General features: G+C 63.7%; 111 protein-coding genes and 3 pseudogenes (1 of these 114 only partly in view). 51 read left to right on the top strand and 63 right to left on the bottom strand.

From position 1 onward, the window contains the following. The 5 genes from G3I74_RS16190 to recG form a co-directional block, all read left to right on the top strand. Nucleotides 1-719, top strand: the 3' end of a protein-coding gene (locus G3I74_RS16190) for a sulfatase-like hydrolase/transferase (RefSeq protein WP_203594617.1). Its footprint begins 898 nt before the window's first position; only the last 719 of its 1,617 coding nucleotides appear in the window; its start codon lies beyond the left edge, outside the window; it ends in the stop codon at nt 717-719. A 90-nt stretch (nt 720-809) separates the two neighbouring features. Further along, entirely contained in the window at nt 810-2,648 is a 1,839-nt protein-coding gene (locus G3I74_RS07685; protein WP_164211003.1) for a diguanylate cyclase domain-containing protein, read from the top strand. Between the two features lie 147 nt (nt 2,649-2,795). Beyond that, a complete protein-coding gene (locus tag G3I74_RS07680; protein WP_164211201.1) occupies nt 2,796-3,224 on the top strand; it encodes a DUF3617 domain-containing protein in 429 nt (142 codons plus the stop codon). Between the two features lie 7 nt (nt 3,225-3,231). Further along, a complete protein-coding gene (locus G3I74_RS07675) occupies nt 3,232-3,624 on the top strand; it encodes a RidA family protein (protein ID WP_164211002.1) in 393 nt (130 codons plus the stop codon). Nucleotides 3,625-3,638: 14 nt separating this feature from the next. Further along, nucleotides 3,639-5,696: an ATP-dependent DNA helicase RecG gene (gene recG / locus G3I74_RS07670; RefSeq protein ID WP_164211001.1), complete on the top strand. Its 2,058-nt coding sequence runs from the start codon at nt 3,639-3,641 to the stop codon at nt 5,694-5,696. A gap of 24 nt (nt 5,697-5,720) precedes the next feature. Here the strand turns inward: recG and G3I74_RS07665 are convergent, their stop codons facing one another. Together G3I74_RS07665 and G3I74_RS07660 are read right to left on the bottom strand one after the other, a co-directional pair. Then, complete coding sequence (locus G3I74_RS07665; RefSeq protein WP_164211000.1) at nt 5,721-8,174, bottom strand: WD40 repeat domain-containing protein; 2,454 nt, start codon at nt 8,172-8,174, stop codon at nt 5,721-5,723. Nucleotides 8,175-8,337: 163 nt separating this feature from the next. Continuing rightward, nucleotides 8,338-9,822 (bottom strand): NADP-dependent isocitrate dehydrogenase, encoded by a 1,485-nt coding sequence (locus G3I74_RS07660; protein WP_164210999.1) that lies wholly within the window; start codon nt 9,820-9,822, stop codon nt 8,338-8,340. A 116-nt stretch (nt 9,823-9,938) separates the two neighbouring features. Here G3I74_RS07660 and G3I74_RS07655 point away from each other — a divergent pair, with 116 nt between their 5' ends. The 4 genes from G3I74_RS07655 (at nt 9,939) to G3I74_RS07640 (ending at nt 13,280) form a co-directional block, all read left to right on the top strand. Next, nucleotides 9,939-10,889, top strand: a complete 951-nt coding sequence (locus tag G3I74_RS07655; protein WP_164210998.1) for a LysR substrate-binding domain-containing protein — start codon at nt 9,939-9,941, stop codon at nt 10,887-10,889. Nucleotides 10,890-10,929: 40 nt separating this feature from the next. After that, nucleotides 10,930-11,091, top strand: a complete 162-nt coding sequence (locus G3I74_RS07650) for a hypothetical protein (protein ID WP_164210997.1) — start codon at nt 10,930-10,932, stop codon at nt 11,089-11,091. A gap of 5 nt (nt 11,092-11,096) precedes the next feature. After that, nucleotides 11,097-11,867: a DUF2189 domain-containing protein gene (locus G3I74_RS07645; protein ID WP_164210996.1), complete on the top strand. Its 771-nt coding sequence runs from the start codon at nt 11,097-11,099 to the stop codon at nt 11,865-11,867. A 120-nt stretch (nt 11,868-11,987) separates the two neighbouring features. After that, nucleotides 11,988-13,280, top strand: a complete 1,293-nt coding sequence (locus G3I74_RS07640) for a citrate synthase (protein ID WP_164210995.1) — start codon at nt 11,988-11,990, stop codon at nt 13,278-13,280. Between the two features lie 8 nt (nt 13,281-13,288). Here the strand turns inward: G3I74_RS07640 and G3I74_RS07635 are convergent, their stop codons facing one another. Continuing rightward, entirely contained in the window at nt 13,289-14,077 is a 789-nt protein-coding gene (locus G3I74_RS07635; protein ID WP_164210994.1) for a pteridine reductase, read from the bottom strand. A gap of 89 nt (nt 14,078-14,166) precedes the next feature. Between G3I74_RS07635 and G3I74_RS07630 the strand changes: the two genes are divergently transcribed. From G3I74_RS07630 to rlmKL, 3 genes are all read left to right on the top strand, one after another. Then, entirely contained in the window at nt 14,167-15,342 is a 1,176-nt protein-coding gene (locus G3I74_RS07630) for a class I SAM-dependent methyltransferase (protein WP_239056728.1), read from the top strand. Nucleotides 15,343-15,442: 100 nt separating this feature from the next. Next, on the top strand, nt 15,443-17,062 hold the full coding sequence (locus G3I74_RS07625) for a GMC family oxidoreductase (protein WP_164210993.1): 1,620 nt from the start codon (nt 15,443-15,445) through the stop codon (nt 17,060-17,062). A 44-nt stretch (nt 17,063-17,106) separates the two neighbouring features. Continuing rightward, complete coding sequence (gene rlmKL / locus G3I74_RS07620; protein ID WP_164210992.1) at nt 17,107-19,218, top strand: bifunctional 23S rRNA (guanine(2069)-N(7))-methyltransferase RlmK/23S rRNA (guanine(2445)-N(2))-methyltransferase RlmL; 2,112 nt, start codon at nt 17,107-17,109, stop codon at nt 19,216-19,218. A 71-nt stretch (nt 19,219-19,289) separates the two neighbouring features. Here rlmKL and G3I74_RS15700 read toward each other — a convergent pair whose 3' ends face one another. Next, entirely contained in the window at nt 19,290-19,580 is a 291-nt protein-coding gene (locus G3I74_RS15700) for a LytTR family DNA-binding domain-containing protein (RefSeq protein WP_275401499.1), read from the bottom strand. An 81-nt stretch (nt 19,581-19,661) separates the two neighbouring features. On the opposite strand from G3I74_RS15700, the gene G3I74_RS15695 reads away from it, so the two are divergent. From G3I74_RS15695 to G3I74_RS07605, 3 genes are all read left to right on the top strand, one after another. Further along, complete coding sequence (locus tag G3I74_RS15695; protein WP_203594615.1) at nt 19,662-19,913, top strand: hypothetical protein; 252 nt, start codon at nt 19,662-19,664, stop codon at nt 19,911-19,913. 88 nt (nt 19,914-20,001) lie between these two features. Beyond that, nucleotides 20,002-20,268 carry a YlcI/YnfO family protein gene (locus tag G3I74_RS07610; RefSeq protein WP_164210990.1) on the top strand — a complete coding sequence of 89 codons (267 nt, stop codon included), beginning with the start codon at nt 20,002-20,004 and terminating at the stop codon, nt 20,266-20,268. Further along, complete coding sequence (locus G3I74_RS07605) at nt 20,265-20,564, top strand: type II toxin-antitoxin system RelE/ParE family toxin (RefSeq protein WP_164210989.1); 300 nt, start codon at nt 20,265-20,267, stop codon at nt 20,562-20,564. The genes G3I74_RS07610 and G3I74_RS07605 overlap by 4 nt, the downstream gene beginning before the upstream one ends. Nucleotides 20,565-20,619: 55 nt before the next feature. Here the strand turns inward: G3I74_RS07605 and G3I74_RS07600 are convergent, their stop codons facing one another. Together G3I74_RS07600 and G3I74_RS07595 are read right to left on the bottom strand one after the other, a co-directional pair. Beyond that, nucleotides 20,620-20,916 carry a type II toxin-antitoxin system RelE/ParE family toxin gene (locus tag G3I74_RS07600; RefSeq protein WP_164210988.1) on the bottom strand — a complete coding sequence of 99 codons (297 nt, stop codon included), beginning with the start codon at nt 20,914-20,916 and terminating at the stop codon, nt 20,620-20,622. A gap of 247 nt (nt 20,917-21,163) precedes the next feature. After that, the gene (locus G3I74_RS07595) at nt 21,164-22,882 is read right to left on the bottom strand and encodes a gamma-glutamyltransferase family protein (protein WP_203594614.1); all 1,719 of its coding nucleotides are present in this window, start codon (nt 22,880-22,882) and stop codon (nt 21,164-21,166) included. Nucleotides 22,883-23,143: 261 nt separating this feature from the next. On the opposite strand from G3I74_RS07595, the gene G3I74_RS07590 reads away from it, so the two are divergent. Beyond that, nucleotides 23,144-23,395 carry a hypothetical protein gene (locus G3I74_RS07590; protein ID WP_164210986.1) on the top strand — a complete coding sequence of 84 codons (252 nt, stop codon included), beginning with the start codon at nt 23,144-23,146 and terminating at the stop codon, nt 23,393-23,395. A gap of 75 nt (nt 23,396-23,470) precedes the next feature. Further along, a complete protein-coding gene (locus tag G3I74_RS07585) occupies nt 23,471-23,680 on the top strand; it encodes a dodecin (protein WP_164210985.1) in 210 nt (69 codons plus the stop codon). On the opposite strand, the gene G3I74_RS07580 is transcribed toward G3I74_RS07585, so the two are convergent. The 9 genes from G3I74_RS07580 to G3I74_RS07540 form a co-directional block, all read right to left on the bottom strand. Further along, the gene (locus G3I74_RS07580; RefSeq protein WP_164210984.1) at nt 23,664-25,604 is read right to left on the bottom strand and encodes a M48 family metalloprotease; all 1,941 of its coding nucleotides are present in this window, start codon (nt 25,602-25,604) and stop codon (nt 23,664-23,666) included. The two genes, G3I74_RS07585 and G3I74_RS07580, sit on opposite strands and share 17 nt — an antisense overlap. A 27-nt stretch (nt 25,605-25,631) precedes the next feature. Next, complete coding sequence (locus G3I74_RS07575) at nt 25,632-26,216, bottom strand: LemA family protein (RefSeq protein WP_164210983.1); 585 nt, start codon at nt 26,214-26,216, stop codon at nt 25,632-25,634. A 33-nt stretch (nt 26,217-26,249) separates the two neighbouring features. After that, a complete protein-coding gene (locus G3I74_RS07570; protein WP_164210982.1) occupies nt 26,250-30,191 on the bottom strand; it encodes a sensor histidine kinase in 3,942 nt (1,313 codons plus the stop codon). A 130-nt stretch (nt 30,192-30,321) separates the two neighbouring features. Further along, complete coding sequence (locus G3I74_RS07565) at nt 30,322-31,734, bottom strand: tetratricopeptide repeat protein (protein ID WP_164210981.1); 1,413 nt, start codon at nt 31,732-31,734, stop codon at nt 30,322-30,324. Between the two features lie 2 nt (nt 31,735-31,736). Next, on the bottom strand, nt 31,737-32,339 hold the full coding sequence (locus G3I74_RS07560; protein ID WP_164210980.1) for an energy transducer TonB: 603 nt from the start codon (nt 32,337-32,339) through the stop codon (nt 31,737-31,739). Beyond that, nucleotides 32,336-32,740, bottom strand: coding sequence for an ExbD/TolR family protein (locus G3I74_RS07555; RefSeq protein ID WP_164210979.1), 405 nt, complete (start codon nt 32,738-32,740; stop codon nt 32,336-32,338). Before G3I74_RS07555 ends, G3I74_RS07560 begins: the two co-directional genes overlap by 4 nt. A gap of 15 nt (nt 32,741-32,755) precedes the next feature. Then, nucleotides 32,756-33,718, bottom strand: coding sequence for a biopolymer transporter ExbD (locus tag G3I74_RS07550; RefSeq protein ID WP_164210978.1), 963 nt, complete (start codon nt 33,716-33,718; stop codon nt 32,756-32,758). A gap of 4 nt (nt 33,719-33,722) precedes the next feature. Then, entirely contained in the window at nt 33,723-35,084 is a 1,362-nt protein-coding gene (locus tag G3I74_RS07545; protein WP_164210977.1) for a MotA/TolQ/ExbB proton channel family protein, read from the bottom strand. 58 nt (nt 35,085-35,142) lie between these two features. Continuing rightward, nucleotides 35,143-35,937 (bottom strand): DUF3450 domain-containing protein, encoded by a 795-nt coding sequence (locus G3I74_RS07540; protein WP_164210976.1) that lies wholly within the window; start codon nt 35,935-35,937, stop codon nt 35,143-35,145. Nucleotides 35,938-36,279: 342 nt separating this feature from the next. Between G3I74_RS07540 and G3I74_RS07535 the strand changes: the two genes are divergently transcribed. Next, a complete protein-coding gene (locus tag G3I74_RS07535) occupies nt 36,280-36,963 on the top strand; it encodes a putative 2OG-Fe(II) oxygenase (protein WP_164210975.1) in 684 nt (227 codons plus the stop codon). 24 nt (nt 36,964-36,987) lie between these two features. Here G3I74_RS07535 and G3I74_RS07530 read toward each other — a convergent pair whose 3' ends face one another. From G3I74_RS07530 to G3I74_RS07520, 3 genes are all read right to left on the bottom strand, one after another. Beyond that, nucleotides 36,988-37,944 carry a class I SAM-dependent methyltransferase gene (locus G3I74_RS07530; protein WP_164210974.1) on the bottom strand — a complete coding sequence of 319 codons (957 nt, stop codon included), beginning with the start codon at nt 37,942-37,944 and terminating at the stop codon, nt 36,988-36,990. Nucleotides 37,945-38,096: 152 nt separating this feature from the next. Beyond that, complete coding sequence (locus tag G3I74_RS07525) at nt 38,097-40,745, bottom strand: TonB-dependent receptor (protein WP_164210973.1); 2,649 nt, start codon at nt 40,743-40,745, stop codon at nt 38,097-38,099. A 252-nt stretch (nt 40,746-40,997) separates the two neighbouring features. Beyond that, the gene (locus G3I74_RS07520) at nt 40,998-42,743 is read right to left on the bottom strand and encodes a phosphoenolpyruvate carboxykinase (GTP) (RefSeq protein ID WP_164210972.1); all 1,746 of its coding nucleotides are present in this window, start codon (nt 42,741-42,743) and stop codon (nt 40,998-41,000) included. 207 nt (nt 42,744-42,950) lie between these two features. Here G3I74_RS07520 and G3I74_RS07515 point away from each other — a divergent pair, with 207 nt between their 5' ends. Then, nucleotides 42,951-44,981: an alpha/beta hydrolase family protein gene (locus G3I74_RS07515; RefSeq protein ID WP_164210971.1), complete on the top strand. Its 2,031-nt coding sequence runs from the start codon at nt 42,951-42,953 to the stop codon at nt 44,979-44,981. Between the two features lie 303 nt (nt 44,982-45,284). On the opposite strand, the gene G3I74_RS07510 is transcribed toward G3I74_RS07515, so the two are convergent. Then, a complete protein-coding gene (locus G3I74_RS07510; protein WP_164210970.1) occupies nt 45,285-48,191 on the bottom strand; it encodes a TonB-dependent receptor domain-containing protein in 2,907 nt (968 codons plus the stop codon). A 99-nt stretch (nt 48,192-48,290) separates the two neighbouring features. Next, on the bottom strand, nt 48,291-49,577 hold the full coding sequence (locus tag G3I74_RS07505) for a 6-phosphofructokinase (protein ID WP_164210969.1): 1,287 nt from the start codon (nt 49,575-49,577) through the stop codon (nt 48,291-48,293). Between the two features lie 142 nt (nt 49,578-49,719). On the opposite strand from G3I74_RS07505, the gene G3I74_RS07500 reads away from it, so the two are divergent. Next, entirely contained in the window at nt 49,720-50,280 is a 561-nt protein-coding gene (locus G3I74_RS07500) for an adenylate kinase (protein ID WP_164210968.1), read from the top strand. On the opposite strand, the gene G3I74_RS07495 is transcribed toward G3I74_RS07500, so the two are convergent. Continuing rightward, the gene (locus tag G3I74_RS07495) at nt 50,249-50,536 is read right to left on the bottom strand and encodes a sulfurtransferase TusA family protein (protein ID WP_164211199.1); all 288 of its coding nucleotides are present in this window, start codon (nt 50,534-50,536) and stop codon (nt 50,249-50,251) included. The two genes, G3I74_RS07500 and G3I74_RS07495, sit on opposite strands and share 32 nt — an antisense overlap. Nucleotides 50,537-50,570: 34 nt before the next feature. Here G3I74_RS07495 and G3I74_RS07490 point away from each other — a divergent pair, with 34 nt between their 5' ends. The 3 genes from G3I74_RS07490 to G3I74_RS07480 are packed head-to-tail and all read left to right on the top strand — an operon-like array spanning nt 50,571 to nt 53,007. Further along, entirely contained in the window at nt 50,571-51,068 is a 498-nt protein-coding gene (locus G3I74_RS07490) for a hypothetical protein (protein ID WP_164210967.1), read from the top strand. After that, nucleotides 51,065-52,417 carry a UDP-N-acetylmuramate:L-alanyl-gamma-D-glutamyl-meso-diaminopimelate ligase gene (gene mpl, locus G3I74_RS07485; RefSeq protein ID WP_164210966.1) on the top strand — a complete coding sequence of 451 codons (1,353 nt, stop codon included), beginning with the start codon at nt 51,065-51,067 and terminating at the stop codon, nt 52,415-52,417. The genes G3I74_RS07490 and mpl overlap by 4 nt, the downstream gene beginning before the upstream one ends. After that, nucleotides 52,414-53,007, top strand: a complete 594-nt coding sequence (locus G3I74_RS07480; protein ID WP_164210965.1) for an LON peptidase substrate-binding domain-containing protein — start codon at nt 52,414-52,416, stop codon at nt 53,005-53,007. Before mpl ends, G3I74_RS07480 begins: the two co-directional genes overlap by 4 nt. On the opposite strand, the gene G3I74_RS07475 is transcribed toward G3I74_RS07480, so the two are convergent. Then, nucleotides 52,928-54,976: a VTT domain-containing protein gene (locus G3I74_RS07475; RefSeq protein WP_164210964.1), complete on the bottom strand. Its 2,049-nt coding sequence runs from the start codon at nt 54,974-54,976 to the stop codon at nt 52,928-52,930. The two genes, G3I74_RS07480 and G3I74_RS07475, sit on opposite strands and share 80 nt — an antisense overlap. A gap of 94 nt (nt 54,977-55,070) precedes the next feature. On the opposite strand from G3I74_RS07475, the gene G3I74_RS07470 reads away from it, so the two are divergent. After that, nucleotides 55,071-55,892 (top strand): SDR family oxidoreductase, encoded by an 822-nt coding sequence (locus tag G3I74_RS07470; RefSeq protein WP_164210963.1) that lies wholly within the window; start codon nt 55,071-55,073, stop codon nt 55,890-55,892. A gap of 22 nt (nt 55,893-55,914) precedes the next feature. Here G3I74_RS07470 and G3I74_RS07465 read toward each other — a convergent pair whose 3' ends face one another. From G3I74_RS07465 to tsaD, 4 genes are read right to left on the bottom strand one after another with little or no spacing between them, the layout of a single operon-like run. Beyond that, the gene (locus G3I74_RS07465; RefSeq protein WP_164210962.1) at nt 55,915-56,469 is read right to left on the bottom strand and encodes a hydrolase; all 555 of its coding nucleotides are present in this window, start codon (nt 56,467-56,469) and stop codon (nt 55,915-55,917) included. A 35-nt stretch (nt 56,470-56,504) separates the two neighbouring features. After that, a complete protein-coding gene (gene folK, locus G3I74_RS07460) occupies nt 56,505-57,026 on the bottom strand; it encodes a 2-amino-4-hydroxy-6-hydroxymethyldihydropteridine diphosphokinase (RefSeq protein WP_338063081.1) in 522 nt (173 codons plus the stop codon). A 5-nt stretch (nt 57,027-57,031) separates the two neighbouring features. After that, entirely contained in the window at nt 57,032-57,394 is a 363-nt protein-coding gene (gene folB / locus G3I74_RS07455) for a dihydroneopterin aldolase (protein ID WP_164210960.1), read from the bottom strand. Nucleotides 57,395-57,417: 23 nt separating this feature from the next. Further along, the gene (tsaD, locus tag G3I74_RS07450; protein ID WP_164210959.1) at nt 57,418-58,431 is read right to left on the bottom strand and encodes a tRNA (adenosine(37)-N6)-threonylcarbamoyltransferase complex transferase subunit TsaD; all 1,014 of its coding nucleotides are present in this window, start codon (nt 58,429-58,431) and stop codon (nt 57,418-57,420) included. A gap of 61 nt (nt 58,432-58,492) precedes the next feature. On the opposite strand from tsaD, the gene rpsU reads away from it, so the two are divergent. From rpsU to rpoD, 4 genes are read left to right on the top strand one after another with little or no spacing between them, the layout of a single operon-like run. After that, entirely contained in the window at nt 58,493-58,708 is a 216-nt protein-coding gene (rpsU, locus tag G3I74_RS07445; protein ID WP_164210958.1) for a 30S ribosomal protein S21, read from the top strand. Between the two features lie 60 nt (nt 58,709-58,768). Beyond that, nucleotides 58,769-59,215, top strand: a complete 447-nt coding sequence (locus tag G3I74_RS07440; protein ID WP_164210957.1) for a GatB/YqeY domain-containing protein — start codon at nt 58,769-58,771, stop codon at nt 59,213-59,215. Nucleotides 59,216-59,241: 26 nt separating this feature from the next. Beyond that, nucleotides 59,242-60,972, top strand: a complete 1,731-nt coding sequence (dnaG, locus tag G3I74_RS07435; protein ID WP_164210956.1) for a DNA primase — start codon at nt 59,242-59,244, stop codon at nt 60,970-60,972. Nucleotides 60,973-60,986: 14 nt separating this feature from the next. Next, entirely contained in the window at nt 60,987-62,855 is a 1,869-nt protein-coding gene (gene rpoD, locus G3I74_RS07430) for an RNA polymerase sigma factor RpoD (RefSeq protein WP_164210955.1), read from the top strand. Between the two features lie 18 nt (nt 62,856-62,873). Here the strand turns inward: rpoD and hemE are convergent, their stop codons facing one another. Genes hemE through G3I74_RS07415 form a run of 3 tightly spaced genes read right to left on the bottom strand, consistent with a single transcriptional unit; the run spans nt 62,874 to nt 65,523 of the window. Continuing rightward, on the bottom strand, nt 62,874-63,932 hold the full coding sequence (gene hemE / locus G3I74_RS07425; protein ID WP_164210954.1) for a uroporphyrinogen decarboxylase: 1,059 nt from the start codon (nt 63,930-63,932) through the stop codon (nt 62,874-62,876). Continuing rightward, nucleotides 63,929-64,996, bottom strand: a complete 1,068-nt coding sequence (gene aroB, locus G3I74_RS07420; RefSeq protein ID WP_164210953.1) for a 3-dehydroquinate synthase — start codon at nt 64,994-64,996, stop codon at nt 63,929-63,931. The genes hemE and aroB overlap by 4 nt, the downstream gene beginning before the upstream one ends. Beyond that, nucleotides 64,993-65,523, bottom strand: coding sequence for a shikimate kinase (locus G3I74_RS07415; protein ID WP_338063080.1), 531 nt, complete (start codon nt 65,521-65,523; stop codon nt 64,993-64,995). Before G3I74_RS07415 ends, aroB begins: the two co-directional genes overlap by 4 nt. Nucleotides 65,524-65,691: 168 nt before the next feature. Here G3I74_RS07415 and xrtH point away from each other — a divergent pair, with 168 nt between their 5' ends. Genes xrtH through pdxH form a run of 3 tightly spaced genes read left to right on the top strand, consistent with a single transcriptional unit; the run spans nt 65,692 to nt 67,657 of the window. Then, entirely contained in the window at nt 65,692-66,255 is a 564-nt protein-coding gene (gene xrtH / locus G3I74_RS07410) for an exosortase H (RefSeq protein ID WP_476726642.1), read from the top strand. After that, nucleotides 66,252-67,058, top strand: coding sequence for an SDR family oxidoreductase (locus tag G3I74_RS07405; RefSeq protein WP_164210950.1), 807 nt, complete (start codon nt 66,252-66,254; stop codon nt 67,056-67,058). The genes xrtH and G3I74_RS07405 overlap by 4 nt, the downstream gene beginning before the upstream one ends. Next, the gene (gene pdxH, locus G3I74_RS07400) at nt 67,055-67,657 is read left to right on the top strand and encodes a pyridoxamine 5'-phosphate oxidase (RefSeq protein WP_239056725.1); all 603 of its coding nucleotides are present in this window, start codon (nt 67,055-67,057) and stop codon (nt 67,655-67,657) included. Before G3I74_RS07405 ends, pdxH begins: the two co-directional genes overlap by 4 nt. Here the strand turns inward: pdxH and trmH are convergent. Next, on the bottom strand, nt 67,648-68,280 hold the full coding sequence (trmH, locus tag G3I74_RS07395) for a tRNA (guanosine(18)-2'-O)-methyltransferase TrmH (RefSeq protein WP_164210949.1): 633 nt from the start codon (nt 68,278-68,280) through the stop codon (nt 67,648-67,650). The two genes, pdxH and trmH, sit on opposite strands and share 10 nt — an antisense overlap. A 41-nt stretch (nt 68,281-68,321) precedes the next feature. On the opposite strand from trmH, the gene G3I74_RS07390 reads away from it, so the two are divergent. Further along, the gene (locus tag G3I74_RS07390; RefSeq protein ID WP_164210948.1) at nt 68,322-68,768 is read left to right on the top strand and encodes a TerB family tellurite resistance protein; all 447 of its coding nucleotides are present in this window, start codon (nt 68,322-68,324) and stop codon (nt 68,766-68,768) included. Then, nucleotides 68,765-69,289 (top strand): hypothetical protein, encoded by a 525-nt coding sequence (locus G3I74_RS07385; protein ID WP_164210947.1) that lies wholly within the window; start codon nt 68,765-68,767, stop codon nt 69,287-69,289. Before G3I74_RS07390 ends, G3I74_RS07385 begins: the two co-directional genes overlap by 4 nt. On the opposite strand, the gene G3I74_RS07380 is transcribed toward G3I74_RS07385, so the two are convergent. From G3I74_RS07380 to G3I74_RS07365, 4 genes are all read right to left on the bottom strand, one after another. Continuing rightward, nucleotides 69,283-69,744, bottom strand: a complete 462-nt coding sequence (locus G3I74_RS07380; RefSeq protein WP_164210946.1) for a DUF4426 domain-containing protein — start codon at nt 69,742-69,744, stop codon at nt 69,283-69,285. The two genes, G3I74_RS07385 and G3I74_RS07380, sit on opposite strands and share 7 nt — an antisense overlap. A gap of 73 nt (nt 69,745-69,817) precedes the next feature. Then, entirely contained in the window at nt 69,818-70,357 is a 540-nt protein-coding gene (locus G3I74_RS07375) for a YggT family protein (protein ID WP_164210945.1), read from the bottom strand. A 2-nt stretch (nt 70,358-70,359) separates the two neighbouring features. After that, entirely contained in the window at nt 70,360-71,172 is an 813-nt protein-coding gene (gene proC, locus G3I74_RS07370; protein ID WP_164210944.1) for a pyrroline-5-carboxylate reductase, read from the bottom strand. Nucleotides 71,173-71,200: 28 nt separating this feature from the next. Next, nucleotides 71,201-71,875, bottom strand: a complete 675-nt coding sequence (locus G3I74_RS07365) for a YggS family pyridoxal phosphate-dependent enzyme (RefSeq protein ID WP_164210943.1) — start codon at nt 71,873-71,875, stop codon at nt 71,201-71,203. Between the two features lie 141 nt (nt 71,876-72,016). Here G3I74_RS07365 and G3I74_RS07360 point away from each other — a divergent pair, with 141 nt between their 5' ends. The 5 genes from G3I74_RS07360 (at nt 72,017) to G3I74_RS07340 (ending at nt 76,772) form a co-directional block, all read left to right on the top strand. Further along, nucleotides 72,017-73,054, top strand: coding sequence for a type IV pilus twitching motility protein PilT (locus G3I74_RS07360; RefSeq protein ID WP_164211197.1), 1,038 nt, complete (start codon nt 72,017-72,019; stop codon nt 73,052-73,054). A 40-nt stretch (nt 73,055-73,094) separates the two neighbouring features. Beyond that, entirely contained in the window at nt 73,095-74,231 is a 1,137-nt protein-coding gene (locus tag G3I74_RS07355) for a PilT/PilU family type 4a pilus ATPase (RefSeq protein ID WP_164210942.1), read from the top strand. A gap of 169 nt (nt 74,232-74,400) precedes the next feature. Further along, on the top strand, nt 74,401-75,093 hold the full coding sequence (locus tag G3I74_RS07350; RefSeq protein WP_164210941.1) for a response regulator transcription factor: 693 nt from the start codon (nt 74,401-74,403) through the stop codon (nt 75,091-75,093). After that, nucleotides 75,071-76,372, top strand: a complete 1,302-nt coding sequence (locus tag G3I74_RS07345) for a sensor histidine kinase (protein WP_164210940.1) — start codon at nt 75,071-75,073, stop codon at nt 76,370-76,372. Before G3I74_RS07350 ends, G3I74_RS07345 begins: the two co-directional genes overlap by 23 nt. A 46-nt stretch (nt 76,373-76,418) precedes the next feature. Then, nucleotides 76,419-76,772, top strand: coding sequence for a zinc ribbon domain-containing protein (locus G3I74_RS07340; protein ID WP_164210939.1), 354 nt, complete (start codon nt 76,419-76,421; stop codon nt 76,770-76,772). 23 nt (nt 76,773-76,795) lie between these two features. Here G3I74_RS07340 and G3I74_RS07335 read toward each other — a convergent pair whose 3' ends face one another. From G3I74_RS07335 to G3I74_RS07310, 6 genes are all read right to left on the bottom strand, one after another. Then, on the bottom strand, nt 76,796-77,332 hold the full coding sequence (locus G3I74_RS07335) for a hypothetical protein (RefSeq protein ID WP_164210938.1): 537 nt from the start codon (nt 77,330-77,332) through the stop codon (nt 76,796-76,798). Between the two features lie 12 nt (nt 77,333-77,344). Continuing rightward, nucleotides 77,345-78,349: a hypothetical protein gene (locus tag G3I74_RS07330; protein ID WP_164210937.1), complete on the bottom strand. Its 1,005-nt coding sequence runs from the start codon at nt 78,347-78,349 to the stop codon at nt 77,345-77,347. Between the two features lie 175 nt (nt 78,350-78,524). Then, nucleotides 78,525-78,692 carry a 50S ribosomal protein L33 gene (gene rpmG / locus G3I74_RS07325; protein ID WP_164210936.1) on the bottom strand — a complete coding sequence of 56 codons (168 nt, stop codon included), beginning with the start codon at nt 78,690-78,692 and terminating at the stop codon, nt 78,525-78,527. A gap of 12 nt (nt 78,693-78,704) precedes the next feature. Then, on the bottom strand, nt 78,705-78,941 hold the full coding sequence (rpmB, locus tag G3I74_RS07320) for a 50S ribosomal protein L28 (protein WP_164210935.1): 237 nt from the start codon (nt 78,939-78,941) through the stop codon (nt 78,705-78,707). Nucleotides 78,942-79,035: 94 nt separating this feature from the next. Then, entirely contained in the window at nt 79,036-79,491 is a 456-nt protein-coding gene (locus G3I74_RS07315; protein WP_164210934.1) for a DUF192 domain-containing protein, read from the bottom strand. A 20-nt stretch (nt 79,492-79,511) separates the two neighbouring features. Then, a complete protein-coding gene (locus G3I74_RS07310; protein ID WP_164210933.1) occupies nt 79,512-81,503 on the bottom strand; it encodes an ATP-dependent helicase in 1,992 nt (663 codons plus the stop codon). Between the two features lie 83 nt (nt 81,504-81,586). On the opposite strand from G3I74_RS07310, the gene G3I74_RS07305 reads away from it, so the two are divergent. Beyond that, a complete protein-coding gene (locus tag G3I74_RS07305) occupies nt 81,587-82,096 on the top strand; it encodes a hypothetical protein (RefSeq protein WP_164210932.1) in 510 nt (169 codons plus the stop codon). A gap of 15 nt (nt 82,097-82,111) precedes the next feature. Further along, nucleotides 82,112-82,753, top strand: coding sequence for a thymidine kinase (locus G3I74_RS07300; protein ID WP_164210931.1), 642 nt, complete (start codon nt 82,112-82,114; stop codon nt 82,751-82,753). Nucleotides 82,754-82,770: 17 nt separating this feature from the next. Here the strand turns inward: G3I74_RS07300 and G3I74_RS07295 are convergent, their stop codons facing one another. Further along, nucleotides 82,771-84,084, bottom strand: coding sequence for an META domain-containing protein (locus tag G3I74_RS07295; RefSeq protein ID WP_164210930.1), 1,314 nt, complete (start codon nt 84,082-84,084; stop codon nt 82,771-82,773). 140 nt (nt 84,085-84,224) lie between these two features. On the opposite strand from G3I74_RS07295, the gene G3I74_RS07290 reads away from it, so the two are divergent. From G3I74_RS07290 to G3I74_RS07270, 5 genes are all read left to right on the top strand, one after another. Beyond that, nucleotides 84,225-85,907: a vWA domain-containing protein gene (locus tag G3I74_RS07290; protein ID WP_203594612.1), complete on the top strand. Its 1,683-nt coding sequence runs from the start codon at nt 84,225-84,227 to the stop codon at nt 85,905-85,907. Between the two features lie 52 nt (nt 85,908-85,959). Continuing rightward, nucleotides 85,960-86,526, top strand: coding sequence for a sigma-70 family RNA polymerase sigma factor (locus tag G3I74_RS07285; RefSeq protein ID WP_164210929.1), 567 nt, complete (start codon nt 85,960-85,962; stop codon nt 86,524-86,526). Then, nucleotides 86,523-87,107, top strand: coding sequence for a hypothetical protein (locus tag G3I74_RS07280; RefSeq protein WP_164210928.1), 585 nt, complete (start codon nt 86,523-86,525; stop codon nt 87,105-87,107). Before G3I74_RS07285 ends, G3I74_RS07280 begins: the two co-directional genes overlap by 4 nt. A 222-nt stretch (nt 87,108-87,329) precedes the next feature. Then, the gene (locus G3I74_RS07275; protein ID WP_164210927.1) at nt 87,330-88,562 is read left to right on the top strand and encodes an esterase/lipase family protein; all 1,233 of its coding nucleotides are present in this window, start codon (nt 87,330-87,332) and stop codon (nt 88,560-88,562) included. 141 nt (nt 88,563-88,703) lie between these two features. Then, nucleotides 88,704-89,600, top strand: coding sequence for a DUF4097 family beta strand repeat-containing protein (locus G3I74_RS07270; RefSeq protein WP_164210926.1), 897 nt, complete (start codon nt 88,704-88,706; stop codon nt 89,598-89,600). A gap of 24 nt (nt 89,601-89,624) precedes the next feature. Here the strand turns inward: G3I74_RS07270 and vapC are convergent, their stop codons facing one another. The 5 genes from vapC to G3I74_RS07245 all read right to left on the bottom strand — a co-directional run bounded on the left by vapC (nt 89,625) and on the right by G3I74_RS07245 (nt 91,145). After that, a complete protein-coding gene (vapC, locus tag G3I74_RS07265) occupies nt 89,625-90,020 on the bottom strand; it encodes a type II toxin-antitoxin system VapC family toxin (protein WP_164210925.1) in 396 nt (131 codons plus the stop codon). Continuing rightward, the gene (locus G3I74_RS07260; protein WP_164210924.1) at nt 90,017-90,211 is read right to left on the bottom strand and encodes a type II toxin-antitoxin system VapB family antitoxin; all 195 of its coding nucleotides are present in this window, start codon (nt 90,209-90,211) and stop codon (nt 90,017-90,019) included. Before G3I74_RS07260 ends, vapC begins: the two co-directional genes overlap by 4 nt. Before the next feature lie 91 nt (nt 90,212-90,302). Continuing rightward, nucleotides 90,303-90,650, bottom strand: coding sequence for a YbjQ family protein (locus G3I74_RS07255; protein WP_164210923.1), 348 nt, complete (start codon nt 90,648-90,650; stop codon nt 90,303-90,305). Further along, nucleotides 90,647-90,889: a hypothetical protein gene (locus G3I74_RS07250; protein WP_164210922.1), complete on the bottom strand. Its 243-nt coding sequence runs from the start codon at nt 90,887-90,889 to the stop codon at nt 90,647-90,649. The genes G3I74_RS07255 and G3I74_RS07250 overlap by 4 nt, the downstream gene beginning before the upstream one ends. After that, nucleotides 90,882-91,145: a hypothetical protein gene (locus tag G3I74_RS07245; protein ID WP_164210921.1), complete on the bottom strand. Its 264-nt coding sequence runs from the start codon at nt 91,143-91,145 to the stop codon at nt 90,882-90,884. Before G3I74_RS07245 ends, G3I74_RS07250 begins: the two co-directional genes overlap by 8 nt. Before the next feature lie 170 nt (nt 91,146-91,315). Here G3I74_RS07245 and G3I74_RS07240 point away from each other — a divergent pair, with 170 nt between their 5' ends. Next, nucleotides 91,316-91,654 (top strand): enoyl-CoA hydratase-related protein, encoded by a 339-nt coding sequence (locus tag G3I74_RS07240; protein ID WP_164210920.1) that lies wholly within the window; start codon nt 91,316-91,318, stop codon nt 91,652-91,654. 589 nt (nt 91,655-92,243) lie between these two features. On the opposite strand, the gene hsdR is transcribed toward G3I74_RS07240, so the two are convergent. The 8 genes from hsdR to G3I74_RS07200 form a co-directional block, all read right to left on the bottom strand. Further along, on the bottom strand, nt 92,244-94,637 hold the full coding sequence (hsdR, locus tag G3I74_RS07235) for an EcoAI/FtnUII family type I restriction enzme subunit R (protein WP_164210919.1): 2,394 nt from the start codon (nt 94,635-94,637) through the stop codon (nt 92,244-92,246). 3 nt (nt 94,638-94,640) lie between these two features. After that, complete coding sequence (locus tag G3I74_RS07230) at nt 94,641-95,048, bottom strand: DUF5615 family PIN-like protein (protein ID WP_164210918.1); 408 nt, start codon at nt 95,046-95,048, stop codon at nt 94,641-94,643. Further along, on the bottom strand, nt 95,032-95,745 hold the full coding sequence (locus G3I74_RS07225) for a MerR family transcriptional regulator (protein WP_164210917.1): 714 nt from the start codon (nt 95,743-95,745) through the stop codon (nt 95,032-95,034). The genes G3I74_RS07230 and G3I74_RS07225 overlap by 17 nt, the downstream gene beginning before the upstream one ends. Nucleotides 95,746-96,139: 394 nt before the next feature. Beyond that, nucleotides 96,140-96,298 carry a hypothetical protein gene (locus G3I74_RS07220; RefSeq protein WP_164210916.1) on the bottom strand — a complete coding sequence of 53 codons (159 nt, stop codon included), beginning with the start codon at nt 96,296-96,298 and terminating at the stop codon, nt 96,140-96,142. Continuing rightward, on the bottom strand, nt 96,295-97,431 hold the full coding sequence (locus G3I74_RS07215; RefSeq protein WP_239056724.1) for a restriction endonuclease subunit S: 1,137 nt from the start codon (nt 97,429-97,431) through the stop codon (nt 96,295-96,297). Before G3I74_RS07215 ends, G3I74_RS07220 begins: the two co-directional genes overlap by 4 nt. 41 nt (nt 97,432-97,472) lie before the next feature. Beyond that, nucleotides 97,473-98,948: a class I SAM-dependent DNA methyltransferase gene (locus G3I74_RS07210; RefSeq protein WP_164210915.1), complete on the bottom strand. Its 1,476-nt coding sequence runs from the start codon at nt 98,946-98,948 to the stop codon at nt 97,473-97,475. A gap of 711 nt (nt 98,949-99,659) precedes the next feature. Further along, nucleotides 99,660-100,352 (bottom strand): hypothetical protein, encoded by a 693-nt coding sequence (locus G3I74_RS07205; RefSeq protein WP_164210914.1) that lies wholly within the window; start codon nt 100,350-100,352, stop codon nt 99,660-99,662. Between the two features lie 40 nt (nt 100,353-100,392). Next, the gene (locus G3I74_RS07200) at nt 100,393-101,097 is read right to left on the bottom strand and encodes an alanyl-tRNA editing protein (RefSeq protein ID WP_164210913.1); all 705 of its coding nucleotides are present in this window, start codon (nt 101,095-101,097) and stop codon (nt 100,393-100,395) included. A 177-nt stretch (nt 101,098-101,274) separates the two neighbouring features. Here G3I74_RS07200 and katG point away from each other — a divergent pair, with 177 nt between their 5' ends. Beyond that, nucleotides 101,275-103,473 (top strand): catalase/peroxidase HPI, encoded by a 2,199-nt coding sequence (katG, locus tag G3I74_RS07195; protein ID WP_164210912.1) that lies wholly within the window; start codon nt 101,275-101,277, stop codon nt 103,471-103,473. Between the two features lie 69 nt (nt 103,474-103,542). Beyond that, nucleotides 103,543-103,911, top strand: a complete 369-nt coding sequence (locus tag G3I74_RS07190) for a TolB family protein (protein WP_164210911.1) — start codon at nt 103,543-103,545, stop codon at nt 103,909-103,911. Nucleotides 103,912-104,123: 212 nt separating this feature from the next. On the opposite strand, the pseudogene G3I74_RS07185 reads toward G3I74_RS07190, so the two are convergent. Then, nucleotides 104,124-104,702, bottom strand: a pseudogene (locus G3I74_RS07185) (transposase); the annotation flags it as partial. A 97-nt stretch (nt 104,703-104,799) separates the two neighbouring features. Here G3I74_RS07185 and G3I74_RS07180 point away from each other — a divergent pair. Both G3I74_RS07180 and G3I74_RS07175 read left to right on the top strand, forming a co-directional pair. Then, nucleotides 104,800-105,858: a porin family protein gene (locus G3I74_RS07180; RefSeq protein ID WP_164210909.1), complete on the top strand. Its 1,059-nt coding sequence runs from the start codon at nt 104,800-104,802 to the stop codon at nt 105,856-105,858. A 102-nt stretch (nt 105,859-105,960) separates the two neighbouring features. After that, nucleotides 105,961-107,028: a calcium:cation antiporter gene (locus G3I74_RS07175; protein WP_164211194.1), complete on the top strand. Its 1,068-nt coding sequence runs from the start codon at nt 105,961-105,963 to the stop codon at nt 107,026-107,028. Nucleotides 107,029-107,034: 6 nt separating this feature from the next. Here the strand turns inward: G3I74_RS07175 and G3I74_RS07170 are convergent, their stop codons facing one another. The 3 genes and pseudogenes from G3I74_RS07170 to G3I74_RS07160 all read right to left on the bottom strand — a co-directional run. Beyond that, nucleotides 107,035-108,228, bottom strand: coding sequence for a linear amide C-N hydrolase (locus tag G3I74_RS07170; RefSeq protein ID WP_203594611.1), 1,194 nt, complete (start codon nt 108,226-108,228; stop codon nt 107,035-107,037). Between the two features lie 8 nt (nt 108,229-108,236). Beyond that, nucleotides 108,237-108,563 carry a hypothetical protein gene (locus G3I74_RS07165; protein ID WP_164210908.1) on the bottom strand — a complete coding sequence of 109 codons (327 nt, stop codon included), beginning with the start codon at nt 108,561-108,563 and terminating at the stop codon, nt 108,237-108,239. A gap of 285 nt (nt 108,564-108,848) precedes the next feature. Beyond that, nucleotides 108,849-109,455 (bottom strand): annotated as a pseudogene (locus tag G3I74_RS07160) (transposase); the annotation flags it as partial. 97 nt (nt 109,456-109,552) lie between these two features. Here G3I74_RS07160 and G3I74_RS07155 point away from each other — a divergent pair. Next, nucleotides 109,553-109,852 carry a hypothetical protein gene (locus tag G3I74_RS07155; protein WP_164210906.1) on the top strand — a complete coding sequence of 100 codons (300 nt, stop codon included), beginning with the start codon at nt 109,553-109,555 and terminating at the stop codon, nt 109,850-109,852. 133 nt (nt 109,853-109,985) lie between these two features. Here the strand turns inward: G3I74_RS07155 and G3I74_RS07150 are convergent, their stop codons facing one another. The 5 genes and pseudogenes from G3I74_RS07150 to G3I74_RS07130 form a co-directional block, all read right to left on the bottom strand. Continuing rightward, nucleotides 109,986-110,261, bottom strand: a complete 276-nt coding sequence (locus G3I74_RS07150) for a hypothetical protein (RefSeq protein ID WP_164210905.1) — start codon at nt 110,259-110,261, stop codon at nt 109,986-109,988. After that, nucleotides 110,262-110,495, bottom strand: coding sequence for a hypothetical protein (locus tag G3I74_RS07145; protein ID WP_164210904.1), 234 nt, complete (start codon nt 110,493-110,495; stop codon nt 110,262-110,264). It abuts the gene before it with no gap. 263 nt (nt 110,496-110,758) lie between these two features. Then, nucleotides 110,759-111,133, bottom strand: a complete 375-nt coding sequence (locus G3I74_RS07140) for a PIN domain-containing protein (protein ID WP_164210903.1) — start codon at nt 111,131-111,133, stop codon at nt 110,759-110,761. After that, nucleotides 111,130-111,354, bottom strand: a complete 225-nt coding sequence (locus G3I74_RS07135) for a ribbon-helix-helix protein, CopG family (RefSeq protein WP_164210902.1) — start codon at nt 111,352-111,354, stop codon at nt 111,130-111,132. Before G3I74_RS07135 ends, G3I74_RS07140 begins: the two co-directional genes overlap by 4 nt. Before the next feature lie 425 nt (nt 111,355-111,779). Next, a pseudogene (locus tag G3I74_RS07130) lies at nt 111,780-112,452 on the bottom strand (transposase); the annotation flags it as partial.

Below are 112,452 nucleotides of genomic sequence, written 5' to 3'. Positions count from 1 at the left end.
ACCGGCTGCTGCTGGAGTCCCACCACAACAGCCTGATCGACGATTTCCGCGCCACCGGGCACCAGACCATGGCGGTCATGCCGGCCATCATCATGCCGTGGCCGGAGGGCCGACAGCTGGGCTTCGACCGGATTTTTGCCGCCCGCGACCTTGACTACGCCGGTCCCGCGCTGAACTGGGTGACCATGCCCGATCAGTACACCCTCCACCGCTTCCAGGACACGCTGCGGCCGCAGGCGGCGCAACCGCTTTTTGCCCAGATCGCCCTGATCAGCAGCCACGCGCCCTGGACGCCGATCCTAGATGTGCTGCCCGACTGGGACGGGATCGCCGACGGCGCGGTCTTCGAGCGCTGGCGTGATGCCGGGCAAACGCCCCAGGAGCTGTGGCAGGACATCGAGCGGGTCCGCGATCATTTTGCCCGCAGCGTCGACTATTCCATCCACGTCAGCCTCGACTTCGCCGCCCGCTTTGTTGACGACAACACCTTGATGATTCTCCTCGGCGATCACCAGCCAGCCACCCTGATCACCGGCCATGAGGCCAGCGATGCCGTCCCCGTGCACGTGATCTCCAAAAACCCCCGCCTATTGAAGCCTTTCCGCCAGCGAGGATTCGTCGACGGACTGGTTCCCGACCACTCGCGGCCCGCTGCCGGCATGGACCGGCTGCGCGACTGGCTGCACGAGGACTTCGGCAACCACCAGGCAACGCCGTAGATCCGGCGAGGTTTTCAGGCTGGACTGCCTCTCGCAGCCCTTCCCAGGGTGTATATTGCTCTTGGGGAATCAAGGTCGGGGGTTGTATTCGTGGTGTATGCTGATGCCACTCAATCCATTGAACTTAAAGGGCTGTGGCTATTACTGACCGTTATCGTCGGCCTGCTGTTGGCGGCGGCAACCGCGTCTTTATATGACCGCGTCACGGAGCGGGCAGAAAGGCAGGCCGAGAATAGCGCCCTGGCTTACCAGCGCCTGATCCTCCAGGAGTTCGATGATCTGGACCGTTTCATCTCCCGGGCCGCCCGCCAGCTGCTGATAGATCGGTCATTGTCCGCGTCAGCGGCCACAACGCTCTTTGGTTACCGCCAGAACAGTCATCCGCTGATCAAGAATCTGGCCGTAATTGATAGCGACGGTCGCCCCCTCGTAACGTCGTCGACCGAAGAAGTACCCGAAATATCTGGCCGCGATTATTTCCTGCATCATCTTGAAAGCCGGGACAGTGAGTTGTTCATCTCGCCGCCCCAGGCATCCCTGGTGAACCCGGACAACTGGTTTATCAGCCTGTCAAGAGCACTGCGCAACACGGACGGAAACCTGCTCGGAGTGGCGGTGGGCATGCTGTCGGTCAACAGCCTTCGAAATGCCTTCAGCGAGCTTGTCAGTCGGGACGGCGTTTCGATCACCTTGCTGACACAGGAGGGACGACTGGTCTTTCGATTACCTGAGCTGGCCGAATACGGTGTCGGCGTTGAAATACTGGATATCGCCGAGTTGGAACCACCGCTGACCGAACCGATCACGCAGTCTCTGGCAGCCGGCCTGGACAAGCAGGCACGGATTGTCCATCTGCGCCCGATAAGCAACTACGGCCTGGTGATTGCCGCCTCGATCCGCCGCGCCGATGCACTGAGCGTCTGGCGCGCGGCCATCATTGCCGGCACCATCGCCTGGCTGGTGTTCAGCGCCATCAGCTTTATCCTGATTCGAATGCTGCAAACCAGCGTCCGCGAAGCCCAGGCAAGCCAGGCCCGCTTCCGTCATGTGGTCGAGGGCGCCAGTGACCTGATTGTGCTCTCCAGCATCGATGGGCAGCTCAGCTACGCCTCTCCAAACGTCGAAAGCTACCTCGGTCTGAAACCTCGCGAAGTGATCGGCCGCCCTGTCGAGCATTTCGTCCACCCGGATGACTTGCCGCGACTGCAGACCATGCTGAGGAACGTGATCAAATCCGGCAAACCCCGCAAAAGCGATGAATACCGGGTTCAACACGCCGATGGCAACTGGCGCTGGCACGCGGTCAGCCTCTCTCCGATGTACGATGCCGGTGGCGACCTGGATTCACTGATCGGCATCGTTCGCGATGTCACCCAGAGGCATCGCGACCGGCAACAGTTGATCCGGATGGCGAACGAGGATGCCCTGACCGGTTTGCCCAACCGGGCGCGCCTGACCGGACTGCTGGCCGAGGCAATGCGCGAGGCAAACCGCAAGGGGACGTTGGTCGGGTTGCTGTTCATCGACCTGGATCATTTCAAGCCGGTCAACGATGCCCACGGTCATGCGGTAGGCGATCTGCTGCTGGTGCAGGTCGCCCGACGCATCAACAATGCCCTGCGCGAGCCCGATATCGCCGCCCGCTTTGGCGGCGACGAATTTCTGGCCCTGCTGCACAACCTGTCTGCACCCGAAGAAGCGCAGGCGATTGCCGAGCGCATCATTGAACAGATCCGAAGGCCGTTTCAGGTCGACAAACACGAGCTTTCCATCGCCTGCAGCATCGGCATCGCGCTGTATCCCGAGGATGGGCGCGACGAGCCGGAACTCTTCATGCGGGCCGACGCAGCCATGTACCGGGCCAAGCATGCCGGTCGCGGGATTGCGCTCAGGTTCACACCCAACGGGGAAGACCCGCCTCCCGGCTGAGGCGTGAGCGGACCAGCGCGGTACAATCAGTGCTGGTCTACGGACAATCAGCTGGCACGAACACCGCTCGATTTCCGTAGTGTATTGAACGGCCCGGCAAAATCGGCCCCTCCCATCCACCTTTGACGGAGCAGCAACTTGAACGCAATGATTCGAATCCTGACCGCGACCCTGACCCTGGGCCTGATCTCTCTAGCACAGGCCGAAACGCCCAATATCGAGCCCGGACAGTGGGAATACGAGACCCGCATGACCGTGGAAGCCGACTTCCCCTTTCCCGAGCAGACCGACACCACAACGGATTGCGTGACCGAGGAAGACGTTGCCGAGGCCGATACGTTCATGGGCGACATGGACATGGAAGAGTGCGAGGTCACGCGCGAGGACATGCGCAGCGACGGCGCCAGCTATGAAATGGTCTGCCAGGCCGACGGCATGACCATGGACATGACCATGGAACTGACCTTCATGGGCGACCGCAGCGAAGGCCTGATCACCAGTCAGGCCGAAACGCCGATGGGCCCGATGAAGAGCACCATCGAAATGTCCGGCCGCCGTATCGGCGAGTGCGAATGATCCGGCCATGAATCGAGCCACCATCCAGACCGATCGCGCGCCCGCCGCGATCGGTCCTTACTCGCAGGCGGTGCGGGCGGGCAATACGGTGTATCTGTCGGGCCAGATTCCGCTGGTACCCGGCACCGGGGAGGTCCTGGCCGGTGATTTCGAGGCCCTGACCCGACAGGTGTTCGACAACCTCGCAGCCGTCGCCGCAGCGGCTGGCGGCCACCTGAACGATCTGGTCAAGCTCAACATCTTCCTGACCGACCTGGGGCACTTCCAGACCGTCAACGCCATCATGGCGGAGTATTTCTCCGAACCTTATCCGGCCCGCGCAGCGGTCCAGGTCGCCGCGCTGCCCAAGGGTGTACCGGTGGAAATGGACGCCGTCCTGGTGCTGCCCGCGGCAGACTGAGCTCGCCGGTCACCATGAGCGCTGACCGCGCGCTGAGCGAACTGCCCGGCGTCGGCCCGCAGCTGGCCGGGCGCCTCGCCGGACTGGGCCTGGTGCGCGAAAGCGATTTGCTGTTCCACCTGCCGCTGCGTTTTGAAGATCGCACCCGGCTGACCCCGCTCAACCAGGTTCGGCCGGGTACCGGCGTGCAGGTCGAAGGCCGTATCGTCCACCGCGACATCCGCTACGGCCGCACCCGCATGCTGGTGGCCACGCTGGCCGACGACACCGGCCAGATCAGTCTGCGGCTTTTTCGTTTCTATCCTTCGCAGCTCAAACTGTTCAGCGAAGGCCAGCGCCTGCGCTGCTTCGGCGAGGTCCGGCTCAGCCCCGGTGGCCTGGAAATGGCCCATCCACAGTGCCAGTCGCTCAAAGATGGAGAATCACCGCCCCTGCCGGACTCACTGACCCCGGTCTATCCCACCACCCAGGGGCTCGGCCAGGCCCGGCTGGCCGGCATGATCGCTGCGACGTTGAGTCGACTGAAAAGCGGTCAACTGGACCTGGTGGAACTGCTGCCCGAGGATCACCCCGCCATCGGTCTGCGCGACGCGCTGACGGTCATTCACTCACCGCCACCCGGCGAGGATCTGGAAGCGCTGACCGAAGGCCACCATCCGGCGGTACAGCGCCTGGCGCTGGAAGAACTTCTGGCCCATCACCTGGCGCTGGCGCGGGTCAACCGGGCGCGCGCGCAGCAGCGGGCGCCGGCGCTGAGCGATCCACATGGGAAGGTCGCGCAACTGCTCGCGGCGCTGCCCTTTCGGCCCACCGGCGCACAGCTTCGGGTCATCGAAGAGATCCGCGCCGACCTCAGCCGGGAAATGCCCATGCGGCGCCTGCTGCAGGGCGACGTCGGGTCGGGCAAGACCGTGGTCGCCGCCGCCGCGCTGGTCACGGCCACCGCTGCCGGCCACCAGGCCGCGATCGTGGCGCCGACCGAGATCCTGGCCGAGCAGCACTTCCGGACCCTGAGCGAGTACCTGGCGCCACTGGGCATCGAGCCGGTCTGGCTGGCCGGCAAGGTTCAGGGCCGGGCCCGGACCGAGGCGCTGGAACGCCTGGCCGGCGACGCGGCCGTGGCAATCGGCACCCATGCGCTGTTCCAGAAAGCCGTCGCGTTTCGCGAGCTGGCCCTGGTCATCGTCGACGAACAGCATCGATTCGGCGTCCACCAGCGCCTGGCCCTGGCCGACAAGGGCCGCAAGGGAACGCATCAGCCGCACCAGCTGGTCATGACCGCAACCCCCATCCCGCGCACTCTGGCCATGACCGCCTACGCCGGTCTGGACGTCTCGGTGATCGATGAACTGCCGCCCGGGCGCAAGCCGGTCACCACGGTGGCCGCCAGCCAGCAGCGCCGCGGCGAGGTCATCGAACGGCTGGTCCGCGCCCTGCGCGAAAAGCGCCAGGCCTACTGGGTCTGTCCCCTGATCGAGGAGTCGGAGGTACTCGAGGCCGAGGCCGCCGAAACCCGCTCCCAGGAGCTGGCCCGGCAGCTGACCGAGTTTCGCGTCGGGCTGATCCACGGGCGCATGAAGCCGGCCGACAAGCAGGCGGTGATGGCCGCCTTCAGCGCCGGCGAGATTCACCTGCTGGTTGCCACCACCGTCATCGAGGTCGGCGTCGATGTCCCCAACGCCAGCCTGATGATCATCGAAAACGCCGAGCGCCTGGGCTTGAGCCAGCTTCATCAGCTCAGAGGACGGGTCGGCCGCGGCAGCGATCAGGCCGCCTGTGTGCTGCTGTACAAGCCACCCCTGGGCGAGACCGCCCGCGCGCGACTTGAGGTGATGCGCGAGACCACCGACGGCTTTGTCATCGCCGAAAAGGACCTCCAGCTGCGCGGGCCCGGCGAGGTACTCGGTACACGCCAGACCGGCGCGCTGCGCTTCCGCATCGCCGATCTTACTCGCGATGAAGCTTTGCTGGATCGGGTCGAGCAACTGGCGGACCGGGTCGATGGGCAGCAGGCCCGGCAACTCATCGAGCGCTGGATCGGCCCGGCCGAGCAGTTTGTCGATGTGGGATAGCAACAAAACAACGGCTGCCCTGCATCACTCTAAATAAGGTCTGTCTTCAAAGCGGCTGTCAAAAATCAGATCGGGGTCGGCAAAATAAATGAGGTTCGGCGATGTCACCCCACTGGAGCCACCAAACCTGCCGCCCACAAAGACGCCCTGCGAGGTTGGAAGGATGGCACCAATACCCCCATCGAATCGCGCTAAACCATTCTCCGCACCCTCGCCCAAGGACTGCCAGTCGCTGCCGTCCCACCGCGCCAGAAAACGGGCCGGCCGGCCGCCCGCCTCTGAAAAGAACCCGCCGACGTAAAGAAGATCGTTTGTCGCAGACAACACTCTCGGAGAGAACCTGATGCCCTCTCCGACAGTTCCTTCCAACGGCAGCCATTCGGTCCCGTTCCACTGCGCGATATCGGTCACCTGCTGCGCGCCGGACGTGCTGAAGCGGCCTGCCGCGAAGACCGTTGGGCCCTGGCTTTCCAGCGCACTGACAAATCCGCTGTTTTCGCCTATGGTCAGGCCATCACCGGGAACAACCCAGGCCTCTCCGTTCCACAGCGCCAAGCCATCTGCCTCGGTCGTGCCGGCCCGGTCGAAGAATCCTTCGATCATAATCTGACCGTCGTATGCGGCGATTGAGTCGATGTCTGCGAACGAGGATGTGGATCGGGACACGCCGTTCTCCGCGCCCTCGCCAACGGAGCTCCAGGCGGCACCATCCCAGCGCGCGATGCGGTTGACCGCGGTCGGGGCATCTCCGACCGTTTCGGTAAAGGCGCCATAAAAGTAGGCATTACCCGTGACAGGATCGACCTCGACGCCCACGGGGTTTCCGTTGAGACCTTGCGCAAGCGGCTGCCAGCTTGTTCCGTCAAATTGTGCAGTACTGCTGAAAACGACATCCCCCGAAGACGAAAAGCACGAGGTCAAGCCTAATAACTCTCCGCTAGCGCCCACCTCAAAGTCTTTGAAAACGCCGCATAGAAATTGAGAGCCTTCTACCGGCGCACGCAGCCACCGCTGTCCGTCCCAGCGCGCGACGCCAAGCGGCATCGGTCGCGTGCCCGCAAAATCGAAATTGCCGGCAACCCAGAGTTCACCCTGATACTGCAGCAGATCGCGCACAGTCCCGTTCAGATTATTGCCAGTTCCATTGCCTAGGGCGCGCCACTCGGTATCATCAACATCAAAGCGTGCAACGCGGTTAGCCAGAGTTCCAACGTCCGGGTAGTCCTGCCAAAAAAAGGTGCCGATTACGGAAAAATTTCCGCCAATGAAAACATCGCCGCCGTCCGAGAAGATGGCTTCTCCGAAGCCCGAAAAGCGGCTGTTTGAAGGGGTAGACCAGTTACTCCCGTCCCACACGGCGACTCGGGGCAAAGATGACCCGTCAACCTGACTGAACCCGCCCGTCACAAACAGGCGCCCGTCGGCGTAGTGCAGATCGCCGATGCAGCACGGGCCGTTGATGCCGCTCCAGGCAGCGCCATCCCAGACAGCAATTGATCCCGTCGGCTGACCTCCTGCGTTGTCAAAACTGCCGCCGACAAAGAGTTCGGTTCCATTGGTAGCCAGCGAATCTACCCTGAATCCATCAACACCGCCCCCAACACCCGTCCACTGGGTGCCGTCCCAGCTGGCGATTCTGTCGAACGTCTGTGAGCCGTCGCCGGACCCGGTGAATCGGCCGCCAGCAAACAGCATTCCATCCACCAGTTCGAGCGCCTCAACAGTCCAGTTAAAGCCATCGCCCAGCACGTTCCACGCCGACCCGTCCCACCTGGCAATGTGATTGACTTGTAGTGGATCTTGTCCCGAAGGGAAAATTTGAGTGAAACCGCCGCCTACGATGATATCGCCCGTACCCGGGTCAACAACCACGGAGTTGATGGTGCTATTAAAAAAGCCTTCGCCAACACCCGACCAAGCGGCGCCATCCCATCGGGCAACAGCGTCAACAAACTCACTGCCAGCGCGAAAAATGAATGAACCCACGACAATCAGGCTGCCGTCTGGCGCGACGGCAAGATCAGTTACGGGTCCATCGACACCTGCCGGCTCGCCCAAGGCTTCGAAGGTGTTGGTGGCAGGATCCCAGGCTGTAATGTTGTTGACCACTACGTCATTGCAGGCCGAAAAGTCTCCGCCCAGATAAATTTTGCCGCCCGGGCCGCGCTCAATGGCATCAACAGGACCGTTACAACCGAATGGCACTCCGCCGAAGCCGCGCCAGACCCCCGGCACCCCGCTCTCGGCGCGCGCTGCTCGACCGTCTTTGGCGGCGGTCAGTTCTCGACGCACTTCTTCGCGTTTCTGCGCAAGCTCCGCCTCGGTCAGCTGCTCTGGCTCCTCCAGCACCGGTTTCGCGCGCATGGAGTGATCTGAATAAATCCAATGCTGATCGGTCTCGGCCACAACCGTCGGTACTTCGGCCGATACCCAAGAAACAAATGCACTCCAAAAGAAAACTGCCAATATCAATCTCATGCTGAACCCCCAAAACAAAAGTAAAAGACGGATCACGTTTCAACACACGACCTGAGTTTGCCAGCACAGCGACCAGAGTTCAAGAAAATGAGGCTTAAGTGGGTGAGGGGTCAGACGCCCAGGCTCTGCCGCAGTCGCGCGGGAGGCTTCGCCGACCCCAACACTACTCGCCCTGACCCAGAGAAAATCCGGGCTGCCCGTCAAAGGTATAGAGATGCTCGGTCTTGATGAAATCCAGGCCGGCGGCCTCGAACATCTCCAGCAGCTCGATGATCTGGCGGTGCTCGATTGGCGCATTGTTCGGCGAGCGGAAGCGGCAGCGCCAGTGATCGGTACAGCAGGTCTCCGGCAGGCCGTTCGGGTAGACCTTTACCCCCCGGTTGGTGATCAGCGAAAGCGTCAGCCCGCTGTTCAGGGTCAGTGCCTCGACGGTCCGGCCCAGGCGTTCGGGATCGCGCCCGTCGTGGTCAAGGAAGACATCAACCCCGACCAGGCGCTTGGCGGGTCGCTCGGTGGCTTTGGGCCAGGCGCAGTGGACCCGCGGCCAGTCTGCGCCGGGCTCCGCGCCCGACCGGTCGAGTCGCTCGATGATCGCGTCGGCAAACGCCTGGGTACCGAGCCGCTTCCGACTGTGGCCAGCCCGATGGATGTCAGCCGTGTGCAGCCCTTCGGCCAGGGTCTTGCGCCAGGCTGCGTGAATGCGTGACGCGGTCGAGGTGTCGCCGATGTAGCGGAGCATGTCAACCGCCGCCAGCAGCATGCCGGAGGGATTGGCGATGTCCTGTCCGGCGATGTCCGGCGCCGAACCGTGGACCGCTTCGAACATGGCGAACTCTGGCCCGATGTTGGCCGAGCCGCCCAGTCCAACCGACCCGGTGATCTGGGCGGCGACATCGGAAATGATGTCGCCGTAGAGATTTGGTGCGACGATCAGGTCGAACATTTCCGGCCGGTCGGCCAGCAGCGCGGTGCCGATGTCGATGATCAGATGGGACGATTCGATATCCGGGTATTCCGCAGCGATCCGGTCGAAGGTCTGGTGGAACAGCCCGTCGGTGATCTTCATGATGTTGTCTTTGGTAAAACAGTGCACCTTGCGCCGTCCCTGGGCCCGGGCCAGTTCGAAGGCGTAGCGGATCACCCGCTCCGAACCCGGCTGAGTGATCAATTTCAGGCACTGGGTGACCTCGGCCGTCTGGCGGTGCTCGATGCCGGCGTAGGTGTCTTCCTCGTTTTCGCGCACGATCAGCACATCCATATCGGGATGGCGGGTCGCCACCCAGGGATGCCAGGACCGACAAGGCCGGATGTTGGCGAACAGCCCCAGCGACTTTCGCAGGGTCACGTTGACGCTTTTGTAGCCGCCGCCCTGGGGCGTGGAGATCGGACCCTTGAGCAGCACCCGGTGCTCGCGCAGCGTGGCCCAGGCCTCGGGCGAAACACCCGAACTCACGCCGTCGAGGTAGCTGCGCTCGCCGACGGTGATGGGCACGAAGGACGCGCGGGATCCGGCCGCATCGAGAATGCGGCAGACCGCCTGGCTGATCTCCGGACCGATCCCGTCGCCGGCGGCCAGGGCCACGGGTACCGGCTGGAGCGAAGATTGCGAAGACGTGAAGTTCTGGACGACCTGTGCGGTGACACTCATGACGATCTCCGAGCTTGAGTAATGGTTGACCCGGACAATGTAGCTTCCTTGATAAGTAGATTAAAGTTAAAATTTAAGAGACTATAATTAGATATAAATCTATTCCTTAAAAAGACGTGAAACCCACCCTGCACCAGTTGAGAGTCCTGCGCACGGTCGCCGAGGAAGGTTCGATCAGCGCGGCCGCCCAGCGTCTTCACCTGACCCCGCCCACCCTGTCAATTCAGCTCTCGCAGCTGGCCGAGACGCTGGGATTCCCGCTCTACGAGATCAGCAGCCGCAAGCTGCGGCTGACCGGCGCCGGGCGCGATGCCGTCGCTGCCGCGCGCCAGATCGACGACGAACTGCAGCTGCTGCGCCAGCGGCTGGCCGCGCGCAAGGGCATCGAGCGCGGGCGCCTGAGCATTGCCGCGGCCTCGACCGCTGAGTACATTCTTCCCCCGCTGATCGGGCAGTTCCAGAAAGACCACCCCGGCATCCAGGCGAGCCTGACCATCGTGCCGCGCGCTCAGCTGCTGAAGCGCCTCGAGGACGGGCTCGACGACGCCTACCTGATGACCCGGCCGCCGCAAAGCGCCGGCGTGGTCAGCGAATCGGTCGGCCTCAATCCGCTGGTGATGGTCGCCGCCCCAGATCATCCATGGGTGCAGCGGCGGGACCTGACGGCCGACCAGATCTCCGGGGAGCGCATTCTGGTTCGAGAACCCGGCTCGGGCACGCGGATGTGGACCGAGGACTGGCTCAGGCCGTTTGGCGTGAAGCTGGATCCAGCGCTGGAACTGGGAAGCAACGAAGCGATCAAGCAGGCCGTGATGAGTGGCCACGGCGTGGCGATCATGTCGCTGCACGCGGTCTTGCTCGAGCTTCAGGTCGGACGTCTCGCACTGGTCGGGATCCGAGAGCTGCCGGTCCCGGTCAACTGGCACCTGATCCAGCGCCAGGGCCGCCAGATCACGCCGGCGGCCGCGGCCTTCAAAAAACACCTCAACGCCTGCCTGCCGGACATCGATGCTGATCTGTGCGCCGTGCTGCAGGAGCATAACCAGACGCTTCCCGACGGCGCATGAAGCCTCGTCATTGGCCGTCTCGTCGCGCCGATGGTCGCGCTTGACCCGTCCGAAGCGGACCTATACCATCTTTGCTATGTGGCAGATTGTTGAGCACCGCAAGGTCGACAGCAAGCTGTCCGGCAAGACGCTCGCCCGCGCGCTTGGCTGCCATCCGGCGGTGCTGGTGTTCCCGGGCTGGGAACTCGGGATCGCGGCTTGACAGCCATGTCCAAAACCCCGACACCAGACGCTGAACTGCCCATGCTCGCACCGTGCCGGTCGCTGAAGGCCTGCGCTCCGCTGCGATGGCTGAAAAAGGGCTGGGCCGACCTGAAAGCCGCCCCGCGCCAGAGCCTGGCCTTCGGACTGATAATGGTCGCGCTGAGCTATGCAATCAGCCTTGCGGCCTGGCTGTGGGGCAACCTCGGTCTCTACCTGGGACTGATGTCTGGCTTTGTTTTTGTCGGTCCATGGCTGGCCATGACGCTTTACGCGATCAGCCAGCGCCTGGAGCGCGGTGAACGTCCCTCCCTGGCGCGCAGCCTTGCCGATTGCGCGCAGTCCGTCAGCGCCACCCTAGTGTTTGCGGTCATCCTGGTCGTGGTGTTGTTGATCTGGGCACGGGCGGCCAACACGCTCTACATCTTCTTCCCCCAGACCAGCAACCCGGACTGGAACGACCTGGCCTGGTTTCTGGGCATCGGCAGCGCGGTCGGCGCCCTGTTCTGCCTGGTCATCTTCACCGCCAGCGCGTTCTCCCTGCCCATGCTGATGGAGCGAAAGGTTGATGCCGTGACGGCCGTCATCACCAGCACCAACGCTGTGCTTCGCAACAAGCCGGCCATGGCGCTCTGGGCGCTGATCATCATGGCTGGCGTGTTGCTCGGTATCGTGACGGCGTGGCTCGCCTTTGCCGTCGTTTTGCCGGTCATCGGCCATGCGACCTGGCACGCCTACCGGGAATCCATCGATGCCGAGCAGTGGCCGCGGGTTTGAACTCCGGCAGCCTGATGCAGTGTGCAACAGGCCTGTGAGATACTAGGTCTTCTGGACCAGCGGCACGGGAACTCCCCCGCTGCCAGCCCTGAAGAATCCCAACGGCTGAAGGAGAACCCGGTGACCGACCGCAAACTGACCCTGACTGACCCCGACTCCGGAAAAACCCTTGACCTGCCGATCCTGGCCGGGACCGAAGGCGATCCCACCATGGACATCACCCGGCTCAATCCTGAACTGGGTTATTTCACCTACGACCCGGGCTATGGCACCACGGCCAGCTGCAAAAGCGACATCACCTTCATCGACGGCACCGAGGGCATCCTGCGCTACCGCGGCTACCCGATCGAGCAACTGGCCGAGCGCTCCAGTTTCCTGGAGGTCTCCTACCTGCTGCTCTACGGAGACCTGCCTTCCAGCACCGAACTTGCCGCGTTCGAGCGCGACATCACCTACCACACGATGGTCCACGAGCAGGTCAATACCTTTATCGGCGGCTTCCACTACGACGCCCACCCGATGGCTATCCTGTCGGGCGTGATCGCCTCCATGGCCGGTTTCTACCAGGCCAACCTGGACGTCAACGATCCGGCCCATCGCGAACTGGCGGCCAAGCGCATGATCGCGAAGATGCCGACCGTCTCCGCGGCCGCCTATCGGCATTACATGGGCTGGCCCAGCGCCTATCCGCGCAACTCGCTCAATTACGCCGAGCGCTTCTTGCACATGATGTTCTCGGTCCCGGCCGAGGCCTACGAGGTCAATCCGGTGGCCGCGCGTGCGCTCGACCTGCTGTTCATCCTGCACGCCGACCACGAGCAGAACGCCTCGACCTCGACCGTGCGCCTGGTCGGCTCGACCGGCGCCAACCCTTACGCCTGTGTCGCGGCCGGCATCGCGGCCCTGTGGGGCCCGGCCCACGGTGGCGCCAACGAGGCCGTGCTCAACATGCTCAACGAAATCGGCGACGTCAGCCGGGTCGGTGAATACGTCAAGAAAGCCAAGGACAAGAACGATCCCTTCCGGCTGATGGGCTTCGGCCATCGGGTTTACAAGAACTTCGACCCGCGCGCTCGCATCATCCGCAAGGCCTGTCATGACGTGCTGGCCGACCTGGGCCAGACCGATCCCTTGCTGGACCTGGCCATGGAGCTTGAGAAAATCGCCCTGGAAGACGATTACTTCGTCGAGCGCAAGCTCTATCCCAACGTCGATTTCTACTCCGGCATCATCTACAAGGCGCTCGGTATCCCGACCAGCATGTTCACGCCGATGTTTGCCATCGGCCGGACCGTGGGCTGGGTGGCGCAGTGGCTGGAACAGGCGGCCACCCCGCATCGCATCGGCCGCCCCCGGCAGATCTATACCGGGCACAGCGCGCGCGACTACGTGGGCATTGACGAGCGCGGCTGAGCCGCTGGCTACATGTTGAGCAGCCGGCCGCCGTCGACGGCCAGAATCTGGCCGGTCACGTAAGGCGCATCCAGGGCCAGGAACGCGACCGCCCCGGCGATATCGGCCGGGGTTCCCTGACGCTGGAGCGGCACTTTCTGCAGGATTTCGCGCTGCGCTTCCTCACCGCTATCGGACTCGCCTTCGGGCCACAGAATCGAGCCCGGGGCCACGCCATTGACCCGAATCATCGGCGCCAGGTCCTTGGCCAGGGCCCGGGTCTGCATCACCAGCGCGGCCTTGGCCATGGAATAGACGCTGTTGTCTTTGAGCGGCACCAGGCCATGGATATCGACCAGGTTGACGATCGCTCCCGGACGGCGCGCCAGTTCCGGGGCGCAGGTCCGGCTCAAGAAAAATGGCCCGCGCGCGTTGCTGGCGAACAGATCGTCCCAGTGCGCCTGGGTGGCCTGCTTGACCGGCGTGGGGTAAAAGGCCGAAGCGTTGTTGATCAGCACATCGATGCGACCGAAAGCCTCGAGTGCGGCATCATGGATGGTCTGGCCGGCACCTGGATCAGCCAGGTCGGCCTGCACCAGCGCGGCCGAGCCGGCGCGCTCGCCGTTGAGCGCATCGGCCAGCTCCTGGGCCGGCTGCTCCGAGCCGCGGTAGTGCAGGCAAACGCTCAGGCCGCGCCGATGAAGGGTGCGGGCGATCTCGGCGCCGATGCGGCGGACACCGCCGGTGATGATGGCGCAAGCTGCGTTGGTCGAAAATTCAGGCACGACGGTCGGCTCCGGGCAAAAAGACAAGCCCATCAGTTTACTCTTTGCGTGTGGACAAAGCCGTCTCAGCACGGTGAATCGCTACAATCCCGGCCACGAAGTTCCAAGGACAACCAGACTGCATGAACCGTCCGCCCACCGCGCTGCAGCTCCCGGATCCGCCGCATGAACTGGCCAAGCTGAGCCAGCGCCTGGGCGAGCGCATCGCCGATGAAATCCTGCGCGACGGACCCATGCCCTTCGACCGCTACATGGCCATGGCGCTCTACGAGCCGGGCCTGGGCTATTACGTCAACGGCCTGCTCAAGTTCGGCCAGGCCGGCGATTTCGTCACCGCCCCGGAGCAGGGCAGTCTTTTTTCCATTGCCCTGGCCGGTCAGATCGACCAGCTCGCCGCCGCGCTGGATGCCCCCTACACGATCATGGAGCCCGGGGCCGGCTCGGGCGCGCTGGCGCGCGATCTGCTTAACGCGCTTGAGCGTACTCCCCAGCGCTACCTGATCCTCGAACCCAGCGCCGCGCTTCGCCAAATCCAGCGCGAGACCCTCGCCGACCTGCCGGCCGACCTGGCTCGGCGCGTCGAATGGCTGGCTGCGCCGCCGGAGCAGCCCTTCAGCGGCGTGATCGTGGCCAACGAGGTCGCCGACGCGCTGCCGGTGAGCCTGTTCGAGGTCACGGCCCAGGGTCTGCGCGAACGCTGTGTTCAGGTCGGCAACACGCGCCTGGAGTGGGCGCTTGAGCGGCCGCAACCGCGCCTGCAGCGCGCCTTTGAGCAACTCGAAAAAGACCTGGGATACGGATTGCCCGAAGGCTACGTCAGCGAAATCTGCCTGGACCTGCCGGGCTGGCTGCAAACCGTTTCCCAACCGCTTGCACAAGGCGCGCTGCTGCTGTTCGACTACGGCTACCCGCGAAGCGAGTACTACCTGCCCGAGCGCGCCGGCGGCACCCTGGTCTGCCATTACCGTCATCGCGCCCATTTCGACCCCTTCGTCTGGCCGGGCTTGACCGACCTTTCGGCCTTCGTCGACTTCAGCGCCCTGGCCGCCGGCGGCGTGGGTTGCGGCCTGGAAGTGGCAGGATTCACCACCCAGGCCGACTTCCTGCTCGCCATGGGCACGCATGAGGCGGTCGAACGGGAGAAAGATGAGCGCGAGCGCCTGCGCCTGGCCGGCGAACTCAAGCGCCTGATCCTGCCTGGAGAAATGGGCGAAAAATTCAAGCTGCTCGCGCTGACCCGTAACCCCAGTTGCCCGCTCTCAGGGCTGGAAGAGGCCAACCAGCTCAATCGCCTCTGACGCCCTCGACGAAGAGCCATCCTAGACTGCCGGCTCTAATTCCCAAGCCTATGCTGGGTGGTGCGATAGACTGTCTTTCAACGCTGCGGACGCTGTTTACATGGCCAAGACTTACGACTACATCATCGTTGGCGCCGGCTCGGCCGGCTGCGTTCTGGCCCATCGGCTCAGCGCCGATCCGAACTGCCGTGTCTTGCTGCTTGAGGCAGGCCCGCGCGACTGGAATCCCTTTATCCACATGCCCGCGGGGCTGGCCAAGCTGGTCAATTTCACCTCGCTGAACTGGAACTACCAGACCGAGCCGGAGCCCCAGCTCAACAACCGGCGCCTGTACTGGCCCAGGGGCCGGGTACTGGGCGGCTCGAGCTCGATCAACGCGATGTGTTTCATCCGCGGCCACCGCAGCGACTACGACGACTGGGCCGAAGCCGGCAATCCCGGCTGGAGCTTCGACGAGGTCCTGCCGTATTTCATCCGCTCGCAGAACCAGGCGCGCGGTGAATCAGAGCTGCACGGCGTCGGCGGCCCCTTGAGCGTCGAGGACCTGTCGTACTTCAACCCCTTGAGCGAGGTCTTTATCCGGGCCGCCGAACAGGCCGGGTTTGCCGTCAACCGCGACTTCAACGGTCCGACCCAGCGTGGTTTCGGGCTGTACCAGGTCACCCAGCGCGGCGGCCGGCGCTGCTCGACCGCGGTCGGTTACCTGCGCCCGGCCCGATCGCGCCCCAACCTGACGGTGCTGACCGGCGCCCTGACCCTGAACGTGGAGTTGGACGGACAGCGGGCCACCGGCGTGCGCTACCAGCGCCGCGGGATGACCCACATCGCCCGGGCCCGGGCCGAAGTGCTGCTCGCCGGCGGCGCGATCAACTCGCCGCAGCTGCTGATGCTGTCGGGGATCGGGCCGGCCGCTGAACTGGAGCGCGCCGGAATCAAGGTTCGGCATGCGCTGGACGGCGTCGGCGCCAACCTGCAGGATCACCTCGACATCTGCACCCTGACCCGCTGCTCGCAGCCCATCACCTACGACCAGTTGAGCGAGCTCAGAGTCGGCTTGAAGTACTTCCTCTACCACGAGGGCGAAGGCACCTCCAACATCGCCGAGGGCGGAGGTTTTCTGGTCAGCGGACGCGGGCGCGACGACCGCCCCGACGTCCAGATGCATTTCGTGCCCGCCCTGCTCGACGATCACGGCCGCAACCGCCTGCCCGGCGACGGCTACACCCTGCACGCCTGCCCGCTCAGACCGGCCAGCCGCGGCCGCATCGGCCTGCACTCCGACGATCCGCGCCGGCCGCCGGCCATCCAGCCCCAGTATCTGAGCGCGCCGGAAGATCTGGAAATGATGCTCGAGTGCGTGCGCCTGTCGCGCGAGGTACTCAACCAGCCGGCCTTCAAGCCGTTCCGCGGCCATGAGATTTATCCGGGCAACGAGGTCACCACGCGCGCCGGCCTGATCGACTTCATCCGCGCCAAGGCCGAGTCCATCTACCACCCGGTCGGCACCTGCCGCATGGGCAGCGACGAGCATGCGGTGGTGGATCCCGAACTGCGCGTGCGCGGCATCGAGGGCTTGAGGGTGATCGATGCCTCGGTGATGCCGTCGCTGGTCGGTGGCAACACCAACGCCCCGACCGTGATGATCGCGGAAAAAGCCTGCGACCTGATTCTGGGTGAAGCCCTGGCCAAGCCGGTGCCCAAGACCGCCGAAGCGGCCTAGCGACAAGTGCTGCAGATTCGGGTTCCGGGGCTGCCTCGTCGATCATGAAGCCGCTGTTTGCCACCGCCCCGCACGGGCTGGAAGAATTGCTGGCCGAAGAACTGCGCGGCCTGGGGCTGGGCGGCATCCGCGTCCGCCGCGGCGGGGTTGAATTCTCGGATGATCTTGCCGGCGCCTACCGCGCCTGCCTGTGGTCGCGCCTGGCCAATCGCGTGCTGCTGCCGGTCGGTCAGTTCGAGGCCGCCGACGAGCAAGCCTTGTACGAAGGCGTCGGGCAGATCGACTGGTCGGCCCACCTCGGCCCCGAGCAGACCCTGGCGGTGGATTTCACCGGTATCCGGGCGGCTATCGGCCACAGCCGCTTTGCCGAGCAGCGGGTCAAGGACGCCGTGGTCGACCAGATCCGCGAGCGCACCGGCAGCCGGCCGTCGGTCGATACCGAGACCCCGGATGTGCGCATCAACGTGCACATGGCAGGCACCGCCACCACGGTCGCCATCGACTTGGCCGGCGACAGCCTGCACCGGCGCGGCTACCGGCGCGAGGGTCGGATCGCGCCGCTGAAGGAAAACCTGGCCGCGGCCATGCTGGTGCGCGGCGGCTGGCGCGACGTGGCAACGGCAGGCGGTGGATTCGTCGACCCGATGTGCGGCTCCGGCACCCTGCTGATTGAGGCGGCCTGGCTGGCCAGCGATACCGCACCCGGGCTGCTGCGGACCCGGTTCGGGTTTTTTGGCTGGCGCGGCCACGACGAGAGCGTCTGGAAAGAACTGCTGGAGGAGGCGCTGGAGCGCCAGGAGCGCGGGCTTAAATCCTTGCCCAACATCGCGGGCTACGATTACGACCCCGAATCGGTGGCCGCGAGCCTGGCCCATCTGCGCCGGACCGGCCTGGCCGACCAGATCAGCGTCGAGCAGCGCGAAATCGCCCGGGCCCGGCCGCCCGCCGACGCCGCTTGCGGCCTGGTCGCCACCAACCCACCCTACGGCGAGCGCCTGGCCGAGCGCCACGAGCTTATTCCCCTGTACCTGCGCCTGGGCGAGACCCTCAAGCGCCATTTTCCGGGCTGGCGGGCGATGGTGCTCAACGGCGCCGACGGCCGCCTCGGCCTGAAGCCCGAGCAGAGCTGGCAGTTCTTCAACGGTCCGCTGGAGTGCCGGCTGGAGCGCTTCGAGATCGGTGAGCGCCGCGACGAGGACTGCAGTGAAGCCGCCCCCGACCTGGTCAACCGGATCACCAAGAACCTGCGCCAGCTGGCCCGCTGGCTGCGCCGCGAGGACGTCAGCTGCTACCGCGTCTACGACGCCGATATCCCCGAGTACGCCCTGGCCGTGGACGTCTACGAGACCACCGACGGCCGCTGGCTGCACGTGCAGGAATACGCCCCGCCGGCCAGCATCGATCCGGCGCGCGCCCAGTCACGGCTGCGCTCAGCCTTGAGCGTGCTGCCCGGGGTGCTGGAGACCGAACCGCAGCGGCTGGTGTTCAAGGTGCGCGAGCGTCAGCGCGGCGAGCGCCAGTACGCCCGGCAGGGCGAGCGCGAGGAGTTTCTTGAAGTGCGCGAAGGGCCCTGCCGCCTGCTGATCAACCTGACCGACTACCTCGACACCGGCCTGTTTCTCGATCATCGACCGGTCCGGCGCTGGATCGGGGAAAACGCTCACAGCAAGGATTTTTTGAACCTGTTCTGCTACACCGGTGCGGCCACGGTTCACGCCGGCTTAGGCGGTGCGGCCAGCACCACCAGCGTTGATTTGTCGGCCACCTACCTGGACTGGACGCGCAGCAACCTGCACCTCAACCAGCTCAACAGCCCGGTCCACGAACTGGTGCGCGCCGACTGCATGCGCTGGATCAAAGACTGTCCAAAGCGATTCGATCTGATCTTTCTCGACCCGCCGAGCTTTTCCAACTCCAAGCGCATGGACGACACCCTCGACATTCAGCGCGATCACGTCGCACTCATCACCGACGCCATGGACCTGCTCAAGCCCGAGGGCACCTTGATCTTTTCGACCAATCTGCGCAAGTTCCGCCTCGATCCCTCCCTGGCAACCCGCTACGCCGTCGAGGACCGCACCGCCTGGTCGATCCCGAAGGACTTCCAGCGCAACCAGCGCATTCACCAGTGCTGGTTCATGCGCCCGGGAAAGTAGTCTAGTGGGCCACTAACTGGCCACGCTATCATTCGTCGAGACCGCCATCAAAGACGGCGCGCGCATCGGATTCAGGACAGCTCGGCGCGATAGCGGCGCGAGCAGGGCACGACGGCGCCGCTGCTCAACGTGAGCCGGGCATCGCCGCTTTCCAGCGGCTTGATCTCGGTCACCTGATCAATGCGAACCAGGTAGCTGCGGTGCACGCGGCGAAATCGCTCGGGATCCAGTCGCTGCAGCAGGCCCTTCATGGTGCTGCGAAGCGGGTACTCGCGCCCGCCGACGACCAGGTTGGCGTAGTTGCCCGCAGCCTGGGCATATTCAATATCCATGGCCGGGACGAGAAATTCCCGGCCCAACATCTTGACCAGAAAGCGGTCGGGATAGGCCGGCTCGTCGACCCGGGGCTTGTACCAGCGCCACAGCGCCCGGGCAGGCTGGCGGTGCGCCGCACGAGCCTGCTGCTGTTGCCGCTGATCTTCGGCATGCTCGCCATCGTGCCCATCCAGGCCTGGGTGGAAGCCCGCGCCAACGGCGCGTTCGAGGCCGTGCTGGTGCTGGCCGGTACGATCGTCGGCTGCGCGCTGATCCATCACTTGATCGTGCTGCACATCCGCTGGCTGGAGCCCTTGTTCGGCGTCAGTATCACCCCTAGCCCGATAAAATCAATTGAAAAACGCAACGCCGGCGTCTGAAAAAATCGAGCCAGCTTTCAGCCGGTCTTGCCGCATGGACATCGCGGGTATAACATGTATTGCATATGCAATGCATTGTGAGTCGCCCATGAAAACCGCCACCATTCCACCGCTGCGCGTGACCCCGGAACTGCGCCGGGAAGCGGAAAGCGTCCTGAGAGAAGGGGAGTCGCTGAGCAACTTCTCCGAAGAAGCCTTGCGCAAACAAATCGAACGCCGGAAGATCCAGAACGCGTTCGTGGCCCGCGGACTAGGCTCCTCGGAGCTCGCCAAATCTACCGGGCACTACGCATCGAAAGATGAAGTGATGGGGTCGCTGAACGCCATCCTCGACGAATCCAGACAGGGAAAATGAGCTACCGCGTCCGCTTCACGCTGGAAGCGAAGGCGGACATTGAACGGCTGTACCGCTTTCTGGTGGAGCGCGACCCGCCGGCAGCAGAACGGGCTCTGCAAATCATCGAACGCGCCTGGTCATTTCTGGAAGAATTTCCCTTCTCCTGCCGCCAGGCCGACCATGAACATCCGCTGCTGCGCGAGCTGATCATTCCTTTTGGAGGGGCGGGCTACGTCGCGCTATTCGAGATCGAAGACCATCAAACCGTGACGGTTGTTGCAATTCGCCATCAGCGCGAAGACGACTATCCGTAACCGAATTCCCGGTTGCCATTGAATGCCCAAAGCGCCACGACGCACTAACAGTCACCTATTCCGTAACAAAGCCAGCTTCTCGTTGATGCCGGATTGCAAGAATCAGCACCGCATCGTGCGCCTCCTCGTCAATGTCCAGCGCAAGATAGCCAGTCCGACCGCGTGAGATGACCAACTCCCTCATGTCCAGCTCAGCGACCCGCCCGATGAGCGGATGATTCCCAAGAATTTGTATTGCCTCTGAAATGAGCTCTGCGGTTTCTACTGCCGCAGTCGGGTCCGTTTCGAGCAGAAAATCAATGCGCCGATCAAGATCCGATAGCGCTTGGCGGGAATAGATTAGCTGCGCCAAGATTTGGCCTTTGGCATCGAGACAACGTTACCGTGCGCACGGGCTTGGATGTAGCTATCAACATCGGCAGCCGAATATTGCTGACCGAGGCCTTCGGACAGCTCATACACAACAACGATCGTCACTTTGGCAACCTCGCCTTCTTCTGGGATCCCGCTTCCAAGGACCCCCGATTGGAGCTCGCGCCGATCTACGACATTGAGTCCGTGTCCACAACCGGAGTCGTGACAATACGGCTGGCTCTGACTTATCCTTCCTGGTCGACCAGCGTGCGCCAGATGCCTTCCCGTCGGGGATCGGCCGCGCCTTCAACCCGGCCGTCGGCATGGAACACCACGCCGTGCAGGCCCGACTCCTCGCCGCGGCCCGGCTGGACGTCGATGCCGAGCTCGACCAGGCCGGTGCGCACATCCTCCGGAAACTTCGATGCCTCGCCGAAGAAGTTCTCGCCCAGGGTGACCAGATTGGGCAGGTCGATGGCGTCCTGCAGGCTCAGTTCCCAGGCCAGTAAACCGACGATGGTCTTGGCGTTGTAGGCCAGGATAGCCGAGCCGCCGGGCGAGCCCAGGGCGGCGACCAGCCGATCGTCTACGTCAAACACCAGCACCGGCGACATGGAAGAGCGCGGCCGCTTGCCCGGCTCGACCGCGTTGGCCACCGGCACGCCGTCGACTTCCGGGACGAAGGAAAAATCGGTCAGCTGATTGTTGAGGAAAAAGCCGCCCACGGTCCGGCCGGTACCGAAGATCGATTCGACCGAGGTGGTCATGGTGACGACGTTGCCCGCCGCATCGACCACCACGAAGTGGCTGGTGCCGGTGTGGCGGAAACGGTCGTCCGGCGCCCAGGCCAGTCCGGGCGGGGACCCGGCCTCCGGCAGCGAGCCGGCGCGATCGCCGATCAGTTCGGCGCGCTCGGCCACGTAGGCGGGATCCAGCAGCCCGGCCACCGGCACATCGACAAACGCCGGGTCGGCCACGTACTGGTTGCGATCGGCATACATCAGGCGGCTGGCCTCGGCAAACTGCAGCCAGGCCACCGGGTCGTCGGGACCGCGCTGATCGATATCGGTGTGTTCGAGCAGGGCCAGCATCTGCAGGAGGGCGACGCCGCTGGACGGCGGCGGCGGAACGCACACGCGGTGGTCGAGAAAGCCCCCGCAGATCGCCTCGGACATGACCGGGGCGTAGGCATCGAAATCGGCCTGGACCAGCGTGCCGGGCAGCGGCGGCTGGCTGGCCCGCTCGATGATGCGGGTCGAGATCGGCGGCTCCAGCAGGGTGCGCGGACCGCGCTCGGCCATGCGCCGCAGGGTCTGGCCGTAGGCGGGGTTGCGCCAGATCTCGCCGGCGGAAATGGTCTCGCCTTCGGCGTTGGTGAACAACTCGATCACGTCTGGCACCTCGGCCTGCGGCCAGCGTCCGCCGGCGGCGAAGCGGGCCAGGCGCTGCGGCACCTCGAAACCGTCTTCGGCCGCACCGATCGAGGCATCGAACAAGGCCGACCAAGGCAGGGCACCGAAACGCTGCTGCGCCGCGCCCAGCATGGGCATCACGCCCGTCACGCCAACCGCACGGCCGCCGACGATGGCCTCGAACCAGCTCAAGGGTTCGCCCTCGGCATCGAGAAACATGTCCGGCTCGGCGCCGGCCGGTGCGGTCTCGCGACCGCTGAAGGCGGTGATCTCCCCGCTGTCGGCGGCGTAATGGAGCAGGAAAGCCCCACCGCCGATGCCCGAGCTCTGCGGCTCCACCAGTCCCAGCATGGCCTGCACGGCAACCGCGGCGTCCGCGGCCGTGCCGCCACGAGCCAGAACGTCCAGCCCGGCCTCCACCGCCAGCGGGTGGGCGGCGGCGACGCCGGCGGTCACTTCCCCGGCCGACGGTCGCGGTGCACCAGACCCATCAACGGACGCCGGCTCGGGCGTGGCACAAGCCGTCAGAATGCCCAGCAGAAAAATCGACATCAGCACGCGCCGGGGTCGAATCCGATGCACCGTCAAGTGCGCTTGGCGGGCTGAGTCCTTGCAGCTAGGCATCCTTAGGTCTCCATCTTTTTTTGACAGGGTGCAAAGCATACCGCAGCCACTGGCGCGATTCGGCTGCTCGATGGGCACGCAGTCCGGATGGCCCAAGCCACGTGAGGCCGATTTGACGAGACCACCTGTTCTTGGGTCTACTATGGATGTCATAGGCTCTACGCGGAGCTTAAAAACAGGAGATCTGTCATGCCCTATCGACTGCTACGACCCTTTTTGCTGTTCGCTGTGGTGCTGTTGACCGGCTGCGCCACAACCGATACCGGCACGGTGAAAACGCGCGAATACAACGGAGAGCAAGTTCAAGCCGTAGAGCGCGTGGCCAAGACCGCAGGCGTACGTATCGTCTGGATCAATCCGCCGACGCGGCTGAAAGAGCGTCAGATCGAATATTCCATGGAAGTTCAAATGGAAGGTGATGAAACGAATCCGGATAAATAGCGCCGCAGCGACGGCGTCATGCCGGTCGAACTGTTAGTCTGCCGATTCATTTGCAAGCAACAGGAGCGACGTTCCATGTCCGATCATGTCTACAAGCAGATTCGCCTGACCGGGTCCTCGACCGAAAGCAGCGATGACGCCGTGCGTCGTGCCGTCACCAAGGCCTCGGAGTCCCTGAAAAACCTGCGCTGGTTCGAAGTGCTCGAGACTCGCGGTCATATCGAGGATGGCGGTATCCAGCACTGGCAGGTCACGATCGAAGTCGGATTCACCCTCGACGACTGACGGTCTCCTCGCTGCGGCCCGCCAGCAAGGGCAGCGGCACGTGCAGCAGGCCGCCGATGACCCTGAGCAACTCCAGCTCTTGCTGGACGACGTGCTCATCATGGAGGGCACAACGGGCCAGGCCGGCAACCAGCGCTTGCTTGGCCTTGGGCCGCAGCTTGTCCAGTCGTCGAAGCGCCGAGTCCAGGCGCTCAGGCCAGCCGTCCATTTCGGGCAGCCGCTCCGGCGCCGCATCGGCCAGACCCTTCATGCCCGCCTGAAAAGCCGATAGCGCCGCTTCCGGACTGTCGGGATGGCCGTGAAGTGCCAGCAGACCCATCACTTGCGCCACCTCGGTGTTCATTCCGGCCAGCGTCTTCGATCCCCCGGGCCGCGCCCGATCCGGGTGCATCAGCTCCAGAATCTGGGCAGAAGTCAGCCGGGCGAGGCTGTACTCGAATACATCAACATGGCCGTCGGCACTGATCAGTTCATCGATCAGGCCCATCAGGCCGATCAATTCCTTGTGCGGCCGGCGGCGCAACCCCGGAAAAGCCATTTCCAGCAGGGGTAACCGCTGTGCTCGATTCAGGGCCTGACCTTCCTGCCAGAGAATGGACACCTGGCGCTCGCTCTCGCTGCCCAGCGAACGGGCGATCAGCAGCAGCTGCCGTTCGCGAATCTCGGTCTCGGCGCTGAGGAGCAGAAAGCAGATGACCTCCTGCGCCCATTCATCCGAGTGCGCCGCACGCTCCAGCGCCGACGGCATCGCGGCGGTCAGTGCGGCGGCCAAGAAAATCTGCTGCAGGTCCGGCTGGCCGATGGCTTCGGCAAGGTGGTCGGGATCAAGCGGCAGCCCACCCGGGCCGCCGGCAGGTCCAGGACTTTTTTCGGCCGCCTGCTCGGCCTCGGCCCGGCGCGCCTGGGCATGCCGGTCCAGGCTCGCCGCCAGCGCCTTGAATTCAGACGGATGGAAGTCGGGATCAATCGCCCGGATGCGCTCTTCGAGCGGCGGATGCGTGGCAAACATCTGCCGCCCCATGCCGCGCGCAAACAACATGTGGCCGATTTCCTCGGCATCCGTGGTCATAAAGGAACTGGCGTACAGCGCGCCGATTTTTTTCAGTGCGCCGGCCATACCTTCGGGGTGGCGGGTAAACTGCACCGCCGATGCGTCTGCCAGGAACTCCCGCCGGCGTGAAACCGCCGCCTTGATCCAGCGCCCGAAAAACAGGCCGACATAACCGATCAGAACGACCACCAGACCCATCATCACCGCCGGGGCCGCGTTGCGGGAATCGCGGGCAAAGCGGGCGGAAAACAACAGCCGCCGACCAATGATGGCCAGGATCAGAATGCCGAACAGAAAGCCGATCAGGCGAATGTTCAGGCGCATGTCGCCGTTGAAGATATGGCTGAATTCGTGCGCCACCACACCCTGGAGTTCATCGCGGTCCAGATGCTCCAGGGTGCCGCGGGTGACCGCCACGGCGGCGTCCGTCGGCGAAAAACCGGCCGCAAAGGCGTTGATACCCTGCTCGTGCTCGAGCACGAACACTTCCGGCACCGGCACGCCCGAGGCGATCGCCATTTCCTCGACTACGTTGTACAACCTGCGCCTGAGTGGATCGGTGGTGGCCGGGTCGATCGCAGTGCCGCCCAGCGAGCGGGCAATTTCCCCGCCGCCGGCGCGCAGCTGCAGCGTGCGATACAGGCTGGCCAGACCGATAACGGCGCCGGTCACCAGGCTCGAGCCCAGGATCAGACCGGCGTTGGCCCGTAAGAAGCCGGCGCCTGTCGCTGCGCTCGTGGCGTTGGATACCCCCAGGGACGCCAACAAAACCACATTGACGGCAAGGATGACGGCCGCGACTGCGAGCGCGAACAGAAAGATCAGGAACCGGCTTTGCCGGCGCGCCCGGTCCTGGTGCTCGAAGAAGTTCACGGCCGAACCGTCGGCGAGTCGGCCGGGTTACCCGAAGCTGACCTGGACCGCCTCGCGCTTGGCCGGGTCCTCGATGTCGAGCAGCTGCGCCGGCTGAAAGTTGAAGGTGTTGGCGATGAGATTATTCGGGAAACTTTCGCGCAGGATGTTGTAGCTCATCACCGCATCGTTGAAGGCCTGGCGAGCGAAGGCCACCCGGTTTTCGGTGCTGGTGAGCTCCTCGGAAAGCTGCATCATGTTCTGATTGGCCTTGAGATCCGGGTAGTTCTCCGACAGCGCGAACAGCCGGCCCAGGGCGCCCGAAAGCCCCTGCTCGGCCGCGCCGAGTTTTTTCATCGCCTCGGGGTTGGTCGGATCGCTGGAAGCGGCCTTGAGCTGCGAAGCCGCTCCGTTGCGCGCCTCGATCACGGCCTGAAGCGTCTCACGCTCATGGCTCATGTATTTGCTGGCGACCTCGACCAGGTTGGGAATCAGGTCGTGTCGCCGGGTCAGCTGCACGTCGATCTGGGCAAAGGCGTTCTTGTAGCGGTTGCGAGCGGCAACCAGGCGGTTGTAAATGACGACGGCAAACAGCGCCAGCGCAACGATCAAGGCCAGGCCAATCCATTCCATGCGTCGTTCCTCAATGGCAATTGATGGCTGAGTTTAAACTACTCGCTCCAGCAAGGCAGAGAGCAATCGGCTTTCGATCAGCGGCCAGCGCAGGGCAATCGATGCCGTGTCGGTCGCGTTGTCGGGGGCTTCGCGGTCAAAAGGCGAATTCAGCCGCAACAGCGTGCATCCGGCTTGAGACCATGCCACGGCCTGGGCGCGCAGTACAGCATCGCGGCCGTCGAACAGAACCAGCGCGCCGGATCGGGGCGTCAAACGCCGCCCGTCCTCCAGGCGGAAACCCCAGCGGCGAGCGAGCCGCAGAAGGACACGGTAGGTGGGCGCATCAACCAGCGCGGTTAGCCGGGTCTCGGTCAGCAGCGAGGTGAAGCGCTGAGGAGGCAACGGATTGCCGGCCGGCACGCGCAGCTCAAAGCAGCTGCCCGACCCGGCGCTGGAGCGCAGGCGCAGCTGGCCGCCCATCCCCTCGGCCAGACGGCGGCAGATCGCCAGTCCCAGCCCGGATCCGCTGTGGGCGCGGCTCAGGCTGGCGTCAAGCTGGCTGAAGGGCAGAAACAGACGTTCCATCTGGTTCGAAGCGATGCCCGGACCCGTATCGGTCACGGCGAGGAACAGTTGTCCATCCGGGCAGACCTCTGCGCTCACTTCCACGCTGCCTTCGCCAGTGAATTTGACGGCGTTATTAAGCAGGTTGCCCAGAATCTGGGCCAGTCTGCCGCTATCGCCGAAAGCGAGTACCGGGAAGCCGGCGCTGATGCGCAAGCGCAGATCCAGGCCCTTGGCGGCCGCCGAAGGCGCGTGCAGGTCGACCACCTGCTCGAGCAGGGAGACGGTCTCGAAAGGTTCGTTCAGCAACTCCAGGCGTCCTGCCTCGATCCGGGAAATATCGAGCACGTCATCGATGATGCGCTGAAGCTGCTTGCCCGAGGCTCGCAGCGTCTTGAGCAAGTCCTGACGGGGAGCGTCTCCGGCGCCCTCGTGCAGCAGTTCCGCCATGCCCAGCACCCCGTGTAGCGGCGTCCGGATTTCGTGGCTCATGGTGGCCAGGAACTCCGATTTCGCGCGGCTGGCCTGCTCGGCCTCCTCGGCCAGCAACCTGACCTGCTGGAGAAGCACGCTGTTGTGAAGCGACTGACCCGCAACCTCAACCAGCAAGGCCAGTCGGCGCTCATGGTCGGCCTCGAAACCGTGGGCCGGGGGGATCAGCAGAACCCGGGCGATGACGCCGTCCTCGGCTTGCAGATCAATGACCTGCTCGCCGGTCCCGTCGGCTTGTTGCAAGCGCTGCTGCCATTGGCTGCGGGTCATGGCGGCACGCCCGTCGCCGGTGACCAGTTCGGTCGGCATGAGTTCATGAAGATAGCCGATCGTGGCGCTTTTCGCCGCCGTCAGGCGCTGGATCTCGGCGGCAATGCAGCGCGCCAGCGCTAGCGGCTCCAGGTCCGCGTTCAGACGCTGGATAAGCTGGCGCTGTCCTTCGGCAAGTTTTCGCTTCTGCAACACGTCCTGCAGCTCTCGGCGACGGCGTCGGGCACGGCCGACCTGGCGCCAGGTCAACCCGAGGATTGCTGCCAGCATCACCGCGTAGGCCAGCACCGCAAGCGGCGAGGCCCACGGTGGTGAGGCGATTCGGATGGACAGGCGATCGCCTCTTTCTCCCCAACGCCCGTCCGGGCCCGCGGCCTGAACTTCGAAGCGATACTGGCCGGGTGGCAGGTTGCTGTAATACAGGCTGGACTGGCGATCCAGCGCCAGCCAGTCCTCGTCCCAGCCGTCGAGGCGGACGCGATAGCGAACTTGCTCAGGCGCGACATAGGTCAAGGCTGAAAACTCGAACCGAACCGAGTTTTGGTCCCAGGCCAGATCGATCGGGGAGCGCGCACCGGGTGGCAGGGAAATTCTTCGGTCGCCTGCCGTCAGCGCGCGCAGGTAGACGGGCGGGTCGAATGTTTCGCGACGCAGGCGCGACGGATCGATCGTCACGATGCCGCCGCTGCCTCCAAGAACGATCCGGCCGTCGTCAACGGCGACGATCGCGTCACGGCTGAACTCGCTCAGGGCTAGCCCTTCGGCGTGGCCGTAGGAACGAAAAAGCCCGCGCTCCAGATCCAGCCGGGCGATCCCGGAACGCAGCACCAACCACAGCGTTTGCGAATCGTCGCTGGCGGGCAGGATTTCCAACAGGGTGGTTCGTTCGGTGAGCTCGGTCAGGTCCAGCGTGCGGATCAAGTTGAGTTCATTGTCGACCAGGCGGTACTGCATCAACGCATGATCGCTACCCACCCAAAGCGTCCACCCGTTCCAGGCCAGGCTGCGGATCGGTCGATTCGGCCATTCGAGCTTTTGGACGAAGCCTTCAGCAGCATCGTATCGGTAAACGGCTTTCCGGCCCGCCACCCATTTCTGCCCTCGCGGTCCCGTACGCATGGCAACCGGGGCGCCTTCCGGCAAATACCGCGGCTTCGGCTGGTCGGGCCCAAACTGGAGTGAAGACCGATCCTCGGGATCGAACAGCCACAAGCCGCTGTCTCCCATGCCCAGCCAGTAGCGCCCGCCATCAGCTTCATGAATGAATTTAAAAAAATTCGGATTCACTTCGTCCTTGGAAATCCAGTCCTCTGCTGACCCCGGGGCCGGACCCAGCCAACTCAGGTGTCGAAGCTGCAACGTCAGCAAATCGCTTTCACGCTCCACTAACTGCAGGATGTTCATTCGTGAATAGCGATCGGCCGGGAAACTCGGATAAGCCTCGTGCAGCGGGGTATGCGAGCCATCGCGCAGGCTCAATCGATAGGGCACGGAGTCGGCCACCACCCACAAGGTCTCGGGTTCAAATCCCGGCGAAATGCTCCGGATGCGCTCGATCAGCAAACGGTCACCGGATTCGGCAGGACGCGGGATCCGTGCAAATGCCGCGTGGTCGGGCGGCAAATACGCCAGCCCTTCCTCTCGGACAGCCAGCCAGACTCCGCCCTCTGCATCAACCAGGTACGCACTCCCCAGGTTCGAGGCCGGCAGACTGAACGGTAGATCCGGCTGGGCAAGCATGGTCCGGCCCGCGCCGGTCTCGGGATCGAACACCTCAAGGCCCGCCTCGGTGGCGACAAAAATCCGGCCATCGGGAAAACCACCGATGCCAACGATCACGCCGGTTGTGGTGCGCACAATATCCGGCGTCATGGCACCGGGCGCCTGATCGATGGAGCCGAGGTCCAAAAGATCCCGTTGCCGGCTGACCAGAAGGTCGCCCCGCGGAGAAATCCAGGCATGCAGGAAAAAATCCAATGGGTCCGACCCCGGGCTCAGCACGGGCGTGAACCGGTCGGGATCCACAGCCGGATCGTAAACGCTGAGCTGCGTGGTCTGGACCAGCCAGGTACGGCAGCGCTGATCGACCATCAGATGGGCTTGAAAACCTTTTGGGTGAAGCCCGGCGCCTTCCTCCTGTGGAAACATTTCGAAATCTTCGGAGATCGGGTCATAGACGCCGACCCCACCCCGAGGGAAGGCAAGCCACAAGCGCCCGTCGCAATCTTCGGCGATGGACCAGATATTGGCGAAGGGCAGCGGCCCGCCGTCATCATCAGGCCTGACGTGGCGACGAATCCGCAGGTCGGATCCGATCTCGACCATACCGCTATCCTCCAGCGCGGCCCACACCATCCCGTCACTGCCAGCGTGCAGAGTCATGACGTTGTTGTTGGGCAGCGCGCCGGGATCGGAAGGATCACGCGGCAGAAGATTGAGGCGATCGCCTTCGTGCCGGATCAGACCGGCCTGGGTGCCAATCCAGACGTAACCGAAACGATCCTGAACCATGGCCTCGACGGCCGGGTCAGGCAGACCGTCCAGCACCCCGATATGACGAAACACCGGGTAATTCTCGGCGGCTGCCGACGAAACAAAAAGCCACAGCAGCAGCGCGGCAATCGCTGGCCGCGTTTTTTGTCCCCGTTTGTCCCGATCAAAACCCATGCGACCGTCCCGTAGTCAAAACCGATCGGCAACCACCGCCAAGGGGACACTATATACGCCACGTGCAGACAGTCAAAGCCCCCGCCGGACGGGCCGGCGGGGGCGGGATCATCGACTGGATCGAACGGAATCAGCGGTCTTCGAATTCGGCCTCTTCGGCTTCGCGGGCGGCCTCGAGTGCGGCCTCGCATTCCTCCGAAAGAGTGGTACCGGCCAGCTGCTGGGCACGACAGCCAGTCAGGAAGCGCTCCTCGGCGGCCGCTTCAAGCCGCTCGGACTGCTCCTGCTCCAGCGAAGCCTGGCGCGATTCGGTCTCGTTGATCGCGCGAATGTAGCCACGCCAGTCGCGTGCCTGCGCGCGGGTCGAGGCAAAACGCTCGGCTTCGGCGAAGGCCTGGTCGGCGAGGCGGCGCTGCTCACGATCCCCCGGCTCGGCCTGGTTGAAACGTGCGTTGCCGAGCAAGATCCAGGCTTCGGCCTGGTTATCTTCAAGACCACCCTTGTCGAGGGCGTCTTCAAAGGCCTCGGCCGCGGCTTCATTGTCTTCGGTGGCCAGATAGGCCTGGCCGAGTCGGAAGAAAAGATTGCCGGTATCCGACTTCGCGGCGGCTTCGCTGAGCACGGGTATGGCCTCGCGATGTTCGCGCGACTGACTCCACAGCTGGGACAGCAGCTCCAGGTTCTCGACGGTCCGTTCGACGCGGCCGGCCTCCATCTCGCGCTCGATCAGGCGGGCGCCGCGATACGGATTGTTGAACGAAGAATAAAACTGGGCCAGGACCAGGATGTCGCTGCCGTCTTCGATCAGGCCGGCCAGGTACGCCGATTCCAGCGCACTGAAAGACTTCAGCTCTTCGTTTTGCTGCAGATACAAAGAAGACAGCTGGCGCCAGAACTGCAGCTCGTCAGGCCAGATCGTCACCATTTCGGCAAGGAGTTCGGTGCGCTCGGGCACCATCTCCAGTTCACTCAAAAGCACGTTCTTGAGCTCATAGTATCGGCGTTCCGGCTCTTCGGCCAGTTCGATCGCCTGGCTGATCGCATCCAGCGATTCCTGGTAGCGTTGAATCTGGTAGTTGGCGCCGGCGAGCATGAAATAGGTGTTGGCATCGATGTCCGGATCCAGCGCCATCCATTCCTCGAAAAACTCGATCGACTTTTCGTACTGCTCGGTCACGAAATACAGCTGGGCCATGTTGAAGCGCAAACGGTTCTGCTGCTCTTCCGGCAGGGCGCCAAGGCGAATGGCGACTTCGAAATCATCCAGCGCGGCGTCGAAATTTTCTTCGTTGACGTAGGCCGATCCGCGAATCTGCAGCACGGAGGCGCGGTCGAAGTCCGACATCCGTTCGCCCCGCCGCTCCATCAGGCGATTGAGGGCGGTAATGGCTTCCGCGCTTTTTTCTTCTTCCAGCAGTTCGTAGGCCTCAAGCAGGTCGTTAGCCACGGCCGGGGTCAGAGTGTCGGCCTGCGCGTGCGGGGCAATCGCCGCACCGAACACGAGTAAGGCCAGAAGTGGCCAATGTAAGGCGGTTCGCAGCAAGGCTATTCCTCCATGCCAAAGTCAATGGCGGTTCGTACACCGTAGCGCGGCTGGGCGACGCCGTCGATGACCCGGGGCTGGTAGCGCCAGCGCTGCACCGCCCGTAGCGCGGCCCGGTTGAAGCAGGAATTGGTGGCATCGAGCACCCGCGGGTTGACGACCTGTCCTTCCGGGGTGACATCGAATTCCACGACCACGGTTTCGATCTCGCTGGCCGAACGCATGCACTGGGTCGGATACTGCGGCGGGATGCGCACCAGCGGCTGGGCGTCGCGATCCGGGTTGAAGCCCGTGCCGATATCAATGTCGGTGCCGGAGAAGTCCGGCAGCGCGCCCATCTGAACCGCCATGCTGGGTCGGAACGAGGGATCCGACACCGTCGGCGGCGGCGGCGGCGGCTGGTCCAGCACCGGGCGCTGAAAATCCTCGGGCCGCTGCTGGCTGGTGTCTTCAAGCTGGCGCAGCACGTTGATTTCCACCGAGCGGTCTTCGGAAAGCTGGACTTCCTGATTCTGCTGGATCACGGTGGCCAGCAGCAGGAACAGCACCGAAGTGACAATGATCGCACCGGGAAGCCCGGTGACCAGTCTGATCACGCTACTCATGATTTCAAGGTCGATACGGCAACGGTGTCCTGGACGTCGGCATCACGAATCTGCTGCAGGACTTCTACCAGATATTCGCTATCGGCGGAACCATCGGCCTGGATGACCGCGCTGCCGCGCGGGTTCTCGCGCCGCAGGCGCTCGATTGCCAGCCGCACGCCTTCCAGCGGCGTTTCTTCGCGGTTGATCCAGATCGTGTTGGACGAGTCAATCGCAACCAGAATCGAGACCAGGCGCTGCTGCTCGGCAGTATCGGCATCCGGCCGCTGAACCTCCACGCCCGGCTCCTTGATAAAGGTCGCGGTCACGATGAAGAAAATCAGCATGATGAACACGATATCCAGCAGCGGCGTCACGTTGACGTCGCTGTCGTCGGCCTCGCGTTTTTTGCGTCTTAGCATTTCCTTTCGCTCCGTCTATTGGCCGCGCTGGATCGCCAGCGCCGGGTCAACCCCGGCAAGCCGGGCCTGGTCCAGCACCAGGACGGTGGTTTCGACCGGCGCATCCGGGGCCGCGTTGAGCAACACTACGCCCTCGGGCTTTTCGGCCCGAAAGGCTTCGACGATCGGTGTGACGGACCGCGGATCAACCATGCGGACATCATCGACCATCACGAAACCATCGCTGCGCACCGCCAGCACCAGCGTTGGCGGCGGCCGGGTGAGTTCCTCGGGCGGATCGGGGTTCGGTGAGGTCAGGCCAATGCCGATTTCATCCAGAAACGTCGCCGTGACGATAAAGAAGATCAGCAGGATGAAAACGATATCGAGCAGCGGCGTGATGTTGACGTCGGCGGCTTCCTGATCGGAATCAGTCAGGCGGCGCTTGGAGCCGTAGCCTAGACCGGCCTCGACGGTGAGATTTTCCGACAGATCCGCAACTGAGCGCGTATTGCGGCGCTCGAGAAAATTGATGGAAAAAACCCCGGTCAAGGAGACGGCCAGTCCGGTCATGGTGGGAATCGTGGCCTTGGAAATACCGGAGGCCATCAGGCGTGCGTTCGACGAACCGGTGTCGACAATGACCTGGAAGACTTCGATCATGCCGGTGACGGTGCCCAGCAGGCCCAGCAGCGGCGTGATCACGATCAGCGCCTTGATCGGGCCCAGAAAGCGCTCGTTTTCGACCCGAACTTCCGAGATCAGGCGCTCGCGGAAAGCGTGCGCCTGCCAGCTGCCGTGATCCTCCAGCCCGTCCCAGCGCTGCTCCTGGCTTTTCAGAAGGCGGCGGGCCGAGAACAGGAAGTACACCAGCCGCTCGCTGATCAACAGCCACATCAAAAAGGTGCTGGCCAGCAGGGCCACCACCACGGGACCACCGGCATCGAGGTAGTCCCCGATGACGGCGATGACGTTGGCCGGCAAGAGGTGCTCAAGCACGGGATCAGCCCTTTTCGGAGGTTTCTGCGACCAGGCTGACCGACTGCTCCTCGAGCACCTGTCCGACGCGGCGCGCCGTGGCGGAAGCAAACGCGTGCAGCAGCAGCAGCGGAATGGCGGCGATCAGGCCCATCACGGTGGTCACCAGCGCCTGCGAGATACCGCCGGCCATGAGTTTGGGATCGCCGGTGCCGAACAGGGTGATGGCCTGGAAGGTGACGATCATCCCGATCACCGTACCCAGCAGGCCCATCAGCGGCGCGACGGCGGCCAGCACCTTGACCACGTTCAGACCCGACTCGAGCTTCGGCAGCTCCTTGAGCACGGCGTCGTCCAGGCGCAGCTGCAGCGTTTCCAGGTCCTCGCTCTTGTATTCCTCGTAGGTGAGCATGACCCGGCCCAGCGGGTTGCTCTTCTTCGGCGTGGAGGACTTCATCTGCGACTTGACCTTCATCGCGGTGAAAGCCAGCATGATCCAGCGGAAAATCGCCAGCAGGACACCGAGGATGGCAACGACCACGATGGCGTAGCCGATGCCGCCGCCCTGGTCGATACGTTCTCGCAGATTGGGGACTTCAACGACCAGGCCCAGCAGCGTGCCGAGCGAGGGATCGACCAGGCCGCGAACCACGCCGGGGCCGTTGTGTTCGAAGACCCGCTGCGCGGCGGCAACCTCAGCCCGGCCCGGCTGACGCGCCAGGTACCGCAGGGTGCCTTCGCGCGCGACCATGTAACCTTCGTCGCTGAATGCCGTGAACGGGCCAATACGCACCACGGTTTCAGTGGCTGACTGATTGTCCGAGGTAATGACCTGGGCATCGTAGCGGGCGACTTCACCTTGTTCACCGGCCTCCTGCAGCAGGGTGTACCACAGGTTTTCAAGCTCGGCAATCGTCGGCAGTGAAGAGGCCTGGGCCATTCGCACCAGATCTTCGCCACGATTGGGGAACTGGGTGGAAATCAGCGAATCTTCCAGCTGCTCGTTCAGGTCGGCAGCTGCAGCGCGGGCGACCCCGAACAACTCGCCAAACTCACCCTGGCGCTCGGAAAGCTGGGCGCGCAGCTCTTCCAGTTCACGATCGAGTTCGTTACGCAGGTTTTCCAGGCGGCTGGCCTCGTCTTCGGCGGCGTCGACTTCAGCTCGCAACTCGCGCAAGGCGGCTTCCTGCTCTGACTGCTCGCGGCGAAAACGCGCCTCGCGTTCCTGGTTGGTCTCGGAAACTTCCTGACGCTCGTTCTGCATGGCCCGGAGCACATCGTCGATGGTCTCGGGCTCGTTCTGAGCGGCGGCATACGGGGACAGAAAGGCCAAGGCCAGGGCGGCCAGGGCCAGGGCACGCGAGACGGCGCGGAGGGATGAAGACATGGGCAAAGTCCTGAAGAAATTCTGGTAGGGGCTTCGGTCGCGGTCAGTCATGATGTCCTCAGCCTCCCGTCTCGGTCTGCGGCGCACGCACCGGGATGAACATCAGGTCCGGCGGAATCTGCTCACGCGCGATTCGGGAACCCATCTTGATGTCGGGCAGGAAGGACATGTCCAGGTCGACCCACTCACGGCTTTCCGGGTCGAAGCGCATCAGGGTCTGGTCGTCGTCGGTGCGGAAGGTCAGCACGGTGCGACCGATGCGCAGGAATTCAACGTTTTCGTATTCGCGGCCACCGGCTTCGATATCGCCGCGATAGGCCTCGATGGTGCGGCCGTATTCGTTTTCGATCTGGTAGGCCTCGACCACCAGACGGTAGCGCTGGGCCGGCGAGCGCGACGGATCGTCCATCAGGGCGCGCAGGCGTTCGACGCGGGCACGGCGCTCGTCGAGCAGGAACGGCAGGTCGGCCTCGACCAGCTGATCCAGCGCCTCGACCATGTCCTCCATCAGCGGCTGGATGGCGCGCTGGAGGCTGGCGATGTTGTTGATGTCGTTGGTCAGCGATTCCATCTCGCGGCGCTGGGCGTCGACCTGGCGCTGCTGCGACTGGTTGTAGCGGTTGAGCTGCTCGAGCTGCTTGAGATTGGCCCGATAGTCGCTGAGAAGATTCTGCGTGCGCGAATCGAGCTCGTCGATGCGCTCCTGGGTCTGCTCGGTGGCCTGAACCATCGCTCGACTGGTGTCGAGGATGGGTTCGACTTCCTGGGCGTTGACCGCCGTGTGCAGCAGGACGGCGACCGCTGGAAGACCGAGCGTCGCGAGGATTCCGAGGCTGAGGGTTCTGAAGTTCATGAAGATCATGCCCGAGTTGTGTATGAGGGTCGTGTGTCGCGAGCACCGAATCATACCCGAAGGCGTTCCGGCACAACAAGCGGGCTATTGTACGGACGCGACGCGCCGGCGCGCAAGGCGCATTTTGTGCCGGCCGTAGCGGGCCAACGCCAACCCGGAAACGCCACGGGATCGGGTGTTCAGGGCGCCCTGGCCCGGTCCGAGTCGAACGCCAGCCAGAATGGCTTTCCATTTCTTCACCTGGTGTTCACGCTCTGAGAGCGGATCGGGCCTTGGTTTCGCCGCCGGAGAAGTTCTGAGACAATGCGTCCAGAGTCCGCTCGGCACGCTGAAGCAAATTGCATGGCCACTTCGACGAGAAAACCGGCATTCGCCGTCACCAACGCTTTCAGCGTACCGCTGATCCACGCCCACCACGAAGACCCGCAAGCGCTCAATGACCGCCTCATCCAGTTGTTCCGGCAGCGCGCCCAGAGCGACGCTTACCGCAACCCGGAGCCCCGGGTCAAACGCAACCAGGCGCTGTTCGAAAGCCGCTTCAACCTGTTCGACTGGCCGGAAGCGTGCGTGCAGGAACTCAGGGATTTCTGTTTCGGCCATCTGTTCCGCGCCATTGCCGAACTCAACGGCTACGACCAGGCCATGCTCAAGGATTTGCGTTATGCCTGCGAATCCTGGTTCCACCTGACCCGAAAGGGCGGTTTTTTCGCCGCCCACAACCATCCCCTGCATTCCTGGTCGGGGGTCTACTGCGTGCGTCACGACGGCGACGACCCCGACAGCGACAGCGGCCGGCTGACTTTTTTAAGTCCCCACATGGGTGCCAATATGTACGTCGACGCCGCCAGCGTCCGCTTCAAGCGCCCATTTGCCGCCGCGCCGCTGATGCTGAGGCTGGAACCCGGTCAGCTGGTGCTGTTTCCGTCCTGGCTGCTGCACGAGGTCACCCCCTACGAGGGCGAGACCGAGCGCATCACGGTGGCCTTCAACGTTCGCTTCCAGTACGTCGGCACCCAGACCCTGTAGCGCGCCGGGGCCAGCGAGCCCGCCTCAGGCCGGCTTGTCCCAGACCAGACTGCGGCCCATGAGGTGTTCGCCGGCATAGACCAGCGCCCGAGCGAAACGCGGCACCAGCCCGGCGCGCTCGAAAGGCGCATGCCAGGCCGGGTCTTCGGCAATGCGACGATTGACCTTGAGCATATCGTCCAGGCGCGCCCGACCGGCCCGCAGCTGATCGGCGTATTGGGCCACGGCGTCAGCCTGCTGGCGCATCATCGCCGGCGGCAGCTGCAAAAGACCGGCAACCGCCTGACCCACCTGCTGAACCAGCGGCGATCGGCTGGCCGCATCGCGTCCCGCCTGCAGCGCGCGCAGGGCCTGCTGGCCGGCGCGGGCGAATTCGCGGTCGCCGAGCTGGCCGCGCCCCCAGGATCGCATCAGCTTCAGCAGTCGACTTTGTTCCAGCGCGTCGTAGGCGGCCAGCTCGTCGCGCATGGTCTGCATCATAGCCGAATCGGCTTCGTGGCTGACGATGGCCAGCACGCCGCCGGGACGGAGCACACGGGCAACCTGGACGGCGGCCGCTTGCAGGTCGCAGTACTCGATACCGTACTGGCTGCAGACCAGGTCGAAGGACTCGTCTTCAAAGGGGAGCGACTCAACCGGGGTTGCACCCATAAACCGGATGGTCTGCAGCAGCGCTCGCTGGCTGGAAGAAAGGCCGGACACCCGATCCGGCCGCGGACGGGCTGCGTCAACGGCGGTGATGTCCAGCCGATGCGCGTGCTGCTCGGCCCATTCAGCGGCCAGCAGGGCGATCGGACCGTTGCCGGTGCACAGATCCAGCAGTTGGCTCGAAGGCGAGGTTTCGGCGAAGCGCTCGTGCCAGAACGCGGCAACCTCACCATCGTAGTTGCCGGCAAAGTCCTGCGGCAGGGAGGTCAGCGCGCCGCCGGCCCAGTATCGGGACCATTGCGAAAAACCGTCTGCTCGGAGATTTTTTTTCATCGGACGTGGTGCGGTAGCGGAAGACTCTGGCTGTCTTGCTCAATCGCGTCAGCCGGTCAACAACCGGTGCTTTTTTCAGCGGGCAGAAAAAACCTGGCCCGGAAGTCCGGGCCAGGTGATGGTGCAACAGAAATTTCCAGGCCGTAAGCGGCTTAGAAGTTCTGGGTGTAGCGCAGGTAGGTGATGCGGCCGTAGCCGTTGTAGAGTTCGAAGTCAAAACCTCGACCCTGACCTGGATCCAACACGGGATCCTTGTCGACCAGGTTGTCCACACCCAGGGTGATGCGACCGTTCCAGGGCGTGAAGTAACTGGCCTGAACATCGTGCGTCACCCAGGACGGCAGGCTATCCAGGTTCGGCGACTCGGCAGAATCCTGCGGACCGATGTAGTTGATGTTCCAGGCGAAGTTGAAATCACCCCAGGCATGAGAGTTGGCCCACACGGCGCGCCACTCGGGCAGACCGGCTTCCCCGGCAACGTTGGAGCCGTTGTCGATTTCCTGCGTCATCAGATAAGACGCATTGATCTCCGAGGTAAGCGTGCCGAACTCGCCAAAGTCCCAGTTGGTCCGGACCGACGCGTCAATCCCGTCGGTTTCGATCGTCCCCAGGCTGGCAAAACCGCGCTGCAGGAAGGTGATCTGACCATTCTCACCGAACTGGGCGCCCAGCCCAAGGTCGGCGTCCGGACCGGACGAGCCGGCGGGGAAGCTAGCCAGCCCCGGCGGGCAGTTGGTCGTGGTGCCTTCCAGGCAGTTGATGATCTGCTGGGCGCCAATACCGGCCACGCGATCGGTGATTTCAATGCTCCAGTAGTCCAGAGTGGCCGTCAGCCAGTTGGTCGGCTCGAACACCGCACCGAAACTGAACTGCTCGGACTGCTCGGCGCCCAGGTCCGGGTTGGCGATCACGAAGCCGTTGACCTGAATGGCTTCGGTGAGATCCTCGTTGCCGAAGTTCTCAGCCGTGGGCGCGTGGACCACGCTGTCGGCGGAGAAAGACGGCTGCAGCGACAGCAGGTCCAGCGGCGGCGCGCGGAAGCCTTCGCCGTAGGAGGCGCGGAAACCGACCGTGTCCAGCGGATCCCAGCGCAGCGAGACCTTGGGCGAGAAGTTGGTGCCGAAGTCGGAGTAGTCATCGTAGCGACCGGCCAGCGAGACTTCCAGATCTTCCAGCACCGGGAACAGCAGTTCGCCGTAGACCGCCCACTGATCGCGATCACCAAAGGCCGAGTTGCCCGACGAACCGGTGATGTTGCCGTTGGCCTGCAGGTCATCGAAGATGTCCTTGTAGTCCTCGTCGCGGTATTCGGCGCCGAAGGCGAAGCCGGCCGGGCCGTTGGCCATCTCGAACAGGTCACCGGTGATCAGGCCGCGGTACTCGCGCGAGACGAAGCGGGCGTCGCGGTTGATGGTCGCGGTGAACGACTGCAGCACGTCCTGCGGATTGCCGAACGGGTCGTAGATGTTGTAGGCCCCGCTGTCGAACTGCGGCTGGGCCAGCGCGGAAACCACGTAGTTGCGGCCCAGCTCGTAGTACTGCGACTCGACCCGGCGGGCGCCGAACTCGACGTCGTACTCGCCCACCCGGCCGGTCATGAAAATATCCAGATCGTAGACCGACGCGTCGGTGTTCGTATCACGCGGGCCGTTCGCGGCAAAGCGGTGGGTCAACAGCAGGGTATCGTCGGCGTATTCCTGGTAGTCCTGCCAGTTGGGGTTCAGCCCGCCCTGGTCCGGCGGGGTCGCGGGATGGTTGGGCAGGCCCGAATCAAGCACGATAGCGCCAAAGCCGCCGACCAGCCAGGGCGAAGACGGCACCGGCGCGTAGCGGCCGAAGCTCTTGACCCGGGTCACGCCGGAGTTTAGGTGCAGGGACCAGTCCGGATTGATGTCGTAGCTGCCGCGCAGGAAGATCGACTGGTTCTCGATCTCGGCCTCGTCAGCGGCCTGCAGGGTGAAGTCGTAGAAGCACCGCTCGCCCGAAACGACAAAACCCTCACCCTGACAACCCGGCACGTTGGCCGACCCAAACTCAGGATGATCAAGGAACCCGAAACCCGAGGTCAGGAAGTTGTTCGAGAAAATGGAATTGCCGCCTCGCGACCATTCGCGATCGCGCTGGAAGATGATGTCGCGCTTGTTGTTCGACACGCCGGCGAGGATGCGGCCGTCGGCACCCGACACACCCATAATTGCCGAAGCTTCGCGGGTTTCACCGCCCTTGCGCTTGGGATCGGAGGCGCCGATCATCAGTTCGGCACCGGTGAAGTCCTGGCGGGTGATGATGTTGACCACCCCGCCGATGGCGTCGGAACCGTAAATGGCCGAAGCCCCGTCGGACAGGATTTCGATCCGTTCAACAGCGGCCAGCGGAATGGCGTTCAAGTCCTGGCCCGAGCCCACGTTCGGGGCGGTCGGGGCGCGGCGGCCATCGATCAGCACCAGGGTACGGCCCTCGCCCAGGGCGCGCAGCGAAACGCCGCCGAACGACTGAGCGGTGCTGCCGGACTGCGGGCGGAAGGATCCACCGGAGTTGATCGGCTGGTTGCGGAGCAGGTCGGCGACCGAGGTCTTGCCGGAAAATTCGATCGACGCGCGGTCGATGATCTGGACCGGCACGGCACCGTCGAGGTCGTCGCGCACGATGCGCGAACCGGTGACAACGATGCGGTCCTCAGTCATTTCTTCGCCCTGGTCCTGGGCGAGAACCGGTGCGGCGGTCATTGCCAGCCCGGCGACCACACCCGCCCCGAGGGCTGAGTGAATTGCCGTGGCAAGGGGTTTGCGGTTGTGCTTCATCAGACTCTCCAAATGTGTCTTTGTGATTTCTGTTTAATAAGAATGTCGCTCGATACACGTATCGACAGCTAGTGCCTGAGCCGGAACAACGGTTGATTGAGCGGAAAAAACGCGCCCTTTCTGCGGGTCACCGCTCCAGCCTGCCGGCGATACTAGCACCATCTAAGATGCATGAAAAGCCCTTTGTTAAACTTTATTAAAGACCGGCTGAACCTTTTTTGAAAGCATAACGCATTGACTTATAAGGCCTGATCAGCCCAATGCCGCGCTCGCGCGCGCCAGCTGGCGGTGCAGTTCGGCGGGGACCCGGGGCTCGAAATCCTGGAAAAAGGCGGCCATTTCGGTCAGCTCCTTACGCCAACCGTCGGCGTCGAAATCCAGCAGCGTGGCCATGTCCGGGCGCTCTTCCAGCCCGGTCAGGTCGATGGCCTCAAGCTCGGGCAGGTAACCGACCGGGGTCTCGACCACGCTGCCCTCGCCGCGGCAGCGCGCCAGGATCCATTCGAGCACGCGCAGATTGTCGCCGAAACCGGGCCAGATAAAGCGCCCCTGCTCGTCGCGCCGAAACCAGTTGACCTGGAAAATCGCCGGTGTCTGTTCAAGCCGTTTGCCCACCTCCAGCCAGTGCTGCCAGTAGTCGCCGAAGTGGTAGCCGGCGAACGGTTTCATGGCCATGGGATCGCGCCGCACCACGCCGACCTGCCCGGCCGCGGCAGCCGTGGTTTCGGAGGCCATCGCGGCGCCGATCAGCACGCCGTGCTGCCAATCGCGGGCCTGCAGCACCAGTGGTGCCAGCTGGGCGCGCCGGCCGCCGAAGATGATGGCATCGATGGGTACACCGGCCGGATTCTCGGCCTGGCTGGAATAGCTCGGGCAGGACTTGATCGAGGCGGTAAAGCGCGAGTTTGGATGGGCGGCCGGGCCGTTTCTGGGGTCGTAGTCGCGGCCGCGCCAGTCGCGCGCCGGCACCCGCTCGTCCAGCCCCTCCCACCACGGCTGGTTGTCGTCGGTGACGGCGACGTTGGTAAAGATCGCGCCCTCGTTGAGCATGTCCAGGGCGTTGGGGTTGGTGGCCTCGCTGGTGCCCGGGGCGACGCCGAACAGGCCCGCTTCCGGGTTGATGGCATACAGGCGACCGTCATCGCCGGGGTGGAGCCAGCAGATGTCGTCGCCCAGGGTCCAGACCTTCCAGCCGGCTTCGCGATACGGCTCGGGCGGAATCAGCATGGCCATGTTGGTCTTGCCGCAGGCCGACGGAAAGGCCGCGGCCACGTAGCGAACCTCGCCGGCCGGATTCTCGATCCCGACGATGAGCATGTGCTCGGCCAGCCAGCCCTCGCTGCGGGCCTGGTAGCTGGCGATGCGCAGCGCATGGCACTTCTTGCCCAGCAGGGCGTTGCCGCCGTAGCCGGAGCCGAAGCTCTGGATGCTGAGCTCCTCGGGAAAATGCATGATGTAGCGCCGGTCGGGATCGAGGTCGCCGGTGGAATGCAGCCCTTTGACGAAGCTGCCGTCGCGCTCGATGCGCGCCAGCGCCTCGCTGCCCATGCGCGTCATCAGGCGCATGTTGACGACCACGTAGGGGCTGTCGGTGATCTCCACCCCACAGCGCGAGAACGGCGAGTCGATCGGGCCCATGCAGTAGGGCACCACGTACAGCGTGCGGCCTTCCATGCAGCCGGCAAACAGACCGTTCATCAGCGCATGGGCCTCGTCCGGCGCCATCCAGTGGTTGTTGGGCCCGGCGTCGGCGCGCTCTTGAGTACAGACGTAGGTCAAGTGCTCGACCCGGGCGACGTCGTTGGGATCGGAGCGATGCAGATAGCAGTTGGGATGGGTTTTCTCGTTGAGCCGAACCAGGTCGCCGGAATCGAGCATGAGATCGATCAGGCGACGGTTTTCGGCGTCGGAACCGTCGCACCAGTGGACTTGATGCGCTTTGGTGTGGGCAGCCACCTGGGCAACCCATTCATTGAGGGAGGCAAGCCGGGAAGTCATGAAACACACTCGTTTGGATTTAAAAACCGGATCGGATGTTCGGCAACCAAAGGCTAGCCGCTTCGGCGGGCGCTTGCAATGATTCCGCAGCGGCCCTTTGCCTGGACTGGCCCGAAACCGTCACCAACGGCACTGTCGCAGCCTGCAACTTTCGACTACGCTTGCATAATATTATGACCTGAACTGAACCCTTCCGGAGACCGAGCCATGATCAGATCCCTCTTTTCCACCGTTGCCTGGGGCGGGCTTTTTACGCTGATGCCCGCATTCGCTCAGGCCGATCCCATCCCGATCGAGAGCTTCGCCAAGGTGCCCGAGATCCAGTCGGTCTCCATGAGCGCCGACGGCAAGAACCTGGTCGCGCTGATCGCCGCGCCCGGATCGGACAACGAAGACACCGCCCTGGCGACCTGGGACCTCAACGACCTGGAGCGGGGACCGGTGATCACGCCGTCGGGCGACCGGATGAAATTCATCGGCGCCAATGCGCTGAAAGCCGACCGCCTGCTGGTGTTCGGACGCCAGGAGTGGACCGGCCGTCTCGGCGGCTGCGGCGAAGGCCGCGCGACCGGCGCCGAGGCCACTTTTGTGGTCAAACCGTACCTGACCGACGTCGAGCACAGCGACTTCAACGAAGCCTTTGCCGACAACACCCGGCGCATCGGCGTCAGCAAGGATACCCAGCGCTGCCTTGAAATCGCCGGCAGCGCTTCGCTGGTGAACAGCTTACCGCTGGATCCGGAAAACGTGATCATCAGCCAACTCAACAGCTTGACCTTCGAGTCCAACTTTTACCTCTACAACGTCAGAACAGGGGATACGGAAATGCTGCTCAGCGCCGGCGGACGGGCGACCCCGGGGCTGTTCAATCCGAGAAACGGCGAGTTGCTGACCCGAACCCAGATCGAGCCAGACGGCAACAACGAATTCCAGCAGCACGTGCTCATCCGCGACCCCGACAGCGGTGAGTTCGAGATCCACGAACCGCTGAGCCGGCCCTTGAGCGAGCGCTACACGGTCAACATCACCGGCATGGATGAGGAGACCGGCAAGTTTTACGTGTTGAACGACCTGTTCTCCGACCGGGTCGAGGCCTGGATGTACGATCCGGCCACGCGCGAGTTCGACGACGAGCCGCTGGTCGCCCACCCCGAGTTCAACATCGGCAGCATCATCCTCGGCAACCAGCCGAGCAACTTCAACCAGATCCTGGGTTTCACGATTGCCGGTGGCCGCTTCGAGACCGTCTACACCGACCCGCAGATGGCCGGAATCCAGCAGGGGCTGGAGAACGCCTTTCAGGGCCAGAATGTATCCATCGACGGCTACAACGACGATATGTCGCGCGTTCTGTTCACCACAAGCAGCCATCGCCACCCCGCCACGTATCACCTGCTGATCGACCGTCAGCAGGTGATGACCCTGGGCAACCAGCGGCCCTGGATCGATCCCGACCAGATCGGAGAACAGCGCTGGGTCACCTATGAAGCCCGCGACGGCCTGAAGATTCCCGCCATTCTCGACCTGCCGGCCGGCTGGAGCGAGGAAGACGGACCCCTCCCGACCGTGATCAATCCGCACGGCGGGCCCTGGGCACGTGACGCCATGGGCTGGGATGCGTCCGGCTGGGTGCCCTTCCTGACCTCCAGGGGCTATGCGGTTTTGAGACCGCAGTACCGGGGTTCGGCCGGACTCGGCCGGGAGCTGTGGCTGGCCGGCGACAACCAGTGGGGCCTGGCCATGCAGGACGACAAGGACGACGGCGCGGCATGGCTGGTCGAGCAGGGCATTGCCGACCCGGAGCGGATCGCCATGTTCGGCTACTCCTACGGCGGCTTTGCCGCGGTGGCCGCCACCGTGCGCGAAAACAGCCCGTACCAGTGCGCCATCGCCGGCGCGCCGGTGGCCGACCTGAGCCGGCTCGGCAACACCTGGAGCGACAATCGGCTGCAGCGCATCCTGCAGGGCCGCACGGTCAGCGGCCTGGACCCGATGCGGGTCACCGAGCAGGCCAATATCCCGATCCTGCTGTATGTCGGTGACCGCGACGTGCGCACGCCGTCCTGGCACGCCAGCAACTTCCACAGCGGCGTGCGCGACAAGGTGAGCTCTGAGCTGGTGATCATCGAGGACATGCCCCACAGCCTGCCCTGGTACCCCCGCCACCATCGCGAAACGCTTTCCTTGATCGAACGCTACCTGGCCAGCGATTGCGGCTTGAAGAACGCCAGCAGCTAGCCCGAGCGCAAGCGCGACCCGGCGCAAAGGCCCGCCCCTCTGGCGGGCCTTTTTTATGCTGGCTTGAAAGACGGCAGGCGCTCGCGGCAGCGTTGTCTAACTTGACGCCCGGCTTGATGCCCGAAGTAACGAGCTGAAGCGCAGACCAGGCAACCGATTTCCACCCCCCTGCCCACTTCCCGATTCGGTTTTCCTGCACGCTTGAAAGCGCCAGGTCACGACGCTTCGCGCCATGCCTGGCGCGCCATAAAAAAGAGCGGCGCCCAGGGCGCCGCTCCAGAGGTGTTGCTTTCGTTGTGCTTGTTAGAACCGATAGTTCAGGCGAACAAAGCCGGTGCGTCCGCGCAGATCGTACTGGGTCGCGTTGAGCGCGATGTTGCCCCGACGCGTTGCAGCCCCGGTAGAAACCGTTGGCGGATCCTCGTCAAGCAGGTTGGTGATCCCGGCCAGAACGCTCCAGCGGGCCTGCTCGTAGAACACCGAGATGCTGTGGTAGAGACGATCGTCGGCGACCGCATTCCGCTGCGCGTTCGGGAAGTCGAAGTAGGTGAACTCGGTTGAGACCCGATCGGCGTTGGAGGTGCGGCGCACGTAGTCCAGACCCCAGGTGTAGGTGAAGTCACCGCGCTCGAAGGCAAAACGCCCGTTGGCGACGAACTTCGGCCGGCCGATGGTGGCGTTCAGGTCGTCGGAGTCGAAGCCCGAGGCCAGCGACGGATCAAACAGCTGGACGACGTCTTCGAACACCCAGGTGCCGTTGGCTTCGATCAACAGATCACCGGCAGCAAAACCGCGGTCGTAGCGCACCGAAGCGTCGACACCCTTGGTGGTCTGGCTGTTGACGTTGATGAACGAGTCGCGCACCGTGTCGATCGCCTGTGCGTTGGTCGCCGCATCCGCCGGGAAGCGGTTGAACAGGTCGCAGAAGGCGTTGGGGAAGTTCGGCGCCGCGTAGCAGCCGCCGAGAATTGCACCACCGCCCAGGCGCGAGACCTGGTCGTTGACCTCGATTTCAAAGTAGTCGACGGCAACGCTGACGTCCATGAAGGTCGGGGTGAAGATGAACCCGGCGGTCCTGGCGTCCGAGGTCTCGGATTCCAGCACGCCGGCACCGCCGCCCGACACCACCGTGGCCGAAGACGTACCGCCGGTGAAGTCGCCCGGGATGCCGTCGGCCGCGCAGTTGGTGCGGATGAAGTCGTTGCTGCTGTTCTGCCAGTCGATGCAGGGATCGATCGCGTTCTGGTCAACAAACGCGGTCTGGTCGCCAAGGAACAGTTCATACAGTGCGGGCGCGCGGTAAGACGTGCCCTCGGTGGCGCGCAGCCGCAGGCTGGGGTTGACCTGCCAGTTCAGGCCGACCTTCCAGACCCAGTCCGAACCGGCAGACTCGTAGTCAAACGCGCGGGCCGAGGCATTTAAGGTGATGTATTCGGCAAACGGCACGCCAGCGAGCAGCGGCACTTCGAGTTCGCCGAAGATCTCGGTCACGTTGTCATCGCCCTTGGTCACCAGGGCCGAGGACTGACCCCACAGATCGCCATTTCTGGCCAAGTCGTCGGGCTGGTCGTCGATGCTGAAGTAACGGTACTCGGCGCCAACCGCCAGGCCAGCCGGTCCGGCCGGCAGCTCGAACAGGTCGCCGGTGGCAATAGCGGTGGCGACGAACTGGTCGTACACCGTGTTGCCCTTGGCGGTGTCGCCGACGGCGTTGATCAGCTGGTCCATGTCGTCACCGCTGAGAATACCGGGGCTGAAGTAGTCCACGACCGGGGCGTTGTCGTCAAAGCGAACGTCGCCGGAGCGCGAGGCCACGATGACGTTGTTGACATAGTCGCCTTCCGAGTAGGTGTAGGAAGCGTCAAACGACCAGGACCAGTTATCGCCGAAGGGCAAATCACCCTCCAGGCCGCTGGCCACGTAGAAATAGTCCACGGTGATGTCGGCATTGGACGGATACGGAATCACCGGCTGGGCGATACCTGAGTCGACCGGGGTAACAAAGTCGGGGTTATTCGGATAGACGAACGACGGAATTACCGCGGTCGCCCCGCCGGTCAGCGGAAAGAACTGGCGCCAGCCGCGGGCCTCGGTTTCACGCCGGTTGTACAGCCACTCGGTGTTCCACTGGGTACCGCCGAACAGGTCCAGCGATACGTCGGATGAGCCATACAGGCTGATGCGCTCCTGGCGGTTGATCGCGCTCTCGGAGTAGAAATCGAAGTTGAGCACGTCCTCGTAGAACGCCTGCCCACCGTCGGCATAGGTGCCGTTGGCGCGCGGCCGGTAGCCCGGGATCATGCCAATCGTGACGCCGTCCGGCGCCGGGATATAGCGGTCGCCGAAGATCGCGTCGATGACGGTATTGGCGTACAGGTTGCCGCATCCACCCAGCGGCGTACCAGCCAGAATCGAACGGTCTTCGCGGTCGATGATGTTGCCGTTGCGGTCGGTGATCAGGTCCTGCGAGCAGTTCATGAAGTCGCGATCGGCAGTCATCAGCTCTTCGCGCAGCTGCCATTCACCGGCCACGACCACGCTGCCGCGATCAAAATTCCAGCCGTAGGCGCCGGAGACGGAATAGGTCTCACCGCCGGACTCGAACGGCATGGACGCGCTGACCGTCAACTCCGGGTTGTCAATAGAACGACGGGTAATGACGTTGACCACCCCGGCCACGGCGTCGGAGCCGTAAATCGAAGAAGCCCCGTCTTTCAGAATCTCGGCGCGCTGGATGATCGAGGAGGGAATCACGTTCAGGTCGAACGCGCCCACCTGGCCGCGCGTACCGGCCGGACCCGGGCGGCGGTTGTTGAGCAGCACCAGCGTGCGCTGGGCGCCCAGGCCGCGCAGGGACAGCGAGTTGACCCCGGTACCGCCTTCGACGACGAAGCCGGAGAACTGGTTGTTGAGCTGGGTCGAGCCGGCGGCGATGCTGGAACCCTGCAGGAATTCAGCGGTATCGACCTGGCCAAGCTGGACCTGGGTTTCGGCGGTGACGACCTGGATCGGCGCCGAGGAGGTAAATTCGTCGCGACGCAGCAGTGAGCCGGTCACGGTCACGCGGTCGGTGATTTCTTCAGTGGTTTCCTGCGCCTCTTCCTCTTCGGCTTCTTCCTGGGCCCAGGCCTGGGTGCCGTAAAGACTGGCAGCAATCGCTGCGGCCAGCAGCGAAGTGCGGAAAACGAGGTTCTTGGAACTTTCTGGCATGATGAATATTTCCTGAAGTGTAAGAGTACCCGCCAGCAGTATAAACAATTTTTTACACCAATCCACGTTTTGATTTAATGGATTCTTAATACATTTCCGCTACCGGGGAAGGGCGTCGCCTTGTTCGACGTCAAACTCCGCAAGCTGCGGCGGCACCAGCTCGAGCCCGCAGCGCAGATAGTCCGGCAGACCATCGGTTCCATAGTCCGGATAGGCCTCCCCCCGAATCAGCGGCACCAGGTAACGCCGGCAGGCCTCGGTAATGCCGAAGCCGTCCTCGGTGATGAAATCGTCCGGCATCTTTTTTTCGTGGTTGGCGACCTGATCCAGCGGGACCGGACGGACCCGCCAGCGATAGGGCTGGTCGGACTCGCGCTCGATCCCGGCCAGGATCCCGCTGTGGCCGTCCAGGGCCAGCTCGACCGCCGTGCGCCCAACGGCCAGGGCGTGCTCCAGGTCGGTCTGCGAGGCAAGATGGCGGGCCGAGCGCTGCAGGTAGTCGCTGACCGCCCAGTGATGCTTGTAGCCCAGCCGGTCCTTGACCAGCCCGGCGATGACCGGCGCCACCCCGCCCAGCTGGGCGTGGCCGAAGGCGTCGGTGCTGCCGCTGTCGCTTAAGAATTTGCCGTCAGCGTTGCGCACGCCTTCCGAAACCACGATCGAGCAATAACCATAGGTTTCAACGGCCTGGCGCACGGCGGCCAGAAAGCGCTGCTCGTCGAATGCCACTTCCGGGAACAGGATCAGGTGCGGCGGGTCGCCGTCGCGCCGTTTGACCAGCCCGCCGGCCGCGGCGATCCAGCCGGCGTGGCGGCCCATGACTTCGAGAATGAAGACCTTGGTCGAGGTCGAGGCCATGGACTGCACGTCCAGGCTGGCCTCGAGGATGGACACGGCCACGTACTTGGCCACCGAGCCGAAACCGGGCGAGTTGTCGGTACCCTCCAGGTCGTTGTCAATGGTCTTGGGCACGGCGATGCACTGGACCGGCACCCCCATTAGCTTAGCCATCTGCGAGACCTTCAGCGCCGTGTCGGCCGAGTCGTTGCCGCCGTTGTAGAGAAAGACCCCGATATCATGGGCGCGAAAGACCTCGATCAGGCGCTCGTACTCGCGCCGGTTTTCATCCAGACCCTTGAGCTTGTAGCGGCACGAGCCAAACAGTCCGCCCGGGGTCTGGGCCAGGGCGTGGAGATCGGCAGACGTCAGTTGCGCGGTGTCGATCAGCTCCTCGCGCAGTACGCCGAGGATGCCGTTGTGGCCGGCCAGGACCTGACCGATCTGGTCCGGCCGGGCACGCGCGGCCTCGATGACGCCGGCCGCGCTGGCGTTGATCACCGGGGTCACACCCCCGGACTGGGCGTACAGAATGTTCTTTCGGCTCATGGCTGGCTCGACTGGGGCGCTGGCGGCCGCTCGTGCAAATCGACCTCCAGTCTACAAGCTGGATCGGCCATATTTGACACCCCCGCGCCGCCCGGGTAGCTTTGCGCTCTGGAGCTGACTGAAAAGGCCTTACATCCCCACCATGCGTATCGTTCTTCTTGGACCGCCCGGATCGGGCAAGGGTACTCAGGCTGCGCGCCTGAAAGATCTTCTCAAGGTGCCGCACGTCTCGACCGGCGACCTGCTGCGAGCGGCAGTCAAGGCCGGCACACCGCTGGGCCTTCAGGCCAAGGCGGCGATGGATGCCGGCGAACTGGTATCCGACGAGCTCATGCTCAGCCTGATCGAGGAACGGCTGGGCCAGCCCGACATTGCCAACGGCTACATCCTCGACGGCTACCCGCGCAACCTGGCCCAGGCCGAGGCCCTGGACGCGGTCTTGAGCCGCATCGGGCAGCCGGTGGACAAGGCCCTGGCGCTGACGGTGGACGAAGAACAGATCGTGCAACGCCTGGCCAAGCGCGCCGCCGAGGAAGGTCGCTCGGACGATACCGAAGACGTCGTCCGCAACCGTCTGGCCGTCTACCGCGAGCAAACCGCGCCGGTGACCGGCTACTACGCCGAGCGCGGGCTGCTGGTCGAAGTCGACGGGATGGGCGACATCGACGAAATCAGCCAGCGCCTGCTCGACGCGATCCGCTGACCCGGATCCGGATCGCCAGTTCGCCCGCACGCTCGCGCGCGGCCAGCAGTTCATGCCCCAGCCGTTCGCACAGGATCTGCAGATCGAGCTCGGCCAGGGGATCGGTGGCCAGCACCTCGAGCACTTGTCCGGCGGTCATCGCGTCCAGGCAGCGACGGGCCTGCAGCGCCGGAACCGGGCAGTCCTGGCCGCGCACATCGAGCTGGCGGTCGAACTCTGGATCGGTGTTTGCTGGCGAACCCGGCGGCGTTTTCATGGTCTGGCCCTCGCACCCTGAGCGTTGACGATTGATGTCCATTCTGTTCTCAAGACTGATTCAGATCCTGCTGCTGCGCCTGGGCCCGCAGGATCTGCCGCCGGGCCCCAGCGTCCTGCTGGCGACATTGACGCTCTACCTGGTGACTGCATCCCTGAGCATCAGCCTGGGCGACGGTGCCGGCTCGCCGACGCTGTTGCTGCTGCTGGCGACCGGCCTGCCGATGCTGTTGGTCTGGATTGTACTGAGGCTGAAATCCCGCGTAAGCCGCTGGGAGCAGACCCTGAGTGCGCTGTACGGCACCAGCGCGCTGCTGTCGCTGCTCAGCCTGCCGCTGAACCTGCAGGTCGGCGCCGAGCCCGCGCCGCCGATCGTCCTGCTCAGCCTGGTGATCTTCCTGTGGTCGTTTGCCGTCGACGCGCATATCTGGCGCCACGCGCTCGATACCAGTTTTGCTGCCGGCCTGGCGGTGGCCATGATAATGTTTCTGTTATCTTTTGGCATCATCAGCAGCGTGGCGGGACCGTTGTGAAAATTCATATTCTGGGGATTGGTGGCACCTTCATGGGCGGCCTGGCGGCGCTGGCGCGCGCCGACGGTCATGAAGTCAGCGGCTCAGACGAAAATGTCTATCCGCCGATGAGCACCCAGCTTGAAGCACTGGGCATCGACCTGACCGAGGGCTACGACCCGGCGGTGCTTGAACCGGCGCCCGACCTGGTCCTGATCGGCAATGCCTTAAGCCGCGGCAATCCCTGCATCGAGCACCTGCTCAATCAGCGCCTGCCGTTCGCCTCCGGTCCCGGCTGGCTGGGCGCGAACTACCTCAACGGCCGGCGGGTGCTCGCGGTGGCGGGCACCCACGGCAAGACCACCACCGCCAGCATGCTGGCCTGGATTCTCGACCATGCCGGCCACAAGCCCGGTTTTTTGATCGGCGGCATGCCCAGCAATTTCGGGGTTTCGGCGCGAAGCTCGCAAGACCTGTTCGTGGTCGAGGCCGACGAGTACGACACCGCGTTTTTCGACAAGCGCGCGAAGTTTGTCCACTACCGGCCCGATGTGGCGATCCTGAACAACCTCGAATTCGACCACGCCGACATCTACGCCGACCTCGGCGCCATCCAGCAGCAGTTCCATCACTTCGTCCGTACCATCCCTGGCAACGCCACCCTCGTGGCCAACGGCGACGACAACGCGCTCAAGGGCGTTCTCGACAAGGGCTGCTGGAGCCGGCTGCAGCGCTTTTCGCTTGGCGATGGCGGCGACTGGCAGGTCGAGCTGGCCGAACCGGCCGGTCGCCGGCTCAGCTTCCGCCATCAAAACGAAGCGGTGGCCGAACTGGAATGGACCCAGACCGGACGCCACAACGCCATGAACGCGCTGGCCGCCATCGCTGCGGCCAGCGAGGTCGGCGTTGAGCCCGCCGCGGCTGCCGCGGCACTGACCGAGTTCCAGGGCGTGAAGCGCCGGCTGGAATTTCTGGGCGAGGTCAACGGCGCCCGCGTTTATGATGACTTCGCCCACCATCCCACTGCCATTCGCCTCACCCTGGAAGGTCTGCGCCGCAGCGTCGGCGGGGCGCGCATCCTGGTCGCCCTGGAGCCGGCCAGCAACACCATGCGCGGCGGCCACCACGTCAACGAGTTGGCCCCCGCGCTGATGGCGGCCGATCACGTCTGGTTCAAGACCTCGGAGGCCATGGACTGGGATCCGGGCGAGATTCTGGCCAAGCTCGACGGCCAGGGCCGACCGCGTCGGCAGGTCGCCAACCTGCTCAAGGACTTGCGCGAGGCCGTTCGGCCCGGTGACCACGTGGTGTTCATGAGCAACAAGGACTTCGCCAATGCACCGCACCGGTTCGTCCGGGGGGAAGAATGAGCGAATCGCTGCCGCTGTTTCCGCTGCAGACGGTGCTCTTTCCAGATGCCGTGCTGCCGCTGAGAATTTTCGAGTCCCGCTACATCGACATGGTCCGCGAGTGCATGCGCGAAGGCCACGGATTCGGCGTGGTCGCCCGCTTCCCCGGCGATGAGCAGTCCGGCGCCTGGCATGCACGCATCGGCACCGAGGCGCTGATCAACGACTTCACCACCCTCGAAGACGGCCTGCTGGGCCTGCAGACCCGCGGCCAGCGCCGCTTTTCGATTAGCGCAACGAGTGCGCGCGCCGACGGTTTGCTGATCGGCGAGGTCGAATGGCTGGCCCCGGAACCGGCCCGGCCGGTCGCACCGGAGCACGCGGCCCTGCAGACGCTGATGAGAGAACTGCTGCGCCATGCTGAAGTGGCGAACCAGCTCGACGTCGAACCGGACAACGCCGGCAGCCTGGGCTTCGCCCTGGCCTCCATCCTGCCGCTGGATCTCGGCCAGGCCCAGCAGCTGCTCGAAATCACCGATCCGGCAGCGCGCCTGGACGCGCTGCTGCCGCTGGTGGAGCAGGCGATGGTCGAGCCGGATGCACCAGATTGATCAGTACCGGGCCAACCGCCGGCTGAATCACCTGCCCGGCGGACAGGTCTTCCAGCAGCTCGCGCAGGGCGGCGTCCGAAGCCTCAGGAATCTCGCGCCAGCGTTCCAGCCCGGCCAGGCCCCGTTCCCGCCGAAGCGTGCGGGCCTGGCCCAGCCACAGCGGCGTTCCCTCCAGTCGCGTCCCCGAATCCCACAGCCGCAACAGTAAACGCTGTCCGTCGGCCAGGTCCTGAGCCAGGATGATCCGCTCGGGCAAGCCGGCAAAATCACGCGGGACATGGACCATCTCATCGCGGCCGACACTGTCTGAAGGGGCTGCCAGACGGCGCAGGCTTTGCGCCGGAGAGCCGATGCGGGCTTGGCGCCAGCCGTCCACGGCCAGACGCCTGACAATCTCGTCCAGCGGGCCTGCAAGCTGCAGATCGAAGCGCTTTTTCTCCACCGCACCCAGACGCGACCGCTGGCCGGGCAGCTGGCGCCAGCCGCCCTTGCGCCATTCTTCGACCGACATCTGGCGCTCGGGCTGGCTCAGGCGCGTGGCCTCCAGCAGGTCATCGGCACTGACGCCGACCTCGACCGCCGCGATGGCCACGAAACTGGCGTAGAACATGATCACCAGCCTGAGCGGCCGGGTCCGCATCTGCGCCCGGCGACGATAGCCGATTCCGACCAGCGCCAGCCAGCCCAGGCCCAGGGCAAAGGCGGCGAGCAGCCCGATCAGCGAGGCCCGACCCAGGTAGAAGTGCGCGAAGGCTATCAGCGCCAGCAGCGCCGAGGTAGCGAGATACGGCCACTTGCGGTGACGCGCGCTCAGATCCTTGGCCACCATCACGGCAAAAAACCCGAACACCAGCGTGGTCAACACGAAAGCCCGGTGTGGCACCTCGGCCAGACCGGGCTTGCCTTCGGCCGCCGGCAGCAACAGGCCCATGACCCCGGCAATCGTTTCGGCCAGCAACCAGCCGCCCAGGATCGCCGCCGCCCAGTGCCAGGCCGCATTCGTCCGACCCACCGCCAGCAGCACCAGCGCCGTCAGGCCGGCCAGCAGACCGATGACCGGCAGCTCGCCGGCCAATGAAATGGCAACAAAGACCGGATCGGCAAAATGGCTGCGCAGGCTGGCGGCCAGGCTACCGACCTGCTGCTCCAGGTCCCAGCTCGGCTGGGCCAGCGGCGCGATGATCAGCAGGCTCAACAGGGCGACGATACAACCACCGAGAATCAGCCCCAGTAATGCCACCGACAGCACCTGGCGCCGGCCAGGCTCGAGCAGATCACCGACCAGACGCCCCATCACCGGGTGGCTATTGGTCCAGCGCACCAGGCTTTTCAGCCACCACCCGCTGCGCCGCGCGGTGAAATCGTAGATCAGGCGCGTGATCCAGACCACGAACCAGATGCCGAATACGACAATCAGCAACAGCGCAACCAGCCGCCCGGCGAATTCCGCAGCCAGCCCCAGTGAGGCGCCGAACAACATCCCGGGCAACAGATACAACGGCGCCCACAGGATCCCGGCCGGGACCGCAAAGGCCAGAAACAGCCGGCCGCGCAGGCCCAGCATGCCGGCCAGCAGGGGGACTACCGGTCGAATCGGCCCGATGAAACGGCCGATGAAAACGCTCTTGCCGCCGTGGCGGGCGAACAGCAAGCGCCCACCGGCCAGCAGTTCCGGCCGTTGACGCAAGGGCCAGAGTTCTGGCACCTGGTCGCGAAACCGCCGGCCCAGCCCATAGCTCACCGTATCGCCGGTCATGGCACCCAGGCTGGCCGCCAGCCAGCACCAGGCAAAAAGCATCGGATCAAGGCCGACCGCGGTGCCGACCAGAAACAACAGCACCACGCCGGGGACAACGATCCCAACCACCGCCAGCGACTCCAGCAGCGCGAAGGCGAATGCCGCGCCCACCAACCAGGCCGGGCGTGACTCGATCAGCCCCAGAATACTGCTGACGACACCGTCTTCCATGGGCGGCCGGCTAAGCTGGCTGTCTCATCGCCACACGTGCAGCGGTGGTAGGGCTAGCATAGGCGCAGGTTCCCATCTGCAAAGGATAAAGCTCATGTCCCAGCCGCTGGCCGGCAAGACCCTGTTCATCACCGGCGCCTCGCGCGGCATCGGCAAGGCCATCGGCCTGCGCGCCGCCGCCGACGGCGCCAATGTCGTCATCGCCGCCAAGACCGATCGCAAACACCCCAAGCTGCCCGGCACGATTCACTCGGCGGCCGAAGAAATCGAGGCCGCCGGCGGCCAGGCGCTGGCGATCAGGCTCGATATCCGCGAAGAAGACGCCGTCCACGCGGCCATGGCACAGGTGGCCGAGCACTTCGGCGGCATCGACATCCTGGTCAACAACGCCTCGGCCATCTACCTGGCGCCGACGCCGGAGGTGCCGATGAAGCGCTTTGACCTGATGTTCGGGGTCAACGTGCGCGGCACCTTCTTGTGCTCGCAGGCCGCTCTTCCCTACCTCCAGCAGGCAGACAACCCGCATATCCTCAACCTCTCGCCGCCGCTGAACATGGACCCGAAATGGTTCGCGCCGCACGTGGCCTACACCATGGCCAAGTACGGCATGAGCCAGTGCGTGCTCGGCATGGCCGAAGAGTTCCGGCCCGAGGGGATTGCGGTCAACGCCCTGTGGCCGCGAACGGTCATCGCCACGGCCGCGCTGGCCATGCTGGGCGGGGCTGTGCGACCCGAAAACTGCCGCAAGCCCGAGATCATGGCCGACGCAGCGCACTGGATTCTCAGTCAGCCGGCTGATGAGGTCACCGGCGAGTTCTTCATCGACGAAGACGCGCTGACCCGGGCCGGCATCACCGACTTCGAGGCCTACGCCGTCGAGCCCGGCGAAAAACTGCTGCCCGACCTGTTCCTGTGAGCGCCTGACAGCCCTGCAGGGCTCATTTGAGCAGCCGCGTGACCTCACGGAACCGCGGATGCTCGGCCGAGCTCATCAACTCGAACAGGACCATTTCGACGTTGCTCAGGCAGACCCCGGCCTGGGCCATGCGGCGGAACGCGATCTCGCGATTGAATTCCGATCGCGAGGAGACTGCATCGCAGACCAGGTGCACGGCGTAGTCTTCGCGGCGCAGGGCGGCGGCGGTTTGCCAGACACAAACGTGGGCCTCGATGCCGCACAGCAGCACCTGCCGCCGCCCGGCGGCTTCAATCGCGTCCATCAGCCCGGCATCGCCGCAGCAACCGAAGCTGGACTTGGCCAGCGGCTTGAGGCCGGAGAGCTTGTCAGTCAGCTCGGCTACGGTGGCCCCAAGCTTGTCGGGCAACTGCTCGGCCCAGACCACCGGCAGATCCAGCAGCCGGCAGGCCTCGATCAGGATCTGCTGCTGGCGCAGCATCGCTTCGGACTCGTGCATCAGCCGCGCCAGCTTGCCCTGTACGTCCACGACCAGCAGCAGCGCTTCGTCGATGTGCGGGTGATTGAGGGACTCCATCGTCATCTCCTTGCAGGATGTCTTCAGCGATCAGTCTAGCCTGAAGGCGCCGAGCCCCCCTCTGCGTCGACAGGCCTCAGGCTCCGATCGCCCTGGAACTGGCGCCAGTGCTCGGCGATCGTGCGCCCGGTGACCGGGTGGCGCAGGTCGGGCGCGATGTCGGCCAGGGGCTTGAGCACGTGGGCGTGTTCGAGAATCTCGTCACGCGGCAGGGTCAGGCCATCGAATTGGCCCACTTTCTGTCCGTGCAGCAGGATATCGATATCCAGCGAGCGATCTGAGAACTTCGGCTGGCTGCGATCGCGGCCGTGGGCGTTTTCCAGCGCCGTGAGCCAGGCTTTCAGCCGTCCAACCGGCCAGTCGGTGCAGATCCTGGCAGCGGCATTGAGAAAGTCGGCGCCGTCAAAGCCCACAGCCGGAGAAACGTAGACGGGCGAGGCGTCGATCTCGCCAAACGCTTCGCGCAGCGCCCGGAAGCCTGCGGCGATGTGTCGGCCCGGGTCCCGGTTGCTGCCCAGGCCCAGGTAAACGTCCACCGCGTGTTCCACTGCAATCACCTTGACTACGCTCCGGGCTTGCGGCCGCGCTCGATCAGGATGCCGACCGAGCGCGAACCGCGCACCGCGCCCGGCTTGTCGAGTTTCAATCGCAGCCATTCCACCGGGAACTCTTCAAGGATGATTTCGGCGCAGCGCTCGGCCAGGGTTTCGACCAGGCCGAACTCGGATTGCTCGACGAACCCGATCAGGCGCTTGGCCACGGACTTGTAGTCCAGCGCATCCTCGATGCGATCGGTCTGCGCGGCACGGCGCACATCGGTGTTCATTTCAATATTCAGGCGCACGGTCTGACGAATTTCGCGCTCCCAGTCGAAGATACCGATCACGGTTTCGATGTCGAGATCGGAGATGAAGACGATATCCATGGCGGGCTTGACGGTTTCCGGGTTCAGGGTTCAGGGTTCAGGGGCGCGGACAGCTCGGCCAGCGGCCAGCGCGGGCGGACATTGATCTGGCCGTCGCTGGACCCCTCGTGGCGGCGGTGCCAACCGGCGTGGGCAATCATGGCGCCGTTGTCGGTGCACAAAGCCGGCGGCGGATAGTACACCCGACCGGGCAAGGCGACGTCGAGCGCCGAGCGCAGACGGCGATTGGCGCTGACCCCGCCGGCGATCACCAGCCGTTCCAGGCGTGCCTGCTTCAGCGCCCGGCGGCACTTGATCACCAGGGTTTCGATCACCGCGCGCTCGAAGCCGGCAGCCACGTCGGCATGATCGGCCCGGTCGACCCGCGCCACCAGCTGCCGGGTATGGGTCTTCAGACCGGAAAAGCTGAAGTCCAGGCCCGGCCGGTTGACCATCGGGCGCGGAAACTCGAAGCGCTCGTCATCGCCCTGGTCGGCCAGGCGCGCCACCGCCGGGCCACCCGGAAATCCAAGCCCCAGCAGGCGCGCGGTCTTGTCAAAGGCCTCGCCGGCGGCATCGTCCAGGGTCTCGCCGAGCAGGCGATAGGCGCCAACGGCCCGGACTTCGACCAACATGGTGTGGCCGCCCGAAACCAGCAGAGCCAGGAACGGAAAAGTGAGCGAAGAATCGGCGTCCAGCAGAGGGGAGAGCAGGTGGCCTTCCATGTGATGAACGGCGATGGCCGGCCGACCGAGGGCGGCGGCGAAACCGACCGCGGTCGCCGCTCCAACCAGCAAGGCCCCGGCCAGTCCGGGTCCGGCCGTGTAGGCCACCGCGTCGAGCTCATCGGGTGCCAGACCGGCATCGTCGAGCGCCTGGCGGATCATGCCGGGCAGCTTGCGCACATGGTCACGCGAGGCCAGCTCCGGTACCACGCCACCGTAGGCGGCATGGTCGGTCTGGGTATAGACCCGGTCGGCCACGATCCCGGAGCCGCCACGGTACACGGCCACCCCGGTCTCGTCGCAGGAAGTTTCGATACCCAGAATGCTTTGCACGTCTGCGGGCTTGCGGTTTATAATGGGGAACTCTCCACGTTAGAAATTGGACTGATCCTGAATGCCCAGCGTCAAGGTTAAAGAGAACGAACCGTTTGAATACGCCCTGCGGCGCTTCAAGCGCTCCTGCGAAAAAGCCGGTGTGGTCACCGAAGCCCGCCGTCGCGAATTCTTCGAAAAGCCGACCCAGGAGCGCAAGCGCAAGAAGGCCGCCGCGGTCAAACGCCACCTGCGCAAACTTTCGCGCGAACGCGTGAACCGGCGTCGATTGTACTAGGAAGCCGCCGCTGGTCCGCACCGGCGCCTCGCTCGGTGACGACCCGTCTGCCCGATTGCCATGTCGCTGAAGAACCAGTTGCTCGATGATATCAAGCAGGCCATGCGGGCCGGCGACAAGTCGCGCCTGAGCACCTTGCGCATGGCCAGCGCCGCCGTCAAACAGCGCGAGGTCGACGAGCGCATTGACGCCGACGACGCGGTGGTGCTGGCCGTGATTGAGAAAATGATCAAGCAGCGGCGCGAATCGGCCGAGCAGTACCGAGCCGGCAATCGGCCGGACCTGGCTGAGACCGAAGAGGCCGAAATCGCCTTGCTCGCGCCCTACCTGCCGGAACCGCTATCGCCGTCCGAAATCCACGAACTCATCGACCAGGCCATTGCCGCGACCAACGCCGACGGCATGCAGGCCATGGGCCAGGTCATGGGCCGGCTCAAGCCGCAGCTGCAGGGCCGCGCCGACATGCGCGAAGTCTCCGGCCTGGTGCGCGCTCGGCTGGCCGGCTGAAGACAGTTCCGGTCGGGGGCTGACCGGTGCCCGGCCGTATCCCGGACGATTTCATCGAATCCCTGCTCGAGCGGGTCGACATTGTCGACGTCGTCGGCTCGCGCGTGGCCTTAAAACACGCCGGCCGGGGCGAACACAAGGGTCTGTGCCCGTTCCACGACGAAAAAACCCCGTCGTTTACCGTCAGCAGCGCCAAGCAGTTCTACCACTGCTTCGGCTGCGGCGCCCACGGCACCGCGATCGGCTTTCTGATGGCCCACGACGGGCTGGAGTTTCCGGGTGCGGTGGAGGAACTGGCCCACATCGCCGGCCTGGAAGTCCCCCGCGAGGCCGGGCTGGCTTCCTCGGAGCGCCACGATCGGATCTACGAAGCGCTGGCCGCCGCCCAGCACTGGTTCCGGCAGCAGCTTGGCGGCAGCCGGGCGGCCCGCGAATACCTGAAATCGCGCGGATTCGACAAGGCCACGGTGGATGAATTCGGCATCGGTTACGCGCCAGACCAGTGGCAGGGCCTGAGCGATGCCCTCAGCGGCGACGGTTTCTCCATCGTCGAGCTGGAAAAAGCCGGCCTGGTCACCCGAGGCGAGCATCGCGTGGTCGACAAGTTCCGTGATCGGGTGATGTTTCCCATCCACGACCGCCGCGGTCGCGTCATTGCCTTCGGCGGTCGCGGCCTGGGGGATCGCGGACCGAAATACATGAACTCGCCGGAAACCCCGGTTTTTCACAAGGGGCGCGAACTGTATCGGCTCTACCAGGTCCGCCGCCGCGGATTGCCGGAACGCATCCTGGTGGTGGAGGGCTATATGGATGCCGCCGCGCTGCACCAGTTCGGTTTCGAAGATGCGGTCGCGACTCTGGGCACGTCCGTTACGCGCGATCACCTGGAGCTGCTGTTCAAGGCCACGCCGGTCGTGGTGTTCTGCTTTGACGGCGACCGCGCCGGTCGACAGGCCGCCTGGCGCGGGCTGGAGACCGCCCTGCCCCTGCTCCAGTCCAACCGCGAGATCCGCTTTTTCTTCGTCCCCGAGGGCGAGGATCCCGACAGTCTGGTCCGCGAGCGCGGCGCGGAGCACTTCAGCCAGCTGCTCGACCAGGCTCGACCGCTCTCGGCGGTGTTTTTCGATGAGCTTTGCCGGCAGGTCGACATGAACACGCTCGACGGCCGTGCCCGGCTGGTCGCTCTGGCCCAACCCTACCTGGAGCGACTGCCTGAAGGCCCCTTCGCCGATCTGCTGCGGGGCGAACTCGACCGCCTGAGCGGTCACCAGAGCGCAACCCAGCCGGCCCGCGATCCGATCCGCAGCCGCAGGCCGCCCGAGGCGGGCGAGGAACGTCCGCTGACGCCGATCCAGTACGCTGTGGCCCTGCTGGTGCAGCAACCGGGGCTGGCGCAGAACGAATCGGTGTACCTGTTGGACATCCCGGCAAACATCAAGGGACTGAATTTCTTGCGCGAACTGGTTGACATTTGCGCCCAAAAGCCCCATTTTTCCACGGCTAAGCTTCTTGAGCTATGGCGAGACCGTACAGAAGCACCGTGGCTGGCCCGTCTGGCGGTCCGGCCGGTCTGCAGCGAAGACGAGCAAATGTCGGAAGCGCTGGCGCAGACCATGGTCAGAATTCGTCATCAACAGATACAGGCCCGCGTCCGCGAGCTCCAGGAGGCCCAGCTGGTCGAAGGGGGCCTCGACGCCGGACAAACGGCCGAACTGCGCAAGCTGTTGAGCTTGCGCTCCGAAACTCACCAGGATTGATCGAACAACCCGATATGGATAACGCACCGCGACCCTCGCAGCTCAAGCAACTGATCGAAAAAGGCCGGGAACAAGGCCAGTGGCTGACCTACGCCCAGGTCAACGACCACCTGCCCGACGACATCGTCGAGGCCGATCAGATCGAAGACATCATCAACATGATCAACGATATGGGGATCAAGGTCTTCGAGGAAGCGCCCGAGGACGCCGATGCCCTGATCCTCAATGACGCCGCGAGCGCCGATACCGATGACGAAACCGCGCAGCAGGAAGCCGAGGCCGCGCTGGCCGCGGTGGAATCCGAGCTGGGTCGGACCACCGACCCGGTGCGCATGTACATGCGCGAGATGGGTTCGGTGGACCTGCTCACGCGCGAGGGCGAAATTTCGATCGCCAAGCGCATAGAGGACGGCCTCAACCAGGTCAACCTGGCGCTGGCCCGCTTCCCCGGCACCGTCACTTCGCTACTCGAAGAGGTCGAGGCCTGGAAGTCCGGCAACCTGCGCCTGAACGAGCTGGTCAGCGGCTTCATCGATCCGACCCTGCTGGCCGAGATGGACCTGATTTCCGAGGACACCATGGAAGCGGCGGTCGCCGAAGAGGCCGAGTACGCCGACGACGAGCCAGAGGACGAAGAAGACGACAGGCCCGCCCCGACCGTCAACACCGGTCCGGATCCGGCCCAGGTGGAGCAGTACTTCGACGAGCTGGCGCGCTTGCAGGAACACTTTCTCAAGCTCTACGACCGCTACGGCCCCAACGGCAAAAAGACCAACGAAACCAAGGATCAGATCTCCGAGCAGTTCATGCGCCTGAAGCTGCCGCCGCGCATGTTCGACCACCTGATCGACCGGATGCGCTTCCACGTCGCGATCGTGCGCGGCATCGAGCGCCGGATCATGGAAATCTGTGTCGACAAGGCCGGCATGCCGCGCAAGGACTTCATTCAGAGTTTCCAGGACAACGAGTCAGACCCCGAATGGCTGGCCGGACTGGTCCGCCGTCAGACCAAGTGGGGCAAGGCTTTGCGCGCGCACAGCGACCGCATCGCCGACCTGCAGACGCGCCTGGCCAAGTTCGAGAAAGCCCAGCGCGTGAGCATCTCCGAGCTACGCGAGCTGAACCGTTCGATGTCGATCGGCGAAGCCATGGCGCGGCGCGCCAAGAAGGAAATGGTCGAGGCCAACCTGCGTCTTGTGATATCGATCGCGAAGAAATACACCAACCGCGGTCTGCAGTTTCTGGACCTGATCCAGGAAGGCAACATCGGTCTGATGAAGGCCGTCGACAAGTTCGAATACCGCCGTGGCTACAAGTTCTCGACCTACGCCACATGGTGGATCCGCCAGGCGATTACCCGCTCGATCGCCGATCAGGCGCGGACCATCCGCATCCCGGTGCACATGATCGAGACCATCAACAAGCTCAACCGCGTCAGCCGCCAGATGCTGCAGGAAATGGGCCGAGAGCCCACGCCCGACGAGTTGGCGGTAACGATGGAAATGCCCGAAGACAAGGTCCGCAAGGTCCTGAAGATCGCCAAGGAACCGATTTCGATGGAGACGCCGATCGGCGACGACGAAGACTCGCATCTGGGTGATTTCATCGAAGACATCAACATCCTCTCACCCGTCGATACGGCCACCACCACCGGCCTGACCGACACGGTTCAGAAGGTGCTCGGCGGTCTCACGCCCCGCGAGGCCAAGGTGTTGCGCATGCGATTCGGCATCGACATGAACACCGACCACACCCTCGAAGAGGTCGGCAAACAGTTCGATGTCACCCGTGAGCGCATTCGCCAGATCGAGGCCAAGGCGCTGCGCAAGCTGCGTCACCCCACCCGGTCAGAGCAGCTCAGGAGTTTCCTCGACATCGAGTAGCGCCGCGCTCGGTTTGGGCTAGGCATCCTGACGCGCGCTGGCTGCGCGGACGGTCTCGACCAGGACAGTCACGTTGTCCGGATCCACCGCGGGCGTGATGCCATGGCCGAGGTTGAAAATGTGGCCCGGGCCGTCGCCGAAGCTCTCCAGCACCCGCCGGGCCTCGGCCGCGACGATTTCGGGCGAGGTCAGCATCACCGCCGGATCCAGGTTGCCCTGCAGCGCCACGCGATGCCCGACGCGGGCACGCGCCTCGCTTAAATCCATGGTCCAGTCCACGCCCAGCCCTTCGCAGCCGGTATCAGCCAGCAGCTCCAGGTGCTGGCCGCAGCCCTTGCCGAAGAGAATGATCGGCGTGGCCGGGTGCTTCTCGCGAACCTGATCGACGATACGCTGCTGCGAGGCGAGCGAGAATTCGCGGTATAAACGCGGCGACAGCACCCCGCCCCAGGAATCAAACACCATCAACGCATCGGCGCCCGCCTCGACCTGCGCCGACAGATAAGCTGCCGTGGCATCGGCAAGATGATTCATCAACCGGTGGGCCGCCTCGGGTTCGGCCAGCAGAAGTTGCTTGGCGCGGGCGAAATCCTTGCTGCTGCGGCCCTCGATCATGTAGGTCGCAACCGTCCAGGGGCTGCCGGCAAAGCCGATCAACGGGGTCTGGTCCGGCAGCCCGTCCCGGATCAACCGAACGGCTTGCATGACGAAGCCGGTATCGTCGAGCGGATCGGGCATCGGTAGCGCGTCGATGTCGGCCGGGCCGGTCAGCGGACGCTCGAAGTACGGCCCCTCGCCGGGGGCAAAACCCAGCCCCAGCCCCATGGCATGGGGCAAAATGAGGATGTCGGAAAAAAGGATCGAGGCATCGAAGCCGTAGCGCTCGATCGGCTGCAAAGTGACCTCGCAGGCCAGCTCCGGGTTGCCCGCCAGATCCAGAAAGCTCCCGGCACGGGCGCGCGTGGCCCGGTACTCGGGCAGGTAACGCCCGGCCTGGCGCATCAGCCAGATCGGTGTGCGCTCGGTGGGCTCTCTTCGCAGCGCACGCAGAAACAGGCTGTCGTTGCGGTTGGTCATGGCATCAGCACCTCTCGAATGTCATCGCTTGGGCAGGGTCGCACAACGGCCCGGCCAATGTCTTCCAGCAGCACCAGCCGAATCTGGTCGGCGGCGTTTTTCTTGTCCAGACGCATCAGCGCCAGTAGCCGATCGGCCGCCACGTCATCCGGCAGCTCGGTCGGCAGATCCAGGCGGCGGAGCAGCGCGAGCAACCGATCCGCGGTTCCGACCGGGGCCAGGCCCAACCACTCGCTCAGGCGCGCAGCCAGGCCCATGCCGATTGCGACCGCCTCGCCATGGCGGAAGCGCTGGTAGCCGGTGGCTGTCTCCAGCGCATGGCCGAAAGTATGGCCGAAGTTGAGCAGGGCCCGTTCGCCGGCCTCGCGTTCATCCGCGGCCACCACTTCGGCCTTGTTGCCGACCGAACGGAACACCGCCTCCATCAGCGCGTCGGGCAGGCGCGCGGTCAGCGCGTCGGCCTCCTGCTCCAGCCAGGCCAGGAAACCTGCATCGCGAATGGCTCCGTACTTGACGACTTCGGCCAGCCCGGCGCGATAGTCGCGATCGTCCAGCGTGGTCAGCGTATCAACATCGACGATGACCGCAGCGGGTGAGTGGAAAGCACCCACCAGATTCTTGCCGGCGGCCAGGTTGACCCCGGTCTTGCCGCCCACGGCGGCGTCGACCTGGGCCAGAAGCGTCGTCGGCACCTGGATGACGCCAATGCCGCGCATGTAGGCGGCCGCGGCAAAGCCGGCCATGTCGCCGATCACGCCGCCGCCCAGGGCCACGACCGTGGCGTCGCGCTGGGCACCGAGCTCGACCAGTTCGTCGATCAGGCGCTGCCAGTTGGCCAGGGTCTTTTGTTCCTCACCTTCGGGCAGGATGACGCGCTGCTTGTGATCGATCTCGCTCAGGACCGGTTTGAGCCGGGCCAGGTAATGTTCGGCCACGGTCTGATCGGTGACCACCAGGACGCGGCCGTGCAGATGGCGCGACCAGACGCTGGTGGTGGCCAGCAGCCCCTGACCGATGTAGACGGGGTATTCGCCGCCACGGTGAGCAACCTGGATGACTTTCATGTCGGCGTGACCTCGCTTAAAGCCTGCCTGATTTCCTTTTCCGCCCGCAGCGCCATGCGTGCGGGGCTGATATCGGCCGAGCGCACCACGCGATGGGCGCAGGTCCGATAGAGCGGATCGCGTTCGGCGGCCAGCGCTTCCAGTCGCTCACGCCGATCGGGCGCGCGCAACAGCGGCCGGCGCTGATCCCGGGCCAGCCGCCGCAACTGCTGGTCGACCCCCGTCTGCAGCCAGACCACCAGCCCGGTCGCGCGCAGCAACTCTCGATTGGCCGGATTGATCACGCTGCCGCCGCCCGTCGCCAGCAGCATGCCCTGGCGCTTGCTCAGTTCGACCAGCATCGCGTGCTCTCGCGCCCGAAAACCCTGCTCGCCCTCGATTTCGAAAATCAGGCTGACATCGACCCCGCAGCGCTGTTCGATCTGCTGGTCGAGATCGACGAACTCCAGACCCAGCCGGGGGGCCAGCGCCTTGCCGACGGTGGTCTTGCCCGAACCCATTGGACCGATGAGGATTAGGTTGCCCAAAGCCTAGGGATTCCGGAATCGTCTCCGCCCGAACCCGGCGGCGGGCGGTACTGTCGACTGCATGGCTCCGGCACCGGCAAGCCGGCGACTGGGGACCGCTGGTTGAATGGTCGTCATGCTATCACGCACACGGGCGAACTTTGAGGGGTTTGCTACCATAGCGCAACTTTGCTCGGGTCGGCTGACGATCAATTGCTCATGCTGCGTTTTTCCATCCTGTTCATCGTGTTGTTGCTGGGCCTGTTCACCATCGAGGTGCTGCAGCCGGTTCAGCAGCACGTCATCCTGCCGTTTACGGCCATTCTGGCCGATATCAGCGTGTTTCTGATCGAGCTGTTCGACAGCGGCGTGGAATCGTCTGGCAAGGTGATCCGCGACCTGGAATCGGGCTTCGCGGTCAGCATCGAGCCCGGCTGCAACGGCGTTGAAGCGCTGATCATCCTGTTTGCCGCCATGTTCGCCTTTCCAGCCTCGCTCAAGCACAAGCTGATCGGCTTCGGTCTCGGCTTCATGGCCATCCAGTCGCTCAACCTCGTTCGCATCATCAGCCTGTTCTACATGGGCCAGTGGAACATGACCTGGTTCAACTGGTTCCACCTGTATCTGTGGCAAGCGCTGATCATCCTCGACGCCCTCGTCGTCTGGCTGATCTGGCTGCGCATGCTGCCGCCGCGTCACGGCTCCGGCGGCGACAACGGCAAACCACCCGAACCCGTGCCCAGCCAGGCATGAAACGATTGCTGATTGCCGGGTGTGGCGACCTGGGTATTCGCCTGGCCCGCCGTCTGGACGCCAAAAGCTGGACCGTCCATGGCCTGCGGCGACATCCCGAGCAGCTGCCGCCGCAGATTCAGCCGGTCAAGGCCGACCTGCAGGATCCGGCCGCGCTCGCGCCGGCGGCCGGCCACTGGGATGCCATCGTCTACCAGGCCACCCCCGACGAGCGCACGCCCGAAGCCTACCGCGCGGCCTACGTACAGGGACTGGAGAATCTGCTGGCTGCGTGCAGTTTCGAGCGCCTGATCTTCGTCTCCAGCACTGGCGTGTACGGCCAGGACGACGGCGGGTGGGTCGATGAACACGCCCCCACTGAACCGTCCGCGTTTTCCGGCAAGATCCTGCTCGAGGCCGAAGCGCTCTGTGCCCGCCACGGCGGCCTGACCGTGCGCTTTTCCGGCATCTACGGCCCGGGCCGCGACTATCTGATTCGCGCGCTGAGGTCGGGTCGCGCCCGCTGCCGGCCCGAGCCGCCGCAGTGGACCAACCGCATCCACGCCGAAGACTGTGCCGCGGTACTGGCCCATCTGCTTGAACTTCAGACACCGGCCCGCGTTTACTGCGCCAGCGACTCCAGGCCCGCCCCGCGCTGCGAGGTGCTTGGCTGGCTGGCCGACCAGCTCGGTCTGGCTGCCCCGGCCATCGATGAGCAGGCAGCAGGCCAGGGCAAGCGAATTTCCAATCAGCGCCTGCTCGCCAGCGGGTTTTCCTTTCAATACCCCGACTACATCACCGGATACCGAGAACTTCTGCCATGACCATTGCATCATCAAGCGCCATGACCCGGGCCATGCTGGCCCGCTTCGAGGAAGGCTTCGAGCGCGCCAAGTCTGCTCAGATTCCGGAACCGAATGCCATGACCCTGGCCACCGTCGACGACCAGGGGCGCCCCAGCGCACGAACCATGCTGCTCAAGGGTGCCGACGTGGATGGTTTCGTGTTCTACACCAACCTCGAATCCCGCAAGGGGCGTCAGCTCGCGGGCAATCCCAACGTCTCGCTGGTTTTCTTCTGGCGCGAGTTGGCTGAGCAGGTCAAGGTCGACGGAACCGCCGTCCCGGTCACTGCGCAGGAGGCTGACGCCTACTTTGCCAGCCGACCGCGCGGCAGCCAGATCGGTGCCTGGGCCTCTCTCCAGTCCCAGCCGCTGGAGAGTCGCGAGACCTTCGATCAGCGCATCGCCGACATCGAAGCCCGCTACCAGGACCAGGAGGTGCCGCGCCCACCGCACTGGTCAGGCTTTCGCGTCCAGCCGCGGCGCGTCGAGTTCTGGTACGGCCGCCAGTACCGCCTGCACGAGCGGGTGCGCTACGAACTCATCGACGGACAGTGGCAGGAAAGCCTGCTCTATCCCTGATCGTCTTCTTGCTCGAAATCAGGCAGCGGCATCCTGCGACGATCCAGGTCGCGCTGAACCCAGCCGGCGGCCAGTTCTTGCCACGGCGACTCGGCCAGGGACCTGGGCGCATACATTCCGGCGTCGGAGCGCTGACGCTGGGCCTCGTAGAGAATCAGCGCCGTGGCCACCGAGACATTCAGCGACTGGCTCATCCCCAGCATGGGAATGACGATTTCCTCATCGATCAGGCCGAGGGCCTCGTCGCTGACACCGAATTTCTCCGTGCCCATTACGATCGCCGTCGGCCGGGTATAGTCCGGCGAGCGGAAATCCACTGCCGAGGAGGAAAAATGCGCCGCATACAGCCGAAAACCGGCCTCTCGCAGCACCGCCAGCCCCGTCAGTGTGTCGGGATGTCGCTGCAGTTCAACCCAGCGCTGCGCGCCCTGGGAAGTATGGTTGAGGCTGGGCAGGCCCCCTTCGCCCGGCACGGCGTGGGCCCTCATCACCCCGACCGCATCGCAGGTGCGCAGCACGGCGGCGACGTTGTGGGGCTTGTGGACCCGCTCCATGAACACGGTCAGATCGGGCTGCCGGCGGGCGGCCACCGCTTCGATCCGGGCTTTGCGCTGCGGCGTCATGACGCTATCGTACGGGATATTCCGGGACAGGCTGAAACAACGTGAGCAACTGGTTCGATCAACTCAAGTCCATCGTCAATCGGCACGAGCCGGCCGCCGACGACAACGCGCTCGCGCGCGCCGGGGCGGTGGTCCTGCTGGAAATGGCCGCCGCCGACGACCGCTTTGAAGCAAAAGAACTGGACATGGTCCAAAAAGCGATCGAGGGGGCCTTCGGCCTGGACGGTCCCGAGCTCGAAGAACTGATGGCCGAAGCCCGTTCGCTGCGCGAACAGGCGGTATCGCTGCACGATTTCACCCGCAGCCTGCGCACCGGCCTGGACCGCGATCAGCGCGATGCCCTGGTCGGCTGGCTGTGGAAAGTTGCCCTGGCCGACGGTCATCTCGACCGCTTCGAGGAACAGTTGCTGCGCCGCCTGGCCGACCTGCTCGGCGTGCCCCACGAGGAATTCATCCGGCGCAAGCACCTGGCGGCCGAGCGACCGTGAAACGGGCTTTGCTGGTTGCGGCTGCAGTGTTGCTCAGCACGCGACTGGCCGCCCAGGAGCCGGATTTCGATGAGTTCATCGCCCTGATCGACGCGGCGCTGGCGCAGGCCGGCAGCGCGACCCACCCCGGCGAGCGGACCGAGCTGGTGCGCTATGCCAAAGACGGCTGGGAAATCCTGATCAGCGCCGCCTGGGACGGCGCCGAATGGCGCCTGCTGGCCCTGCGCCTGCACCACCCCGAGCGCATCGACGCCCCGGACCAGCGCTGGTCCGATCGCTACCGGGCCCTGCTGGCGGCTCTGGCGCCCGAGCAGGTCCGTGAGATCGAGCCGCCGGAGTTGTTCGAGGTCCCGCCGCCCGGCTTCCTGCCCGCTTTCCCCGAAGAACTGCGCGGACGCCAGTTCGACATCGGCCAGTTCTGGTACCAGGCGCGCTGGTTCAACGACGGCGGTTTCGATCAGGACGCGCGCTGGGCGCTGCGCAGCTTCGAGCTTGTGGCCCGCCCGCCGCAGCCTCAGTAGACGAAAAACTGCTGCTGAAAGCGAAAGCTGGACGCCGGCTCGGACGAGTCGTCGGGATCCACCTCAATCTGAAAGGTGACCCGCTCTTCGTTGTGAATCCGGAAGGTGCCGATGTAATAAATCGCATCCTGCTCGGTCACTTCACGCATCTCGATATCCCGGCGCTGGCCGGCGATATTGACCGCCTCGACCTGGATACGCGCGCGCGTCGGTTCATTCATCGCGTCATCGCGCTTGCGCAGCACCGCCAGGTTGAGCAGGGCGCGCGAGGTCGAGCGCTGGATACCGAAAGCCCGGGCCACTTCCGGGCTGAGCTGGCTGGTATTGATCGCGCTGTAGTGCACCCGATAATCGCCCAGGTCCTCGGCCTGCTGGGCCACGGCGTGGGGCAACGACCCCACGGCCGCCACGACCAGCAAAAGCGTTATCAGCAGTCTTCTGGGGTTCGCGGCCATGGCATGGATCGTGACCTGGGATGGATGGGGGTGTCGGACCGAAGGACCGGTGCAGCGGCGATCGGCTTGCACGTCAAACACCCAGCAGGATGATCAGGAACTGGATGCCGATGATGGCCACCAGCGGCGACAGATCGAGCCCGCCCAGGTTGGGCAGGACTCGGCGAATGGGCGCCAGCACCGGTTCGGTCAGCTGAAAAATCAGCGGCACGATGGGATGACGTACGCCGTGACCGACCCAGGACAGGATCACCCCGACCAGAATCAGGATCATGTAAAGCACCAGCACCATTCTCACCAGCCGCATGACGGCGAGCAGGGCCAGCAGCAGAGGATCTGGTGGCCGGCCCGACAGGAGCATCAGGATGAACAGTCCGATCAGCTGGATCACATAGAGCAGCACCACCGCCGAAAGATTGAGACGGCCGACGTTGGGAATGAGCTTGCCCAGCGGGCGCAACAGCGGGTCGGTCAGACGAACCAGCACCTGCACGATCGGGTTGTAGAAGTCCGCTCGGGCCGCTTCGAGCAGCACCCGCAGCAGTATCACCACCAGGTAGAGGTGGATGACCGTCTCGATCAGAAACGAAAACGCACTGGTGGGGGAGCCCATGATCAGTCTTCTCCCAGTTCACGACCGCGTCGCACTGCCGCGCTGACGGCCTGCTCGATCAGGTCTTCGAAACCGCCGGCGGACAAGGCAGTCAACGCCGCCTCGGTGGTGCCACCGGGCGATGTCACCTGTTCGCGCAGCTGGCCGGCCGACTGCTCGGCCCGGGACAGCATGGTGCCGGCACCAAAGGCGGTCTGGCGCGCCAGCTTCGCGGCCACGGCCGGTGCCAGGCCGGCGCGCTCGCCGGCCAGTGCAAGCTGCTCCGCCAGAGCAAAGAAATACGCGGGCCCGGAGCCGGATACGGCTGTGACCACGTCCATCAGGGCCTCGTCATCCAGCCAGACGGTCTCACCGGCGCTCTCAAGCACCCGATCCGCCCGCGCCCGATCGTCTGGCTCGACGCCGTCGGCGGCGACCAGACCGGTCATGCCGGCCCCAAACAGTGCCGGGGTGTTGGGCATGGCCCGGACCAGCCGGGCTGCGTCTCCCAGACCTCGCCGAAGGCTCGCCAGGGTGACCCCGGCAGCCACGCTGATGACCAGCGCGCCGGGTTGCAGCGCCGATCGAAGCTCGCGCAGCACGCCGTCCATGACCTGCGGCTTGACCGCCAGCACGATGACCTCGGCACCGGCCGCCGCGTGGCTGTTGTTCGAGGTCACCTGCACCCCATGGTCGGCCGCGAGCCGTTCGCGGGCCGCGGCAGCGGGTTCGGCCACATGGATGGCCGCGGGCGGGTGGCCGCCGCGACACAGGCCGCCGATCAGGGCCCGGGCCATGTTACCGCCGCCGATAAAGGCAATGGAAATCGAGTTCATATCCGCTATTGTAGTGCCGGGCAGGCCATCATTCCGGTCGGGGCCCGAACAGGTCGGTGCCCACGCGGATCATCGTACTGCCGGCGGCGATGGCGGCCTCGAGGTCAGCCGACATGCCGGCCGAGAGCGTATCCACCGAAGGATAAGCCGCGGCCAGCTCATCGAAATAGCCGCGCAGGCGCCCGAAGACATCCGCCTGGGCCTGCGGATCGTCGCGCGGGGCCGGAATGGCCATCAGACCGCGCAGAATTAAATGCTCGGCCGCAGCGACCGCCTCGGCCAGGCTTGCGATGGCCTCGGGCGCGCAGCCGGCCTTCTGCGCTTCGCCGTCGAGGTTGACCTGGAGCAGCACGTTCAGGGCGGGCCGGTTGCCCGGATGCTGATCATTCAGGCGCCGCACGATCTTGATGCGATCAACGCTCTGAACCCAGTCGAAGCGCTCGACCAGCGTTCGGGTCTTGTTGGACTGGATCGGGCCGATGAAATGCCACTCAAGAGCGAGGTCAGCGAGCTCATCCATCTTGGCGACGGCCTCGTCGACATAGTTCTCGCCAAAGCTGGTCTGCCCCTCTTCGGCGAGTGAGCGAATACGCTCGATCGGCTGTTTTTTGCTTACGGCCAGCAGGCGGAGTTCCGATATCGGTCGTCTTGCCGACGCCGCAGCTACTTCCATTCGCTCGGTGACTTGGTGAAAGCGTGTCATCCAGTGTGTGCTTTTTCGCGTTTGGTGGGCTAGTATGCCAGTCAGGTCGTAGGTGGTCGAGGAATGCGCGCCATGCGCGTGGTATTCTGGACCTTGCCGTCGGCAGTCTTTGCAAGCGATCGATTCACGGGGACACGCGCCATGGACATCACCGAACTGCTCGCCTTCACCGTCAAGAGCAAGGCCTCGGATCTTCACATTTCGGCCGGACTCCCGCCCATGATCCGTGTCGACGGCGACATCCACCGGATCAATACCCCGCCGATCGACAACAAGTCCATGGCCGACCTGATCTATTCGACCATGAACGATAACCAGCGGCGCGATTACGAGGCCAATCTGGAAGTCGACTTTTCCTACTCCGTGCCGGGCATGGCGCGTTTTCGCGTCAACGCATTCAACCAGCACCGGGGTCTGGGGGCGGCGTTCCGCGTCATTCCCAACGACATCTGGACGCTGGAAGACATCAACGCACCGGCGGTGTTCCGGGACATCATCAACGTGCCCCGCGGGCTGGTGCTCGTGACCGGGCCGACCGGATCTGGCAAGTCCACGACCCTGGCGGCCATGATCGATCACCTCAACAAGACCGAGAGCGGCCACATCCTGACCATCGAGGATCCGATCGAATTCATTCACACCCCGCAGCGCTGCCTGATCAACCAGCGCGAGGTCAAGCGCGACACCCATGGCTTCAACCAGGCCCTGCGCTCGGCCCTGCGTGAAGACCCCGACATCATCCTGGTCGGCGAGCTGCGCGATATCGAGACCGTGCGCCTGGCGCTGACCGCCGCCGAAACGGGCCACCTGGTCTTCGGCACCCTGCATACTTCCTCGGCGCCCAAGACCATTGACCGCATCATCGACGTCTTCCCCGGCGACGAGAAGCCGGTCGTGCGCTCGATGCTGTCAGAATCGCTGCGGGCGGTCATCTCGCAAACCCTCCTGAAACGCATCGGCGGCGGTCGCGTGGGCGCGCACGAGATCATGGTCGCCACGCCGGCGATCCGCAACCTGATCCGCGAAGACAAGGTGGCGCAGATGTACTCGGCCATCCAGACCGGACAGAACGTCGGCATGACGACGCTGGATCAATGCTTGATCGACCTGGTTCGGCGCGGCGTTGTGGCCAAGCAGGAGGCCGTGCGCAAGGCCCAGAACAAGCAGGCGCTGGCCTGATTCGATTGACTCGATCCACCCGATTTAGCGGGAGCAAGACATGAACGATATACGCGACTGGCTCCGCCAGCTCCACGACGCCGAAGGCTCGGACCTTTTTGTCACCGTCGGCGCCCCGCCGTGCCTGAAAATCAACGGCAAGATCAAGCCCATCGGAAGAGAAGCACTGACGCACGAAGAGGTCTCGAGCATCGTTCACGGCATCATGCGCGAAAACCAGCGCGAGGAGTTCCGGACCACCCGCGAGTGCCAGTTCGCCATTTCGCTGGAGGGGGCGGCCCGGTTCAGGGTCAGCGCCTTCTACCAGCGCAACAGCATCGGGATCGTCTGCCGCCGCATCGAGACCAGAATCCCTTCTTTCGAGGAACTCGACCTGCCGGACTCGCTGGCCGAACTGTCCATGGCCAAGCGCGGCATCATTTTTCTGTGCGGTGCCACGGGGACCGGCAAGTCGACCACGCTGGCGGCCATGGTGGGGCACCGCAACTGCAACTCCACCGGTCACATCATTTCGGTGGAGGACCCGATCGAATACGTGCACAAGCACCGCAAGTGCCTGGTGACGCAACGCGAGGTCGGCATCGACACGGCCTCTTTCGAGATGGCGCTACGCAACACCCTGCGCCAGGCGCCCGACGTGATCATGATCGGCGAGGTCCGCACCCGCGAGTCCATGCAGCACGCCATCACCTTCGCCGAAACCGGCCACCTCTGCCTGACCACGCTGCACGCCAACAACGCAAACCAGGCCATGGACCGGATCCTGCACTTTTTTCCGGAAGACCGGCATCATCAGATCCTGCTGGACCTGTCTTTCAACCTCAAGGCCATTATCGCCCAGCAACTGATTCCCTCCATCGATGGCGGCCGCCGGCACGTGGCCGTGGAGATTCTGATCAACTCCCCGCTGGTTCAGGAAAAAATCCGCAAAGGCAAGCTCGAAGAGCTGAAAAAGATCATGAAGGACTCGCAACACCACGGCATGATCACCTTTGACCAAAGCCTGTTCAGCATGTACCAGCAGGGCCTGATCACCTACGAAGACGCGCTGCGCCACGCCGACTCGGCCAACGATCTGCGACTGACGGTCAAGCTCAGCGAGGGCGCAGATACCGATTCACTCAGCGGCAAACTTAACGACCTCAATCTGGTAGATGACGGCCGCTCGCTCAGATAACCGCCACTTGCGCAGCGATTAACCGGGGTTTAACCGTGAGCGCTTTAACATTCAGAGGCTGGCGATAAATACATCGCTCCGTGTGTTTGTACCAGTGTCACAGGGCCCCATGGACCCGGGCACCTGCCCTCGCCCGGGTCTTTTTCCTGCCAGGAGTCTTCTCGCCGCAATGCGCATCCTGATCATCGAAGACAATCGGGACATCGCCGCCAATCTTGGCGATTTCCTGAACGACCGAGAACACGAAGTCGATTACGCCTATGACGGCGTCACCGGCCTGCACCTGGCCATCGTCAACGACTTCGATGCCATCGTTCTGGATCTCGCCCTGCCTGGCATGGACGGCCTCGAGGTCTGCCGCAAGCTGCGCGAGGAAGCGCGCAAGGGTACGCCCGTGCTGATGCTGACTGCGCGCGATCAGCTCGACGACAAGCTGGCCGGCTTTGACTCCGGGGCCGATGACTACCTCGTCAAGCCGTTCGAGTTGCGCGAAGTGGAAGCCCGCCTGGAAGTGCTGGAGCGCCGCGGACAGCGTATCAAGCCACGTGAGCTCAAGGTTGCAGACCTCGAATACAACCTGGAAACCTACACGGTGCGGCGAGCCGGCAAGAAACTCGACCTGAATCCCATCGGGCTGAAGCTGCTGGAGAAACTGATGAGCGCCTCACCGGCAGTCGTCACCCGTCGGGAACTCGAACACCACGTCTGGGGCGAGGAACTCCCGGACAGCGACAGCCTGCGTGTGCATATCCATACCCTGCGCGCGGCCATCGACAAGCCTTTCAAGGTGCCGCTGATCAACACCCGGCACGGCATTGGTTACTGCCTTGCTCCGCCAGATGAAGTTTCGTCGTCGGCTTAGAAGCCGACTGATCCTGTCTTTCCTGGTTTTCGGCACGCTGCTGAGCGTGCTGTTTGCCGGTGCCGCCCTGTTTTTGCAGAACTGGCTCGAAGACGCCCTGATCGCCAACACGCTGGCCGATGAGGTTGACCAGTACATCAGCGACCTGCGCCGCGATCCCACCCTGGTCGAGCCGTTCTACACCCGCCTGCAGGGCTACGTCACCCGCCCCGATCGCGCCGATATCGTGCCCGAGCCCTTTCGCGCCCTGCCAAGCGGCGTACACGACGTGCGCACCAACGAGGCCCACTACAAGGCCGCGGTGCGCAAGGACGAGGATTTTTGGGTTTTTCTGACCTACGACGTGTCGGAAAACCGGGAGCTGCTGCGGCGCCTGGTGTGGGCGCTGATCGCGGTCGTGATCTTCTTCTCGCTGCTGTCGCTGGCGCTGGGAATCTGGTCTTCGGGGCGGGTGCTGGCCCCGGTCACGGAGCTGGCGCGAAGGCTGGAATCGCTGGACGAGCACGCACCACCCGCCTCGCTGAAGCAGCATTTCCCGGATGACGAAGTCGGTCAGCTGGCGGCTGCGCTGGACGCCTATGCGGCCCGCCTGCATGAACTGGTCGAACGCGACCAGGCGTTCAACGCCGACGTGTCGCACGAACTGCGCACGCCCCTGGCGGTCATCTCGGGGGCCACGGAACTGATGTTGGCCCAGCCCGACCTGTCCGACCGCAACCGCGAACGCCTGCTGCGCATCGCCCGGGCAGCTCGCCAGTCCACCGACATCACCACCGCCTTGCTGCACCTGGTTCGCGCGGTGCGCGATCGCGGCGGTGACCTGTCGGGTCAGGACGTCGGCAAGGTCGCCAGGCAAGTAGTGGCCAATTACCGGCCGCTGGTTGGCGAACGTCCGCTCAAGCTCACGCTCAACGTTCATCAGAAGCTCAGCGTGATTGCGCCTGAGGCGGTAATCGCGGTGGTACTGGGCAACCTGGTCGGCAACGCCGTGCGCTACACCACCGAGGGCGAAGTACGGGTCGAGGTGGAGCGCGGTCAGGTGCGCATACTCGATACCGGACCAGGTATCGCCGAGGAGGAGCTGCCACACGTCTTCGACCGCCATTTCCGCGGTCGGCAAACGGCCGGCTCGAAGGGATCGGGCCTGGGCCTGTCCATCGTCAAACGCCTGTGCGATCTGTATGGCTGGCGCCTGCGCTTTCGCAATCGCAGCGGCGGTGGTCTGGCCGTGACGGTCGAATTCTTTCCGGATCTGGAGCGCTCCGCTCCGGCTGGGTAATCGTCCCGCTCCAGCACGCCGGATCGTCCTGCGCTAGGCTATGGGCATGGCTATTGTCCGATGTCCCAACTGCGGCCAGCGCATGTCTTCGCTGGCCAAAACCTGTCCGCACTGCGATACACCGGTGGGAAAACTCTCAGCCCGGGATCGCAACCGTCTGGCGCGCAACCGCTGGCAGCGCCATGCCGATCGCGCCGCCAACACCACCTACCTGGCGCTGGGCTTGTTGGTGTTCGGGGCGATCTGGTGGTGGGGCGCACCGCCCCAGGGCTGGTTTTTTCCGCCGCCGATCGCTGCGCTGATCGCGCTGCCGGTCGGTGTGGTGCTGTATTCGGTGGGCCGCGGCTGGCTGATCTGGCTGAGGCTGCCGCGTAACCGGCCGCCACCGGAACAAGACTAACCCTGCAGCCAGCTTAAGGTTTGCTAGCGAACGCGACGAACCCGAACGCGGGTGTTGTAGCCCTCAACCTGCAACTGCCAGGACCCGAACATCCCGGGCCGAATCAGGACCTGCGGATTTTCAATGTCCGACACCGAGAATGTTCCAGACTCGGCCTGCTGCCATACCATGCCGTTTTCCAGCTCGAACAGATCGTCTCCGCTCCAGCCGCTGAAATTCCCCAGCAGCCGGCTATTGATCTCGGTCCGCTCACCGCCCGGCAAGCCCCGGTTATCTCCCGAGGCGGCTGAACCGGCCGCGGCTTCGGCGCCAGGCTCTGCCGAGCTTGCCGATGACGCGTCTTCAGCCCAATCGGGGAGCTCACCTTCGGCCAGCGAACGCAACTGGATCCATCGATTGAGATTCTCCAGCTCTTGTTCGGTGAGTTTGTGCAGCCCGGCATCGCGGAATTCCCGGCCGGTCATGCGCTCTTCCAGGGTGGAGAAATCGTTGGCCTGCGCCACAGGCGCGATCAGCGCCAGCGCGAAAGCTGCAACCCTTACAGCGGCGTGGAAACTCATGGTCAGATCGGTTTACAGGTCATGCTTGTAGCGAACGTAGGGAATGCGACCGTAAATCTGCTCCATCGGATCTTCCAGAACAGGGTCGAGCGCAGGTTCATCCAGGCTGCGCGGCGCCGCGTCGAGCACATTGCTCACGCCAATGGAAATCGAAGCGCTGCGCACGGCGCGCCAGGAGAACTCCAGATCGAAAGAATTCAGGATCGCCTGGCCATATTGGCCTGGCGCCAGCCACACCGGCACGTCGCGGGTCTGGCCCAGCAGATCGCCGCTGAACCGGCCGCGACGCCAGCCGAGGGCCAGCTGGGCGCTATTGGCGTAGCGCTCGAGGTCGCCGCCCGCCAGGGCGCCGAGACGCTGTTGGTCGAGGCCAAGATCAAGCAGGCTCATGCGCTGCCGATAGCGCGCCACCTGCAATCCGATCAGGAAATCCCCGACCTTTTCGTTGGCAATCCCGAAACTCACGCCCGCGTCCAGCCCTTCGCCGGTCCGCATCCCCGCCAGGGGATCAGCGCCAGGGAACAGAATGGTCTCTGCCGCCGGCAGCGCATCGCCGCCGTCAGAGCGGGCGGAAAACGCGCCGACGTTGAAATCCAGCCCCGGTGCCGCCGTCCACTGCCCGCTGACCCGCATCAGATTGACCGAGCCCTGAGGCACGGGGTCTTCCACAAAGCGGCAGTCTTCGGCAAGAAACGAATCAATCGAAGGGGTGAGCCGGTTGCACTGGATGTGGGCGAGGCTGGCCGTGTTGAGCTGCCAGGCTTCCAGCGACCAGGAGAACATCCGGTCCTGGTCGGCCGCCGGCAAGCTGTCTCCTCGCAGCGGCAGCGACATCGTCAAGCGCGGCCGCGGCCCGGGCAGGCCCGCCGCGTCGCGCGCACCGAACAGGCTGAGCCTGGACTGAGAGGAGGCGGTCTGCAGCGATTCCCCGGACTCGATGTCGCCCAGCTGAGCACGCGCGCCCGTCCCCAGGGTCAGGGCAACGGCGAGCATCAGGCTGTAGAGCAAAAATCGCATCGGTGTCGCTTTGTAAGGTGACAGCAGTGTTGTTGGAACGGCAAATGCACGATAAGTTCTGGTTACTTCCAGTCTAGCAGAAGCAAGTCCGGGCCGCCTCTCAGACGGGCGGCATAAAAAACGCCGGGCTTGGGGCCCGGCGCTTGACGTTCAGATCGTTCCGACGGGCGTTCGGTTATTTGATCTTCGCTTCCTTGTAGATCACGTGCTTGCGGACCACCGGGTCGTATTTCTTGAACTCCAGCTTTTGCGGGGTGTTCTTCTTGTTTTTATTGGTGGTATAGAAATGACCCGTGCCGGCCGATGAGACCATCCTGATCTTGTCGCGAGCGCTACCTGCCATGCTGACTCTCCTTTAAACCTTTTCGCCACGCGCGCGCATGTCGGCGAGCACCCGGTCGATTCCGTTTTTGTCGATTACGCGCAGTCCCTTGGTGGACACGCGCAGCTTCACCCAGCGATTCTCGCTTTCGACCCAGAAGCGATGGCTGTGCAGATTCGGCAGCGAGCGCTTTCTGGTTCTGTTGTTGGCGTGGGAGACGTTATTTCCGACCAGCGGGCGCTTGCCGGTCACCTGACACACTCGGGACATGACGATTCAATCCTGGCAAATACGAAACTAGCCCGCCTTTATACCCCAGGATTCGACTCGAATCAAGAACTGACGGCCGAAAAAACAGTCCTGGCTACCGCGCCGAGTCGAGGTCGATACCCGCCACGGACAACTGATCGCCCGGCTCGAGCCCCATCGCGGCCGCCTGGCCGGCGTTGAGTTCGAGGACGAACTGCGCCGGCCCGCGACTGGGGTAGCTCGGGCACGGCGACCGTCGGCACGGGCGGGCGTTGGCGACGATGCTGACCACGCGCAGCTCGCGGTCGAGGTAGATGATATCCAGCGGAATCCGGGTATTCATCATCCAGAACGAGCGCGGGGCCTCGCGCCGGAACAGGAAGAACATGCCGCGATCTTCGGCCAGCTCGTCGCGAAACATCAGGCCCATGGCCCGCGACTGGTCGTCGGCTGCGATTTCGACCTCGAACCGCTGGCCATTGACCTCGACCCACGGTTCCTCGGCCCGGCACGCGCTCAGCGCCAGCAGCGCGCACAGGGGAAGCAGCCAGTATCGGGCAAAAGCGGTCATGACCGGAATGGTACCCCGCTTCAGCCCTCCAGCAGGGCTTTGAGCGCTGCAATATTGGCCTTGGCATCGTCGGCGGTCGGCTTTTCCTTGCCGGCCCGGCCCGGCCAATCGACAATCTCTGGCGGCAGCTCGTCAAGAAAACGACTGGGCTGACATTCCCGGCTTTCGCGCTGCCGCCGGCGAGCCCGGCAGTGACTGATGACCAGGCGGCGCCCGGCGCGGGTGATGCCGACGTACATCAGCCGGCGCTCCTCTTCGATCTGGCCCTCGTCGATGCTTTTCTGATGCGGCAGCAGGCCTTCCTCGCAGCCGGCCAGCCACACGCGCGGGAACTCCAGCCCCTTGGCCGCGTGCAGGGTCATCAGCCGGACCAGGTCGGCGCCGTCGTTGCGGTCATCGTCCGGCCCGGCCACCAGCGAGACCCGCGCCAGCAGTTCCTGGGCCGAATCGACGTCGCTGCCCAAGCGGGTGATCCAGCCGGTCAGGTCGTCCAGGTTGCGGCGGCGGCGGTCGGCTTTTTTCGGCTCATCGTCTTGTCCGGTCAGCCACTCCAGGTAGTCGACGTGATCCATCAGCTCGGCGAAAACCGGGCCGATGTCGCTGAGCTCGCAACGCTCGACCCGATCATTGAATTCGATCAGCAGGTTGGTGAAAACGCGGAAGGCGCGTGCCGTATTTGCGCCCAGCTCGGCCTGGAACAGCGGATCCAGCGCGGCGTCGAACAGGCTTTTGCCGGTCGCATCGGCGTAACTGCCCAGGCGCGCCATCGCGCTCGAGCCCAGGCCGCGGCGCGGGGCGTTGGCCACCCTCAGGAAAGCCGGGTTGTCTTGCGGATTGACCAGCAGGCGCAGGTAGGACAAGCCGTCGCGAATTTCGCGCGCATCAAACCAGCTCGGACCGCCCGATACAAGGTAGGGAATGCCGTGCTCGCGCAACTGCTGCTCCAGCGCCCGGGCCTGAAAGTTGGAGCGGTACAGCACCGCACACTCGCCCCAGGCCACCCGGCTGCCGTGATGGGCGCCGAGGATGTCACGCGCGATCCCTTCGGCTTCGTCGGCCTCGTCGGCATAGGTCATGACCGTCAGTTGGTCGCCGGGACCCAGCTCGCTCCACAGTTTCTTTTCCAGCTCATGGGGGTTGCCGGCGATGACGGCGTTGGCGGCCTGCAGAATCTTGCCGGTGGAACGATAGTTCTGCTCCAGCTTCACCACCGCCAGGTTGGGGAAGTCGGCCGCCAGCAGGCTCAGGTTTTCCGGTCGCGCGCCGCGCCAGCCGTAAATCGACTGGTCGTCGTCGCCTACGGCGGTGAACGCGCCGAGGTCACCGACGAGCTGCTGCAGCAGCCGGTACTGGGCGGCGCTGGTGTCCTGATACTCATCGACCAGCAGATAGGCCAGGCGCCGGCGCCAGCGGGTCCGGACGACCGGGTCGGACAGAAGCTTGGCCGGCAGCGCGATCAGGTCGTCGAAATCGACCGCGTTGAGCGCGCTCAGACGATCGCAGTATTCCCGGTACAGGCGCGCGGCGCGGGCATCGTTGTCGTCCTCGGCGCGGGCCAGGGCCGCCTCGGGTTCAATGCCGGCGTCCTTGTAGCGGCCGATGCCGGCCTGGACCGCGTAGACCATGTCGTTCTTGGCCCCGGCCGGCAGCAGTTCGCGCACCAGGTCGGCGGCCGTGTGCTGATCAAGAATGCTCAAGCCCTTGCGCCTTCCGCTGGCTTCGGGCTCCTCGCGCAGGATGCGCCAGCCCAGCGAGTGAAAGGTGCAGACCGTCAGACCTTCGGCCCGGCCGCGCTTCAAGCGCTTGCTCACGCGCGTCTTCATCTCGCGCGCGGCCTTGTTGGTGAAGGTGATCGCGGCGATCCGGTCGGGCGGGTAATGGCCGCGATCGATCAGCCAGGCGATTTTTTCGGTGATCACCCGGGTCTTGCCCGAGCCCGCCCCGGCCAGCACCAGCAGGGGCGAGCCCAGGTGCGTGACCGCTGCCTTTTGCTGGGGATTGAGCTGGATCATCGAATCGCTGTGGCGAAGGCGGGGCGCGAGATTGTAGCCGATCGGGCACCGGTCACCCACAGCCCAGACGATATACTGAGCGCATGTTGCGAATCGCGATTCTCCTATTCTGCGCGGGTGCGCTGCCGCTCTCAGCTGCGGCCGAGCTTGAGAAAATCGAGCTGTTCCAGCGCTACGAAGTCATGGCCCAGCAGCAGCGGGTGGTCGGCAACCTGCGCACCGCCGCCAAGACCGACGGCATCGTGGTCCGCGTACCGCAGCTCTACGTCTATCACGCCGAGCTCTCGGCCGCTTTCCACCTCGGCGGCTTCCGGCCCGGCTTCCTGCGCGAGCTCGAAATGATCATCCAGTCCAACCGCGGCGAACGCTCCATGGTCCGACTGGATCGGCTGCTCGAGCGGACCCGGACCCCGGAAGGCGACCGCATCGCGATCGAGGATCTGCCGCTCGCCGACGTCACCCTTGCTTTTTATCGCCGGCTCGACTGTGACGAATGCGACCAGGTGGCCGAGGTCTTGCACGAATGGATCGACGCTCACCCGGATCGCAGCGTGCTGTGGCTGGACGTGCGTACCGACACCCCACGCCGCTGATCAACTGGCCTGAGCGTGGCCAAGCTGTATTTCTACTACTCGACCATGAACGCGGGCAAGACCACGGTCCTGCTGCAGTCGGCCTACAACTACTCCGAGCGCGGCATGCGTCCGCTGCTGCTCAGTCCGGCCATCGACAGCCGCGCCGGCGGCGGCGTGATTCGTTCGCGGGTGGGCATCGAGGCGCCGGCGCTGGCCGTCGGGCCCGAAGATGACCCGCTGAGGCTGGTCAAAAACGAACTCGCCGACGGCAATATCCACTGCGTTCTCACCGACGAGTCGCAGTTTTTTACGCGCGACCAGGTCTACGGCTTGAGCGAAATCGTCGATGAGCTCAAGATCCCGGTACTGGCTTTTGGCCTGAGAACGGACTTTCGCGGCGAGCTGTTCGAGGGCAGCCGCTACCTGCTGGCCTGGGCCGACGAACTCAAGGAGCTCAAGACCATCTGCCATACCGGCGCAAAGGCCACGATGGTGGTGCGCGTCGACGAGCACGGCTACGCCGCCACCGAAGGCGCCCAGGTCGAGATCGGCGGCAACGACCGCTACGTGCCGGTCAGCCGGCGCGAGTTCAAGCTGGTCTTCCACGGCGGCAAGAAAGTCCGGTTGTTTGACCCGCCGGAAGAACGCCGCCAACCCGACCTGCTCGACGAATAGGTCCCGGGCAGGCGGGGCTAGTGGGCGGCGACGATATCGCCACCGCTCGTGCGCAACAGCAAGCGACCGCTGTCGTCGATCCCGAAACCGTAAACCTCGCCGAGCAGGGCCTGCAGGCGTCTTTCCTGTAGAGCCTGGGCCTCGTCCGGACAGGCCATCAGCGTGCTGGCGGCCGGCGTGAGTTCAAGGCCTTCGCCGGTCAGGTTGAACCCGCCCATGTAGCGGTTGCAGGAAGCGCGACCGGCAAAGCGCGCCTCACCGTCCTCGAACCGGAACTCGATCGTCGGCTCGGTGCCGGCGACCACCGGTTCATCGCCGATCTGCTCAATCTGCCATTCACCGCCCATCAGCACCTCGGCCGGGTCACCGCCACAGCCCAGCTCGGCAACACCGTCGAGGGTATAGCGAACGCGGTAGGGATAGACCAGATCCGCCATGGTATCGGAACAGGCCTGGCGATCGACCAACACGGTCAGGCGGTGGTCTTCGCTTTCGGTTTCATAGCGAAAATCGGCGGCGCTGATCTGCGCGGGCGCCGGCGGAAAGGTCAGGTCCTGCTCGCCGTAGTGGGCGCGAAGCACGATCGCTTCCTCATCGATCCGAAGATGCCAGCCCGGCTCCTGGCCGCGGGCGGTAAAGGGGAGCTCCGGCGCAACAACCCGGTCGCAGGTCGGCAGCCTCTCGCCGCGCACGCGCACCGTTGCCTCGTCGCCCTTGCTCCAGAACTCGGTGTCGCTGTCGTCCACGGCAACATAGCGCGCCCCGGAGGCGGCTGGCTGCGCGCTCAGGGCATAGACCTCGTTGTCGACAACCAGCCAGTCCTGCTCTCCCAGCGCCCCGACCACCACGCTGCGCTCAGCGCATTGATACGTCACGCCAAAGGCGATCTGCGGCACCGGGCTGAGCCGGAGCTGCCCCACCTCGAGCTCGCCGGAGCGCTGCTCGATGGTGACCGGCTCGGTGACGCGCAGCGGCCCCGGGCTGGAGACGATCCCGGCCTGTAGCACCAGCGCGTCCGATGCCTCAACCGCCTCGGGGTCGATCTGCAGCTCAAAGCCGATCGGCACCTGACGGTTACCCAGCTCCTCGCGAGATTCGGCCAGCAGCTGCGCACCCGGACCCTGACCGTCGCGGACCTCGACCACCGCCAGGCTGTCGGGCGTCAGCGCAATGCGCTCGAGATAGTACAGCTGGCCGCGGACCACCAGCCCCTCGGGCTTGGCCTGCGACGCCGTCTCGGCTTCGCGATCGTTTTCGGGCGCGTCACCGGCACCACAGGCGGCCAGCGCGCCGACAGCAAAAATCAGAGCCAGTCTGCGGACGATGGTCATGGGGAATTTCCTTCAGGTCAGTCGATGTTTCTAGTATACGGGGCGCCAAACGGAATCAACATCGCCGGTTTAACCCCTTTTCGCCGGTCCGGACGTTGTTTGTGGTGAACGCTCAATCACCCTGCCAAGGAGTCTGACCCATGAAAAGCACAAAACCCCTCCTGATGATCGGCCTGGCGGCCGTCCTGACCGCGGTCGGCTGCAGCGCACCGGAAACCGACCGGCAAGCGGGCAACGACACCTTCGCCCCGGCCCAGCCTGAGGTCTTGCACCCACCCACCGAGCCCGAAGTGGCCGTGGCACTGGAGCAAATCGCCGTCTCCCCGCGCATTGCTGTCAGCGACGCGGCCCACGCCAGCCGTGTCCTGGGGCAACCGACCCATCCGGGCAACCGGCCGCAGAACCAGAACCGCGAGCGCTACCGGCACTTCGACGACAACCCCGTCCGCCGAGCCGCCGAAGACCCGGTCTCGACTTTCAGCATCGACGTCGATACCGGCAGCTACGCCAACGTCCGGCGGATGCTCCAGAGCGGCCGCCTGCCGTCCGCCGACGCCGTCCGGGTCGAAGAGATGATCAACTACTTCGGCTACGACTATCCGCGGCCGGATCCGCGTCAGGCACCGTTCAGCGTCAGCGTCGAGCAGACCGCCACGCCGTGGAACGCCCGCACCCGGCTGGTGCAGATCGGCATTCGCGGCCATGCGCCTGCGCCGGAGGACATCCCGCCGGCCAACCTGGTGTTCCTGGTTGACGTGTCCGGCTCGATGAACGGACCCGATCGACTGCCGCTGGTGGTCAACGGCCTGAAGCTGCTGGCCCGCCAGCTGGGTGCCAACGACCGGATCGCCCTTGTGGTCTATGCCGCCCGAACCGGCGTGGTGCTGGAATCCACCGCCGGCGACCAGACCGCAACCATCATGGCGGCGCTGGACCAGCTCCAGGCCGGCGGCTCAACCAACGGCGGCGACGGCCTCCGCATGGCCTACGGCCAGGCCCGCCAGGGCTTTATCAAAGGCGGCATCAACCGCGTGATCCTGGCCACCGACGGTGACTTCAACGTCGGCACGGTCGACCAGGAGGCTCTGCTCGATCTGATTCGCCGGCAGCGCGAGTCCGGCATCAGCCTGACCACGCTGGGCGTGGGCGGCGGCAACTACAACGACTACCTGATGGACCAGCTGGCCGCGGCCGGCGACGGCAACAGCGCCTACATCGACACCCTGAGCGAGGCCCGTAAAGTGCTGGTCGAGGAGCGCCATTCCACCCTGATGACGATCGCCAGCGACGTCAAGATCCAGGTCGAGTTCAACCCCGCCGTGGTCGCCGAGTACCGCCTGATCGGCTACGAGAATCGCCAGCTCGAGCGCGAGGACTTCAACAACGACGCCGTCGATGCCGGTGATATCGGCGCCGGACACACTGTCACTGCGCTGTACGAGGTCGCCCTGACCGGCAGCGGCGGCGAGCGCATCGACCCGTTGCGCTACGGTGAACAGGCTTCCCAGTCCGACAGCGCCCACGGCGATGAACTGGCGTTCGTGCGGCTGCGCTACAAAACGCCAGGCGAATCGGTCAGCCAGCTGCTCGAAACACCCGTGCGGTCGACCGACAAGCCCGCCGCGAGCGACAACCTGGCCTTCGCCGCAGCCGTGGCCGCCTTCGGCCAGCACCTGCGCGGCGGTGAGCATTTGGAGCAGTTCACGCTGGCCGATATCCACGCCCTGGCCAGCCAGGCCCGCGGCGATGATACGGACGGCTACCGCGGCGAGTTCCTGCAGCTGATCCGGCTGGCCGAGAGCCTGTCGCTGGCCAGGCGTTGACCAACCGCCCCCGGCCCCGACGCGCGGGGCCGGGATTGGTTAGTCTTGCCCGATGGACGACGCGCGCACCGACGACGACCTCATGCTGGCCTATGCCCGCGGTGAAGCGCGCGCTTTCGAGGTGCTGTATGAACGCTATCGCCAACCGCTTTATCGCTACCTTTTGCATGCCCTGGGCGACCGGGCGGCGGCCGATGACCTGTACCAGGACGTCTGGTCGCGCATCATCGATGCCCGAGCGCGTTTCCGTAAAAGTCGAGGCTTCAAGCGCTACGCCTTCCGCATCGCCCACAACCGCCTGGTTGATCACTGGCGCGCACTCGAGCGGCAAGGCAGCAGCGGTGAGTTCGACGAACTCAGGCTCGCCGCGCCAAGCGAACAGCAGCCCGACTCGGCCAGCGCGCGCGATCAGCAGGCTCAGCAGCTGCGCCAGGCCCTGATGCAGCTGTCGACCGAACAGCGCGAGGCCTTTCTTTTGCAGCAGGAGGCTGGACTGTCGCTGGCCGATATCGCCGCCCACAGCGGGGTCGGGCGCGAGACGGTCAAAAGCCGCCTGCGCTACGCGGTCAAGCGCCTGCGCAACCTGCTTGGACCCGGACCGGAGGCGGCCGGACCATGACGCAAAGCCCGGACAACGGCGCTGACATGCCGCACAAAGACCTTCAATCGCTGTACCGCGAGCAGGCCGAGGCCGAACCCGACAGTGGCCTGGACCGGATCATTCGCGCGCGCGCCGAGCAGGCGCTGGAGTCGGACCAGCGACGCCGCCCGCGCCCCTGGATCGCCGGATTGGCCACGGCCGGAGCACTGGTGCTGGCCGTGGGCGTTATCGTGCAACAAGCCCCGCAGCAAGCCCCGCCGCCAAGCCCGCAGGAGTCGGCGTCGGCCCCGTCCGCGATCAGCGAAGACGCCGCCCCGGCAGCGCGATCAGCGCTGCCGCGCCCGGCCGCCGACGCTCAGCTCCAGTCGGCTCCTGCCCCGGAATTGACGACCGAGCGCGCATTCCTGTCCGGGCTGGCCGAGACGCAAGCCCAAGCCAAGGCCCAGGCGGTGCTCGATATCCGCGCGCTGCTGGCCGACGGCCAGATCGAGGCCGCGCGCGAGCGCGTGCGGGCGCTGCGCGAAAGCCAGCCCGAACTGGAGCTTCCGGAAGACCTGCTCGAGGCGCTGGAAAAGACTCCGCGGAACCGCGACGAGTAGGCCGCTAAACCCACCGTCTCGCTTGCAATTGGTGTTCGGCGGGCGGACTATGCACGAGTGGGCCACGCGGCACGGTCGCTGAAGGCCGGCCAGTCCAGCGAGTTTTGCCATGAAGCGGAAAGTCCAGACAATCGAGCATGAGCGCGCTTCGGCGCCAGACATCCCGATCCCGGCCGACCCGCGGGCGACAACCCGACCGACCGGCGCTAACCCGGACCTCTTATGAGCGCGCTTCGCCATTTTCGCCCTTCGGACCTGCACGGCCTGAGCCGGCTGAGCATCGACGGCGTCCTCGGGACAACCGAACTGGTCGAACAAATGCATTACGCCATCGGCCGGGTTTCGGGCCCCAGCCTGCCCTCCAGAAACGGTCGCACGCGCGGCATTACCGGGCTGGTTTACCGGTCGATCTACGGGATCACCGGACTGGTCGGCAGCACCACGGACCTGGCGTTTGGCCAGATCGTGCCGCGGCTTAAACAATCGCAGTCCACGCCGCAGCGCGATCGCATGCTGGCCGTGCTCAACGGCGTGCTCGGCGATCACCTCGAAGCCAGCAAAAACCCGCTGGCGCTGAAAATGTCCCTGCGCCACAACGGTCAGCCCTTGTCACCGGCGCCGGATCTTCTGGCCGCGCAGATGCCGCGGCCGCGGCGAAAAATCGCCGTCTTTTTACACGGCCTGTGCATGAATGATCGTCACTGGACCCCGGCCAGTGCCGAGATCGATCGCGCCGACCTGCCGCGCCTGCTGGATGAAACGTCAGGCTATCTGCCGCTGCACCTGCACTACAACACCGGCCGCCATATTTCGCACAACGGCCGCGATTTTGCCGATCAGCTCGAAGCACTGCTGACGGCCTGGCCGGGCCCGGTCGATGAACTGGTCCTGATCGGCCACAGCATGGGCGGACTGGTTGCCCGCAGCGCCTGCCACCAGGCCGAGGCCTCGGGGCATGCCTGGCTGACAAAAACCCGTCGCCTGATCACGCTCGGCAGCCCGCACCACGGCGCGCCGCTGGAGCGCATCGGCCACCTGGTCGACCGCACCCTGGCGCTCACCCCGTTCAGCCGGCCCTTTGTTCGACTGGGCGCAATCCGTTCAGCCGGCATCATCGACTTACGCCACGGCAACCTGGTCGACGAGGACTGGCAGCAGGCCGGGGTGCTCGGCTCTGCCCACGACCGGCGCGTGCCGCTCAAGCTGCCCGCCGGGCTTCAGCTGTTCACCCTGGGCGCTTGCCTGGGCGAGAGCGCAACCGAATGGCGCGCCCGCATGCTCGGCGATGGACTGGTGCCGGTCGCCAGCGCCCTGGGACGGCATCGCGATCCCGACCACCCGCTTCAGCTGACCCCCGCGGCGCAGCAGATTCTCCAGGGCGTCGGTCATCTGGATCTGCCAACCAGAGCAGACGCCGCGCACATCGTCATGGGCTGGCTTGAAGGCCACGCATAGTCCCCGGTCAAACCTTAAGCGAGGTCCCGCGGCGCTTAAGCAGGCCGTGACTTTCTTCACCCTGACTTCTGGCATTAGCACGCCCGCAGCCTGCGCGCGCACAATTGTTCTTGACTGTCTGCCATTGGGAGCACCCACACCATGACCCAGTTCAATTCGCGCCGTATTTCGCTATCCGTGCTGGCGCTGAGCGCGGTCTTGAGCCTGCCTGTACTGGCCGATTCGCCCGTCCACGTGGCCGCCGGGACAACCCATGAAGGCTCCATAGCAACCCGCAACAGCGGCGTACGGGTGGACGACGACGCCCGTATCGAAGGCAGCATCAGCGCCCGCAACGGCGGCGTTCGCCTCGGCGAACGGGTCACGGCCGGCGATATCGAAACGCGCAACGGTGGCGTAAGCATCGGGGCCGGCAGTCAACTCGGCAGCATCGAAAGCCGCAACGGTGCGATCAGCATCGGCGCCGGCAGCACCGTGGCCAGCGTCAAAACGCGCAACGGCGGCCTGCGGCTGGGGCGCGACAGCACCGTCTCCGGCGCCGTCGAGACCCGCAACGGCAAAATCAGCGTGGCCGAAAACGTCACGGTCGCTGGCGATCTGACGGCCCGCAACGGTGGCATCGAACTGGCCGCAGGATCCCTGATCGAAGGCAACGCAACCAGCCGCAACGGCGCCATCCGCTTGGACAAGGCGCGCGTCGTCGGCAACCTCAGCAGCCGGACCGGCGACCTGGTCCTTCGCCAGGCCAGCACGGTCGTCGGCAACCTGGTCATCGAAATCAGCGAAGGCGCGGGCGAGCGCGGCTGGTTCGGCTTCGGCCGCGCGCGCTACCCGGAGGCCGGCAACATCGAAATCCTGGAAGACAGCGAAGTGACCGGCGATGTCATCGTCGTCCTGCCCGAAGACTACGACCGCGACCCGCCCACCGTCACCATCGACGCGACCTCGCGCGTGCTCGGCCAGGTCCAGCTCGACTCGCGCGTGCAGCTGCTGAGCGATGGCCCAATCTCGGGCGGAGGCGATCAGACAGCGCTCTGATCGCCGACTTCGGCAAACGCGTCCTTAATCATCCACAACCTCCAGGCCGAGATGCTTTTCGAAGGCGTCGAAATCACCATCGCTATGCAGCAAAGCATGGTCGTTTTCGATGCACCAGGTGGCGATCACCGTGTCGATGGTCTTGCGCACGGTGATTCCATGAGCGCGCAATTCGCGAAAGTTGCGGGCCGCCTGGACAGCCAGTAAGGGGTTGCTCAGAACGACAATTTCGAAGGATTCAAGCAGGCGTCGGGCCTGGTTGAAATCGCGTTGATGTCGGAAACCCTGCAACACTTCGGCCAGAATCAAATCTCCGACCAGAAGCGCCTCCACGCCCAGAAATTCATCCAGCCGATTGGTCTGCGGAGTGATCTGACCGCGAAAATAGTCGATCCAGACGCTGGAATCGACCAGAATCACCGATCGCGCCGCATCGCGTCGAGGTCCCCTTCCCAGCCCAGCCGACCGCGATAATCCCGCACAGTCTTCTGCCGTTGCAGCCGCACCAGGGTTCGCAGAGCCAGGTCAACTGCCTCTCGTTTGGTTTTCAAGCCGGTGGTCTTGAGCGCTTCGCCCATCACCTCGTCGTCGATCTCTATATTCGTGCGCATGATGTGTACATTTAATGCATATAAGGTGTATCGTAGCTCGAAGCATTGGATCCGACAAGTCATGTTCGATCACAGCCCGCTTGGCCTCAGGCTAGTGTGATGCAGCGTTTTTGTCGCCGGAAGACTCGCGCAGCTTGACCGCCGTCCCATACGCCAGCAACTCGGCTGCGCCTGTCGACACCTGGGAGGTCACCAGACGGACGGCAACAATCGCATCGGCGTCCAGTTTCTCGGCCTGGGCGATCATGCGATTGACCGCCTCGTTGCGGGCCTCGATCATCATCTCGCTGTACTCGCCGATCTCGCCGCCGACCAGGTTGCGCAAGGCGGCGACGATGTCGCGGCCCAGGTGCTTGGCGCGCACGGTATTGCCTCTGACCAGGCCCAGTGCTTTTTCGATCTCGTGGCCGGGGACGGTTTCGGTGGTCAATAAAATCATTTGTCTCCTCCCAGATGTTCTTCCAGCGACCGCTGATCGGCGGTCAGGCTGTCGTGCACCACGGTGGCGAAGACCACCAGCAAACCGATCCCGGCAATACCAAGGCCGAACCGGATCGGCAACGGCAGGTCCAGCAGTAGCGGCCAGGCCTGACGCAGCGGCTCGATGAACCAACTCGCCGCCAGCAGCAGGCCGGCGGCAATCAGCAGAAAACCGACGATCCGCAACAGCCTAATCATCCAGCAAATTTCCTTCCGTTTGCGCCGCTTGCATCCGCTCCAGAATCAGCGAGACCATGACCAGCCCCAGTCCTGCCAGCGCCACGGCCAGCCCAATCGTGATTTGTGCCGGCCGGTCCAACAACAGGATCAACCGCCAGGCCCCCCAATAAAAGGTATAGGCCGCCGCAAACACCAGGCCGCCACGCCACATCACCACGCCGACCATTCGCCACCGCTCGACTGTCGCTTTGTTGTGGCGCGGTGAGAGATTCATGGCTTCAATATGCCACGCTGCTGAACGCCTGTCATCTGGCCAAAGCCACGTCCTCAGGTACCGCTCACCTTGCTGTCACCATGCTGGCGGGCAATGTGCGCTGTATGCGCGCCTGTGATTGCATCGGAGCGCAGGCTTTCTGGCCGAATCGCCCCGGTACCCCAAAGACTATGTGCCTGCGCGAGCTGCTGCCGCTGGACCAGGCCGTGGAGTTGACTCTGACCGGGCGCCAGTTCGACGCGCAGGAGGCGCTGGACAAACACCTGATCACGCGCATCGACGATGACCCGCTCAACGCCGCCCTGGCCTTGGCAGAAACCATCGCCGTCCACTCACCTGATGCGGTCGCTGCAGCCAAACGCCTGTTTCAGCAAACCCGGGTCCTTTCCGAACGCCGCGCCCTGCGGCGCGAGCGCTGGCTGCAGCTGAAAGTCCTGCTGGGCAGCAACCAGCGCGAGGCGATGAAGGCGCGGATGGAGAAACGCACACCGCGCTTCAAGTCGCGCTAAGGATCAGCCGGCTGCCAGTTGCAGTGAAGCTGGCGCACGCCTTGAAATTTTCCATCCTGCAATCACCGCGCTTGCTGAGCGAGTGTCGAAGACCCGTTGGCGGACATTGCCCTTGCGCTTGAGAAGATCACTCCACTGCGACGAGTTGTTTAAGCGGCGACATCAATTGCGAAACCAATAGGATAACAAGTACTGGCAAGATAATTGTCGTACTTCTATCCATCTCCGCATTGATGAGCAACCATTTAGTGGCTGCATATGCAGGTGCGCCAACTGCAATGCTTATCAGAACACTAGAAAATATTGAGGTAGTCAACTTTGAGGTGCAAGAAGGGCAGTAGATATGCCCGCCAGTTATCAGCTTAAGCCTTTTGCGGAATACAATTGTGGAAGTACAGCATGGGCATTTGACAGTCATTACATATCACCTGCTTTCTTGAATGAGTGCCGCCACAGGGCTTCAGAGCATGGCCTGTAGCTCTGGCTGGGCTCGCCCGGCAACGGTGTGCACCGCCAAAAACGATTGCGCGGCCTGACGTATGAGGCGGGGTATTGAAACCCTGGTTCCATCGATCAGCTTGTTCTGGCTTCAATACAGATAACGCTGAAACCCGACAAACACCTCCCGAATACGGCCCACGGGGCCAAGTTCGGAGACAGCATCGCCCAGACTGTGGTACTTCAATTCGATGAGCTGGGGCAGCTTGTCCAGATCGAGTTCGCTGACGCCCTGCGCAACATAGTGGCCTAGCACAAATCGCAGGAACTCCTGCTCACCGTAGTCGTGGCCCTGGAGAATGCGGGCCTGATGAGCCTCGACCCGCTCGACACGGGTGACCGGCGCCAGATTGAAGGCGATGTAGGCCAGCACGTCATACAGGTCGCTGTTTTCGGCCTGGATCAACTGGCCCACTTCGGCCAGCTGCTCGTGGCCATAGCCCTTTTCCTCCAGACCCTCCAGCAGTTTTCTGCGCGTATCCGGACGGCCCCACAGGCGCCTAAGTTCATCTTCGTCCTTGAACAGCTCGGGCAGATCGCCGAACAATCTCTGGATGAACTCGGCGGCCGAGATGGGCTTGCCGTCAGGGCTCCAGAAACTGGTGGCACTCATGTGCTGGATGGTTCGTTCTTTACCATCGGCCAGCTTGATCTTTACCTTGCGGCGTTTCTCGCACACGCAGGGCCGCTCCCCGCAGACCTCGCAGGATTCGGGTGGCACCTTCTCGCACACACAAGGCTGCTGACCACATATGGAGCACGGCTGAGGATCTCCCTTGGGGCAAGTGCAGGGCTGATTCCCGCACGTCTCACAGAGCTCGGGTTGCAGGGGCTCACCGTCCCATTCTTGATCGTTGAAGTGCTCGTAGGCCTTCACAAAGTCATAGATCGTGAAGTAGTCCTTGCCATCGAACAGACGCGTGCCGCGGCCGATGATCTGCTTGAACTCGATCATCGTGTTCACGGGGCGTATCAGGACGATGTTGCGGACATTACGCGCATCCACGCCGGTTGAAAGCTTCTGCGAGGTGGTGAGGATCGTGGGAATGGTCTTCTCGTTGTCCTGAAACTGCTTCAGGAAGCGCTCGCCTTCCTTGCCGTCGTTGGCGGTGACGCGCTCGCAGTAGTGCGGGTCGGTGCTGGTCTTGAGCTGGTTGACCAGGTCGCGCACCGCCAGGGCATGTTCCTGGGTGGCGCAGAACACCAGGGTCTTCTCGCGCTGATCAATCTGGTCCATGAAGACCTTTACCCGGTAACGCTCGCGTTCCTTGATCTCGATGACGCGATTGAAATCGTCCTCTGTATAGCGCCGATCCTCTTCAACCTCGCCCTCAATCACCTGATCGTCGGGCGTATACACGTAGTCATCCAGAGTGGTGGCAATCTGGCGCACTTTGAATGGCGTCAGGTAGCCGTCGTTGATGCCTTCCTTCAGGGAGTAGATGTAGACCGGTTCGCCAAAGTAGGCGTAGGTGTCGGCATTGTGCTTGCGCCTGGGCGTGGCGGTCAGACCCAACTGAACGGCGGGCTGGAAGTACTCCATGATGCCGCGCCAGTTGCTCTCGTCATTGGCACCGCCGCGGTGACACTCATCGATGATGATGAAATCGAAGAAATCCGGCGGATAGTCGCCGAAGTTGGGCGCCGGGTTGCCCGCCGCGTCACGCCCGGTCATGAAGGTCTGGAAGATCGTGAAGAAGATATTGCCGTTCTTCGGCACCCGGCCACGCTTGCGGATGTTCTCCGGGTCGATCCGCACCAGCGCATCCTCGGGGAAGGCGGAAAAGTCATTGAAGGCCTGGTTGGCGAGGATGTTGCGATCAGCGAGGAACAGGATTCTCGGCTGGCGGCCCGGCTGACCTGAGGCCCGTGCGGCCAGGCTCCAGCGGGCATGGAACAGCTTCCAGGCGATCTGGAACGCAATCGCCGTCTTGCCGGTGGCGAGGGTCAGCAGGATGCGGTCACGGCCGGCGGCAATGGCTTCCAGCGCCTGATTGATGGCATTGTGCTGGTAGTAACGCGCCTGCCAGAACCCGCCCTTGTCCTCGAAGGGCACGGCACCGAAGCGCTCCCGCCAGCTGTTGTGATCGCCGCCGCTGTCGCCGAAGGTCTCTGCCCACAGGCTTTCCGGGGTGGGCCAGGCTTCGACCGGACCTTCTGCCCCGGTCTGCATGTCTATCCGGTAGATGCCATCACCATTGGTGGCGTAGGCGAAGCGGGCCTGCAGGCGCTCGGCATAGCGCTTGGCCTGGGCCAGTCCCTCAGTCACCGGCAGGCTGCGCTTCTTGGCCTCGATCACCGCCAGCTTCTGACCGCGATATATCAGCACGTAGTCGGCGATGTCCTGCTTCGCGCGTTTGCCGGCACCTTGAAGGCGACCGAGGGTGATCGCCTCGCGCCGGACCCGGCTGGCCTCGACCACGCCCCAGCCTGCTTCCCTCAGGGCCGGGTCGATCAGCTCAGCACGGGTTTCGGCTTCGTTCATCGGCTAGTAGTTGTACTGCCTGAATTTACCGTTGCCGGAAAAGTTCACCGGGATCTCGAAACTCGCGCCCGGTTGAACGCGCTCGGCCTGGTCGATGACGGCAGGCCACCATCGCACCAGCTTCCAAGACTTTTCCCAGTAAGTCAGCGAACTCCAGCCTTTCATCAGGAAAAATGCGGTCAGTCCGCTTTCTCGAAAGACTTTCTTTTCCAGATCATTTTTCTTGAATCGGTCTTGGGTAATCACGATCCATTCGCCCTCAGTGGCCAAGGCTGAAATCCACTCATGATCAGGCGTTGAACGAGAGAACCGCTGGGTCAGGTGCGAAACCGAATGACCTTCTGGTTGCGTCAGCTTATCCAACGCAAACGCAAGTGCCGGTGGCAAATTGGCATCAATGAACAGTCTCACCGGCTTCCAATGCTTTCTGGAAAGCAACCGCAGCTTTCACAGCACGCACGTCCATTTCATACAAGCGGGCGACAAATTTGGGGTCACCTTCCGCCTTGACGGCAGCGTAGATCACTTCAGTCGGCACGCCTGACCGGTTGTCGATGGGCTTACCGAAGGCGCGTTGCGGATCAAGGATGACAAAGCGACTTTCGCCTGGACGCCAGGCTTCGGCCTGCCCAGTCTCTCCGTACACCACCCCTTTAAGCGAGGGCTGGATGACACGCCGGAAAACAAACTGGCGTTTGACCAAGTCCAGCATCGCTGGATCGCCTTCGGCATCGCCACGCTCCACGACCTCCGCGAAGATGCTGCGCCCATCAGTCTGAAACTGTTTGAATGTGAACGGATGGGACCTGCCGAAAGCGCGGCGTGCGAAATCCGAGGCCGCTCTAATCGCCTGCAAACTGACACCATGCGCCCTGAACGCTGCGACAAGCCTGAGCTCCAGCAGGTCGAGGAATCCAACGCCCCGCTCGTCCGTAGCCGCGATTTGCCCGTTCCACAGGCCGGGATGGCTGACTATCTTGCCTTCGCTTCTGGACTGATAGCCGAAAAGCCATCTACGCACGGCTGCGGAGGCAACGCCGCTCAGGAGTGACGCTTCCGGGACGCTATACAACCCCACTCCAACCAATCTGTTTTGAGCACCTTGCATCAAATTCCTACCTCTGAACCGCCGTGGATCGACTTGGGACTTCGCGCAAACAGGTCATTTAAGCCGCAAATACTTGAAAATGCAGCCGCATTTGCCGCTCGGCCCTGCAATATTTGGCGTATCCCAGTGGCCTCAGCCAGTCTACCGCCCGCCTCTGAGTGTAGCGTTTTATGGCCGCCAGGACCACATCCCGCCCCCGACGATTGCGGTACGCAAACCAGCCGGCCAGGGGTTTTTCCGGGATTGAGAGCCAGAGCAGGAGGCCATCAGTGTCGTACCGCTGAAACCTCCGCGATCAAAACCCGATCAAGAACCAATGATGGCCGATCTAGGAGCTAAGCGACCGATTTTGATCTGTGCTCCGCTGCCAGGGTGCGCTTGTGGCAGGCTGGAATCAAAACCCGATCAAGAAATTGGGCTCGCTTGTAACGGCCCGGAACCGCCCGCCGAGGGTAAACACCCTGCTTCGCAGCGGGCTGGCCTCAACGACGCCCCAGCCCACTTCTTTCGGGGCTGGCTCGATCGGTTCGGCGCGGGTTTCGGCTTCGTTCATGCCAGGGCGGTCTCGATCTCGTCCTGTGGTGTGGCGGTAAGTTCGCCGGAGAAGGCCTTTTGCAGGAGGGATTGCTTTAGTTCAGCAAGAGCACTCAATTTCTGGTTATATACCGCTTCCAGCCGATTCAATTCCTCAAGCAGCTCATCGATCCGAGTGGCTATGGCTTCCTGTTCGGAAAAGTCTTCTGGATACCACACCTCCATGTCCTTGAGAATGCGGTAATGGCGAGCGTATCCCATACCCTTCAATGGAAGAGATTGCGCGAGATAATAAAGATATTTTGCCTGCAAGAAAGGAGCGGGTCTCAGAATTTTTGTTCCATCAGCTCCTGCAACAAAGTCGAAATCAATATACTTAAAAACACGCGTGTGATCACCAAATATGATAATTGGTCGGTCAACATGAATCACATCATCGCGCCGTGACCAACGGCCATTTATTTTCCCGTGCTCCTGAGAAACGATTGGAAACGGTCCAGAGTCTTGGAACTCTTTCCGTTGAACCTTTCTAGGCGGACGTATGGCGGATACTCCGTCAGAGAACTTAATGCACTTCCATGCCTCGCTGCGCTGGCTAAAGATCGCGTTCAGATAACTCTCAAACAACTCCCGGGCGTTGGCGAGGTTCTTTTTGGTGTTGGCGACGGCGGTGGCAATTCCCGCGAAGGCTTCATCGAGGATGGCGACGATGCGCTTTTGTTCAGGGAGAGGTGGAATGGGAACGTGCACTCTGCCAAGATTCTTACGGCTGATACGCTTTCGCGTCGCGCCAGTGCAGTAGACCTCAACGTCGGCGAGGTATTGAGCAGATTGCGAGTAGTATTTGAAGAATTCCGGGATCAGTTTATCTGCGTGGAAGCGCAAAATCGTGCAATCAACGGCCGTAATCATCTTGGCATCAATTGCAGGAACGATGCACGATCGGCCCACTGGATCAGGCAACCGGGAAACCAAGCAGTCGCCCTCATAAACCTCCTGGCAACTCAGTCTTTTGAACGTCGCCTCGGAGATGAACCTGGCCCTATTCCCACGGTTTTTGAATTCACCGTGTCCGACATTTCCGGTTTGAATAAGCCTAATCCCTTCGGCAGACTGGTCTTTCGTTTCGATCCAGTCTCCATCCGCGAACAAGCAACAAGCCTTCGCCAAAGGAAGCGTGGCCCACCCCTCCCTCATAGCATCCCCCGAATCCCTTCCAGGATCCCTTCACTTTCCTTATCCAGCGACTCGATCTCGTTGATGATCACCTCGGGATCGCGCAGGGGCTCGGCTTCGGCCTTGTTGGGGTTCTTCACCGACAGATCGACGCTGTCCGGGTCGATGTCCTTGGCGTCTACCGTCCAGGCATTCTCCGACTCCTCGAAGCCGGCCTGTCGGGCGACGAAGTCCTTCAGGTCGTTGTCATTGAGCGGGTTGGTCTTGCCCAGACTGCGGCCGGGATCGAGCTGGTAGTACCAGATCTTCCGCGTTGGCGCGCCCTTCTCGAAGAACAGCACCACGGTCTTCACGCCGGCGCCGAGGAATGTGCCGCCCGGACAATCGAGGATGGTGTGCAGCTTGCAACTCTGCAGCAGTTCCTTCCGGAGCGCGCGCGAGGCGTTGTCGCTGTTGGACAGGAAGGTGTTCTTGATGACGATGGCGGCCCGACCGCCGGCCTTCAGATACTTGATGAAGTGCTGCAGGAACAGGAAGGCCGTCTCGCCGGTCTTGATCGGAAAGTTCTGCTGGACTTCCTTGCGTTCCTTGCCACCGAACGGCGGATTGGCCAGGATCACATCGAAGCGGTCCTTCTCCTGAATGTCGCTCAAGTTTTCCGTCAGGCTGTTGGTGTGGACGATATTGGGTGCCTCGATGCCGTGCAGGATCATGTTCATGATCCCGATCACATAGGGCAGACTCTTCTTCTCCTTGGCGTAGAAGGTGCGGGTCTGGAGGATGTCCAGGTCGCTGGTGGACAGGTGGCTGCCGTCACCCTGCCCATCTGCGCCGAAGCGCAGATAGTCATGTGCCTCGCAGAGGAAGCCCGCCGAGCCAGCTGCCGCATCGTAGATCCGCTCGCCGATGCGCGGCTTCACCACCTGGATCATCGCGCGGATCAACGGGCGCGGCGTGTAGTACTCGCCGCCGTTGCGCCCGGCGTTGCCCATGTTGCGGATCTTCGCCTCGTACAGGTGGGAGAGCTCGTGCTTCTGCTTCTGCGAGCGGAAGCTCAGGCCATCGATCAGCTCCAGGGCGTCCCGCAGGCTGTAGCCGCTGGCGAACTTGTTGCGGATCTCGCTGAAGATCTCACCGATCTTGTATTCGATGGTGTCCGGCCCAGTGGCCCGATCCCGGAAGCCCTGCAGGTAGGGGAACAGCTCGCCGTTGACGAAGGCGATCAGGTCGGCGCCGGTGAGAGCTGTGTCATGGTCGAACTCCCCTGCGGCGTTCTTGGGTGCAGCCCAGGCGGACCAGCGGCAAGGCTCATCGATGATGAACGGGTAAGACTTGCCCACCAGCTCCGCCTCCTGGGCACGCTCGTACTCCAGGTCATCCAGGTACTTGAGAAACAGCATCCACGAGGTCTGCTCGGTGTAGTCCAGCTCTGTAGAACATCCTTCCTCTTTCCAGAGGACGTCGTCGATGTTGCGGAAGGTTTGTTCGAACATGGCTTGCAGTCGTTTCCTCTTCAGCGCGTACCTGCACCCATCTGCAGAAGGTCGATGAAGTCGGCTCCTGCAGCACTTTTGAAATGTAACTGACCGGCCGCATCGAAGCCTGAACCTCGAAATGCCGACAGATCGGTTCTGCTGCCGGCCGGTGTTGCACGGCCAGGAGATCAATTTCGTTGACACCAAGGCGAATGCCACGAATGGTGAAGTAGCCCTGTCTGTTCAGCCACTCTTCAACAATTTCTTCCGCCAGCAGAGCCATTGTTTCCTTGATTCACGGATTTACAGCAAAGGGGCCGCGTGATTTTTTGATGCCAACGTTGAGCCCCCACCCAATGCCGCTGTTCGAAGTCTACCCCGGCCGCGGCGGTCCTTCCAGCGAGGCCAGTGAACCGCAGCTGCAACCAAAACAGACGAATTACCGCGGTTAATTCGTCTTCTCGAATTCTACCCTCACCCGTCGATTCATCCGCCTTTTTTCTCAATCTTGCGCACTCGCACCGGTCCGATCTAGCCCGTTTGCTTGACGTGGGTGTCGCCGTAGGGCTGGAGGTCGACGCCGGGGATTTCGAGGAAGCGGATGCGGCCGGCGGGCCGTGGAAGGCGGCCAGGTCGAAGTCTATACGGCCGCTACCGAAGCCGAAACGGCGGCCGATGACCCGTTAAGGCAGTTGGCTGAGATTGAACGCAACCTAAGCCCACAGACACTCACTCCTCACCGTTGCCGTAGGACTGATCGGTATCGCTGGTTTCTTCCGTGCCGGTATGGCGGGGATCGATGCGACCTTCGATCCAGCTTCGGACGCGGCGGCGCTTGGGCCAGCGGGTTAGCTGTTCGGTGTGGATGCTGCGCGCGCGAATGACTGTGCTGGCGCCATCGTGTTCGAGGAAATACTGCCGGCTGGCGCCGATATGGGTTTTGCTTGGGCCGTGGGTGACGGCGACCGAGATGCTGAGCTCGTCGATTTTTTTGAGTTCGTTGTTGAAATCCTCCTGGCGTTCGTCCTTGTCGGCGTCCGAACGACGCCCGAGGATGATTTCGGCAAAGGTGCCCAGGATCAGGTAGCCGCCGGGCTGGATCGGTCCCTGGCGAAGACGCGTCTGCACATTGCGATCGTCCGGCGTCAGACGCTGATAGTCCAGCACGTAGCGCCGGGCATTGCCCTCCTTGCCGACGATCCTGGCCAAAACGCACTCCAGGTGGACCGGCTCCTGGCTCATGTTGACGAACATGCAAAGCGCATTGGGGGCATTTTCATGCGCATGGTGAATGATCAGAAACGGCCGGCTCGCCCGGCGGAACTGCATCAGCGCCAGCTGCAGATAGGCGATCCAGATCACGACCATGAGCACGCTGGTCGCTGCCGTGATCACCGATGGACTCAGGCCGTTGAACTCCAAGGCGTCTCCTCAAGCATGGCTATCAGGCGCGCCACCACCCTCAGCCGTCGGCAAATTCCAGCTTCACCCGCCGATTCATCCGCCCCTTCTTCTCGATCTTGCGCACCCGCACCGGGCCGATCTCGGACGTTTGCTTGACGTGGGTGCCGCCGCAGGGCTGGAGATCAACGCCGGGGATTTCGAGCAGGCGGATCCGGCCGGCGCCCCGCGGGGGTTGGACGGACAGGGTCTTGACCAGCTCGGGCTGGGCGTCGAGTTCGGCGTCGGTAATCCAGCGCTCGCCGACCGGGTGATCTTCGCCAATCAGGCGATTGAGCTCGGCCTCGACTTCGGTCTTGTCGGGCGAGTCGGGCAGGTCGAAGTCCAGCCGGCCTGAGCCGTCGCTGACCTGGCCGCCGGTGACCGGATAGGGCAACACGGCCGAGAGCAGGTGCAGGCAGGTGTGCATGCGCATGAGGCGGTGGCGGCGGTCGAAGTCGATCTCGGCGTTGACTTCGGTGCCGGGTTCCGGGGCGGTCGCGCCCTCGGCCAGAACGTGGACGATGCGGCCTTCCGTATCGGCCACGGTGTCGACGACCTCGGCGCTGCCGCCATCCCAATGGAGCCGGCCAGTGTCACCGGGCTGACCGCCACCGACGGGATAGAAAACAGTAGCGTCCAGGATCACGCCGCGCTCGGTGTGGGCCTGGACCGTAGCCGGGCACTGGCGCCTGTAAGCATCACGGGTATAGAGGCGCTCGGTCATGGCTGGGAGCCTCCCGGCGCCCGCCAGCTATCTACAAAGCCTATGGTATGCATGAGAACAATCAATTTAAGTTATTGAGGAGCGGGTCGTATAATAGCTGGCATCAATTTAGGGCGGATGTCAAGTTTCGACCCGCCCCTTGTCTCGTTCCGTCAAATACAAGCCTTAGGAGGGTTTATGGATCAGGTAGCAAAATGTCCCGTCATGCACGGCAGCCGCACCAAGCTCAGCGGCGGCGGCGGTGGCGCCACCGACTGGTGGCCGAATCAGCTCAACCTCAAGATTCTGCACCAGCACACCCCGGAGTCCGACCCGCTGGGAGGCGACTTCAACTACGCCGAAGCCTTCAAGAAGATCGACTACGAGGCCCTGAAGAAAGACATCGGTGATGTCATGACCGACTCCAAGGACTGGTGGCCGGCCGATTACGGCCATTACGGCCCGTTCATGGTCCGCATGGCCTGGCACGCCGCCGGCACCTACCGCACGGCCGACGGCCGCGGTGGCGCCGCTACCGGCAACCAGCGCTTTGCCCCGATCAACAGCTGGCCCGACAACGCCAACCTCGACAAGGCTCGTCGCCTGCTGTGGCCGGTCAAGCAGAAGTACGGCAACCAGATCTCGTGGGCCGACCTGTTCGTCCTGGCCGGCAACGTCGCCATGGAAACCATGGGCTTCAAGACCTTCGGCTTCGGCGGCGGCCGCGAAGACATCTGGGCCCCGGAAGAAGACATCTACTGGGGTGCCGAGGACGAATGGCTGGGCAACAAGCGCTACAGCGGTGATCGCGAGCTGGCCAACCCGCTGGCTGCCGTGCAGATGGGTCTGATTTACGTCAACCCGGAAGGCCCGGACGGCAACCCGGACCCGAAGGCTTCGGCCAAGGATATCCGCGAAACCTTCGCCCGGATGGCCATGAACGACTACGAAACCGTTGCTCTGACCGCCGGCGGCCACACCTTCGGCAAGGTTCACGGTGCCGGTGACGCCGCCCATGTGGGCCCCGAGCCCGAAGCCGCCCCGATGGAAGAAATGGGCCTGGGCTGGAAGAGCAGCTTCGGTTCCGGCAAGGGCCGGGACACCATCACCAGCGGCCTTGAAGGCGCCTGGACCCCGAACCCGACCGAGTGGAACATGGACTACTTCACGGTTCTGTTCAAGTACGACTGGGAACTGGTCAAGAGCCCGGCCGGCGCCTGGCAGTGGGTGCCGAAGAATCTGGCCGAAGAAGACCACGCCCCGGACGCCGAAGATGCGTCGGTACGCGTCGGCATCATGATGACCACCGCCGACATGGCCATGCGCGAAGATCCCGAGTACCGCAAGATCTCCGAGCACTTCCTGAACAACCCGGAAGAGTTTGCCGACGCCTACGCCCGCGCCTGGTTCAAGCTGACCCACCGCGACATGGGCCCGAAGGTCCGTTACCTGGGGCCTGAAGTGCCGGAAGAAGACCTGATCTGGCAGGATCCCGTGCCGCCGGTCGACCATGAACTGGTCAGCGACGTCGACATCGCCGAGCTCAAGGGCAAGATCCTCGACACCGGCCTGTCGGTCTCCGACCTGGTCTTCGTCGCCTGGTCTTCGGCCGCCACCTTCCGTGGATCAGACAACCGCGGCGGCGCCAACGGTGCCCGGATTCGCCTGGCTCCGCAGAAGGATTGGGAAGCCAATGAGCCGGAGCGCTTGGCCAAGGTGCTGTCCGCGCTCGAAGGGGTGCAAAAGGCGTTCAACGACGCCCAGACCGGCAACAAGAAGGTCTCGCTGGCCGACCTGATCGTGCTCGGCGGCAATGCGGCCATCGAGAAAGCCGCCCGCGATGCCGGCCACGACGTCACCGTTCCGTTCTTCCCGGGTCGCACCGACGCCACCGAAGAGCAGACCGACGCCGATTCGTTCGATCCGATGAAGCCGGAAGCCGACGGGTTCCGCAACTACCGGCGCACGGCCTTCACCGTTTCCGACGAGGAAATGCTGGTCGACCGCGCCCAGCTGCTGGGCCTGACCGCGCCGGAAATGACCGTCCTGGTCGGCGGCATGCGCGCCCTCAATGCCAACCACGGCGGAAGCAAGCACGGCGTGTTCACCGACAAGCCGGGCGTGCTGACCAACGACTTCTTCGTCAACCTGGTCGACATGGGCATCGAGTGGAAGCCGGTGGGCTCGGACGGCGACAAGTTCGAAGGTCGCGACCGCGACAGCGGCGAACTCAAGTGGACCGGCACCCGGGTCGACCTGGTGTTTGGCTCCAACTCGCAGCTGCGGGCGATCTCGGAGGTCTACGCCCAGGAAGATGCCGGAGAGAAGTTTGTCTCCGACTTCGTCAAGGCCTGGAACAAGGTGATGCACGCCGATCGCTTTGACCTGAAGGCCTGATCGTCTCCGTCCGGTCAGGACGGAAAAGAAAGCAACCCCGGCTTCGCTTTGCGGAGCCGGGGTTTTTTAATGCCCGCGCCCCGGGAGTTGCCAGCGCGCGCCGCTTTCCGCATCAGCGTCGACGATCAAAGCGAGACCGAGGTCGTCCCCGCCCTGGCCGGCGCCTTCCGCTCTTTTGGCGGCGTGCTACCGGACAACCAGCGCATCGTGTTCGCCTCGACCGAGCGCAACGGGCTGGATTTCGACATTTACATCCGTGACCTGGAAAGCGACGAGCAGCGCATGCTCTACGAGGGCGAATTCGCCTTCTGGCCGCGCTCGATCTCGCCGGACGGCAAGTCCCTGCTGATGACCCAGGCGGTCGGGAGTATAGGAACTATAACCACCCTTTTCCGCGTATTCCAACGGTATCCGGTGCCGTGTCAGCTTGACGTTTGACACCGATTGCAACACGCAGCGGGCCGGATCCCGGATCAGGTCCGGGACAGGCTTCACCCGATTCCGCCCTGCCTTCGCCAATCGGAAGGGAAAGCGATCCCATTTGGCCGGCATGGGGCCGGATCTGGACGAGCGACGCCGCACCGCGCTCGGCTCAAGCGCGATCTGAATGCAGTTCGCTGTCTTAAGGAATGCAAACCGATTCGCCTGACCGGCGGCGCGCGGCTTTCTGCCCACAGGCCAGGAAGATCCTTGCTGGCCAGATGATTCAGTATCCGCTCAATCACCGGCGGGTCTTCAGCGCAGGCGAGAACGCAAGGGCGACTTGCCCGCAGGGCGAGAAGCCCTGAAGTGGAGCCGTTGCGCGTGCTCGCGATGACCTTGACCGCGCCTCCGCACTTCGGGCAAGTTTCGACATCTATTTGAAAAACCCGCTTGAGGCGCTTCGCCCATTGCATCGCCGAGCGTTGCTCGGCCGGTGTGCGGTCTTCGGTTTGGGCTGACTTTGTGGGCTTCGTACCCCGGCCCCGGCGGGCCGGCGTGATCCGGGCCCGGTACGCGCTGATCGGTGCGAATACGCCATGAAACCGGGTCAGAACTTGTCCCGGACTCGATCCGGGATTCTGGCGCGGCGGCGGAACGAGCGCTGGCAACCGAGCGATGAAATCCAGTGGCTCGAAGATCACGTGAGTCGTCCCGTCGCGGTACGGGGTTTTCAGCGTGTAGCCGATGTCGCCGCGTGCCGTCAGGAACAAGCGTTTTTCCGACACGGGAGGACGGCAGATGGTTCTCACGCCTCAGGCGGTCGGTGGTGCTTCGTTTGTGCAATGGGGCGGTGATTGTTCGGGTGACGATGTCTGTGTCGTCGCTATGGGAGCAGATCGGCAGGTGACGGCGACCTTAGAGTCCGCCGGGTTCGAACTTCGGGTCGTGCTGGAAGGCGAGGGCGTTGGGCAAGTGTTCGAAGTCCCCGGCCCGGGCGAGATCGACTGCCCGGGCAGCTGCAGCGCCACCTATCCGGACGGTACCGCCGTGACGCTTGACTTTTCGGCCGGCTCGTCGTTGTGCAAGCGATCGGCAAAAGCGTCGATTGCATTGCTGACGGCTCTGCACTACGATCAAGGCACGGATCAGGGAGCGTGTAGGATGTTTGCAATGAAATCTCGTATCGTTTTTTTGTGCAGTTCTGTTGTGCTGCTGGTTCAAGCCATTCCTGCAATCGCCGAATCTCGCAGCGCATCAGACTGGGAGTTTCAGGTAACGCCCTACCTCTGGGCTGCGGGCCTGGACGGCCGGGTCTCGCATGATGGGCTTCCAATTGAGTTGCGTCCCAATGCAAGTTTCGGTGATGTGTGGAGCTTTCTGGATATCGGTGGCATGCTGCGTTTCGAGGCCAGCAAGGGGCGCTGGGGTCTGGTGTCCGACTTCATTTACGTGGAGCTCAGCGATCGCGAGAGATTCCTGTTCGGGACTGCCGAGGCGGATCTGGATACCGACGTGTTCAGTGCGATGCTTGCCGGCACTTTCCGGCTGGTCGGCGAGGGTCGCCAGTCTCATCTGGATGTACTGTTCGGAGTTCGCTACTGGGAACTCGGTGCCGAAATCGCGTTTGGCATTGCCGACGAGGTAGAAATTCCATCCGATCTGGCATTGCCGCGCCAGTATCGAGTCAAGGAAAGTGGCTCAAGCCCGGAACCGGTCCTGGGCTTGAAAGGCCACTACGCACTGTCCCGCGATTTCTATCTGGGTGGCTGGGCCATGCTGGGTGGTGATTTCGGACAGTCGGTGCTGACCCAGGACTATATGGCTTTCCTGGGCTACTCCTTTTCCGATCACGCGTCTCTGCAGCTCGGCTACCGCCGCCTGGAAATCGACTTCGATTCTTCCGGCTTGCAGCTGGACACCACCATGCACGGTCCGACGATCGGCCTGGACTGGCGGTTTTAATATAAAGCCAGATCGGCCGAGCCCATTTAATCGGGCCGGAGTGTCCAGTGCAGTGACCACCAAGATTTCAGCAGAGTGAGCACAGCAACGAAGCATTGGGCCATGCCACCCTGGCCCACGCTCGTGCCGGTTTTTTCCCTGGCCGGTGTCACGGCCATGATGGTCTTTTTCTCAGAACCGTTACCTGGGCTGCTTGTACCGATTGCGGCAGCGCTGCTTCTGGCTACGGTTCTGGCAGCCGTGCATCATGCCGAAACCATTGCCCATCGCCTGGGTGATCCTTACGGGTCTGTCCTGCTTGCCCTCGCGGTTACCATCATCGAAGTCGCGCTGATTGCCTCGGTGTTGCTCAATGCGCCAGCAGGAACCAGCGAAATCGCTCGCGACACGGTTTTTGCGGCCATCATGATCGTATTGAACGGCATTATCGGGCTGTGTCTTCTGGTTGGCGCCATTCGCTTCCGGGAACAGGAGTTCGTTGCTCGAGGGGCAACAGGCGCACTCGCTGTGCTGGCCACGGTCGCGGTGCTGGCGCTGGTCTTGCCGAATTACACGGTAGCGGTGCCGGGTCCTGTCTATGCGACACCGCAACTCCTTTTCGTGGCCATTGTCTCTTTTGCACTCCACGCTCTGTTTTTGTTTGTGCAGATGGTGCGTCACCGCGGAGATTTCAGCGATCCGAGACTGCAGGAACTCGCGGAACAAAAGCCGGGGCGGCGACAAATGGGTGCCGCGCTGATCCTGTTGCCAATGGCGCTGCTGGCAGTGGTGCTGCTGGCCGAGACTCTTGCCCCGACTATCGAACATGCGGTGGCACGGGCCGGGCTGCCCGCCGCCCTTGTCGGGGTGGTGATTGCCATGACCGTCCTGCTGCCGGAAGGCATGGCCGCCCTGCGCGCCGCTCGCGCCAACCGGATTCAGACCAGTCTCAATCTGGCGCTAGGTTCGGCTTTGGCCAGCATCTGCCTGACGATTCCAGCCGTTGCCTTCCTGTCGATTATCTTGGGTCAACCGCTGACGCTGGGGCTGGAAGCGGAGCATATTGTTCTGCTGCTGTTATCGCTCTTTGTTGCAACGCTCTCGCTGGCCATGGGGCGAACCACGATCCTGCAGGGTGGGCTCCACCTAGTGATCTTTGGCGCTTTCCTGGCGCTGTCTGCAATGCCTTAAGTAGCGTCAACGCGCGAAAGCAGACGTTGCCTCGAGTGGGCTATGAGCGATGTCCTTGAGTTCCACGTGGCGGACTTCGCTGACATGCGCCAAGGCTTGCAAATCAACTTGAATGAAATTGACGCTGTCGTAAGTTCTAAGATATAGATGCTTCTTCTGGAGATCCATCAAGGATGTCCAGGATGTATATTCCGATGTGTAGACTCGACTGTGGGTCACACCCGGCGCCATAATATTCGCGATCTCATCTCGGAAACGGTTATCTTTGGTGATTCCCCGTGGACGATCGAAATTGTTCATGATCCGCGAGAGTGTCGTTATGGCGCCAGCCGGGTCTTTGGCTTTTTCCGCAAACTGTGAATAGAAGACTGCCCGGACAAATCGGCCCACCGATGTATTCGAAGCCGGAAGCCCGGCCGTTGCGATGCCAGAGTCGGGCTGGGCAAGCTCAACTCCACCGAGCTCCAGCTTGGATTGATCGATATTGGTCAGATGAGTGTAGTTATTCATGTTGGTCATATGCCATGAGAATTCCGGCCCGTTGGTCATGACACCCAGGGGATTGTCAATGACGTTTTGCTCGCCGCCAGAAAACTCTATAACCAGGGACTTGCCGCTTGCGTCGTGAAGCGTGTAATGAAATGGTGTCTTCATCAAGCCGGCGGGCAGCAGTGGCGTCACCAGCACCGGCTGTTCTTGCAATGCCTCCTTTACCTTGGCCACCGTGCTGAACTGCGATAGCACCCAGGCGCCAAGATCAATCGCGGCCAGGATAGCATGGGTTTTGTCGACCATGTGGGTCGGGCCTTCCGTGCTGGCGTAAGCGAGCAAACTGAAACTCAGGCCCTGGTCGTTTATACCTTCAGCCACCTTGACGTCATGCGATACCCGGTCAGGAACCGTGACCGCCAGAAAAGCGTGACGAGCGGTAAAATCCAGCTTATGGTGTTTGTCGGCCTCGGATCCGAAACTTGTGCCTGCCGGGAAATAGGAGACCTTGTAAGGCAGCTCCATGGGCAACTCCATGGTGCGCCCAGCATAGAACTTGCCATTGGCGTCGCTATACAACAAAGAAGTACAGGCTAGCGCAGCTGGAGCAAAGCCTGTACATGCGACAGCTGCAGAAAGGGCAAGGGCTTTGATTCGAGGAATAGGCATATTCAATGACTCCATGGCAAAAAATTGCGATTTGATGGCCAATCAAATTCTCAAGGTGCGGTGCTGTCCTTGAAGATCTGGCCATCCTTCATGATGATCAGGAAATTGTTTTCCGGGTCGTTGAGCAGCTCGATATCCTCAATGGGATCGCCGCGCACCAGCAACAGATCGGCCAGAGCATCCTCGGCAACGACTCCCAGCGTGCCTTGATAAGGGCTTCGCAACCCCGATAGCGCCAGAAGTTTGCCGTTGTCTTGAGTGACCAGCTTGAGAATCTCGGCCGGCGAAAACCATTCCTGCAGCATCAGGATGTACTCATTTTGTTCGTGGTTGAGGGCCGGCTCGAACAGGAAATCCGTGCCCCAGGCCAGCTTCACCCCAAGGTCCCGGGCCATGGTCCACACGAGTATAGGAACTATAACCGCCCTTTTCCGCGAATTCCAGCGGTATCCGGTGCCGTGTCAGCTTGACGTTTGACACCGATTGCAACACGCAGCGGGCCGGATCCCGCATCAGGTTCGGGACAGGCTTCGCCCGATTCCGCCCTGCCTTCGCCAATCGGAAGGGAAAGCGATCCCATTTGGCCGGCATGGGGCCGGCTCTGGACGAGCGCCGCCGCACCGCGCTCGGCTCAAGCGCGATGTGAATCCAGTTCGCTGTCTTCAGGAATGCAAACCCATTCGCCTGACCGGCGGCGCGCGGCTTTCCGCCCACAGGCCAGGAAGATCCTTGCTGGCCAGATGATTCAAGATCCGCTCAATCACCGGCGGGTCTTCGATACACGCGATGACCTGGACCGTTCCTCCGCACTTCGGGCAGGTCTCCACATCAATCTGGAAAACCCGCTTGAGGCGCTTCGCCCATTGCATCGCCGAGCGTTGCTCGGCCGGTGTGCGGTCTTCGGTTTGGGCTGACTTTGTGGGCTTCGTACCCCGGCCCCGGCGGGCCGGCGTGATCCGGGCCCGATGGGGGCTGTTGGGTGCAAACACCCCGTGGAAGCGAGTCAGAACTTGTCCCGGACTTGATCCGGGATTCAGGCGCGGCGGCGGGACGAGCGCCGCCAGCCGGGCGATGAAATCCAGTGGCTCGAAGATCACATGCGTAGCGCCGTCGGACGATTGGTGCGGCTTGCGCGAAGCGCAAGAAGCGCCCTGAGGGAGACGATCAGCGCGTCCCGTCGCGGTACGGGGTTTTCAGCGTGTAGCCGATGTCGCCGCGCGCCGTCAGGAACAGGCGCTTTTCCGACACGGGAGGACGGCAGATGGTTCTCACGCCTCAGGCGGTCGGTGGTGCTTCGTTTGTGCAATGGGGCGGTGATTGTTCGGGTGACGATGTCTGTGTCGTCGCTATGGGAGCAGATCGGCAGGTGACGGCGACCTTAGAGTCCGCCGGGTTCGAACTTCGGGTCGTGCTGGAAGGCGAGGGCGTTGGGCAAGTGTTCGAAGTCCCCGGCCCGGGCGAGATCGACTGCCCGGGCAGCTGCAGCGCCACCTATCCGGACGGTACCGCCGTGACGCTTGACTTTTCGGCCGGCCCGGATTCCAGTTTCCAGGGCTTCGGCGGCGAATGCTCGGGCACTGCCTGCACGGTCACGCTGGATCGGGATCGTGTGGTACGCGGAACCTTCCTGTCCGCCGACCAGCTGTTCATCGATTCGTTCGAGTAGCCGGGTCGGTCAGGGCACCGACCTGTCAGCCATGTGGCTCTGCGGGCCAGGCGCCGAACGGCGAGCGTGCTCGATTGTTCGTTGGCGCCGGCACGCTGGACGCGCCCCGCTTGGCCTTTCCGGTCATTCTCGATCAGGCACTGTCGTCCTTCCCGGGCGCGGTCGGATCAGGCTGTGCGAACTCTTCTACCGCAGTGGTGTCGGCTTTGGCGCGTTGCCTGCTTTCGCCTTCTTTCCGCTTTTTCGGGCTGTCGCTCATGGCCTTGATGGCATCCAGAACCTCCGCATCGCCAGTCTTGAGCAATTGGGCAAAAGTCTTGCGACAGACCATCCAGGTCGCGCCTATGACGGCGAAATAAATGACGGAGGTCAATGCCGCATAGGTGATCTGATCGGCGAACTCGCCCACCTAGTCCGGCACGCGGATGCCCAGCACGATGTTTAGGATCGCGGCGAGTATCGGCCCGACGATGCCGATCTCGACAATCAGCAACACCATCACGAAAACCAGGATCTTGAACACCAGCAGCTGAACGGCGAGGTCTTTCAGCGCGCGCGTCCAGTTCTCGCTGAAGCACAAAGCAGCCACGGCGATGGTGAGTCCCGCAGCAACCGCCAGCGAATCGGCCAGCGCATCGGCCACGGCGCCGAAGTCGGTCCAAAGCGGCGCGCCCGGAATGGTTTCCAGGTTCCCGGAAGCGGTATTCTCGATGAACGCGACCAGTACCAGCGCCGCGGCCGCCGGAATCAGCGATGCGGCCAGCCAGGGGAAGTCCGCGCGCCGGGCGTGCCCGCTTGCCGGGCACCGGAATGCCTGTCCGAAATGTCGGATTCTTGCACCGGCAGTTCGGTATTCCCCATCGACGTCCTGATTCGGGAGCCGGAGGATAAACGCGAATGGCAGCGTCAGGACCGCCGGATTCGGTAGGGGACATGAATCCCCGGCTGGTCGGCCGGGAAATCGCGCGTGTTGCGGCTGACCAGGATCAGGCCGTGGACCTGGGCCGAAGCCCAGATCAGCAGGTCGGGCAGGCGCAAGCGGCGGGACCGGCGAAGTTCGATGGCTCGCTCGGCAATGGCCGCGTCGATTTCGATGATGGTGAATCGCGCCAGCCAGGCGCTTAGCGACTTGGTCTGTTCCGGACTTTCAGCGCCCACCAGCACCTCGATCCAGGTCACCCTGCTGATGCTTGTGGCTTCGGCCTTTCCGATGACGTCCGCAGCCGGGCCGATGCCGTTCAGGTAGTCGATCAGAATATTGCTGTCCAGCAGCCAGTTCACCGGCGATTCCACTCGTCACGGACGCGGTCCTCATAGTCCAGTGCGTCTTCGTTGCGGTTGCGCCAGATGCCGAACAGCTCCTCGTTGGACGCGCTTCGGTGCGATTTCAGGAACTCCGCCACCGCGCGCCGCACGGCCTCGGCCCGGGAAATCCCGAGCTGTTGGCTGAGCGCGTCCAGGGTCTCGCGGTCCGATTCTGGCAGATCAATAATGGTCCGCATTCAGCGCCTCCGAGTTATCTGATGACGATGAATGATAGCTAATGGTACGTCTACCGTCAATCTGCGATTGGGCTGCATGTGAAAGGGCTGCAGGTGTTACGACACCTACGCCTCAAAGTCGAACAGCAGGACGCTTGATGCTTTGATGCTTATATAAAGGCTGCTGAGCATAGATTCTATAACCGCCCTTTTCCGCGCATTCCAGCGGTATCCGGTGCCGTGCCAGCCTGACGTTTGACACCGATTGCAACACGCAGCGGGCCGGATCCCGGATCAGGTCCGGGACAGGCTTCACCCGATTCCGCCCTGTCTTAGCCAATCGGACGGGAAAGCGATCCCGATTTGGCCGGCATGGCGCCGGAGCTGGACGAGCGACGCCGGACCGCGCTCGGGCGAAGCGTGATCTGAAGTCGGTTTTCTACAGTTCAGTGAGGCAAGCCGATACGCGGAGCCGGCGGCGCGCGGCTTTCTGCCTGCAGGCCGGGAAGATCCTTGCTGGCTAAGTGAGTCAGGATCTGCTCGATGACCGGCGGGTCTTCGATACACGCGATGACCTTGACCGAGCCGCCGCACTTCGGGCAAGTTTCGACATCTATTTGAAAAACCCGCTTGAGCCGCTTCGCCCAGCGCATCGCCGCCCGTTGCTCTGCCGGCGTACGCTCCTCTGCTCGCGCCAGCTTAACCGGCCTGGCACCTCGGCCCCGCCGGGCCGGCGTGATCCGGGCCCGGTACGCGCTGATCGGTTTTCGTTCAATGGCTTCTTTCGGCTGCGCCGAAAATCGCCATTGACTCAAACCGGCGCTGACTATTCGGCGCAAACACCCCGTGGAAGCGAGTCAGAACTTGTCCCGGACTTGATCCGGGATTCAGGCGCGGCGGCGGGACGAGCGCCGCCAGCCGAGCGATGAAATCCAGTGGCTCGAAGATCACATGCGTAGCGCCGTCGGACGATGGGTGCGGCTTGCGCGAAGCGCAAGAAGCGCCCTGAGGGAGACGATCAGCGCGTCCCGTCGCGGTACGGGGTTTTCAGTGTGTAGCCAATCTCACCGCGTTCGGTCAGGAACAGGCGCTTTTCCGACACGGGAGGACGGCAGATGT

The organism is Wenzhouxiangella limi (assembly GCF_010499265.1).
GTDB classification, from domain to species: Bacteria; Pseudomonadota; Gammaproteobacteria; order Xanthomonadales; family Wenzhouxiangellaceae; genus Wenzhouxiangella; species Wenzhouxiangella limi.
Note: the sequence above shows the minus strand (reverse complement) of the source record. Positions and strands in the feature narration are given on the sequence as shown.

Excerpts from the sequence above, each read along its gene's own strand:
- G3I74_RS07540 (WP_164210976.1), bottom strand. The coding sequence starts at position 35,937 with ATGAACTTCAGAACCCTCAGCCTCGGAATCCTCGCGACGCTCGGTCTT.
- G3I74_RS07350 (WP_164210941.1), top strand. The coding sequence starts at position 74,401 with ATGCGCATCCTGATCATCGAAGACAATCGGGACATCGCCGCCAATCTT.
- G3I74_RS15700 (WP_275401499.1), bottom strand. The coding sequence starts at position 19,580 with ATGTTGGGCCGGGAATTTCTCGTCCCGGCCATGGATATTGAATATGCC.
- pdxH (WP_239056725.1), top strand. The coding sequence starts at position 67,055 with ATGACCATTGCATCATCAAGCGCCATGACCCGGGCCATGCTGGCCCGC.
- G3I74_RS07260 (WP_164210924.1), bottom strand. The coding sequence starts at position 90,211 with ATGCGCACGAATATAGAGATCGACGACGAGGTGATGGGCGAAGCGCTC.
- G3I74_RS07665 (WP_164211000.1), bottom strand. The coding sequence starts at position 8,174 with ATGAGATTGATATTGGCAGTTTTCTTTTGGAGTGCATTTGTTTCTTGG.
- rpmB (WP_164210935.1), bottom strand. The coding sequence starts at position 78,941 with ATGTCCCGAGTGTGTCAGGTGACCGGCAAGCGCCCGCTGGTCGGAAAT.
- G3I74_RS07465 (WP_164210962.1), bottom strand. The coding sequence starts at position 56,469 with ATGGAGTCCCTCAATCACCCGCACATCGACGAAGCGCTGCTGCTGGTC.
- proC (WP_164210944.1), bottom strand. The coding sequence starts at position 71,172 with ATGAACTCGATTTCCATTGCCTTTATCGGCGGCGGTAACATGGCCCGG.
- G3I74_RS07210 (WP_164210915.1), bottom strand. The coding sequence starts at position 98,948 with ATGTTCGAACAAACCTTCCGCAACATCGACGACGTCCTCTGGAAAGAG.
- G3I74_RS07190 (WP_164210911.1), top strand. The coding sequence starts at position 103,543 with ATGCCCGCGCCCCGGGAGTTGCCAGCGCGCGCCGCTTTCCGCATCAGC.
- G3I74_RS07480 (WP_164210965.1), top strand. The coding sequence starts at position 52,414 with ATGAGCGAATCGCTGCCGCTGTTTCCGCTGCAGACGGTGCTCTTTCCA.
- G3I74_RS07610 (WP_164210990.1), top strand. The coding sequence starts at position 20,002 with ATGAAAACCGCCACCATTCCACCGCTGCGCGTGACCCCGGAACTGCGC.
- G3I74_RS07545 (WP_164210977.1), bottom strand. The coding sequence starts at position 35,084 with ATGTCTTCATCCCTCCGCGCCGTCTCGCGTGCCCTGGCCCTGGCCGCC.
- G3I74_RS07280 (WP_164210928.1), top strand. The coding sequence starts at position 86,523 with ATGACGCAAAGCCCGGACAACGGCGCTGACATGCCGCACAAAGACCTT.
- trmH (WP_164210949.1), bottom strand. The coding sequence starts at position 68,280 with ATGACGCCGCAGCGCAAAGCCCGGATCGAAGCGGTGGCCGCCCGCCGG.
- G3I74_RS07585 (WP_164210985.1), top strand. The coding sequence starts at position 23,471 with ATGTCCGATCATGTCTACAAGCAGATTCGCCTGACCGGGTCCTCGACC.
- G3I74_RS07440 (WP_164210957.1), top strand. The coding sequence starts at position 58,769 with ATGTCGCTGAAGAACCAGTTGCTCGATGATATCAAGCAGGCCATGCGG.
- G3I74_RS07525 (WP_164210973.1), bottom strand. The coding sequence starts at position 40,745 with ATGAAGCACAACCGCAAACCCCTTGCCACGGCAATTCACTCAGCCCTC.
- G3I74_RS07335 (WP_164210938.1), bottom strand. The coding sequence starts at position 77,332 with ATGAGTTTCCACGCCGCTGTAAGGGTTGCAGCTTTCGCGCTGGCGCTG.
- G3I74_RS07355 (WP_164210942.1), top strand. The coding sequence starts at position 73,095 with ATGAACGATATACGCGACTGGCTCCGCCAGCTCCACGACGCCGAAGGC.
- G3I74_RS07375 (WP_164210945.1), bottom strand. The coding sequence starts at position 70,357 with ATGGGCTCCCCCACCAGTGCGTTTTCGTTTCTGATCGAGACGGTCATC.
- G3I74_RS07495 (WP_164211199.1), bottom strand. The coding sequence starts at position 50,536 with ATGAAAACGCCGCCGGGTTCGCCAGCAAACACCGATCCAGAGTTCGAC.
- recG (WP_164211001.1), top strand. The coding sequence starts at position 3,639 with ATGAGCGCTGACCGCGCGCTGAGCGAACTGCCCGGCGTCGGCCCGCAG.
- G3I74_RS07575 (WP_164210983.1), bottom strand. The coding sequence starts at position 26,216 with ATGGAATGGATTGGCCTGGCCTTGATCGTTGCGCTGGCGCTGTTTGCC.
- G3I74_RS07200 (WP_164210913.1), bottom strand. The coding sequence starts at position 101,097 with ATGACCGAGCGCCTCTATACCCGTGATGCTTACAGGCGCCAGTGCCCG.
- G3I74_RS07345 (WP_164210940.1), top strand. The coding sequence starts at position 75,071 with ATGAAGTTTCGTCGTCGGCTTAGAAGCCGACTGATCCTGTCTTTCCTG.
- G3I74_RS07240 (WP_164210920.1), top strand. The coding sequence starts at position 91,316 with ATGTGCCTGCGCGAGCTGCTGCCGCTGGACCAGGCCGTGGAGTTGACT.
- G3I74_RS07290 (WP_203594612.1), top strand. The coding sequence starts at position 84,225 with ATGAAAAGCACAAAACCCCTCCTGATGATCGGCCTGGCGGCCGTCCTG.
- G3I74_RS07645 (WP_164210996.1), top strand. The coding sequence starts at position 11,097 with ATGTCCAAAACCCCGACACCAGACGCTGAACTGCCCATGCTCGCACCG.
- G3I74_RS07595 (WP_203594614.1), bottom strand. The coding sequence starts at position 22,882 with ATGTCGATTTTTCTGCTGGGCATTCTGACGGCTTGTGCCACGCCCGAG.
- folB (WP_164210960.1), bottom strand. The coding sequence starts at position 57,394 with ATGGATATCGTCTTCATCTCCGATCTCGACATCGAAACCGTGATCGGT.
- G3I74_RS07510 (WP_164210970.1), bottom strand. The coding sequence starts at position 48,191 with ATGCCAGAAAGTTCCAAGAACCTCGTTTTCCGCACTTCGCTGCTGGCC.
- hemE (WP_164210954.1), bottom strand. The coding sequence starts at position 63,932 with ATGACCAACCGCAACGACAGCCTGTTTCTGCGTGCGCTGCGAAGAGAG.
- G3I74_RS07305 (WP_164210932.1), top strand. The coding sequence starts at position 81,587 with ATGTTGCGAATCGCGATTCTCCTATTCTGCGCGGGTGCGCTGCCGCTC.
- G3I74_RS07590 (WP_164210986.1), top strand. The coding sequence starts at position 23,144 with ATGCCCTATCGACTGCTACGACCCTTTTTGCTGTTCGCTGTGGTGCTG.
- G3I74_RS07275 (WP_164210927.1), top strand. The coding sequence starts at position 87,330 with ATGAGCGCGCTTCGCCATTTTCGCCCTTCGGACCTGCACGGCCTGAGC.
- G3I74_RS07340 (WP_164210939.1), top strand. The coding sequence starts at position 76,419 with ATGGCTATTGTCCGATGTCCCAACTGCGGCCAGCGCATGTCTTCGCTG.
- G3I74_RS07500 (WP_164210968.1), top strand. The coding sequence starts at position 49,720 with ATGCGTATCGTTCTTCTTGGACCGCCCGGATCGGGCAAGGGTACTCAG.
- G3I74_RS07330 (WP_164210937.1), bottom strand. The coding sequence starts at position 78,349 with ATGCGATTTTTGCTCTACAGCCTGATGCTCGCCGTTGCCCTGACCCTG.
- G3I74_RS07630 (WP_239056728.1), top strand. The coding sequence starts at position 14,167 with ATGAACCGTCCGCCCACCGCGCTGCAGCTCCCGGATCCGCCGCATGAA.
- G3I74_RS07225 (WP_164210917.1), bottom strand. The coding sequence starts at position 95,745 with ATGCAAGGTGCTCAAAACAGATTGGTTGGAGTGGGGTTGTATAGCGTC.
- rpsU (WP_164210958.1), top strand. The coding sequence starts at position 58,493 with ATGCCCAGCGTCAAGGTTAAAGAGAACGAACCGTTTGAATACGCCCTG.
- rpmG (WP_164210936.1), bottom strand. The coding sequence starts at position 78,692 with ATGGCAGGTAGCGCTCGCGACAAGATCAGGATGGTCTCATCGGCCGGC.
- G3I74_RS07530 (WP_164210974.1), bottom strand. The coding sequence starts at position 37,944 with ATGAAAAAAAATCTCCGAGCAGACGGTTTTTCGCAATGGTCCCGATAC.
- G3I74_RS07135 (WP_164210902.1), bottom strand. The coding sequence starts at position 111,354 with ATGCGGACCATTATTGATCTGCCAGAATCGGACCGCGAGACCCTGGAC.
- G3I74_RS07505 (WP_164210969.1), bottom strand. The coding sequence starts at position 49,577 with ATGAGCCGAAAGAACATTCTGTACGCCCAGTCCGGGGGTGTGACCCCG.
- G3I74_RS07255 (WP_164210923.1), bottom strand. The coding sequence starts at position 90,650 with ATGATTTTATTGACCACCGAAACCGTCCCCGGCCACGAGATCGAAAAA.
- G3I74_RS07405 (WP_164210950.1), top strand. The coding sequence starts at position 66,252 with ATGAAACGATTGCTGATTGCCGGGTGTGGCGACCTGGGTATTCGCCTG.
- G3I74_RS07660 (WP_164210999.1), bottom strand. The coding sequence starts at position 9,822 with ATGAGTGTCACCGCACAGGTCGTCCAGAACTTCACGTCTTCGCAATCT.
- G3I74_RS07515 (WP_164210971.1), top strand. The coding sequence starts at position 42,951 with ATGATCAGATCCCTCTTTTCCACCGTTGCCTGGGGCGGGCTTTTTACG.
- G3I74_RS07570 (WP_164210982.1), bottom strand. The coding sequence starts at position 30,191 with ATGGGTTTTGATCGGGACAAACGGGGACAAAAAACGCGGCCAGCGATT.
- G3I74_RS07250 (WP_164210922.1), bottom strand. The coding sequence starts at position 90,889 with ATGATTAGGCTGTTGCGGATCGTCGGTTTTCTGCTGATTGCCGCCGGC.
- G3I74_RS07535 (WP_164210975.1), top strand. The coding sequence starts at position 36,280 with ATGGCCACTTCGACGAGAAAACCGGCATTCGCCGTCACCAACGCTTTC.
- G3I74_RS07175 (WP_164211194.1), top strand. The coding sequence starts at position 105,961 with ATGCCACCCTGGCCCACGCTCGTGCCGGTTTTTTCCCTGGCCGGTGTC.
- hsdR (WP_164210919.1), bottom strand. The coding sequence starts at position 94,637 with ATGAACGAAGCCGAAACCCGTGCTGAGCTGATCGACCCGGCCCTGAGG.
- aroB (WP_164210953.1), bottom strand. The coding sequence starts at position 64,996 with ATGAAAGTCATCCAGGTTGCTCACCGTGGCGGCGAATACCCCGTCTAC.
- G3I74_RS07245 (WP_164210921.1), bottom strand. The coding sequence starts at position 91,145 with ATGAATCTCTCACCGCGCCACAACAAAGCGACAGTCGAGCGGTGGCGA.
- G3I74_RS07605 (WP_164210989.1), top strand. The coding sequence starts at position 20,265 with ATGAGCTACCGCGTCCGCTTCACGCTGGAAGCGAAGGCGGACATTGAA.
- G3I74_RS07680 (WP_164211201.1), top strand. The coding sequence starts at position 2,796 with ATGATTCGAATCCTGACCGCGACCCTGACCCTGGGCCTGATCTCTCTA.
- G3I74_RS07270 (WP_164210926.1), top strand. The coding sequence starts at position 88,704 with ATGACCCAGTTCAATTCGCGCCGTATTTCGCTATCCGTGCTGGCGCTG.
- G3I74_RS07490 (WP_164210967.1), top strand. The coding sequence starts at position 50,571 with ATGTCCATTCTGTTCTCAAGACTGATTCAGATCCTGCTGCTGCGCCTG.
- G3I74_RS07520 (WP_164210972.1), bottom strand. The coding sequence starts at position 42,743 with ATGACTTCCCGGCTTGCCTCCCTCAATGAATGGGTTGCCCAGGTGGCT.
- G3I74_RS07315 (WP_164210934.1), bottom strand. The coding sequence starts at position 79,491 with ATGACCGCTTTTGCCCGATACTGGCTGCTTCCCCTGTGCGCGCTGCTG.
- G3I74_RS07360 (WP_164211197.1), top strand. The coding sequence starts at position 72,017 with ATGGACATCACCGAACTGCTCGCCTTCACCGTCAAGAGCAAGGCCTCG.
- G3I74_RS07560 (WP_164210980.1), bottom strand. The coding sequence starts at position 32,339 with ATGAGTAGCGTGATCAGACTGGTCACCGGGCTTCCCGGTGCGATCATT.
- katG (WP_164210912.1), top strand. The coding sequence starts at position 101,275 with ATGGATCAGGTAGCAAAATGTCCCGTCATGCACGGCAGCCGCACCAAG.
- G3I74_RS07285 (WP_164210929.1), top strand. The coding sequence starts at position 85,960 with ATGGACGACGCGCGCACCGACGACGACCTCATGCTGGCCTATGCCCGC.
- G3I74_RS07675 (WP_164211002.1), top strand. The coding sequence starts at position 3,232 with ATGAATCGAGCCACCATCCAGACCGATCGCGCGCCCGCCGCGATCGGT.
- G3I74_RS07635 (WP_164210994.1), bottom strand. The coding sequence starts at position 14,077 with ATGGGCTTGTCTTTTTGCCCGGAGCCGACCGTCGTGCCTGAATTTTCG.
- G3I74_RS07475 (WP_164210964.1), bottom strand. The coding sequence starts at position 54,976 with ATGGAAGACGGTGTCGTCAGCAGTATTCTGGGGCTGATCGAGTCACGC.
- G3I74_RS07625 (WP_164210993.1), top strand. The coding sequence starts at position 15,443 with ATGGCCAAGACTTACGACTACATCATCGTTGGCGCCGGCTCGGCCGGC.
- G3I74_RS07380 (WP_164210946.1), bottom strand. The coding sequence starts at position 69,744 with ATGGCCGCGAACCCCAGAAGACTGCTGATAACGCTTTTGCTGGTCGTG.
- rpoD (WP_164210955.1), top strand. The coding sequence starts at position 60,987 with ATGGATAACGCACCGCGACCCTCGCAGCTCAAGCAACTGATCGAAAAA.
- G3I74_RS07555 (WP_164210979.1), bottom strand. The coding sequence starts at position 32,740 with ATGCTAAGACGCAAAAAACGCGAGGCCGACGACAGCGACGTCAACGTG.
- rlmKL (WP_164210992.1), top strand. The coding sequence starts at position 17,107 with ATGAAGCCGCTGTTTGCCACCGCCCCGCACGGGCTGGAAGAATTGCTG.
- G3I74_RS07220 (WP_164210916.1), bottom strand. The coding sequence starts at position 96,298 with ATGAACGAAGCCGAAACCCGCGCCGAACCGATCGAGCCAGCCCCGAAA.
- G3I74_RS07470 (WP_164210963.1), top strand. The coding sequence starts at position 55,071 with ATGTCCCAGCCGCTGGCCGGCAAGACCCTGTTCATCACCGGCGCCTCG.
- G3I74_RS07365 (WP_164210943.1), bottom strand. The coding sequence starts at position 71,875 with ATGACACGCTTTCACCAAGTCACCGAGCGAATGGAAGTAGCTGCGGCG.
- G3I74_RS07295 (WP_164210930.1), bottom strand. The coding sequence starts at position 84,084 with ATGACCATCGTCCGCAGACTGGCTCTGATTTTTGCTGTCGGCGCGCTG.
- G3I74_RS07310 (WP_164210933.1), bottom strand. The coding sequence starts at position 81,503 with ATGATCCAGCTCAATCCCCAGCAAAAGGCAGCGGTCACGCACCTGGGC.